Origin of the sequence: Agarivorans litoreus (assembly GCF_019649015.1) — a bacterium.
Lineage (GTDB): Bacteria > Pseudomonadota > Gammaproteobacteria > Enterobacterales > Celerinatantimonadaceae > Agarivorans > Agarivorans litoreus.
The window spans coordinates 1639888-1753925 of sequence record NZ_BLPI01000001.1 but is presented as its reverse complement, the minus strand read 5'-3'; the positions used below and the strand labels follow the sequence as shown (position 1 = coordinate 1753925).

General features: G+C 44.9%; 113 protein-coding genes, 3 tRNA genes, 3 rRNA genes and 1 riboswitch (2 of these 120 only partly in view). Of the genes, 65 read left to right on the top strand and 54 right to left on the bottom strand.

Annotated features, from left to right (window positions below; genetic code table 11):
* From K5L93_RS08090 to priA, 5 genes are all read right to left on the bottom strand, one after another.
* Nucleotides 1–548 carry the 5' portion of an AAA family ATPase gene (locus K5L93_RS08090; RefSeq protein ID WP_220719243.1) on the bottom strand. Its footprint begins 121 nt before the window's first position, so only the first 548 of its 669 coding nucleotides appear in the window; it begins with the start codon at nt 546–548; its stop codon lies beyond the left edge, outside the window.
* 108 nt (nt 549–656) lie between these two features.
* A complete protein-coding gene (locus K5L93_RS08085) occupies nt 657–959 on the bottom strand; it encodes a PilZ domain-containing protein (RefSeq protein ID WP_220719242.1) in 303 nt (100 codons plus the stop codon).
* Nucleotides 960–1277: 318 nt separating this feature from the next.
* Nucleotides 1278–1841, bottom strand: coding sequence for an SPOR domain-containing protein (locus K5L93_RS08080; RefSeq protein ID WP_220719241.1), 564 nt, complete (start codon nt 1839–1841; stop codon nt 1278–1280).
* A 2-nt stretch (nt 1842–1843) separates the two neighbouring features.
* Nucleotides 1844–3598, bottom strand: coding sequence for an arginine--tRNA ligase (gene argS / locus K5L93_RS08075; RefSeq protein WP_220719240.1), 1755 nt, complete (start codon nt 3596–3598; stop codon nt 1844–1846).
* A 187-nt stretch (nt 3599–3785) separates the two neighbouring features.
* Nucleotides 3786–5990 carry a primosomal protein N' gene (gene priA, locus K5L93_RS08070; RefSeq protein ID WP_220719239.1) on the bottom strand — a complete coding sequence of 735 codons (2205 nt, stop codon included), beginning with the start codon at nt 5988–5990 and terminating at the stop codon, nt 3786–3788.
* A gap of 240 nt (nt 5991–6230) precedes the next feature.
* Between priA and rpmE the strand changes: the two genes are divergently transcribed.
* Nucleotides 6231–6443, top strand: a complete 213-nt coding sequence (gene rpmE, locus K5L93_RS08065) for a 50S ribosomal protein L31 (protein WP_163134041.1) — start codon at nt 6231–6233, stop codon at nt 6441–6443.
* Between the two features lie 259 nt (nt 6444–6702).
* Here rpmE and metJ read toward each other — a convergent pair whose 3' ends face one another.
* Nucleotides 6703–7002, bottom strand: coding sequence for a met regulon transcriptional regulator MetJ (metJ, locus tag K5L93_RS08060; RefSeq protein WP_220719238.1), 300 nt, complete (start codon nt 7000–7002; stop codon nt 6703–6705).
* A gap of 152 nt (nt 7003–7154) precedes the next feature.
* On the opposite strand from metJ, the gene metB reads away from it, so the two are divergent.
* On the top strand, nt 7155–8312 hold the full coding sequence (gene metB / locus K5L93_RS08055) for a cystathionine gamma-synthase (RefSeq protein ID WP_220719237.1): 1158 nt from the start codon (nt 7155–7157) through the stop codon (nt 8310–8312).
* A gap of 28 nt (nt 8313–8340) precedes the next feature.
* Complete coding sequence (metL, locus tag K5L93_RS08050; protein ID WP_220719236.1) at nt 8341–10752, top strand: bifunctional aspartate kinase/homoserine dehydrogenase II; 2412 nt, start codon at nt 8341–8343, stop codon at nt 10750–10752.
* 82 nt (nt 10753–10834) lie between these two features.
* On the opposite strand, the gene K5L93_RS08045 is transcribed toward metL, so the two are convergent.
* On the bottom strand, nt 10835–12487 hold the full coding sequence (locus K5L93_RS08045) for an alpha-amylase family protein (RefSeq protein WP_220719235.1): 1653 nt from the start codon (nt 12485–12487) through the stop codon (nt 10835–10837).
* A gap of 291 nt (nt 12488–12778) precedes the next feature.
* Here K5L93_RS08045 and fabR point away from each other — a divergent pair, with 291 nt between their 5' ends.
* Together fabR and K5L93_RS08035 are read left to right on the top strand one after the other, a co-directional pair.
* Entirely contained in the window at nt 12779–13399 is a 621-nt protein-coding gene (fabR, locus tag K5L93_RS08040) for an HTH-type transcriptional repressor FabR (RefSeq protein WP_016399696.1), read from the top strand.
* Nucleotides 13400–13408: 9 nt separating this feature from the next.
* Nucleotides 13409–13747: a DUF1422 family protein gene (locus K5L93_RS08035; RefSeq protein WP_220719234.1), complete on the top strand. Its 339-nt coding sequence runs from the start codon at nt 13409–13411 to the stop codon at nt 13745–13747.
* A 16-nt stretch (nt 13748–13763) separates the two neighbouring features.
* Here K5L93_RS08035 and K5L93_RS08030 read toward each other — a convergent pair whose 3' ends face one another.
* The gene (locus K5L93_RS08030; protein WP_281422603.1) at nt 13764–14111 is read right to left on the bottom strand and encodes a YHS domain-containing (seleno)protein; all 348 of its coding nucleotides are present in this window, start codon (nt 14109–14111) and stop codon (nt 13764–13766) included.
* Between the two features lie 230 nt (nt 14112–14341).
* Nucleotides 14342–15445: a tRNA (uridine(54)-C5)-methyltransferase TrmA gene (gene trmA, locus K5L93_RS08025; RefSeq protein ID WP_220719232.1), complete on the bottom strand. Its 1104-nt coding sequence runs from the start codon at nt 15443–15445 to the stop codon at nt 14342–14344.
* Nucleotides 15446–15591: 146 nt separating this feature from the next.
* On the opposite strand from trmA, the gene K5L93_RS08020 reads away from it, so the two are divergent.
* From K5L93_RS08020 to murI, 3 genes are all read left to right on the top strand, one after another.
* Nucleotides 15592–16767, top strand: a complete 1176-nt coding sequence (locus K5L93_RS08020; protein WP_220719231.1) for a DUF5610 domain-containing protein — start codon at nt 15592–15594, stop codon at nt 16765–16767.
* A gap of 56 nt (nt 16768–16823) precedes the next feature.
* Nucleotides 16824–17049, top strand: a riboswitch (cobalamin riboswitch).
* Between the two features lie 37 nt (nt 17050–17086).
* Nucleotides 17087–18937 carry a TonB-dependent receptor domain-containing protein gene (locus K5L93_RS08015; RefSeq protein WP_220719230.1) on the top strand — a complete coding sequence of 617 codons (1851 nt, stop codon included), beginning with the start codon at nt 17087–17089 and terminating at the stop codon, nt 18935–18937.
* An 81-nt stretch (nt 18938–19018) separates the two neighbouring features.
* On the top strand, nt 19019–19804 hold the full coding sequence (murI, locus tag K5L93_RS08010) for a glutamate racemase (RefSeq protein ID WP_220719229.1): 786 nt from the start codon (nt 19019–19021) through the stop codon (nt 19802–19804).
* Here murI and K5L93_RS08005 read toward each other — a convergent pair.
* The gene (locus tag K5L93_RS08005; RefSeq protein WP_220719228.1) at nt 19801–20262 is read right to left on the bottom strand and encodes an RNA recognition motif domain-containing protein; all 462 of its coding nucleotides are present in this window, start codon (nt 20260–20262) and stop codon (nt 19801–19803) included. The two genes, murI and K5L93_RS08005, sit on opposite strands and share 4 nt — an antisense overlap.
* Nucleotides 20263–20871: 609 nt before the next feature.
* Between K5L93_RS08005 and K5L93_RS08000 the strand changes: the two genes are divergently transcribed.
* From K5L93_RS08000 to rplQ, 23 genes are all read left to right on the top strand, one after another.
* Nucleotides 20872–22416, top strand: a 16S ribosomal RNA gene (locus tag K5L93_RS08000).
* A 74-nt stretch (nt 22417–22490) separates the two neighbouring features.
* A tRNA-Ile gene (locus K5L93_RS07995) sits at nt 22491–22567 on the top strand.
* A 22-nt stretch (nt 22568–22589) separates the two neighbouring features.
* Nucleotides 22590–22665, top strand: a tRNA-Ala gene (locus K5L93_RS07990).
* A gap of 234 nt (nt 22666–22899) precedes the next feature.
* Nucleotides 22900–25787, top strand: a 23S ribosomal RNA gene (locus tag K5L93_RS07985).
* Nucleotides 25788–25898: 111 nt separating this feature from the next.
* Nucleotides 25899–26014 (top strand): 5S ribosomal RNA (gene rrf, locus K5L93_RS07980).
* The 16S, 23S and 5S rRNA genes sit together here with 3 tRNA genes alongside, the layout of an rRNA operon.
* A gap of 40 nt (nt 26015–26054) precedes the next feature.
* Nucleotides 26055–26130: transfer RNA gene (locus tag K5L93_RS07975), tRNA-Thr, on the top strand.
* Nucleotides 26131–26453: 323 nt separating this feature from the next.
* Nucleotides 26454–26822 carry a 50S ribosomal protein L14 gene (gene rplN, locus K5L93_RS07970; protein ID WP_016402143.1) on the top strand — a complete coding sequence of 123 codons (369 nt, stop codon included), beginning with the start codon at nt 26454–26456 and terminating at the stop codon, nt 26820–26822.
* A gap of 10 nt (nt 26823–26832) precedes the next feature.
* Nucleotides 26833–27147, top strand: coding sequence for a 50S ribosomal protein L24 (gene rplX, locus K5L93_RS07965; RefSeq protein ID WP_016402142.1), 315 nt, complete (start codon nt 26833–26835; stop codon nt 27145–27147).
* Nucleotides 27148–27159: 12 nt separating this feature from the next.
* Nucleotides 27160–27699 (top strand): 50S ribosomal protein L5, encoded by a 540-nt coding sequence (gene rplE / locus K5L93_RS07960; protein ID WP_040307252.1) that lies wholly within the window; start codon nt 27160–27162, stop codon nt 27697–27699.
* A gap of 13 nt (nt 27700–27712) precedes the next feature.
* On the top strand, nt 27713–28018 hold the full coding sequence (gene rpsN / locus K5L93_RS07955; protein ID WP_055733896.1) for a 30S ribosomal protein S14: 306 nt from the start codon (nt 27713–27715) through the stop codon (nt 28016–28018).
* A gap of 26 nt (nt 28019–28044) precedes the next feature.
* Complete coding sequence (rpsH, locus tag K5L93_RS07950) at nt 28045–28437, top strand: 30S ribosomal protein S8 (protein WP_016402139.1); 393 nt, start codon at nt 28045–28047, stop codon at nt 28435–28437.
* Nucleotides 28438–28452: 15 nt separating this feature from the next.
* Nucleotides 28453–28980: a 50S ribosomal protein L6 gene (gene rplF / locus K5L93_RS07945; RefSeq protein WP_220719227.1), complete on the top strand. Its 528-nt coding sequence runs from the start codon at nt 28453–28455 to the stop codon at nt 28978–28980.
* Between the two features lie 9 nt (nt 28981–28989).
* Nucleotides 28990–29340, top strand: a complete 351-nt coding sequence (gene rplR / locus K5L93_RS07940) for a 50S ribosomal protein L18 (RefSeq protein ID WP_220719226.1) — start codon at nt 28990–28992, stop codon at nt 29338–29340.
* A 10-nt stretch (nt 29341–29350) separates the two neighbouring features.
* Complete coding sequence (rpsE, locus tag K5L93_RS07935; RefSeq protein WP_016402136.1) at nt 29351–29854, top strand: 30S ribosomal protein S5; 504 nt, start codon at nt 29351–29353, stop codon at nt 29852–29854.
* Between the two features lie 6 nt (nt 29855–29860).
* Entirely contained in the window at nt 29861–30043 is a 183-nt protein-coding gene (gene rpmD / locus K5L93_RS07930) for a 50S ribosomal protein L30 (protein ID WP_055733901.1), read from the top strand.
* Between the two features lie 2 nt (nt 30044–30045).
* Nucleotides 30046–30480, top strand: a complete 435-nt coding sequence (gene rplO, locus K5L93_RS07925; RefSeq protein WP_137673765.1) for a 50S ribosomal protein L15 — start codon at nt 30046–30048, stop codon at nt 30478–30480.
* Nucleotides 30481–30488: 8 nt separating this feature from the next.
* A complete protein-coding gene (secY, locus tag K5L93_RS07920) occupies nt 30489–31814 on the top strand; it encodes a preprotein translocase subunit SecY (RefSeq protein ID WP_016402133.1) in 1326 nt (441 codons plus the stop codon).
* Nucleotides 31815–31855: 41 nt separating this feature from the next.
* Complete coding sequence (rpmJ, locus tag K5L93_RS07915; protein WP_000868186.1) at nt 31856–31969, top strand: 50S ribosomal protein L36; 114 nt, start codon at nt 31856–31858, stop codon at nt 31967–31969.
* Nucleotides 31970–32076: 107 nt separating this feature from the next.
* Nucleotides 32077–32433 carry a 30S ribosomal protein S13 gene (gene rpsM, locus K5L93_RS07910; RefSeq protein WP_016402132.1) on the top strand — a complete coding sequence of 119 codons (357 nt, stop codon included), beginning with the start codon at nt 32077–32079 and terminating at the stop codon, nt 32431–32433.
* Between the two features lie 13 nt (nt 32434–32446).
* Nucleotides 32447–32836, top strand: coding sequence for a 30S ribosomal protein S11 (gene rpsK / locus K5L93_RS07905; protein WP_016402131.1), 390 nt, complete (start codon nt 32447–32449; stop codon nt 32834–32836).
* Between the two features lie 26 nt (nt 32837–32862).
* On the top strand, nt 32863–33483 hold the full coding sequence (rpsD, locus tag K5L93_RS07900; RefSeq protein ID WP_220719225.1) for a 30S ribosomal protein S4: 621 nt from the start codon (nt 32863–32865) through the stop codon (nt 33481–33483).
* Nucleotides 33484–33506: 23 nt separating this feature from the next.
* Nucleotides 33507–34493 (top strand): DNA-directed RNA polymerase subunit alpha, encoded by a 987-nt coding sequence (locus K5L93_RS07895; protein ID WP_016402129.1) that lies wholly within the window; start codon nt 33507–33509, stop codon nt 34491–34493.
* Between the two features lie 38 nt (nt 34494–34531).
* The gene (rplQ, locus tag K5L93_RS07890; RefSeq protein WP_040307251.1) at nt 34532–34924 is read left to right on the top strand and encodes a 50S ribosomal protein L17; all 393 of its coding nucleotides are present in this window, start codon (nt 34532–34534) and stop codon (nt 34922–34924) included.
* Nucleotides 34925–35012: 88 nt separating this feature from the next.
* On the opposite strand, the gene K5L93_RS07885 is transcribed toward rplQ, so the two are convergent.
* A complete protein-coding gene (locus K5L93_RS07885) occupies nt 35013–36275 on the bottom strand; it encodes an HD-GYP domain-containing protein (RefSeq protein WP_220719224.1) in 1263 nt (420 codons plus the stop codon).
* A gap of 158 nt (nt 36276–36433) precedes the next feature.
* On the opposite strand from K5L93_RS07885, the gene metA reads away from it, so the two are divergent.
* From metA to mgtE, 3 genes are all read left to right on the top strand, one after another.
* Nucleotides 36434–37375, top strand: coding sequence for a homoserine O-acetyltransferase MetA (gene metA, locus K5L93_RS07880; RefSeq protein WP_220719223.1), 942 nt, complete (start codon nt 36434–36436; stop codon nt 37373–37375).
* Nucleotides 37376–37464: 89 nt separating this feature from the next.
* Entirely contained in the window at nt 37465–41145 is a 3681-nt protein-coding gene (metH, locus tag K5L93_RS07875; protein ID WP_220719222.1) for a methionine synthase, read from the top strand.
* 226 nt (nt 41146–41371) lie between these two features.
* Nucleotides 41372–42709 carry a magnesium transporter gene (gene mgtE, locus K5L93_RS07870; protein ID WP_220719221.1) on the top strand — a complete coding sequence of 446 codons (1338 nt, stop codon included), beginning with the start codon at nt 41372–41374 and terminating at the stop codon, nt 42707–42709.
* A gap of 68 nt (nt 42710–42777) precedes the next feature.
* Here the strand turns inward: mgtE and K5L93_RS07865 are convergent, their stop codons facing one another.
* Nucleotides 42778–43125, bottom strand: coding sequence for a hypothetical protein (locus K5L93_RS07865; protein WP_220719220.1), 348 nt, complete (start codon nt 43123–43125; stop codon nt 42778–42780).
* A gap of 73 nt (nt 43126–43198) precedes the next feature.
* Nucleotides 43199–45118, bottom strand: coding sequence for an ABC transporter ATP-binding protein (locus K5L93_RS07860; protein WP_220719219.1), 1920 nt, complete (start codon nt 45116–45118; stop codon nt 43199–43201).
* Nucleotides 45119–45219: 101 nt separating this feature from the next.
* On the opposite strand from K5L93_RS07860, the gene K5L93_RS07855 reads away from it, so the two are divergent.
* Entirely contained in the window at nt 45220–45417 is a 198-nt protein-coding gene (locus tag K5L93_RS07855) for a YheV family putative zinc ribbon protein (protein WP_220719218.1), read from the top strand.
* Between the two features lie 118 nt (nt 45418–45535).
* Here the strand turns inward: K5L93_RS07855 and K5L93_RS07850 are convergent, their stop codons facing one another.
* Genes K5L93_RS07850 through K5L93_RS07840 form a run of 3 tightly spaced genes read right to left on the bottom strand, consistent with a single transcriptional unit; the run spans nt 45536 to nt 47242 of the window.
* Complete coding sequence (locus K5L93_RS07850) at nt 45536–46033, bottom strand: GNAT family N-acetyltransferase (RefSeq protein ID WP_220719217.1); 498 nt, start codon at nt 46031–46033, stop codon at nt 45536–45538.
* A gap of 8 nt (nt 46034–46041) precedes the next feature.
* Complete coding sequence (locus K5L93_RS07845) at nt 46042–46263, bottom strand: SlyX family protein (protein WP_220719216.1); 222 nt, start codon at nt 46261–46263, stop codon at nt 46042–46044.
* A 1-nt stretch (nt 46264) separates the two neighbouring features.
* On the bottom strand, nt 46265–47242 hold the full coding sequence (locus K5L93_RS07840; RefSeq protein ID WP_220719215.1) for a WD40 repeat domain-containing protein: 978 nt from the start codon (nt 47240–47242) through the stop codon (nt 46265–46267).
* A 147-nt stretch (nt 47243–47389) separates the two neighbouring features.
* Here K5L93_RS07840 and fkpA point away from each other — a divergent pair, with 147 nt between their 5' ends.
* Entirely contained in the window at nt 47390–48157 is a 768-nt protein-coding gene (fkpA, locus tag K5L93_RS07835) for an FKBP-type peptidyl-prolyl cis-trans isomerase (protein WP_016402117.1), read from the top strand.
* A gap of 97 nt (nt 48158–48254) precedes the next feature.
* Here the strand turns inward: fkpA and rsd are convergent, their stop codons facing one another.
* Nucleotides 48255–48734, bottom strand: coding sequence for a sigma D regulator (rsd, locus tag K5L93_RS07830; RefSeq protein WP_220719214.1), 480 nt, complete (start codon nt 48732–48734; stop codon nt 48255–48257).
* A gap of 184 nt (nt 48735–48918) precedes the next feature.
* Here rsd and nudC point away from each other — a divergent pair, with 184 nt between their 5' ends.
* The 6 genes from nudC (at nt 48919) to K5L93_RS07800 (ending at nt 52567) form a co-directional block, all read left to right on the top strand.
* Nucleotides 48919–49713 carry an NAD(+) diphosphatase gene (gene nudC / locus K5L93_RS07825; protein ID WP_220719213.1) on the top strand — a complete coding sequence of 265 codons (795 nt, stop codon included), beginning with the start codon at nt 48919–48921 and terminating at the stop codon, nt 49711–49713.
* Nucleotides 49714–49817: 104 nt separating this feature from the next.
* A complete protein-coding gene (gene hemE, locus K5L93_RS07820; protein ID WP_220719212.1) occupies nt 49818–50882 on the top strand; it encodes a uroporphyrinogen decarboxylase in 1065 nt (354 codons plus the stop codon).
* Between the two features lie 172 nt (nt 50883–51054).
* On the top strand, nt 51055–51237 hold the full coding sequence (locus K5L93_RS07815) for a hypothetical protein (protein ID WP_016402113.1): 183 nt from the start codon (nt 51055–51057) through the stop codon (nt 51235–51237).
* A 24-nt stretch (nt 51238–51261) separates the two neighbouring features.
* The gene (locus tag K5L93_RS07810; RefSeq protein WP_220719211.1) at nt 51262–52044 is read left to right on the top strand and encodes a sulfite exporter TauE/SafE family protein; all 783 of its coding nucleotides are present in this window, start codon (nt 51262–51264) and stop codon (nt 52042–52044) included.
* A gap of 10 nt (nt 52045–52054) precedes the next feature.
* Complete coding sequence (locus K5L93_RS07805; protein WP_220719210.1) at nt 52055–52375, top strand: hypothetical protein; 321 nt, start codon at nt 52055–52057, stop codon at nt 52373–52375.
* 24 nt (nt 52376–52399) lie between these two features.
* Complete coding sequence (locus tag K5L93_RS07800; protein WP_220719209.1) at nt 52400–52567, top strand: PLDc N-terminal domain-containing protein; 168 nt, start codon at nt 52400–52402, stop codon at nt 52565–52567.
* Here the strand turns inward: K5L93_RS07800 and K5L93_RS07795 are convergent.
* On the bottom strand, nt 52564–52947 hold the full coding sequence (locus K5L93_RS07795; protein WP_220719208.1) for a TM2 domain-containing protein: 384 nt from the start codon (nt 52945–52947) through the stop codon (nt 52564–52566). The genes K5L93_RS07800 and K5L93_RS07795 overlap by 4 nt on opposite strands.
* Nucleotides 52948–52949: 2 nt before the next feature.
* A complete protein-coding gene (locus tag K5L93_RS07790) occupies nt 52950–53162 on the bottom strand; it encodes a DUF4177 domain-containing protein (RefSeq protein WP_373869970.1) in 213 nt (70 codons plus the stop codon).
* A 253-nt stretch (nt 53163–53415) separates the two neighbouring features.
* Here K5L93_RS07790 and K5L93_RS07785 point away from each other — a divergent pair, with 253 nt between their 5' ends.
* Nucleotides 53416–53649 (top strand): TIGR02922 family protein, encoded by a 234-nt coding sequence (locus K5L93_RS07785; RefSeq protein ID WP_220719207.1) that lies wholly within the window; start codon nt 53416–53418, stop codon nt 53647–53649.
* A gap of 46 nt (nt 53650–53695) precedes the next feature.
* Here K5L93_RS07785 and K5L93_RS07780 read toward each other — a convergent pair whose 3' ends face one another.
* Nucleotides 53696–54628 (bottom strand): D-2-hydroxyacid dehydrogenase, encoded by a 933-nt coding sequence (locus K5L93_RS07780; RefSeq protein ID WP_220719206.1) that lies wholly within the window; start codon nt 54626–54628, stop codon nt 53696–53698.
* 115 nt (nt 54629–54743) lie between these two features.
* On the opposite strand from K5L93_RS07780, the gene K5L93_RS07775 reads away from it, so the two are divergent.
* From K5L93_RS07775 to K5L93_RS07765, 3 genes are all read left to right on the top strand, one after another.
* Nucleotides 54744–55331: a YjaG family protein gene (locus K5L93_RS07775; protein ID WP_220719205.1), complete on the top strand. Its 588-nt coding sequence runs from the start codon at nt 54744–54746 to the stop codon at nt 55329–55331.
* A gap of 163 nt (nt 55332–55494) precedes the next feature.
* Nucleotides 55495–55767 (top strand): nucleoid-associated protein HU-alpha, encoded by a 273-nt coding sequence (gene hupA / locus K5L93_RS07770; protein WP_016402104.1) that lies wholly within the window; start codon nt 55495–55497, stop codon nt 55765–55767.
* A gap of 141 nt (nt 55768–55908) precedes the next feature.
* A complete protein-coding gene (locus tag K5L93_RS07765; protein ID WP_220719204.1) occupies nt 55909–56262 on the top strand; it encodes a sirohydrochlorin chelatase in 354 nt (117 codons plus the stop codon).
* A 55-nt stretch (nt 56263–56317) separates the two neighbouring features.
* Here the strand turns inward: K5L93_RS07765 and K5L93_RS07760 are convergent, their stop codons facing one another.
* Nucleotides 56318–56758 carry a hypothetical protein gene (locus K5L93_RS07760; RefSeq protein ID WP_220719203.1) on the bottom strand — a complete coding sequence of 147 codons (441 nt, stop codon included), beginning with the start codon at nt 56756–56758 and terminating at the stop codon, nt 56318–56320.
* Between the two features lie 557 nt (nt 56759–57315).
* Here K5L93_RS07760 and K5L93_RS07755 point away from each other — a divergent pair.
* Nucleotides 57316–57795 (top strand): FKBP-type peptidyl-prolyl cis-trans isomerase, encoded by a 480-nt coding sequence (locus tag K5L93_RS07755; protein ID WP_220719202.1) that lies wholly within the window; start codon nt 57316–57318, stop codon nt 57793–57795.
* A 38-nt stretch (nt 57796–57833) separates the two neighbouring features.
* Here K5L93_RS07755 and leuA read toward each other — a convergent pair whose 3' ends face one another.
* Nucleotides 57834–59513: a 2-isopropylmalate synthase gene (gene leuA, locus K5L93_RS07750; RefSeq protein WP_220719201.1), complete on the bottom strand. Its 1680-nt coding sequence runs from the start codon at nt 59511–59513 to the stop codon at nt 57834–57836.
* A gap of 270 nt (nt 59514–59783) precedes the next feature.
* The gene (locus K5L93_RS07745; RefSeq protein WP_220719200.1) at nt 59784–60887 is read right to left on the bottom strand and encodes an ABC transporter ATP-binding protein; all 1104 of its coding nucleotides are present in this window, start codon (nt 60885–60887) and stop codon (nt 59784–59786) included.
* A gap of 259 nt (nt 60888–61146) precedes the next feature.
* Between K5L93_RS07745 and K5L93_RS07740 the strand changes: the two genes are divergently transcribed.
* The 3 genes from K5L93_RS07740 to K5L93_RS07730 all read left to right on the top strand — a co-directional run bounded on the left by K5L93_RS07740 (nt 61147) and on the right by K5L93_RS07730 (nt 64231).
* Nucleotides 61147–62079, top strand: a complete 933-nt coding sequence (locus K5L93_RS07740) for a carbohydrate ABC transporter permease (protein WP_220719199.1) — start codon at nt 61147–61149, stop codon at nt 62077–62079.
* Nucleotides 62079–62930 carry a carbohydrate ABC transporter permease gene (locus K5L93_RS07735; protein ID WP_016402097.1) on the top strand — a complete coding sequence of 284 codons (852 nt, stop codon included), beginning with the start codon at nt 62079–62081 and terminating at the stop codon, nt 62928–62930. The genes K5L93_RS07740 and K5L93_RS07735 overlap by 1 nt, the downstream gene beginning before the upstream one ends.
* A 71-nt stretch (nt 62931–63001) precedes the next feature.
* Nucleotides 63002–64231 (top strand): ABC transporter substrate-binding protein, encoded by a 1230-nt coding sequence (locus tag K5L93_RS07730; protein WP_220719198.1) that lies wholly within the window; start codon nt 63002–63004, stop codon nt 64229–64231.
* A 67-nt stretch (nt 64232–64298) separates the two neighbouring features.
* On the opposite strand, the gene K5L93_RS07725 is transcribed toward K5L93_RS07730, so the two are convergent.
* A complete protein-coding gene (locus tag K5L93_RS07725; protein WP_220719197.1) occupies nt 64299–64838 on the bottom strand; it encodes a YfaZ family outer membrane protein in 540 nt (179 codons plus the stop codon).
* 279 nt (nt 64839–65117) lie between these two features.
* On the opposite strand from K5L93_RS07725, the gene aqpZ reads away from it, so the two are divergent.
* Both aqpZ and K5L93_RS07715 read left to right on the top strand, forming a co-directional pair.
* Nucleotides 65118–65816 (top strand): aquaporin Z, encoded by a 699-nt coding sequence (gene aqpZ, locus K5L93_RS07720; RefSeq protein WP_220719196.1) that lies wholly within the window; start codon nt 65118–65120, stop codon nt 65814–65816.
* 199 nt (nt 65817–66015) lie between these two features.
* The gene (locus K5L93_RS07715; protein ID WP_220719195.1) at nt 66016–67083 is read left to right on the top strand and encodes a TRAP transporter substrate-binding protein; all 1068 of its coding nucleotides are present in this window, start codon (nt 66016–66018) and stop codon (nt 67081–67083) included.
* A 53-nt stretch (nt 67084–67136) separates the two neighbouring features.
* Here the strand turns inward: K5L93_RS07715 and K5L93_RS07710 are convergent, their stop codons facing one another.
* The 10 genes from K5L93_RS07710 to soxR form a co-directional block, all read right to left on the bottom strand.
* Nucleotides 67137–68090 (bottom strand): NADPH:quinone reductase, encoded by a 954-nt coding sequence (locus K5L93_RS07710; RefSeq protein ID WP_220719194.1) that lies wholly within the window; start codon nt 68088–68090, stop codon nt 67137–67139.
* An 890-nt stretch (nt 68091–68980) separates the two neighbouring features.
* On the bottom strand, nt 68981–69577 hold the full coding sequence (locus K5L93_RS07705) for a DNA-3-methyladenine glycosylase I (protein WP_220719193.1): 597 nt from the start codon (nt 69575–69577) through the stop codon (nt 68981–68983).
* Between the two features lie 10 nt (nt 69578–69587).
* On the bottom strand, nt 69588–71138 hold the full coding sequence (locus K5L93_RS07700; RefSeq protein WP_220719192.1) for a succinylglutamate desuccinylase/aspartoacylase family protein: 1551 nt from the start codon (nt 71136–71138) through the stop codon (nt 69588–69590).
* 76 nt (nt 71139–71214) lie between these two features.
* Nucleotides 71215–72411 (bottom strand): methyltransferase, encoded by a 1197-nt coding sequence (locus K5L93_RS07695; protein ID WP_220719191.1) that lies wholly within the window; start codon nt 72409–72411, stop codon nt 71215–71217.
* Between the two features lie 9 nt (nt 72412–72420).
* A complete protein-coding gene (locus K5L93_RS07690) occupies nt 72421–73017 on the bottom strand; it encodes a YitT family protein (RefSeq protein ID WP_220719190.1) in 597 nt (198 codons plus the stop codon).
* 155 nt (nt 73018–73172) lie between these two features.
* Nucleotides 73173–74462 carry a phosphoribosylamine--glycine ligase gene (gene purD / locus K5L93_RS07685; RefSeq protein ID WP_220719189.1) on the bottom strand — a complete coding sequence of 430 codons (1290 nt, stop codon included), beginning with the start codon at nt 74460–74462 and terminating at the stop codon, nt 73173–73175.
* An 85-nt stretch (nt 74463–74547) separates the two neighbouring features.
* Nucleotides 74548–76140, bottom strand: coding sequence for a bifunctional phosphoribosylaminoimidazolecarboxamide formyltransferase/IMP cyclohydrolase (gene purH, locus K5L93_RS07680; RefSeq protein WP_220719188.1), 1593 nt, complete (start codon nt 76138–76140; stop codon nt 74548–74550).
* Between the two features lie 292 nt (nt 76141–76432).
* The gene (locus tag K5L93_RS07675) at nt 76433–78178 is read right to left on the bottom strand and encodes a sensor domain-containing diguanylate cyclase (protein ID WP_220719187.1); all 1746 of its coding nucleotides are present in this window, start codon (nt 78176–78178) and stop codon (nt 76433–76435) included.
* A 128-nt stretch (nt 78179–78306) separates the two neighbouring features.
* Nucleotides 78307–78483, bottom strand: coding sequence for a DUF6435 family protein (locus K5L93_RS07670; protein WP_220719186.1), 177 nt, complete (start codon nt 78481–78483; stop codon nt 78307–78309).
* Between the two features lie 79 nt (nt 78484–78562).
* Nucleotides 78563–79024: a redox-sensitive transcriptional activator SoxR gene (gene soxR, locus K5L93_RS07665; RefSeq protein WP_220719185.1), complete on the bottom strand. Its 462-nt coding sequence runs from the start codon at nt 79022–79024 to the stop codon at nt 78563–78565.
* A gap of 130 nt (nt 79025–79154) precedes the next feature.
* On the opposite strand from soxR, the gene K5L93_RS07660 reads away from it, so the two are divergent.
* The 3 genes from K5L93_RS07660 (at nt 79155) to K5L93_RS07650 (ending at nt 81134) form a co-directional block, all read left to right on the top strand.
* Nucleotides 79155–79571, top strand: coding sequence for a VOC family protein (locus tag K5L93_RS07660; RefSeq protein WP_220719184.1), 417 nt, complete (start codon nt 79155–79157; stop codon nt 79569–79571).
* 122 nt (nt 79572–79693) lie between these two features.
* Nucleotides 79694–80101 (top strand): Zn(2+)-responsive transcriptional regulator, encoded by a 408-nt coding sequence (gene zntR / locus K5L93_RS07655; RefSeq protein WP_220719183.1) that lies wholly within the window; start codon nt 79694–79696, stop codon nt 80099–80101.
* Nucleotides 80085–81134: an SO_0444 family Cu/Zn efflux transporter gene (locus K5L93_RS07650; RefSeq protein WP_246615017.1), complete on the top strand. Its 1050-nt coding sequence runs from the start codon at nt 80085–80087 to the stop codon at nt 81132–81134. Before zntR ends, K5L93_RS07650 begins: the two co-directional genes overlap by 17 nt.
* 10 nt (nt 81135–81144) lie before the next feature.
* On the opposite strand, the gene K5L93_RS07645 is transcribed toward K5L93_RS07650, so the two are convergent.
* Nucleotides 81145–81552 (bottom strand): META domain-containing protein, encoded by a 408-nt coding sequence (locus tag K5L93_RS07645; RefSeq protein WP_220719182.1) that lies wholly within the window; start codon nt 81550–81552, stop codon nt 81145–81147.
* A gap of 243 nt (nt 81553–81795) precedes the next feature.
* On the opposite strand from K5L93_RS07645, the gene udp reads away from it, so the two are divergent.
* Entirely contained in the window at nt 81796–82563 is a 768-nt protein-coding gene (gene udp / locus K5L93_RS07640; protein WP_220719181.1) for a uridine phosphorylase, read from the top strand.
* Nucleotides 82564–82890: 327 nt separating this feature from the next.
* Nucleotides 82891–83349, top strand: a complete 459-nt coding sequence (locus tag K5L93_RS07635; RefSeq protein WP_220719180.1) for a hypothetical protein — start codon at nt 82891–82893, stop codon at nt 83347–83349.
* Between the two features lie 80 nt (nt 83350–83429).
* On the opposite strand, the gene K5L93_RS07630 is transcribed toward K5L93_RS07635, so the two are convergent.
* On the bottom strand, nt 83430–83666 hold the full coding sequence (locus K5L93_RS07630; protein WP_220719179.1) for a hypothetical protein: 237 nt from the start codon (nt 83664–83666) through the stop codon (nt 83430–83432).
* A gap of 350 nt (nt 83667–84016) precedes the next feature.
* Between K5L93_RS07630 and K5L93_RS07625 the strand changes: the two genes are divergently transcribed.
* Entirely contained in the window at nt 84017–84364 is a 348-nt protein-coding gene (locus tag K5L93_RS07625; protein ID WP_220719178.1) for a hypothetical protein, read from the top strand.
* A 16-nt stretch (nt 84365–84380) separates the two neighbouring features.
* Nucleotides 84381–84857 carry a hypothetical protein gene (locus K5L93_RS07620; protein ID WP_220719177.1) on the top strand — a complete coding sequence of 159 codons (477 nt, stop codon included), beginning with the start codon at nt 84381–84383 and terminating at the stop codon, nt 84855–84857.
* Between the two features lie 245 nt (nt 84858–85102).
* On the opposite strand, the gene K5L93_RS07615 is transcribed toward K5L93_RS07620, so the two are convergent.
* The 6 genes from K5L93_RS07615 to K5L93_RS07590 all read right to left on the bottom strand — a co-directional run bounded on the left by K5L93_RS07615 (nt 85103) and on the right by K5L93_RS07590 (nt 90436).
* Nucleotides 85103–86863, bottom strand: coding sequence for a retron Ec67 family RNA-directed DNA polymerase/endonuclease (locus tag K5L93_RS07615; protein ID WP_220719176.1), 1761 nt, complete (start codon nt 86861–86863; stop codon nt 85103–85105).
* A gap of 160 nt (nt 86864–87023) precedes the next feature.
* The gene (gene fis, locus K5L93_RS07610; protein WP_016402072.1) at nt 87024–87323 is read right to left on the bottom strand and encodes a DNA-binding transcriptional regulator Fis; all 300 of its coding nucleotides are present in this window, start codon (nt 87321–87323) and stop codon (nt 87024–87026) included.
* Nucleotides 87324–87358: 35 nt separating this feature from the next.
* Nucleotides 87359–88315, bottom strand: coding sequence for a tRNA dihydrouridine synthase DusB (gene dusB / locus K5L93_RS07605; RefSeq protein ID WP_220719175.1), 957 nt, complete (start codon nt 88313–88315; stop codon nt 87359–87361).
* Between the two features lie 163 nt (nt 88316–88478).
* Nucleotides 88479–89357 (bottom strand): 50S ribosomal protein L11 methyltransferase, encoded by an 879-nt coding sequence (prmA, locus tag K5L93_RS07600; RefSeq protein ID WP_220719174.1) that lies wholly within the window; start codon nt 89355–89357, stop codon nt 88479–88481.
* Nucleotides 89358–89569: 212 nt separating this feature from the next.
* Nucleotides 89570–89950, bottom strand: coding sequence for a hypothetical protein (locus tag K5L93_RS07595; RefSeq protein WP_220719173.1), 381 nt, complete (start codon nt 89948–89950; stop codon nt 89570–89572).
* Between the two features lie 90 nt (nt 89951–90040).
* On the bottom strand, nt 90041–90436 hold the full coding sequence (locus tag K5L93_RS07590) for a hypothetical protein (RefSeq protein WP_220719172.1): 396 nt from the start codon (nt 90434–90436) through the stop codon (nt 90041–90043).
* A 291-nt stretch (nt 90437–90727) separates the two neighbouring features.
* Here K5L93_RS07590 and K5L93_RS07585 point away from each other — a divergent pair, with 291 nt between their 5' ends.
* On the top strand, nt 90728–91756 hold the full coding sequence (locus K5L93_RS07585) for an MBL fold metallo-hydrolase (protein ID WP_220719171.1): 1029 nt from the start codon (nt 90728–90730) through the stop codon (nt 91754–91756).
* Between the two features lie 208 nt (nt 91757–91964).
* On the opposite strand, the gene accC is transcribed toward K5L93_RS07585, so the two are convergent.
* The 4 genes from accC to K5L93_RS07565 form a co-directional block, all read right to left on the bottom strand.
* The gene (gene accC, locus K5L93_RS07580) at nt 91965–93305 is read right to left on the bottom strand and encodes an acetyl-CoA carboxylase biotin carboxylase subunit (protein WP_220719170.1); all 1341 of its coding nucleotides are present in this window, start codon (nt 93303–93305) and stop codon (nt 91965–91967) included.
* A 12-nt stretch (nt 93306–93317) separates the two neighbouring features.
* The gene (gene accB, locus K5L93_RS07575) at nt 93318–93767 is read right to left on the bottom strand and encodes an acetyl-CoA carboxylase biotin carboxyl carrier protein (RefSeq protein WP_220719169.1); all 450 of its coding nucleotides are present in this window, start codon (nt 93765–93767) and stop codon (nt 93318–93320) included.
* Between the two features lie 36 nt (nt 93768–93803).
* Nucleotides 93804–94250, bottom strand: a complete 447-nt coding sequence (gene aroQ, locus K5L93_RS07570; protein WP_152785699.1) for a type II 3-dehydroquinate dehydratase — start codon at nt 94248–94250, stop codon at nt 93804–93806.
* A 143-nt stretch (nt 94251–94393) separates the two neighbouring features.
* A complete protein-coding gene (locus tag K5L93_RS07565; protein WP_220719168.1) occupies nt 94394–95779 on the bottom strand; it encodes an MATE family efflux transporter in 1386 nt (461 codons plus the stop codon).
* Between the two features lie 143 nt (nt 95780–95922).
* Here K5L93_RS07565 and K5L93_RS07560 point away from each other — a divergent pair, with 143 nt between their 5' ends.
* A complete protein-coding gene (locus K5L93_RS07560; RefSeq protein ID WP_220719167.1) occupies nt 95923–96765 on the top strand; it encodes an AraC family transcriptional regulator in 843 nt (280 codons plus the stop codon).
* Between the two features lie 25 nt (nt 96766–96790).
* Here the strand turns inward: K5L93_RS07560 and K5L93_RS07555 are convergent, their stop codons facing one another.
* Entirely contained in the window at nt 96791–97441 is a 651-nt protein-coding gene (locus K5L93_RS07555; protein WP_220719166.1) for a TetR/AcrR family transcriptional regulator, read from the bottom strand.
* 182 nt (nt 97442–97623) lie between these two features.
* Between K5L93_RS07555 and K5L93_RS07550 the strand changes: the two genes are divergently transcribed.
* Nucleotides 97624–98847 carry an efflux RND transporter periplasmic adaptor subunit gene (locus K5L93_RS07550; RefSeq protein WP_220719165.1) on the top strand — a complete coding sequence of 408 codons (1224 nt, stop codon included), beginning with the start codon at nt 97624–97626 and terminating at the stop codon, nt 98845–98847.
* A gap of 23 nt (nt 98848–98870) precedes the next feature.
* Nucleotides 98871–102050 carry an efflux RND transporter permease subunit gene (locus K5L93_RS07545; RefSeq protein ID WP_220719164.1) on the top strand — a complete coding sequence of 1060 codons (3180 nt, stop codon included), beginning with the start codon at nt 98871–98873 and terminating at the stop codon, nt 102048–102050.
* Nucleotides 102051–102117: 67 nt separating this feature from the next.
* Here the strand turns inward: K5L93_RS07545 and K5L93_RS07540 are convergent, their stop codons facing one another.
* From K5L93_RS07540 to K5L93_RS07520, 5 genes are all read right to left on the bottom strand, one after another.
* Nucleotides 102118–102480 carry a rhodanese-like domain-containing protein gene (locus tag K5L93_RS07540; protein WP_220719163.1) on the bottom strand — a complete coding sequence of 121 codons (363 nt, stop codon included), beginning with the start codon at nt 102478–102480 and terminating at the stop codon, nt 102118–102120.
* A 201-nt stretch (nt 102481–102681) separates the two neighbouring features.
* Nucleotides 102682–104634 carry an acetate--CoA ligase gene (gene acs, locus K5L93_RS07535; RefSeq protein ID WP_220719162.1) on the bottom strand — a complete coding sequence of 651 codons (1953 nt, stop codon included), beginning with the start codon at nt 104632–104634 and terminating at the stop codon, nt 102682–102684.
* Between the two features lie 360 nt (nt 104635–104994).
* Nucleotides 104995–105807 carry a family 16 glycosylhydrolase gene (locus K5L93_RS07530; RefSeq protein ID WP_220719161.1) on the bottom strand — a complete coding sequence of 271 codons (813 nt, stop codon included), beginning with the start codon at nt 105805–105807 and terminating at the stop codon, nt 104995–104997.
* 159 nt (nt 105808–105966) lie between these two features.
* Entirely contained in the window at nt 105967–106599 is a 633-nt protein-coding gene (locus tag K5L93_RS07525) for a 3'-5' exonuclease (RefSeq protein ID WP_220719160.1), read from the bottom strand.
* 8 nt (nt 106600–106607) lie between these two features.
* Nucleotides 106608–108407, bottom strand: a complete 1800-nt coding sequence (locus K5L93_RS07520; RefSeq protein WP_220719159.1) for a DUF294 nucleotidyltransferase-like domain-containing protein — start codon at nt 108405–108407, stop codon at nt 106608–106610.
* Nucleotides 108408–108675: 268 nt separating this feature from the next.
* On the opposite strand from K5L93_RS07520, the gene K5L93_RS07515 reads away from it, so the two are divergent.
* Both K5L93_RS07515 and K5L93_RS07510 read left to right on the top strand, forming a co-directional pair.
* A complete protein-coding gene (locus K5L93_RS07515) occupies nt 108676–112197 on the top strand; it encodes a hybrid sensor histidine kinase/response regulator (protein ID WP_220719158.1) in 3522 nt (1173 codons plus the stop codon).
* Nucleotides 112198–112290: 93 nt separating this feature from the next.
* Nucleotides 112291–112914 (top strand): hypothetical protein, encoded by a 624-nt coding sequence (locus K5L93_RS07510; RefSeq protein ID WP_220719157.1) that lies wholly within the window; start codon nt 112291–112293, stop codon nt 112912–112914.
* A gap of 77 nt (nt 112915–112991) precedes the next feature.
* Here the strand turns inward: K5L93_RS07510 and K5L93_RS07505 are convergent, their stop codons facing one another.
* The gene (locus K5L93_RS07505) at nt 112992–113657 is read right to left on the bottom strand and encodes a response regulator (RefSeq protein ID WP_016402048.1); all 666 of its coding nucleotides are present in this window, start codon (nt 113655–113657) and stop codon (nt 112992–112994) included.
* Nucleotides 113658–113719: 62 nt separating this feature from the next.
* Nucleotides 113720–114038, bottom strand: partial view of a LysE family translocator gene (locus K5L93_RS07500; RefSeq protein WP_220719156.1) — the 3' portion only. Its footprint extends 290 nt past the window's final position; only the last 319 of its 609 coding nucleotides appear in the window; its start codon lies beyond the right edge, outside the window; the stop codon is at nt 113720–113722.

The following is a 114038-nucleotide window of genomic DNA, read 5'->3' as shown; positions in this document are numbered from 1 at the left end:
CTGTCGTCATAAATATTACGTGAGAAGGTGACTGAATCCAGCACATGTAGCCCAAACGAGCGGCAAACGTCTTTTGCATCGAGTATGCGTTGTACTTGGCTAGGTAAAGCGGGGCATTGAGTGATAACAAAGCTGGCGACCATTTTCGGATTAACCATTTTACAAGTACTAAGCATATCTTCCATGTGCGGTAAGGTTTTTAAATCGCGGCGTTTTGGACGCAATGGAATCAGTACATATTTGGCTACCGACATGGCCGCACGCATGGCAAGGTTATCCTGCCCGCCACAATCAACAATAACAAAGTCGTAGCCGCCTTCGAGGCTTAATAAATCTTTACGAATTTTTCCGTAAAGTTGAATGCAGTTGATGCTTGGCAGGGACTCATCTTCGTTGCGCGCTTGGATCCAATCGGAGGTGGTGCGCTGTGGGTCGCAGTCCACCATTAGGATATTGGCGTTTAAGCTGGTTTTAAGGTGTACAGCAATGTTTTGTGCGAGGCAGCTTTTTCCACTGCCGCCTTTTTCTCCACCTACTAGTATTAGCATGGCTGCTCCTTATTATTGCTACTTGTTGTTTTTATTAGCCGTTGAAATCGCTACAAGTAATAATAAGTATAAGACAGTTCGCCAATTTTGCTCGTGCAGGTGGTTTTTCTATAGTAATAACAAAAACATATGATAGCTGGAAAAGTTTTTACGGTGGCAACGTGCTACTTTAGCTTTCATTTCTGAGATGTCGCCACTCCCGGGAGAAAACTGGACTTTTAACTTGGTGCCTATTTGCAAATCCTTACTATGTTTCACCAACATGCCACGTCGAGAAATATCTATGCAGGTTGCTTCAATGCTTTGATCTTCGCCTTCGCCGTCTTGCCACGTTAGTTGCACTGGTTCATTCTCTAAATCCAGGCGCATTGAGCGTCGGCGGTCGAGTTGCTCTAGTTCCGTGTTTTCCATTTCATCGCGTTCCTATTACGAGTCGCGGATTGAAGCTTATAGAATTTCCGCATTTTAGTTATTTCTAACATACTAGCCTAGCTACATTTTTATAACATAGTTGAGAACTAGTTCAAATAACTAATATTTTTAATTGCTTAGCGTTGTTTTTTTCTATCTTTTTCACTAAAGAGTGAGGTTGTTTTGCTGAAATAATGCCCTAAAGTAGTTGTTTTAACGGTCGATTGTTAATACAAAACTTTAATACTACTTTGGTTATAACTAATTAAAAAATAAGCTGAATTAGGATTATTCAGCTTATTTAGTGTGGGAGGTGTTTTAGAAGTTCCAATGCCAAATTTGGCAGCCATTAATTTTGGCTCGCTGCAGAATGTGTCGAGCACGTTCTGCGTCGCGTTTAGTAGGATAAGGGCCTAAAACCACTCGATACCATGCGCCATTTTCCCCTTCGGTGCGTCTAATTTGGCTTTCTAAGCCGGCAAAGGCGATAAGCGCTTTGCTTTCTTCGGCTTTATCGCGGCTGCGAAAAGAGGCACACTGCATTTGATAAGGCTTGCTTGGTTTAGAGGGCTGCTCGGCAATCTCTACTTCAACCTTTTTCTCTTCCAGCTCTTTAACGTAAGTTCGTTCTTTTGGCGGCTCGGGCAGCGTTGTTTTGGGTTTAGTGGGCGTGGCTGGTTTAGGTTTAACGATCTCGCTTAGCTCAGGTGCGGGGGTTGGGGCTGTGCCCTTAATATTAAACAGCAAAGCTGCAAATCCCACGATAGCGGCAATTACCGCTAATGCTAGCGGTAAAGGGAAACGTTTATTGTTAGATACCGCGCGGCTAGGCTTAGCCGCGCGCTTCTTGGGCTTGCTACGCCCTACGTAATCCTTGGCCATGCTTACATACGTTCCAGGGTTTCAATTCCTAGTAGTGATAGGCCTTGGTCTAGTACTTTGGCGGTAAGTGAGGCTAGGCGTAAGCGGCTAGATTTAGTATCGGCTGCTACGTCGTCTTTAAGTATTGGGCAGGCCTCGTAGAAGGTCATGAAGGCGCCTGCTAGCTCGTAGAGGTAGTTACACATCATGTGTGGCATACCTTTGTTAGCCACGTTGTGTACCGCATCGCTAAATTGAATAAGCTTTTGTGCTAACGCAATTTCTGCATCTTGCTCTAAGCTAATTGCTTGCTGCAAATTAGCTACATCCACTTCCGAGCGGCGAATAATTGATTGGATACGGGTATAAGCGTACTGCAAGTAAGGAGCTGTATTGCCGTTAAAGGCCAGCATGTTTTCCCAATCAAAAATGTAGTCGGTAGTACGGTTCTTTGATAAGTCGGCGTATTTAACTGCACCCATAGCAATTGCTTTAGCGGCTACCACTTGTTGCTCTGCGTCTAAATCGCGAGATTTTTCTGCCACGATGGTTTGCGCGCGTTGCTCGGCTTCTTCTAATAAATCCACTAGCTTAACAGTGCCGCCACTACGGGTTTTAAATGGGCGACCATCTTTACCCAACATCATGCCAAAGGCGTGGTGCTCTAATGGAACTTCCTCTGGCACGTAACCGGCTTTGCGAACAATGTTCCAAGCTTGCATAAGGTGCTGGTGTTGGCGTGAGTCAATGAAGTACAACACGCGGTCTGCATTAAGGTTTTGGTAGCGGTATTTAGCACAGGCGATGTCGGTGGTGGTGTACAAGAAGCCGCCATCTTTTTTCTGGATGATTACACCCATTGGGTCGCCGTCTTTGTTTTTGTACTCATCAAGGAATACCACGGTAGCGCCATTATCTTCTACCGCTAAACCTTGTTGTTTTAAGTCGGCTACCACGTCGTTAAGCATGGGGTTGTACATGCTTTCGCCCATAACATCGTCTTTAGTTAACGATACATTTAAGCGGTCGTAAACGGCTTGGTTGTGGCTAAGGGTAATGTCTACTAACTTGCGCCACATTGTGTTGCAGTATTCGTCGCCACTTTGCAGCTTAACCACGTAGTTACGGGCACGTTCGGCAAATACTTCGTCGCTGTCGTAGCGTGCTTTAGATTCGCGGTAAAATACTTCTAAATCGGCTAATTCAATATCGCCAGCATCGGTGCCACGCGCCTCTACTTCCTCTAGGTTGGCGATTAGCATGCCAAATTGAGTACCCCAGTCGCCAATATGATTAGCGCGAACCACTTTGTGACCTAAAAACTCTAAGGTGCGAACAACTGCGTCGCCAATAATGGTTGAGCGCAAGTGGCCTACGTGCATTTCTTTGGCTACGTTTGGCGCCGAGTAATCCACCACAATGGTTTGAGTCTTTTCTGCGGGCTTAACGTTAGCGGTTGGTGAGCTAGCCATGGCTTCAACTTGCGATGCTAACCAATCGTTGTTTAGGTAGAAGTTAATGAAGCCTGGTCCCGCAATCGCCGTTTTCTCTACCAAGGCTGAAGCAGGTAGGTTATCCACGATCAGTTGAGCCAACTCACGTGGGTTTTTGCCCGCAGGCTTAGCAGCCATTAGCGCAAGGTTGGTGGCTAAATCGCCGTGAGCTTTATCTTTGGTTCGGTCTACTTGGATACGTGGTTCGAATCCTTCAGGCAGCACCTGCTGTTGTTTTAGGGCTGTGACCGTTTGTTCCAAAAGTTGTTGAATAAGCTCTTTCATGTAGGTTGGCACCAATCTTGGGTAAATAATTTATACAAAGCGGGCATTTTACCGACAATTTGTGATGAAAACTATCTCTTATCTGGGCTAATTAGCCTTAGTTTTGGGAGCTAGGGGGAATCACCGAAGATCCTAGGTGCTACTTGGCGAGAGATTGATCTTTTAAGCCTTACAAAAAGCCTTAGATTTATTGCATGTCGTAAGGGTCGATATCCAGTGACCAACGTACTTTTCGGCTTAGTTTTAAGCTTTCTAGTTGAGGCAACAGGCGATAAACCAATTGGTGCAGTTGCGGGCGTTGTTCGGCTTGAATCAACAGTTGCATACGAAACTTACCCGCACGGCGCGCTTGTGGTGCAGGGCAGGGCGGAAATACCCAAGTTTCGCCTTGCTGTAGCGGTTGAGCAAGTTGGTATAGCTGTTGGCTAAGCTCGTTAACGGCGTTGCCATCGGCGGCTTCAAAACGAAACAGCGCCTGAAAGCTAAAGGGCGGTAGTTCGGTATCTTTACGCTCGTTTAAGGCAAAGCGAGCAAAATGTTGGTAACCGTTGTTAATAAGATCTTGCAACAGCTCGTGTTCAGGGTGGTGAGATTGCAACAACACCTTGCCCAGTAAATTGGCTCGACCAGCTCGGCCAGCTACTTGAACGTAAAGTTGGGCTAAGCGTTCTGGCGCGCGAAAATCAGAGCAAAACAACGCGTGGTCTATGTCTAATAAGGCAACCAAGGTTACATTTGGAAAATGGTGGCCCTTGGCCAACATTTGGGTGCCAATTAATATTTGGTATTGGTTGTTGTGAATATCGTCCAGCAACTGTTCTAAGCTGCCTTTGCGGCGGGTGCTGTCGCGGTCGATGCGCGCCACTTTGTATTCGGGGAATATTTCCAGTAAGGCTTCTTGCAATTGCTCGGTGCCTAAACCTGTTGTTACCAAGTTGGTTGAGCCACATTTCTCACATTGGTGTGGCACGGCTTTTTGGCTGCCACAGTGGTGACAAGCCAAGTGGCGAGGTTGCTGATGATAGGTAAAGTAGGCCTCACAGCGCTCACATTCACATACGTGGCCACACTCATGGCACAGTAAGGCAGGGGCGTAACCTCGGCGATTTAAAAATAGCATTACTTGGCGGCCAGCTTTTAACTCGATGCGCATGGCTTTAATCAGTGCCGGTGATAAGCCCGAGGATAAAGGTTGCTGGCGAATATCCAGTAATTGTTGCTCGGCCAATACCGCATTCCCGGCGCGTTGTTTTAGCTCTAAGTGTGAGTAACGGCCGCTTAGCGCATTGTGCAAACTTTCTAGCGATGGGGTGGCAGAGCCAAGCACCACCGGCATTTTTTCTAAGCGGGCACGCACTATGGCTAAATCGCGCGCGTGGTAGCGAAAGCTGTCTTGCTGCTTAAAAGAGCTGTCGTGCTCCTCATCGATAATAATTACCCCAGGGTTTTTCATGGGGGTGAATACTGCCGAACGCGTGCCAATAATAATGCCTGCTTCACCTTGTTTGGCTTTAAGCCATGCGGTAAAACGCTCGGTGTCGTTTAAACCAGAGTTAATCGCATAAACCGGCACTTTAAAGCGCTCGGCAAAGCGCGCTAAGGTTTGTGGTGTTAAGCCAATTTCGGGCACCAATACTAAGGCTTGTTTACCTTGGGCGAGCACTTCGGCAATAATATTTAAATACACCTCGGTTTTGCCCGAGCCGGTAATACCCTCGATAAGAAAGGCCTGAAAACTGCCAATGCTTTGATTAACTGCCGCCACTGCAATGGCTTGTTCTGCATTAAGCTTTAGCGAGGCTTGGTTGTTGGTATCGCTTTTCGACCACAGCGCCGGCGCGGGTGTAATCTCATGTTTTTCGATAAAACCTTTATCTACTAGCGCTTTAATGGCAGTACGAGATAATTCTTGTTGCTTGCATTGTTCGTCACTCAGCTGGCCATCTTCTTGCTGTTGCAAGCTGCCTAATACAACCCCTTGCTTGGGGGCGCGGGTAAAGTTTGCTAGATCGGCCGCTTTGCCTTGCTCGCTTAAACGCCACACTACAATGCTTTTAGCTTTGGCTGGCTCACCTTTGCGTAAAAGTGCCGGCAAGGCTTGGCTTATAACATCTCCCAAGCTGTGGTGATAATAAGAGCTAGCCCAATTAAGTAGCTTAAATAGGCTTTCTGGTAATAATGCTTGTTGATCGAGTGATTCACTAAATGGTTTGAGTTTATCTTCGGCAATGTCGCTGTCGCTGGGGTGTTCTATTACCAAACCCACTTTTTCGCCTTTACCAAAAGGCACCTTTACGCGAGTACCAATGGCTGGCATTGGGGTGTTTGCTGGCACGCTGTAATCAAAAAGGCGACGCAGGGGAATAGCTAAGGCAACACGAACAATCGACACTAATCAATAAACTCAAGCAAAAAACCTGTCTCATTCTACTGGCAGAGCACCTTGCGGAGCAAATTAAGCGTTTGGCGGTTTTTTGCTCGCTTTTTGTTGTTGGGTACTTGCTATGCTAGGTGGCTTCTTATATGATCCGCCACCTAAAATTTATAGGCTCTGATAGAGTTGCTTTCGTATGGTGTTTGGTGTCAATTGTGGCGACCAGATGGCGATACGGCCCAAGTATTGAGGTAATCCATGAAAACTGATATCCACCCAACTTACGAAGTACTTACTGCTACTTGTTCTTGCGGTAACGTAATCGAAACTAAATCTACTCGCACTGGTTCTATGTTCCTAGACGTATGTGACAAATGTCACCCGTTCTACACTGGTAAGCAACGTAACGTTGATACCGGTGGTCGTGTTGATCGTTTCAACAAAAAATTCGCTGTATTGGGCAAAAAATAAGCCAGCCTTATTTACGCTACACAGCAAACAAAAAGCGCCTAAGGGCGCTTTTTTTGTCAGTTTGAACTGTTTAGCTTCTAAATGGAATGTTTCTTTTGCTTCGTTTTCTTTGGTTGTTCAAAGAAAATGACGTCGCCGAGAGGCGAAACCGGAGTGCTCTACTAAAGACTTGGTATATAAGTTAATCGGTACACGCTTTGCTCTTGCTTTATCAAGTTTGTGTAACAAAAAACCGCTCGGTGAGCGGCTTTGTATAATACTAATCTTCTTTATCCAATTCCGCCTGGGCGGCTTTTTCCAAAGCCGGGTCGGGCTTGTCTTTTTGCAAGTCGGCGTCGTCGGGGAGCGGTTGGCCTGTGTAGGCGTGCAAAAATGCTTCGCAAAGTAGCTCACTGTTGGTGGCGTGGCGTAGGTTATTTATTTGTCTACGGGTTCGCTCATCGGTCAATATCTTTAGCACTTTTAGTGGGATAGATACTGTGATTTTTTTTACTTGTTCGCTTTTTTTACCGTGCTCAGCGTAAGGGCTGATCCACTCACCATTCCAATCTGTAGACATTCTGCAATACACACCAAACTAAAGAGACCCTATTGTAACGGGGGAAATGCGACTTAGCAATCCAACAGCAAAGACATTTAGACGTCTAGAAGTGTTGACGTCTTTTTTGCTGGTGGTAAAGTGGCAGGATAAATTGAGGGAGTAAATCAGCAATGTCTTTAAAAGATCTACAAGCGGCTACTATAGCAGTGCGCAGCGGTATTGAAAGTGATACCCAACACGGTGCGGTAGTGCCGCCTATTTATTTGTCGAGTAACTACAGCTTTGCTGATTTTAACCAAAAACGCCAGTTTGATTATAGTCGTTCGGGTAACCCTACTCGCCACATTTTGGCCGAGGCGATTGCCGATTTAGAACATGGCGCTGGTGCGGTAATTACTAACACCGGTATGTCGGCGGTTAACCTTGTTACAGCCTTGCTTGAGCCGGGTGATTTGTTGGTTGCGCCGCATGATTGCTACGGTGGTAGCTACCGTTTATTCGACAGCCTAGCCAAGAAAAATGCCTTTGAAGTAGCTTTTGTTGATCAAAACGATGACGCTGCTCTAGCTCAGCTATTGGCAAAGAAGCCTAAATTGGTGTGGTTAGAGACCCCAAGTAACCCTTTGCTTCGAATTGTAGACATTAAAGCGATTACCGAGCAGGCTCATGCTGCAGGCGCATTGGTGGTAGTAGACAACACCTTTTTGTCGCCTGCTTTGCAAACGCCAATTTTGTTAGGGGCCGACATTGTGGTGCATTCGGCCACTAAATACATTAACGGCCATTCGGACGTGGTTGCCGGTATGGTGGTGGCGGCTAATGAAGAACTGGCCGAGCAATTGGCTTGGTGGGCAAACTGTTTAGGTTTAACCGGTTCGGCTTTTGATTCTTACCTTACTTTGCGTGGTTTGCGTACCCTTAAAGCACGTATGAATGTGCACCAGCAGAATGCTCAAGCCTTGGTGGCGTGTTTGCAACAACAAGAGGCGGTGGGCGCGATTTACTACCCTGGTTTGCCAGAGCACCCAGGACATGCTTTAGCGCAAAGCCAGCAAAAAGGCTTTGGTGCTATGTTCAGTTTTGAATTGAATTTAGAAGAAAGCCAAATGGTTAAGTTTTTAAAGAGCTTACAGTTGTTTTCTTTAGCAGAGTCATTAGGCGGCGTAGAGAGTTTAATTGCTCACCCGGCTACTATGACGCATGCTGCAATGTCGAGCGAGGCCTTAGCTGAGGCGGGAATTTCTAATCAGTTATTACGTGTATCGGTAGGTTTGGAAGATGCACAAGATTTAGTGAATGATTTACAGCAGGCCTTTGCCCAACTGTAGTTTTACCAGCGTTGTAGAGAGGTAAGTCATGTCGGTAAATAGACATGTGCATAAATTTGGTGGCAGCAGCTTAGCTGATGCAGGGTGCTTTAAGCGGGTGGTGGCCATTGTGGCCGAGCATACCCAAGCACAGGATTTAATTGTGGTATCGGCAGCGGGTAAAACCACTAACCGCTTAATCAATATTATTGAGTTGGCTAAACAGGCCGATAATGCCGCAGCCGATGCGTTAACCGGTTTAATTGAATTCCAAAGCAAGTTGGTGAATGAGCTTCTTGATGAAGCTGCTGCCAAACCTATCCTAACAGCGCTTGACGGCGAACATCACCAAATCGCTAGTATTCTTGAAGGAGAGCTTACTGCTTTTACCTGCAATGAAGTATTGTCTTTTGGCGAGCGTTGGTCTGCACGTTTATTAGCTGCTTTGTTAAGTGCTCAAGATTGCCAAGCCGAGTGGTTAGATTCTCGCCAGTTTTTTAAAGCGGAGTTATCTACCCAACCGCAAGTGGATGTTGCGCAAAGTGCACCGTTATTAGCTAAATGTTTAGCTGGAAAAGCCGCTTGTCGCATTGTAGTAACCGGGTTTATTTGTAGTGATAGTGAGCAGCGTACCGTGACTTTAGGCCGTAATGGCAGCGACTACTCGGCCACCGAGCTTGCGGCCTTGGCCGATGCTGTTTCAACCACTATTTGGAGTGATGTAGCTGGTATTTACAGTGCTGACCCTCGTTTAGTGAGAGATGCGGTATTGCTCGAAAATCTTGCCTTGAATGAAGCTGCAGAGTTATCGCGAATTGGTACCTCGGTATTGCATGCGCGAACTTTAGAGCCACTGGCGCGCTCTCGCCAAAAAGTGAACTTGCGTTGCAGCTACGCTCCCAACGATGGACAAACCTTAATTCACCGTAAGGGCGCAAACAGCCACAGCGCTAAAATAGTTACCTCGGTAGACAATGTGGTACTGCTGGAGCTTACTTTTACTGAAGATTTTTCTCACAATGCCACCGCGTTGTTAGAGGCTTTGGCCTGTAGCCATTTAGCGCCAGCAACTCGCCATAAACACAGCGAAACTGGCTCTTTGCGTATGGCTTACACCTGTGAGCTTGTGGATGAAGCCTTAGCAAAAATAGACCAACTGGCGAGCCAATTTCATATTCAAAAAATAGAACGTAGCGAAGGTTACAGTTTGGTGGCCTTAGTGGGCGCGGGCGTGTGTGACAACCCGCAGCAGTGCTACCAGTTTTTTCAGCATCTTGCCGAGCAGCCGCTGGAGTTTATCCACTCGAGTGCTGATAAACTTAGTTTGTGTGCTGTGGTGAGGAAAATCACCTTAGAGCCACTATTAAAAGATTTACATAGCCACTTATTTAAACAAAAAACCAAGTTGGGTTTGGTGGTATTTGGTAAGGGGAATATTGGTAGCCAATGGCTAGATCTGTTTAGCCAACAACAGGCTAAGTTGCAGCAACAACATCAAATTGATTTGTGTTTGGCGGGTGTTTTTTCTAGTAAAGCTGGGCACTTAGACTTTGCCGGCCTGAACCTAGAGCTGCTTGATAGTACTGAAGCCAATACGCCGCTTATTTGGCCAGAGCTATTCGATAAGCTAAAACGCCATCCTTATGACGAGCTTGCTGTGTTAGATATTACCGCCAGTGAGGCACTAAGCGCTTATTATGGTGAGTTTGCTCGACATGGCTTCCATCTTATTACCGCTAACAAACATGCTGGTGCAAGTGAGCAAGCTAATTATTCAGCCTTGCAGCAAGCCTTCAGTGACCATGGTGCGCAATGGCTAAGTAATGCCACAGTAGGGGCAGGTTTACCAGTGCAAAAAAGTATTCAAAGCTTGCGTGACTCAGGCGATGAGATCCATGCCATCTCAGGAATATTTTCTGGCACCTTGAGTTGGTTGTTCCAGCAGTACGACGGAACCGTGGCCTTTTCTGAATTGCTCGCTGATGCCTTAAATCAAGGTTTAACCGAGCCAGATCCTCGCGAAGATCTCTCTGGTAAAGATGTGCAGCGTAAGTTGCTTATTTTAGCTAGAGAGGCGGGTTTGGAGTTGGAGCTAGCCGATATTGCGCTTAGCTCATTAGTGCCAGAGCATTTAGCGGCCTTAACGGTAGAGCAGTTTTTAGACTCTATGAGCGAGCTAGACCAAAGCATGTTAGAAGCCTTTAATGACGCTAAGCGCCAAGGCAAAGTGATTCGCTTTTTAGCTAAAGTGAATCAAAAGGGAGAGGCTGAAGTTGGCCTATCGGCAATTGATGCGCTGCATCCTTTTGCTAATCTTAAACCTTGTGACAATGTGTTTGCCATTGAGAGTTTGTGGTACAAGCAAAACCCCTTAGTTATTCAAGGGCCTGGCGCGGGCAGAGAAGTGACTGCAGGGGCTATTCAAGCTGATTTAGTTAGCCTATGCAAAAGCCTTAAATAAGCTGATTTTTGGACAAAAAAGGCCTCTTAAATTAAGAGGCCAAATAGGATATTAAGGGTGTTTACAAACGAGAGAAGGTATTTTACTCAACTAACAATAAGCGCCCACTCAAACCACTTATTGCCACTTCTAACAAGTTTCCATCTGCTGTTATTACGTCTCCACTAATAAGATCTTTTAGTTGAGAGTTATCATTTATTAAGGTTGTGGACAGATTAGCTGTTCTATCTGAAGTCGACGTATTTAGAAAGTACACAACTTGCTGAGAATCTGTTTCTTTTGAAATGACTAGCAAACTACTATCCACGTAGAGATTTTGTACGCTGCCTTCATACAATGCTGGGTTGTTTTTACGAACTTCCATTAGACTTGATAGGTAGTCCATTAAATCTTGCTGTTCAGCGTTAGGAGTGAATCCATCTGTAACACCAGCAATTTTTGCGCTAGAGCGTGCTACATGGTCATCACATAAACCTCGTTCTGCACAGTTATTAGTTGTTTTGTGCGAATAATCAGGTATTTCATCACCAATTTCTTCACCGTAGTATAATGTAATTGGTCCACTGTAAGCGGCCATGTAGGAGAACGCTGCTTTATGGCGCTCCCAGTAGTTATCTAAACCGCCACGTTGAATTAAGTCGCCAAATCGGACTAAATCGTGGTTACCTAACATTAAGTTTGGTTGGGCGTGGTCGGGGAACGTATCGTGAGAGTGCCAACTCTCGAGAAGCTTTGTAGCTGGCTTATTAGAGTTTCCACTATTTGCTACTTCTTCTTCTGCTGCTAAGGTTTGTACCAGTGCATAACGGCGACCAAAATCAAAAGCAGAAGGTAATCCTGGAGAGGCATTACTACCATACGCCTCGTTAACAATATCGCTATTGCCCTTCCAAATTTCGGCAACCATATAACCTAAGGTTCCCCATTGTGTGCCATTTACATTACAAGCACTATTTGCGGCATTTGTTGTTCCTGCTTCATTAAGTGTTTGTTGAATTTCACTCCAAGCACTTAATGGTACTTGATATGCTTGATCTAAACGCCAACCATCAAGACACAGCTCTGTAGTCCAGTATTCTGTAACTTCTTGGAAGAAGGCCAAAGTATCTGGGTCTGTATAATCTACAGGGTTGTGGCCACCCGCTGGAGTTAAGCCATTTGGGGAAGGTTGAACACCTGATTCTTTATGGTGTCCAAATACGCCATCAAAAAATACGTATAAGCCTTTTTCATGTGCTTTGGTTACTAGTTCTTTGGCTTTGTCTAAATCGCCAAAATTAGGGTCGATCTTAAAGAAATCACTGGCGAAGTAGCCTGTTGCATCTAAGCGGTCATCCCAAATACTTTGGCCGCCTACCGGGGCCGACTCAAATACAGGGGTTAGCCAAAGTGCATTAACACCCAGTCCGGCGATGTAATCAAGAGAATCAATAATACCTTGAATATCACCCATATGGTGGCTAGTTCCGTAGCCTTCACCGTGACCGATGTTCCCATCTCCGTTAATAAATGATTCGGTCATTACTTGGTAGATTCTTAAATCACAGAACTCGCCAGCTGCTGTTTCGCAAGGAAGCCGACTTTGAGCTGCTTCTTTTGCAGTGGTGATTTGTGTGGCGTTAGTTGGAGGGGCTAAATCTGAACCTCCGTCACCTGATCCGCTATCTCCACTACTACCACAAGCGGCTAAAAGTAGCGCTAAAGAAGTTGCTAGAGAAGCTCTCATAAATGTCATATGTGTTCCTTGTTAAACATCAACTGCCTGTTTTGTAGCTTAGTTAATCACAGCCCCTGTAGACTAGATACTTGATAGCGTTTTCAGGTTGGTGGAAAATTGACCTAGCTCGCATCTTTTGTTTAATTGAGGATATTGTTTTTTTATGAAATGGTTTTCATTTTGATTGTTCTGTTCATGAATCAATTCATAGTTAAAAGCTTTGGGTTGTGAAGATTTGCATTGTTCAATTTGGGTTTTTTATTACTCACGGTATGATAGCCATATAAATTGAAAGGAAGTGGCAGGTTTATGAGCGGCGTTAGGGCCCAGCAAAAAGAAAAAACACGTAGAGCAATTATCGATGCTGCGTTTAGTCAGCTAAGTGCTGAGCGTGGCTTGTCGAGCTTAAGTTTGAGGGAAGTGGCTAGGGAAGCGGGGATCGCGCCCACTTCTTTTTACCGTCACTTTTCCGATATGGAAGAACTAGGTCTAACCTTAGTGGATGAAGGCGGCTTAACTTTGCGCCAACTTATGCGCCAGGCTCGGCAACGAATTATTGCCAGTGGTGGCAGTGTTATTGGCACTTCGGTGGAAACCTTTATGGAGTTTGTTTATAACAATCCAAATGTGTTTCGCTTGCTTTTGCGTGAGCGCTCTGGAACATCTCCAGCTTTTAGAGCTGCGGTGGCGAGGGAGATCGCCCATTTTATTGCTGAGCTTACCGACTATTTAGAGCTGCAATATCGCTGCCCACGCGAAGATGCTCAAATGCAAGCCGAGGCAATGGTGATCATTGTTTTTAATGCGGGTGCATCTGCTTTAGATTTAGCCGAGTTTGATCGCCAATTGTTGGCCGATAAAACCATTAAACAGTTACGCATTGTTGCCAAGGGAGCGGCACTTTACAATCGCTCGGAAGCCTTAAGTTAAGAGGTGAATATGAAGGTTAGAAAATCATTATTATTGTTGGCATTTATTGCTGGTTTATGTGGCAATGCGAGTTTGGCTCTGTTTACGGTGCCTGAGCTAAAGTTTTCGGTGTTTCCAATCATTGCCTTTGTACTGGCTATTATGCAGCTGTACCACTTATATACTGAGAAAGACTTAAGTGAAGACTCACCCCTAATGAGTGTCGCCGCCTTTCTGCTGGGCGCGCTGGGGTATTCGGCTATGTTACGCACTCAATTCCCCGACATCGGTAGCAACTTAGTACTGCTAATTATCTGTTTGTTTATTGGCTTATGGTTGATGTTTAAGTTGGGTGGATTTAAACGCTAAGGTTTGAATTATTAAGTTATTGCAAAGCCTGCTGCCATGCTAAATCTGCTTGTTGTTGGTAGGCTTTCCAATCACCCTGTAACCAACGTTGGCGGCCTTTCTCGGCAAAAAATAAATACAGTTTATCGTCAAAAAACTCCCACACTTGGCCGTCGGTTGCAATTAAGCTCTCGCCTAAAGACAGTGCGTTAGCACAAAATCCGTTGTATTTAGCTTGATAGGTCTCGGGACTAGCTGCAAATTTGTCGGCGCTTTGTTGACTCGCAAACTGCCAGTTTGCCTCTTTCCATCTCACTATATATTTTTTATTGCCCTGCTGAATGTTGCGATTGGCTTGATTTTTAGCAAGCTGGTAACTGGTGATGTCAATTCCGTCGATAGCTTTGTCGCTCCAAAAATCTGGTGCTTACCGGTTCATTGGCAAAGCTGCATAAACTAATTATCAAGCAAGAGGTGGCAAATATAGTCTGTTTCATAATCTTCCCTAGGTGCTGAGTAAGCCATAAATGGAGACCGTGCTTAGCAGAGCGCTATTTCAAATAGTAAAAAGCCGCGTCAATTAACGCGGCTTTAAGTGGCAGTTGAATACTTGTACTAGCGACGCTGCAAGTACATGCCTACTTCGATGTGGTCGGTATACGGGAACTGGTCGAACAGCGCCCAATGGCTAATTTTGTGAGTACGGCTTAACTTACTTAAATTGTCATAAAGTGTATTAGGGTTACACGAAATATAAACAATATTGTCGTAGCTCTGCACCATGCCTAAGGTGGCATCATCTAAACCCGCTCGTGGTGGATCAACCAAAATGGTATCGCATTGATAAGTGCTTAAATCAACATCGGCTTCTTTTAGGCGGCGGAACTCGCGCTCACCTAACATCGCTTGAGTAAACTCTTCTGCCGACAAACGAATAATTTTTACGTTGTCGATGTTGTTATGTTTAATATTGTATTGCGCTGCTTCAACCGAAGGTTTGGCGATTTCGGTGGCCAATACCCGATTGAAGTTTTTGGCTAAGGCTAACGAGAAGTTACCATTGCCACAATACAGTTCTAGCAAATCACCTTGGCTAGTGCTGGTGGCGTGTTGCGCCCATTCCAACATGTGTTGATTTACGATTGCGTTAGGCTGGGTGAAGCTGTTTTCGATTTGCTGGTAAATGAGCTTTTCGCCATTAACTGTCAGTACTTCATCTACTCTATCTTGGTCTAAACACATTTTTTGTTTACGTGAGCGACCAATGATTTGAATCGAGAACTGCTTACTTAGTTCCACCTTTAGCTTCGCTGCTTCTACTTGCCAAGCTTCATCAATGGCTTTGTGGTAGAGCATGCTTACTATCACTTCGCCACTTAAAGTAGATAAAAAGTCCACTTGAAACAGTTTGTGGCGCAGCAGCGGGTTTGGCTTTAGCTGCTCAACTAAAATGGGCATTAGCTGGTTTATTATTTCGCTAGCCGGAGGAAAGCTGTCTACTCTAAATTTTTGTTTGGTTTGCTGGTCAAACATAATGTAGAAGAGATCGTCACCTTCGTGCCACACCCTAAATTCGGCGCGCATTCGGTAATGCTTAGTGGGTGAAGCAAATACGCTAGGCTGAGGGGGCGTGAATTCGGCAAACTGCTCTAAGCGTTTTGCCACTTTGTCGGCCAATAGTTGTTGGTACTGTTCTGGGTAGTATGCAATAGCGCTCATGGCCGTTCCTCTGTTCTAGCAAGCAGCGCAATTTAAAGGTGCGTGGCTTGCTTGTCCAGTTTATCTACAATAATAGTGATAATATTTCTAAAGTTTTAATTTTGGTCGCCGATAAGCTGTGACTAGGGTAAATCCGTGGAGGCTTTATGAACGAACTGAATGGCGTGGGCAAAACCCCCGTACAACAGTATGCCGAGCGCTTGTTGCAGCAGTCGGCACCGGCGATTGAGAAGCGCAATAACTTGGCAGATGACAAGGCAAGCTTAAACCAGCAAGGCGCGGTAGCTAGCCATGTGTTATTAAGTTCTATTGAAAAACACACCTTGTCTATGGCAACCGGCGGAGTCAGCCTCCCTAAACCCCAGCAAGTGAGCGTTTTTGATGCTGAAGAAGTCGCTCGAAACGTGCTTAATTTTGTTGCTAGCTCTTTACATAGTGCTAAAAAGTCGGGGATGTCGGAAGACAAGCTAGCTGAAATGATGGCCCAAGCCCGTAAAGGGGTGGATATGGGCTTTGAAGGTGCTCGAGAGGAACTTAGCGATGCGGGTATTCTCAATGAAGAGTTAGAAAAAGGCATCGATAAGAGTTATGACCTGATTCAAGATGGTTTGGAAAAGATTGAAGAAGGTGATTACGAAATTCAATCGGCCCCCCTTTATAACCAATTGGCAATGTCTAGTTCGCAATCCGCCACTATGGAGTTAGAAACAGCAGAAGGCGATAAGGTAACTATTAGTTACGGCTCGCAGTTAGCCGCAAGTTACAGTGAAGGGCGTTCTTCTATCCAGGCCTCTTTTGCCTCGCAGCAACAATTTAGTTTTTCGGTTGAAGGCGACCTTAATGATGATGAATTGGCGGCGATTGCCGATTTAATTAAACAGGTTGACGAGGTTGGCCAACAGTTTTTCTCGGGTGATTTAGATAAAGCCTTTGAGCAAGCCTTAAGCATTGGTTTTGACGAGCAGCAGTTAGTTGGCTTTGCGGTTAACTTTCAGCAACAACAAAGTGTCGCGGTTACCCAAGCCTATCAACAAGCTAATGAGGAACCCTCCAGCGGGTCTGAGCTGGTGCCAGAATTAAGCGAATTTTTGAGTTCTTGGCAAGATATTCAAGCCAAGGTGAGTGCTTTGTTTGCCCAACCTGAATCTGCTACCGAAAAGCTATTGGCTGGAATACTGCCTATTTCCAGCCCTAGTGACGAAGACGAAAAACAAGCAGATGTAGAGCGCTTTAAAGGTTTTGCTGACCGCATGGCTGAAGCTTTAGCTATGTTTAACAACACACCAGCTAATGTGAATAACGCAGCCGACAATATTAGTTAATTTCAAGTTGGGAAAAAGTGGGGCTTTTTGTGCTATCAATCACATTAAGCCTCACTTATAATTTCGCCCGCTGTGGTGCTTGAGTATTTAACCCTCAAGCTTAATAGGGAATCTGGTGCAAATCCGGAACTGACGCGCAGCGGTAATGAGGAACGAAAGCTCAAGGATTGGCCTTTTCCAAGGATCTCCAGACACTGTTTGTATCGCTAAACGGGAAGTCGCAGCCGTAGTACAAGTAATACGCCTCTAAGTCCGAATACCTGCCACATCGCACATGCTTATAACAGCAAAATACTACGCGAAGATTAGGATTACATCGATGAAGAAGTTCATATTACTGGCCGCAGTAGCGCCAGCTTTTGGCTATGCCCAAGCCCCACAGCAAGCCCCCCAAAAAGAACAACCCGCTACCATGGTTGTTACCGCCAACCGCATGGAACAAACCGAAGCCAGTGTTATTGCGCCACTTACGGTGGTTAATCGCAGCGACATTGAAAGCAGTGGTGCTCAAGACATTATTGATGTGCTAAGTCAGCAAGTGGGTATTAGCGTTACCCGTAATGGCGGTAAAGGACATGTTGAGAGTGTATTTATTCGCGGTACCAGCTCTGCGCAATCTTTGTTTCTTATCGATGGTGTGAGAATAAATACTGCTACAAATGGTGGCGCGCAGTTGTCACTACTGCCCTTAGAATTTGTTGAGCGTATTGAGATTTTACGTGGTGCGAGAGCTTCGATTTACGGCGCGGATGCCGTAGGCGGGGTAATCAACATTATTACTCGTCCTAGTTTTGGCAGCGAATATCTCGGCTTGAAAGCAGCAGTTGGTACTCAAGAAACCGGCAAGCTTGCTGCTCGTGCAAGCGGACAGTTAGATAATGCGACGCAGTACAATGTTATTTTTAGCAAAGATAAGAGTAATGGCTACGATATTCGTCCACAAGATAACGTAGACGAAGACTATGGCTACGATACCTTTGGTGGATTGCTAAGCTTGGACCATAAGTTTAACCAATCTTGGCGTGGGCGAGTATTCTTGCTACTCAATGATAGCGAATCCGAGTTTATTCAAGGTGGTAAAGCTTTAACCAAGCAAAAGCAAACCGTTTACGGTGCTAGTGTTAATTATGCTCAAGACCGAATTAATAGTGAGTTTGCATTAAACTCCCAACAAAACCGATCGGATACAGCCCCAGCCGATAACTTTGTTGATCCTCAGCGCTATTCTACAGAACGAGTTGCAGCTAACTGGCTACTGGGCTACCAACTTAACCAGCAATGGTTATTGCAAGGCGGGCTTGATTATCAAAAAGATGATATTTCTGGCACAAGCTTGATTTATCAACAAGAAAGCCGAGATAACAAAGCTGCCCATATTGGTACGCGAGCAGACTTCGACCAGCATACTCTCGAGGGTAGTTTACGTTATGATGACAACAAACATTACGGTGACCACACTACCTATAACCTAGGTTGGGCTTGGCAGTTCCAACCGTCAATGCGTTTTAATGCATTGCATGGCACCGCCTTTAGAGCACCCACTTTTAACGATCTTTACTATCCAGGTAGCGAAAACCCTAGTTTAAAAGCAGAAACGTCAACGAATAGTGAGTTGGGCTTAGAGCTTAATTTACTGCAAAGCCAATGGCAGCTTAATGTATTTCGTAATGACGTGGATAATCTTATTGCTTGGGGGTGTGTGGCACGTTGTGATAACGACTACTCAGGAACGCCTGATACTTGGCCATTATGGACACCAGACAATGTAAGTGATGCCCGCATTCAGGGTATCGAGTTCCAAGGTGAGTTTTCTACAGCTTGGGTAAACCATAGACTCATTGTTGAATTTTTAGATCCAAAGGATCGTAGTACTGATAAAAACTTGATTCGTCGTCCAGAGGAGCAAGTTAAGTATAAAGCTGATATGTATTGGCAGAGCCTGCAAGTTGTCGTCGATTTCCTATGGCGCGGAGATTCGTATGAAGATGCTGCAAATACTACAACCATTGATAGCCATTCCGTTTGGGATCTAAGTGCAAACTATAAGTTTGCTAGCGGGTTACGTGTTGATGCGAAACTACGAAATGTATTTGATAAGCAATATTCAACTGTAAACGACTACCAAGCTCAAGGTCGTACCTTTGAGTTGGGCGCAAGTTACCAGTTTTAAGGTTTACGCTTTAACATAGCTCTCAGCCCTAGCTTTGGTTAAACTAGGGCTGAATTATTTTAAAGGCTTATTGGTAGAGTAATGCACGTTCTTGTTTTTGATTCTGGTGTGGGTGGTTTATCTGTTTTAGAGCAACTGCAGCAGCGAAACCCTAATATGCAATACAGCTACTTGTTCGATAACCTTTATTTTCCCTATGGGGAGTTAGATGACCAACAGCTGATTACCCGTGTGGTCGAACTGCTTACTAAGGCAGTAAATAAGTTCAACCCCGATCTGGTGGTTGTAGCGTGTAATTCTGCCAGTACCTTATCCCTTCCTTCTTTGCGCGAAACTCTCTCCATACCAATAGTTGGCGTTGTGCCGGCGATAAAATCTGCTGCGAATAAAAGCATCACTCGCCACTTTGGTGTATTGGCGACCCCCGGTACCGTAGAGCGCAGTTATACTGAACAACTTATTGCAGACTTTGCTAAAGATTGTCGCGTTGAGTTACTCGGCTCTACTTTATTAGTGCAATTAGCAGAGCAAAAACTAGCGGGCGAATCTATAGCGCTTGAAGATATAGAGCAGGCGTTAGCGTCGTGGTTATTGTTTGATGATCTAGATTGCGTGGTATTAGGCTGCACGCATTTCCCCTTATTAAAGGATGAAATCCAGCAAGTATTGGGTGAGCGAGTATGTTTGGTTGATTCCGGCGCGGCGATAGCCAATCGTGTAAATAGTTTACTATCAACTAAAGAGGCCTTAGATTTAACCCAAAAAAAAGCGGAAGCTCATGCTTACTGCACTATGCGTCCCGCTAATTCTTCGTTGTTAAAACAGCTACAAGCTTATCAACTAAGTAGCTTGCAACTATTTACTTAGGCTTCTTTACGCTCATTCGCTTCACGAACCTTTAAAGTGCGTTGTTGAAACTCTTGTTCGTTTAGGGCTTCCACTGCTTTTGATGCATCTTTAGCTGCCATTTCAACAAAACCAAAGCCGCGACGTTTACCGGTTTGCTTATCTTTCAATAAACGCACTGATACTACTTGGCCGTAATCTGAGAATAATTTGCGAATAGCTGACTCGTTTGCACGATAGGGTAGATTACCAACGTATAGGGTTTGTGTTTCCACAACGTCTGATGATTCAGTCGTTGATGAACTTGCTGGTTGTTCGTCGCTAGTAGCACCGTTAGAACTTAACAATACGATGGCGCCGCCAACAATTACTGCTATAGATAGGTATAAAGGCTGTAGAGGAGCGACTGCGGCAGCGACAAAATAGGCAGCAACTGCTACCGCTATAAGTATGACAACAGATAAACTGGAATTTTTCATAATAAATTCAATGCTCAATGTATTCAGAATAATGGAAAGCAATTTTTTAACAAAATTGCGACATCATGGTAGCCAGCTTTTTGCCGATAAGCTAGAAAATGTACAATTTCTCTATCAGAAACTTGCTAAATGACACAATTACTTTTAATTCATAGGCTTGTTTAGTCGCGAACTTGGTTTTCTGTGGATAAGTTTGTGGGTATTTTGTGGCTTAGTTGGGGGTTAATTATCAATTCAAAATTAATTGTGATTTTCTTCAAAAAACGCTTGCGCCGCGGGAATCGATCCCTATAATGCACCTCCACTGACACGGCACGCAGCGCGCTAAAGCGAAGCAAGGCTAAGTCAGGGGTAGCAAGGCCTAGGGCTAAGTTAGCCGGCTCTCAAACTTCTTTTTAAAATGTTTTAAAAAGCGGTTGACAGCTACAGAGGAAAGCGTAAAATGCGCACCTCGCCTCACAAGAGGTAACGCTCTTTAACAATTTATCAAGCAATCTGTGTGAGCACTCGCAGGACCTTAAGCGAAAAAATTAAGCTTAAGTGAACTGGAGTCTTGCACTGTAAAACACAGTAATAATTTCAGTTTTTAACTTTGAGCGAAAAAACTTTTGATTGAAGAGTTTGATCATGGCTCAGATTGAACGCTGGCGGCAGGCTTAACACATGCAAGTCGAGCGGTAACAGAGAGTAGCTTGCTACTTTGCTGACGAGCGGCGGACGGGTGAGTAATGCTTGGGAATATGCCTTTACGTGGGGGACAACAGTTGGAAACGACTGCTAATACCGCATAATGTCTTCGGACCAAAGGAGGGGACTCTTCGGAGCCTTTCGCGTAAAGATTAGCCCAAGTGGGATTAGCTAGTTGGTGGGGTAATGGCTCACCAAGGCGACGATCCCTAGCTGGTTTGAGAGGATGATCAGCCACACTGGGACTGAGACACGGCCCAGACTCCTACGGGAGGCAGCAGTGGGGAATATTGCACAATGGGCGAAAGCCTGATGCAGCCATGCCGCGTGTGTGAAGAAGGCCTTCGGGTTGTAAAGCACTTTCAGTCGTGAGGAAGGGGTAGTAATTAATACTTACTATCTTTGACGTTAGCGACAGAAGAAGGACCGGCTAACTCCGTGCCAGCAGCCGCGGTAATACGGAGGGTCCGAGCGTTAATCGGAATTACTGGGCGTAAAGCGTACGCAGGCGGCTTTCTAAGCCAGATGTGAAATCCCCGGGCTCAACCTGGGAATGGCATTTGGAACTGGCAAGCTAGAGTTTTGTAGAGGGTGGTAGAATTTCAGGTGTAGCGGTGAAATGCGTAGAGATCTGAAGGAATACCAGTGGCGAAGGCGGCCACCTGGACAAAAACTGACGCTCATGTACGAAAGCGTGGGGAGCAAACAGGATTAGATACCCTGGTAGTCCACGCCGTAAACGATGTCTACTAGTTGTCTGTGAGTTTAACTCGTGGGTAACGCAGCTAACGCATTAAGTAGACCGCCTGGGGAGTACGGCCGCAAGGTTAAAACTCAAATGAATTGACGGGGGCCCGCACAAGCGGTGGAGCATGTGGTTTAATTCGATGCAACGCGAAGAACCTTACCTGCCCTTGACATACTGAGAATTTACCAGAGATGGTTTAGTGCCTTCGGGAACTCAGATACAGGTGCTGCATGGCTGTCGTCAGCTCGTGTCGTGAGATGTTGGGTTAAGTCCCGCAACGAGCGCAACCCCTATCCTTATTTGCCAGCACGTAATGGTGGGAACTCTAGGGAGACTGCCGGTGATAAACCGGAGGAAGGTGGGGACGACGTCAAGTCATCATGGCCCTTACGGGCAGGGCTACACACGTGCTACAATGGCATGTACAGAGGGATGCGAACTCGCGAGAGCAAGCGGACCCCAAAAAGCATGTCGTAGTCCGGATCGGAGTCTGCAACTCGACTCCGTGAAGTCGGAATCGCTAGTAATCGTAGATCAGAATGCTACGGTGAATACGTTCCCGGGCCTTGTACACACCGCCCGTCACACCATGGGAGTGGGCTGCAAAAGAAGTGGGTAGTTTAACCTTCGGGAGGACGCTCACCACTTTGTGGTTCATGACTGGGGTGAAGTCGTAACAAGGTAGCCCTAGGGGAACCTGGGGCTGGATCACCTCCTTATTATGATGCTTAGGTTTTGTGACGTGTTCACACAGATTGCTTGATAGAAAGTAAGAGAAAGTTGGCACCTATTTAGGTCTGTAGCTCAGCTGGTTAGAGCGCACCCCTGATAAGGGTGAGGTCGGCAGTTCAAGTCTGCCCAGACCTACCAGGGTCCAACTAAAGTAAGAAATGGGGCTATAGCTCAGCTGGGAGAGCGCCTGCCTTGCACGCAGGAGGTCTGCGGTTCGATCCCGCATAGCTCCACCACTTCTTACCTAAAAACCAAAGATAAGTCGCCGACATCTGGCCATTTAGCTTTGGTTTTTTTATGAACCAATGCTCTTTAACAATTTGGAAAAGCTGATAAAAAAATATCTCAAGAATATGAGTTTAATAACAAGTGTTCTTGGTATTCAAAAATAAGGTGATCGTACTCGAATGGCAGGATTTATACAGCCTGACCATTCAAGTGATTTAAGCGACAACATTTAGGTGTTGTATGGTTAAGTGACTAAGCGTATACGGTGGATGCCTTGGCAGTCAGAGGCGATGAAGGACGTGTTAATCTGCGATAAGCCATGTTAAGTCGATAAAAGACGTAATAGACATGGATTTCCGAATGGGGAAACCCACTGCATTTTATGCAGTATCGTAACGTGAATACATAGCGTTGCGAGGCGAACCCGGGGAACTGAAACATCTAAGTACCCGGAGGAAAAGAAATCAACCGAGATTCTGGTAGTAGCGGCGAGCGAACCCGGATTAGCCCTTAAGCTTTTAGGTGATTAGTGGAACATTCTGGAAAGGATGGCGATACAGGGTGATAGCCCCGTACATGAAAATCTACTTTAAGTGAAAACGAGTAGGACGGCACACGTGATATGTTGTCTGAATATGGGGGGACCATCCTCCAAGGCTAAATACTCCTGACTGACCGATAGTGAACCAGTACCGTGAGGGAAAGGCGAAAAGAACCCCTGTGAGGGGAGTGAAATAGAACCTGAAACCGTATACGTACAAGCAGTGGGAGCCCCTTCGTGGGGTGACTGCGTACCTTTTGTATAATGGGTCAACGACTTAATTTCAGTAGCAAGGTTAAGCGAATAGCGGAGCCGTAGGGAAACCGAGTGTTAACTGCGCGCATAGTTGCTGGGATTAGACCCGAAACCCGGTGATCTAGCCATGGGCAGGTTGAAGATTGGGTAACACCAATTGGAGGACCGAACCGACTAATGTTGAAAAATTAGCGGATGACTTGTGGCTGGGGGTGAAAGGCCAATCAAACCGGGAGATAGCTGGTTCTCCTCGAAAGCTATTTAGGTAGCGCCTCGAGCGAATACTGATGGGGGTAGAGCACTGTTAAGGCTAGGGGGTCATCCCGACTTACCAACCCTTTGCAAACTCCGAATACCATCAAGTACTACTCGGGAGACACACGGCGGGTGCTAACGTCCGTCGTGGAAAGGGAAACAACCCAGACCGTCAGCTAAGGTCCCAAAGTGTATGTTAAGTGGGAAACGATGTGGGAAGGCTTAGACAGCCAGGATGTTGGCTTAGAAGCAGCCATCATTTAAAGAAAGCGTAATAGCTCACTGGTCGAGTCGGCCTGCGCGGAAGATGTAACGGGGCTAAACATACCACCGAAGCTACGGGAGCATGCTTGCATGCTCGGTAGAGGAGCGTTCTGTAAGCCGTTGAAGGTGTGTCGTAAGGCATGCTGGAGGTATCAGAAGTGCGAATGTTGACATGAGTAACGATAAAGGGGGTGAAAAGCCCCCTCGCCGAAAGACCAAGGTTTCCTGTCCAATGTTAATCAGGGCAGGGTGAGTCGGCCCCTAAGGCGAGACTGAAAAGTGTAGTCGATGGGAAACAGGTTAATATTCCTGTACTTCGTATAATTGCGATGGGAGGACGGAGAAGGCTAGGCCAGCGTGGCGATGGTTGTCCACGTGAAAGGCAGTAGGCGGTAAACTTAGGCAAATCCGGGTTTACAATACGCTGAGAGTTGATGACGAGTGTCTACGGACACGAAGTGGTTGATGCCCTGCTTCCAGGAAAAGTCTCTAAGCTTCAGATTATACGAAACCGTACCCCAAACCGACACAGGTGGTTGGGTAGAGAATACCAAGGCGCTTGAGAGAACTCGGGTGAAGGAACTAGGCAAAATGGTACCGTAACTTCGGGAGAAGGTACGCTGCCGGCGGTGATGGAACTTGCTTCCTAAGCTGCTGGCAGTCGCAGATACCAGTTGGCTGCAACTGTTTATTAAAAACACAGCACTGTGCTAAATCGAAAGATGACGTATACGGTGTGACGCCTGCCCGGTGCCGGAAGGTTAATTGATGTGGTTAGCGCAAGCGAAGCTATTGATCGAAGCCCCGGTAAACGGCGGCCGTAACTATAACGGTCCTAAGGTAGCGAAATTCCTTGTCGGGTAAGTTCCGACCTGCACGAATGGCGTAATGATGGCCAAGCTGTCTCCACCCGAGACTCAGTGAAATTGAAATTGCCGTGAAGATGCGGTGTACCCGCGGCTAGACGGAAAGACCCCGTGAACCTTTACTACAGCTTGACACTGAACATTGACCCTACATGTGTAGGATAGGTGGGAGGCTTTGAAGCGTTGTCGCTAGATGACGTGGAGCCGACCTTGAAATACCACCCTTGTAGTGTTGATGTTCTAACGTTGTCCCGTTATCCGGGATGCGGACAGTGTCTGGTGGGTAGTTTGACTGGGGCGGTCTCCTCCCAAAGAGTAACGGAGGAGCACGAAGGTTGGCTAAGTATGGTCGGACATCATACGGTTAGTGCAATGGCATAAGCCAGCTTAACTGCGAGACAGACACGTCGAGCAGGTACGAAAGTAGGTCATAGTGATCCGGTGGTTCTGTATGGAAGGGCCATCGCTCAACGGATAAAAGGTACTCCGGGGATAACAGGCTGATACCGCCCAAGAGTTCATATCGACGGCGGTGTTTGGCACCTCGATGTCGGCTCATCACATCCTGGGGCTGAAGTCGGTCCCAAGGGTATGGCTGTTCGCCATTTAAAGTGGTACGCGAGCTGGGTTTAGAACGTCGTGAGACAGTTCGGTCCCTATCTGCCGTGGGCGTTTGAGAATTGAGGGGAGCTGCTCCTAGTACGAGAGGACCGGAGTGGACGAACCGCTGGTGTTTGGGTTGTTATGCCAATAGCATTGCCCAGTAGCTACGTTCGGAACTGATAACCGCTGAAAGCATCTAAGCGGGAAGCAGGCCTCGAGATTAATTCTCACTAGGACTTTAAGTCCTCTGAAGGGCCGTTGGAGACTACAACGTTGATAGGCAAGGTGTGTAAGTGCTGTGAGGCATTGAGCTAACTTGTACTAATTACCCGTGAGGCTTAACCATACAACACCTAAAGGGTGTTGCTTATAGATACTTTATTTTAGAAACCATGAATGCTTGTTAGTGCTCATGAGGTGTTTCAGCTTTTTCGAATGTTAAAGACAACAGTTTTTGCCTGGTGGCAATAGCGTTGTGGACCCACCTGACTCCATGCCGAACTCAGAAGTGAAACGCAACTGCGCCGATGATAGTGTGGGGCTTCCCCATGTGAAAGTAGGTCACCGCCAGGCTCCAATTTAAAAACCCAGCTTATAGCTGGGTTTTTATTTCGCTGATATAGCTCAGTTGGTAGAGCGCACCCTTGGTAAGGGTGAGGTCGGCAGTTCGAATCTGCCTATCAGCACCATATTCAATTAAGCCCGGCACTATTGCTGGGTTTTTTTGTTTTTATCGACCAATTATTGGTCGGTTTATCTGATTAGGTTAGGGCTAATGGCTCCAACTCTAATGACCCAAGCGTGAAATTAGCCTCTTTTTAGCTGTTTTTTACTTACAGCTTGCGTGGTAACTCTTTGTTTATTATTGTTTTTTTAATTAAATTAAACAAAATTTAGACAATCCTACCAATTGAAAAATTAGGGTGTTATAATTTCGCGCCCTTTAATTAGGCAGCCAGAGATCTCAGCGCTAATTGCTGGGGTCAGTTGTAATATATAGCGGAGCACTGAAATGATCCAAATGCAATCTACTATGGACGTGGCGGACAATTCCGGCGCGCGCCTTGTACAGTGTATTAAGGTCCTAGGTGGTTCGCACCGCCGTTATGCACGAATTGGCGACATCATTAAAGTTACTGTTAAGGAAGCAATTCCTCGCGGTAAAGTTAAGAAAGGTGACGTTATGAATGCTGTGGTAGTGCGTACTAGAAAAGGCGTTCGTCGTCCTGATGGTTCTGTAATTCGTTTTGACCGCAATGCAGCGGTTATCTTGAATGCAAACAATCAGCCTATTGGTACTCGTATCTTTGGTCCTGTGACACGTGAACTGCGAAATGAACAGTTCATGAAAATTGTGTCTCTAGCGCCAGAAGTACTTTAAGGAGTCCAAAATGGCTAATAAAATCCAAAAAGGCGATGAAGTAATAGTTATTGCAGGTAAAGACAAAGGCAAACGCGGTAGCGTAACCAAAGTTTTACCTACTGGAAAACTATTCGTTGAAGGCGTGAATGTAATCAAGAAGCACCAAAAGCCAAACCCACAATTGGGTGTTGCTGGCGGTATTGTTGAGAAAGAAGCGGCCCTTGATGCATCAAACGTAGCGATTTTTAACCCTGCCACTGGCAAGGCTGATCGCGTTGGTTTCCGATTTGAAGACGACAAAAAAGTTCGTGTATTCAAATCGTCTAATGAAATTGTAAAGTAACTGGAGTTAACGATGGCGAAACTGCATGACCTATATAAGGAAACTGTAACGCCTGAACTCTTAAAGGAGTTCGGTTACAAATCCATCATGCAAGTCCCTCGGATTGAGAAAATCACCCTTAACATGGGTGTGGGTGAAGCGGTTAATGACAAGAAAGTACTAGAGCACGCAATTGCTGATCTAGCGGCTATCTCAGGTCAAAAACCACTTACTACCAAAGCTCGTAAATCTGTAGCAGGCTTCAAAATCCGTGATGGATACCCAATTGGTTGTAAAGTGACTCTACGCGGTGAGCGTATGTGGGAGTTTTTAGAGCGTTTGATTTCGATCGCTATTCCTCGTGTTCGAGATTTCCGTGGTTTGAATGCTAAGTCATTCGACGGCCGTGGTAATTACAGCATGGGTGTACGTGAGCAAATCATCTTCCCTGAAATCGATTATGACAAAGTTGATAAGGTTCGTGGTATGGATATTACTATCACTACTACTGCCGAAACCAACGAGGAAGGCCGCGCTCTGCTGGCTGCCTTTAACTTCCCATTCCGTAAGTAAGGTAGAGTTAGTTATGGCTAAACAATCAATGAAAGCTCGTGAAGCGAAACGTGAAAAAACCGTTGCTCGTTTCGCGGAAAAGCGCGCTGCGCTTAAAGCGATTATTAGCAGCGTGAACAGCTCTGATGAAGAGCGTTGGGACGCAGTGTTAAAATTGCAATCGTTACCTCGTGATTCAAGTCGGTCTCGTCAGCGTAACCGCTGTAACGTAACCGGCCGTCCTCATGGCTACCTACGCAAATTCGGCCTAAGCCGTATTAAATTGCGTGAAGCGATGATGCGCGGTGAGGTTCCTGGCCTTAAGAAAGCTAGTTGGTAATCCACTTAATTACGGAGTAAACGATTATGAGCATGCAAGATCCTATTGCAGATATGTTGACTCGCGTTCGCAACGGTCAATCAGCAAATAAAGTATCTGTTGTTATGCCTTCATCTAAAGTAAAAGTGGCAATTGCTAACTTGTTGCAAGAAGAAGGTTATATCACAGGATACGCTGTGACTGGTGACGTGAAAAAGTCATTAGAAGTTACCCTCAAGTACTTTGAAGGTAAAAAAGTTATTGAAAAGATTGAACGTGTAAGCCGTCCAGGTTTGCGCATTTATAAAGGTGCTAAAGACCTGCCTAAAGTTATGGGTGGCCTTGGCGTTGCAATCGTTTCTACATCTAAAGGCGTTATGACTGACCGTGCAGCACGTAAAGCTGGCATGGGCGGTGAAATCGTCTGTTACGTAGCTTAACCGGAGGTAGGTAATATGTCTCGCGTAGCCAAGGCTCCCGTTACAATTCCTGCTGGCGTTGAAGTAAATATCAACGGCCAAGAATTAACGGTTAAAGGTAGCAAAGGTACATTGACTCGCGTTTTTAATGACGCAGTTGTTGTAACGAAAGAAGAAAACGAATTGAAATTTGCTGTAGTTGAAGGTGCTTCTTCAGCTCAAGCAGGTACAGCTCGTGCTCTTAGCAACAACATGGTTGTTGGCGTTACAGACGGGTTTGAGAAAAAGCTAACACTATTGGGTGTTGGTTACCGTGCAGCAGTTAAAGGCTCGGTAGTTAACCTAACTTTAGGTTTTTCTCACCCTGTAGATTACACCTTACCAGAAGGTGTTACAGCAGAGTGTCCATCACAAACTGAAATCGTACTGAAAGGTGCTGATAAGCAAGTTGTTGGTCAGGTAGCAGCAGACATTCGCGCGTTCCGTCCGCCAGAGCCTTACAAAGGTAAAGGTGTTCGTTACTCTGACGAAAATGTTCGCCGTAAAGAGGCTAAGAAGAAGTAGGTTAACACTATGGAAAAGAAAATTGCTCGTCTGCGTCGTGCAACACGCACTCGCAAAGCTATGCAAGAGTTGGGTAAAACCCGCCTGGTGATTCACCGTACTCCGCGCCATATTTACGCGCAGGTGATTGCACCTGATGCACAGGTTATTGCCACAGCATCAACAGTAGATAAAGCCGTTGCTAACGGTCTTGAAAGTTTAGGTAATGTAGCTGCCGCTACTGCAGTAGGTAAAGCAATCGCTGAACGTGCTGCTGAAAAAGGCGTTACATCTGTAGCTTTTGACCGTTCAGGCTTTAAGTACCACGGCCGCGTAGCTGCGCTTGCAGAAGCAGCACGTGAAGCTGGTCTTCAGTTCTAAGGAGTGAGTCATGTCTAAATTTGAAGCACAAGCCGGTAGTGATCTGAATGAAAAGCTTATCGCTGTAAACCGTGTGTCAAAAGTAGTTAAAGGTGGTCGTATCTTCAGCTTCACTGCGTTAACAGTAGTGGGTGACGGTAACGGTCGCGTAGGGTTTGGTTATGGTAAAGCACGTGAAGTTCCAGCTGCTATTCAAAAAGCAATGGAAAAAGCGCGTCGTAACCTTACTAGTGTACAGCTGAGAGGCACTACACTGCAGCATCCTATTAAGGGTCGCCACTCTGGGTCGCGTGTTTACATGCAACCTGCATCAGAGGGTACTGGTATTATTGCCGGTGGTGCGATGCGTGCTGTTCTAGAAGTTGCTGGTGTGCAGAACGTATTGTCTAAGGCATACGGTTCTACTAACCCAATTAACATTGTTCGCGCTACTATCGACGCTCTTGAGAATATGCATTCTCCACAAGACGTTGCTGCTAAGCGTGGCCTAAGCGTCCAAGAAATTCTGGGGTAATAAGCCATGTCGAACAAAATTAAAGTAACACAGACCAAAAGTGCAATCGGCCGTTTGCCTAAGCACCGTGCGACCCTAACAGGTCTAGGTCTTCGTCGCATTAACCATACTGTAGAGCTAGAGGATACTCCTTGTGTTCGCGGTATGATTAATAAAGTTTCTTACATGGTTAAGGTTGAGGGAGAATAATCATGCGTTTGAATACTCTTTCTCCAGCTGCTGGCTCAAAGCCAAATGCTAAGCGTGTAGGTCGTGGTATCGGTTCTGGTTTAGGTAAAACCGGTGGTCGTGGTCACAAAGGTCAGAAATCTCGTTCTGGCGGTAGTGTGCGCCCAGGTTTCGAAGGCGGTCAAATGCCATTGAAACAACGTTTGCCTAAATTTGGTTTTACTTCACGTAAATCAATGGTAACTGCTGAAGTTCGCACTAGTGAGCTAGCTAAAGTTACTGCTGACGTGGTAGATTTGGACGCTTTGAAGGCGGCTGGTCTTATTACTCGCAACATTAAGTTTGCAAAAGTAGTACTATCTGGCGAAGTTAAAGCACCAGTTACCTTACGTGGCCTGCGTGTAACTAAAGGCGCACTAGCAGCTATTGAAGCTGCTGGCGGTAAAATCGAGGAATAGTACAAAACATGGCTAAGAATCCAGGAACAGCATCAGCAAGTGCACAAGGCGGCTTAAGCGAGCTTAAGAGTCGTTTATTATTTGTGCTTGGAGCAATTATCGTGTTCCGAGCCGGCTCCTTTGTGCCGTTACCTGGGATTGATGCCGCTGTACTGGCCGCGTTGTTTGACCAGCAGAAGGGTACCATTCTGGAAATGTTTAATATGTTTTCAGGTGGTGCACTTTCACGTGCGTCTATTTTCGCGTTAGGTATCATGCCGTATATTTCGGCATCGATTATCATCCAGTTATTGACTGTTGTTCACCCAACCCTTGCCGAACTTAAAAAGGAAGGCGAGTCGGGTCGACGTAAAATCAGTCAATACACGCGTTATAGCACACTGGTTCTAGCAACCTTCCAAGCTATTGGTATTGCTACTGGCTTACCAAATATGATGGCTGGTCTGGTTATTAACCCAGGCCTACCATTCTATTTCACTGCGGTGGTTAGCTTGGTAACGGGAACAATGTTCCTAATGTGGTTAGGTGAGCAAATTACTGAACGCGGTATTGGCAACGGGATCTCGATTCTGATTTTTGCTGGTATTGTGGCAGGATTGCCTTCTGCAATCGGTCAGACGGCTGAGCAGGCGCGTCAAGGAGAGTTACATTTGTTGTTACTCTTGTTCATCGTTGCTCTTGTATTTGCGGTGACCTTCTTTGTGGTATTTGTAGAACGTGGACAACGTCGTATCGTTGTTAACTATGCAAAACGCCAACAAGGTCGCAAAGTGTTTGCTGCGCAAAGCACACATTTACCACTTAAGGTAAACATGGCGGGTGTTATCCCAGCTATTTTTGCTTCAAGTATTATTCTGTTCCCTGGCACATTAGCTCAGTGGTTTGGTCAAAATGAAGGCTTGTCTTTCTTATCTGACTTATCGCTAACGCTACAACCTGGGCAACCGTTATATGTGTTCTTGTATGCAGCAGCCATTATCTTCTTTTGCTTCTTCTATACAGCGTTGGTATTTAACCCTCGCGAAACAGCAGACAACTTGAAGAAGAGTGGCGCGTTCATTCCGGGTATTCGCCCTGGTGAGCAAACCTCGCGATACATCGACAAGGTGATGACTCGTTTAACCCTAGCTGGTGCTTTGTACATCACGTTTGTATGTTTAATTCCTGAGTTTATGATGATCGGAATGAACGTTCAGTTCTACTTCGGTGGTACTTCGCTACTTATTGTAGTGGTGGTTATCATGGACTTTATGGCTCAGGTCCAAACCCATTTGATGTCTCATCAATATGGTTCGGTTCTGAAAAAAGCTAATCTTAAAGGTTACGGCCGATAGGCCGCCCTTGAGATTGGACTTTAACTTTTGCGGAGATAGCAATGAAAGTACGTGCATCCGTTAAGAAAATCTGCCGTAACTGTAAAGTTATTAAGCGCAACGGTGTTGTGCGTGTAATTTGCAGTGAGCCAAAGCATAAACAGCGCCAAGGCTAGTTAGTAGATTTCAAGACAATATTATTTGCAATGTGGTCATCTGTTGAGTATCCTTACGGGCTTTTCACAGATGGCCTTCGTTTAACACGAAAAATAGGAGTGTGCCAATGGCCCGTATAGCCGGCATTAACATTCCTGATCAGAAGCACGCAGTTATTGCTTTAACTGCAATCTTCGGCATTGGCTTAACCCGTTCACAGAAAATCTGTGCGGCAGCCGGTATCGCTGAAGATGTTAAGATCAGAGAACTTGACGAAACACAAATCGATAAACTTCGTGACGAAGTAGCTAAATTCACCGTTGAAGGTGATCTACGCCGTGAAGTATCTATGAACATTAAGCGCTTGATGGACCTCGGTTGTTACCGTGGACTTCGTCATCGTCGCAGTTTGCCCCTTCGCGGTCAGCGCACTAAAACTAATGCGCGCACCCGTAAAGGTCCTCGCAAACCTATTAAGAAATAAGGGGTGAGTGATAATGGCTAAAACTCCGACTCGCGCTCGTAAACGCGTAAAAAAACAAGTTGCTGATGGCATGGCTCATATCCATGCATCTTTCAACAATACTATCGTGACTATCACTGATCGTCAGGGCAACGCGCTTTCTTGGGCTACCGCAGGTGGTTCAGGTTTCCGTGGTTCTCGTAAGTCTACTCCGTTCGCTGCACAGGTTGCTGCTGAGCGTGCTGCTGAAGCAGCTAAAGACTACGGCCTTAAGAACGTAGAAGTGTTTGTAAACGGCCCAGGTCCTGGTCGTGAGTCTTCAATCCGTGCATTACATGCTGCGGGTTTCCGTGTGACTAACATCACCGACGTGACTCCGATTCCACACAATGGCTGTCGTCCACCTAAGAAACGCCGCGTGTAGTTTCTGGATAGATTGGAGAAAGAAAAATGGCAAGATATTTAGGTCCAAAGCTTAAACTTAGCCGTCGTGAAGGTACCGATCTTTTCTTGAAAAGTGGCGTACGTGCGATCGACACAAAGTGTAAGCTGGATACAGCACCTGGACAACACGGTGCACGTAAAGCGCGTCTTTCAGACTACGGTTTACAGCTTCGTGAGAAGCAAAAAGTTCGTCGTTTATACGGCATTCTTGAAAAGCAATTCCGCAACTACTACAAAGCCGCTGCACGCCTAAAAGGCAACACCGGTGAAAACTTGCTGCAATTGTTAGAAAGTCGTTTGGATAACGTTGTTTACCGTTTGGGTTTCGGTGCTACTCGCGCTGAAGCTCGTCAGCTAGTTAGCCACAAAGCTATTCTAGTAAACGGTAAAGTGGTAAACATTCCTTCTTACAAGGTTCTACCAGAAGACGTTATCAGTGTTCGCGAAAAATCTAAGAAGCAAGCGCGTATTGTTGCATCTTTAGAAATCGCTGGACAACGTGAAGCGGCATCGTGGGTAGAAGTAGACGCAACTAAGATGGAAGGCACTTTCAAACGCCTACCTGAGCGCGCTGACTTGTCTGCGGAAATTAACGAACAGCTGATCGTCGAACTTTACTCTAAGTAAAGTTGAATTATAGAGAGGACACAATGCAGGGTTCTGTAACAGAGTTTCTAAAACCAAGGCTAGTTGAGATCGAACAAGTTAGCCCAACTCGTGCAAAGGTTACGCTTGAGCCGTTAGAGCGTGGTTTTGGCCACACTTTAGGTAACGCTCTTCGTCGTATTCTTTTATCTTCTATGCCTGGTTGTGCGGTAACTGAAGTTGAAATCGACGGCGTGTTGCATGAGTACAGCAGTAAGGAAGGTGTTCAAGAGGATATCTTGGAAATCTTACTAAACCTAAAAGGTATTGCTGTGAAGTTAGAAGGTAAAGACGAAGTAACATTAAGTCTTACCAAGTCTGGAGCAGGTCCTGTGGTTGCAGGCGACATTCAGCACGACGCTGATGTCGAAATCACTAACCCTGAGCACGTTATTTGTCACCTTAGCAGCAACGCTGAAATCAGCATGCGCATTAAGGTAGAACGTGGTCGCGGTTACGTACCAGCTTCAGTTCGGGTTCACTCTGAAGATGAAGAGCGTCCAATTGGTCGTTTGCTAACTGATGCAGCTTATAGCCCAGTAGAGCGTATAGCTTATACTGTTGAGGCTGCTCGCGTTGAGCAACGTACTGATTTGGACAAATTGGTTATTGATATGGAAACCAATGGTACTCTTGATCCAGAGGAAGCCATCCGCCGCAGTGCAACAATTCTTGCAGAGCAGTTGGATGCCTTCGTTGACTTACGTGACGTAAGTGAGCCGGAAGAAAAAGAAGAGAAGCCAGAGTTTGATCCAATCCTGCTTCGTCCTGTCGATGATCTAGAGTTGACAGTACGCTCTGCTAACTGTTTGAAGGCAGAAGCGATTCATTACATTGGTGACTTGGTACAACGTACCGAAGTTGAGCTACTTAAAACCCCTAACTTGGGTAAGAAGTCGCTTACAGAAATCAAAGATGTATTGGCATCACGTGGTTTGTCTCTAGGTATGCGCCTAGAAAACTGGCCACCTGCTAGCATCGCTGATAAGTAGTCACTGGTTTTAACGTCTTAATATAGAAGGATAAGGTCATGCGCCATCGTCAGAGTGGTCGTCAATTGAACCGAAATAGCAGCCATCGTCAGGCTATGTTCCGGAATATGGCCAGTTCATTGGTTCGCCATGAAGTTATCAAGACAACATTGCCTAAAGCCAAAGAGCTTCGCCGTGTTGTTGAGCCATTAATTACATTGGCTAAAAATGACAGTGTAGCTAACCGTCGTTTAGCTTTTGCTCGTACTCGCGATGCAGAAGTTGTTGGTAAGCTATTTGCTGAAATCGGCCCACGATTCAAAGAACGTGCAGGCGGTTATACTCGCATTTTAAAATGCGGTTTCCGTGCTGGCGACAATGCTCCTATGGCATACATTGAATTATTGGACCGTCCTGAAGTTGAAGAAGTAGTTGAAGAAGCTGCTGAGTAAACTCAGACACCAAGCTTAAAAAGCCGGACTTAGGTCCGGCTTTTTTTTGTCAAAAATTTGCTATTGCTGAAAAGTAAGATTTAGGTCATTACAAACGTTTATTGTGGTCGAAGTAGTATGAAATGCGTGCCCGAGGGTTAAGGTATTCAAACACTGCATCGGGTAATGCGCTCGGTTTTAAGGCTTTTTCAATGGTTAAGCCTGCAGCTTCTAAATCGATAATTGGCGCTTCGGTGCGAGGAATATTGGCATCGTAAACTTGTACCGCAGGAAACAACAAGCGCTCAGAGTTAACCGACATCACCAAGCCAATTTGGCCTGAGCTAAGCTGTACTACGCTGCCTGGTGGGTAAATACCCAGCAAGCGGATCAGAATGCCTAAATCTGCCGTATTAAGCTGCTCTTTACGCTGTTTATAAAGAAAGGAAATTACTGTGAAAGGAATGCGAGTTTGTTTCACATCGCGCGGATGACACAAACTGTCGTACTCGTTAACTACTGATATAAGTTGCGACAAACGGTCGATTTGCTCACCCTTAAGTTTTTTGGGATAACCACTTCCATCTAAAAACTCGTGGTGTTGTTCAGCAATTAACTTAACTTTGGCCGGCAGCGTTTCAGAGAGCTTTAAAAAATCGGCACCGTACTTGGTGTGCATTTTTAGTAAGTTTGCTTCTTGTGCCGTTAGCTTGCCTGGCTTGCGTAAAATCTTATCCGGGATCTTCATTTTACCCACATCGTGGAATAAACCAGCAAGGCCTAAAATTTTAATGTCGCGCTCGGAGAAACCTGCTGCTTTAGCTAACATCATCGCCAGTATTGAAACATTGAGGCTGTGATAATAGAAACTGTCGGCATCTTTACTGTCGTTCATCAAATGAAGTACAACATTCTCTCCGGAAAGAAGATCGTCTGCCAAGTTGTTAATTAGGCTGGTTGCATCATCTACCGCATTTAGCGGGCGACTTTTGAGCTTAGACATTACCGCCCGCACTTGCGCCATGGAGCGATCGAACTCTTTTTCTACCTTTTGTAGATTACGTCTGTAGTTTTTAAGTTCTTCGATACGGGCGCGCTTTTCTTCCCAAAGTGCTTTTTCTGCTTTCTCTTGGGCTTTGCGGTCAGTTTTTTTACTATCGCCATTTTCTTGGTCAACGGGCAGCGGTGGTTTGTCGCTCTTTTCGGGAACAACGATGACATGTTTTAAGCCTAGGTTGTGTATCACTTCGATTTGGTCTTGGCTTTTAATCTTGAAGCTGGTGAACATAAAAGGGTGCTCGCCCCACTTAACAGGAAGCTTTACATAAACTCCTATCTGTAAGCGTTCAACATTTAGCTTTAACTCTGCCATTTTTTCTTTCTACTTCATCCGTCTAGCCTGCATTATGAAGAATTTGACGCATAAAATCAGCTGCTTTTAACAAGTTCTAGACATACTCTACAATCTAACTAAAATAGGTATCTAGATGTCTAGACATACATTGCCTGTTGTTAGCAAGGAACCTTTATATGCCAATTTGTATTCCCGATCAGTTACCCGCTGCTGAAGTCTTGCGCAATGAAAACATATTTGTCATGCCAGAGAGTCGTGCTGCTCATCAGGATATTCGTCCCTTAGAAGTGGTATTACTTAACTTGATGCCAAAGAAAATTGAGACTGAAAATCAAATTCTTCGGTTACTCTCTAACTCACCATTGCAAGTCAATGTAAAGTTGTTACGGATTAATCATCGAGTATCTAAAAACACCCCGCAAGAGCATATTGATAAGTTTTATCGAGATTTTGATAAATTGCGAGAACGTAATTTTGATGGCTTAATTATAACCGGCGCGCCGCTGGGTCAGGTGGCATTCGAAGACGTTTATTACTGGGATCAGGTAAAAGAGATTATAGATTGGTCAACTACCCATGTTACTTCTACGTTATATCTGTGCTGGGCCGCTCAGGCTGCTTTGTATCATTTATACGGTTTAGAAAAGCAAACGCGCAAGAATAAATTATCAGGCGTGTATTGGCATCAGACTAAACACAAGCATAATCCCTTAGTGCGTGGTTTTGACGATGCCTTTTTAGCACCTTTGTCGCGTTATGCTCATTTTGATTCTAATTTGATCACCGAAGAAACTGACTTAACAGTATTGGCCGACAACCCCGAAGCCGGTAGCTATCTGTTTGCCAGTGAAGATTTTCGCCAAGTATTTATAACAGGTCACCCCGAGTATGCAGCAGATACTCTGCATAACGAGTATTTACGTGACAGCCAAGAAGGTTTGAATCCTCAATTACCTGAAAACTACTACCCTCAGGATGATTGCGCTAAACCGCCGTGTGCTACTTGGCGTAGTCATGGTCATTTGCTTTACAACAATTGGCTAAATTACTGTGTGTACCAAATCACTCCGTACGACCTAACTGAGCTAAAACCAAAATCCGATAATATCTTGAAATAATTTCATATAACTTTATCGCAGCTAAGCCTTTAAAGGCAGTGTGCTACACTGCCGTCTCGAAATACCAGCGAAAGAAATAGGATGTTCCCGTGTCAGCAAGGCCTCAATTAGAAAAGCAACTTTCTCAACGCATCATGATTATTGATGGCGGCATGGGAACCATGATTCAATCTTACAAGTTGGAAGAGGCTGATTACCGCGGAGAACGCTTTGCGGATTGGCATACTGATGTTAAGGGTAACAACGATATGTTGGTCCTTTCTCAGCCTAAAATCATTGCCGATATCCACCGTGATTACTTACTTGCCGGCGCTGATATTCTCGAAACCAATACCTTTAACGCCACCACTATCGCCATGGCTGATTACGACATGGAAGCTTATTCTGCTGAAATTAACCGAGAAGCAGCCAGAATAGCACGTAAGGTGGCAGATGAAGTTACTGCGCTAAACCCAGAACGCCCACGTTTTGTAGCGGGGGTGCTAGGCCCAACTAACCGTACCTGTTCTATTTCTCCTGATGTAAACGATCCGGGTTACCGAAACGTTACTTTTAACGAGTTAGTAGAAGCTTACGAAGAGTCGACTAAGGCCTTAATTGAAGGTGGTAGCGACCTGATCCTTATTGAAACTATCTTCGATACCTTAAATGCTAAAGCCGCAGTGTTTGCGGTTAAATCAGTTTATGACGAATTAGGCATCGATTTACCTATAATGATTTCCGGTACCATTACCGACGCCTCAGGCCGTACCTTAAGCGGACAAACAACTGAGGCGTTTTATAACTCGTTGCGCCACGCTGAACCAATTAGCATGGGCCTAAACTGTGCGCTTGGCCCGGATGAGCTACGCCAATATGTAGAAGAGCTAAGCAGAGTAAGCGAGAGTTATGTATCGGCTCACCCTAATGCGGGGTTACCAAATGCCTTTGGTGAATATGATCTAGAAGCCAAGGAAATGGCTGAACATATTGGCGAATGGGCTCGCGCTGGTTTCTTAAACCTGGTGGGGGGCTGTTGTGGTACCACGCCAGAACACATTAAAGCGATGGCCGATGCGGTAGAAGGTGTTACGCCGCGCCAATTGCCAGAAATAGACGTTGCCTGTCGTTTATCTGGACTAGAACCCCTAACCATTACCCCAGAAACCTTATTTGTAAATGTGGGTGAGCGTAACAACGTTACTGGCTCGGCCATGTTTAAGCGCTTAATTAAGGAAGAAAACTACGATAAAGCCATCGAAGTTGCCTTGCAGCAGGTAGAAAATGGTGCGCAAATCATCGATGTGAACATGGATGAAGGCATGCTTGATTCTAAAGCTGCCATGGTGCGCTTTTTAAACATGGTTGCGTCAGAGCCAGATATTGCCAAAGTACCGGTAATGATCGACTCATCTAAGTGGGACATTCTTGAAGCGGGTTTGCAGTGTGTGCAAGGTAAACCTGTCGTTAACTCCATCTCTATGAAAGAAGGAGTGGAGCCTTTTATTGAGCAAGCCAAAATTCTGCGCCGCTATGGCGCAGCCGTGATTGTGATGGCTTTTGATGAAGTGGGGCAAGCCGATACGCGAGAGCGTAAGTTCGAGATTTGTAGTAAGTCTTACGACATTTTGGTGAATCAAGTGGGCTTCCCACCAGAAGATATCATCTTCGATCCCAATATTTTTGCTGTAGCTACCGGTATCGACGAGCATAACAACTATGCGGTTGATTTCATCGAAGCGGTTAAAGACATTAAAGATAACTTGCCTCACGCGATGATTTCGGGCGGTGTTTCGAATGTAAGTTTCTCATTCCGCGGAAACAACCCAGTACGTGAAGCTATTCACGCGGTATTCCTGTATTACGCGATTAAAAATGGCATGGACATGGGTATTGTAAATGCAGGTCAGCTCGCGATTTACGAAGACATTCCCAAAGAGCTTAAAGACAAAGTTGAAGCGGTTGTACTCAATACCCATGACAACGCTACAGAAGAGTTGTTAGAGATTGCCGAGAAGTACCGTGGTGACGGAACGCAGCAAGAAAGTGCTCAAGATCTAGAGTGGCGGACTTGGGATGTAAACAAGCGCCTAGAACATGCTTTAGTCAAAGGTATTACCGAATTCATCGAAGAGGATACGGAACTGGCTCGCCAAGCCGCAGAACGTCCACTGCATGTGATTGAAGGGCCATTAATGGATGGCATGAACGTGGTGGGCGACTTATTTGGCGCAGGTAAAATGTTCCTTCCGCAAGTGGTAAAATCGGCGCGAGTGATGAAGCGAGCAGTAGCCTATCTGCAACCTTATATCGAAGCCGAAAAAGGCGAAGGACAACGCTCTAACGGCAAAATTGTTATGGCCACAGTAAAAGGTGACGTACACGATATTGGCAAAAACATTGTTGGCGTGGTGCTGCAATGTAATAACTTTGAAGTGATCGACCTAGGTGTAATGGTGCCTTGCGATAAAATCCTAAAAGTAGCCAAAGAAGAGCAGGTAGACATGATTGGCCTATCTGGCTTGATTACACCTTCGCTTGATGAAATGGTGCATGTTGCTAAAGAGATGCAGCGCACAGGCATGGATATTCCATTATTGATTGGTGGTGCCACTACCTCTAAAGCACACACTGCGGTGAAAATTGAACAAAACTACCAGCATCCAGTGGTGTACGTTTCCAATGCTTCACGCGCGGTGGGGGTATGCCAGAGTTTATTATCGCAAGAGACCCGTACCGGTTTTGCCGAAAAACTGGCTAAAGAATACGACATTGTACGTGAGCAACACGCTCGTAAGCGCCCTCGAACTCCGCCAGTTACATTGGAAGCCGCTCGCGCCAATGCAGTGAATATAGACTGGAAAAATTATACGCCACCAGTGCCTAAGCAGTTGGGTGTTCAGCAATTTGATAATGTATCAATTGCTGAGATAGAGCCTTATATCGATTGGACGCCATTCTTTATGACTTGGTCTTTAGCGGGTAAATATCCACGTATACTAGAAGATGAAGTGGTGGGTGAAGAGGCTAAACGTATCTTTGCTGATGCAAAAGTAATGTTAGAGCGTTTTAAAGCTAAGGACGAAATAAAAGTGTCCGGCGTATTTGGGCTGTTCCCTGCCAACAGTGTGGGTGACGATATCGAAATCTATCGCGATGAGTCGCGCAGCGAACTGCTGGGGGTAAGCTCTCAGCTTCGCCAGCAAACAGAAAAGAGAAAAGGAGCCAACAATTGTTTGGCTGACTTTATCGCACCTAAGTCTTCTGGTAAGGCTGATTACTTTGGTGCCTTTGCAGTGACCGGTGGAATTGGTGAAGACGAATTAGCCGAAGCCTACAAACAAGATGGCGATGATTACAACGCTATTATGGTGAAGGCGGTGGCCGATCGTTTAGCCGAAGGCTTCGCTGAATACTTGCATGCGCAAGTACGTAAAAAATATTGGGGCTATGCTGCCGATGAAGCGTTAAGCAACGAGGAGTTGATTCGCGAGAATTACCAAGGTATTCGCCCTGCTCCGGGTTACCCGGCATGTCCTGAACACACTGAGAAGGGCCTTATTTGGAAACTGCTGGATGTTGAACAACGTATTGGTATGCAACTTACTGAAAGCTACGCAATGTGGCCTGGTGCCGCTGTGTCTGGCTGGTATTTTTCACATCCTGATAGCCGCTATTTTGCAGTGGCATCAATTCAAAAAGATCAGGTTGAAGATTATGCTCAACGCAAAAATATGAGCCTGGAAGACGCTGAGCGTTGGTTAGCACCGAATCTAGGCTACAATAGCTAACACTGCCCGTTATTATTGCTCCGAGGTACACATCTCGGAGCGGAAATAGCTTGAAAAAAAGCCTGTTGCCCCCTACAATTTGCGCCGATTTTATCACTGAGAATCTTTTATGAACCCGGACCCCGACAGTCGAAACTTTTATTGTTTTTTAAATCTTATACAAAAAATTTCCTTCGTGTAGTCCGTCTCGTTGATGTCTGGCTCTATGCGATAGCTGGAGCAGTACATGGCACAACTTCAACAAAAACTAGAGCTCGCCCTAGTTAATCTCGATAAACCTACTCTTCGCTCTACCCTCGATGAGTATCACTTTGCAGATATTGGCCAAGCCTTAGCAGAGTTCGAACCTAAAGAAGCCTTGCCGCTAATTTCTATGTTCTCCTTGGGTGATCGCGCCAAGGTTTTTTCTTATTTGCCGCCTTACTTGCAAGCTGATGTTGCCGGTTTAATGAAGCGTCATAAATTGGCTGCCTTATTTTCACGTATGGATGCCGATGAGCGGGCTGATTTATATAATGATTTAGACGAAGAGCAGCGCGCCATGGTGTTGCCGGGTTTAGCACAAGCTGAACGTGAAGACCTGCGCAAGCTGTCAAGTTATGCAGAAGGCACTGCAGGGGCAATAATGACCTCTGACTACGCCACCTTAAAAGAGCATTGGTTAGTTAGCCGTGCGCTTAAGCAGCTGCGCTTAGAAGCGCCAGATAAAGAAACCATTTACCAAACCTACGTGATTGACGGCCAACGCCGTTTGCGCGGCACAGTGTCTTTGCGTGAGTTGATTTTGGCCTCTCCAGATACTCAAGTGCGTGAGTTAATGCGTACCGAAGTGGTATCGGTAGGCGTTGAAGAGAGCCAAGAGCAGGCCGCTAAGCAAATTCGTCATTACGACTTACTGGCTTTACCGGTGGTTGATGAGGTGCAAAAGTTAGTGGGCATCGTGACTTACGATGACGCGATGGATGCCGCAGTTGAAGAAGCCACTGAAGATGCGCAAAAAAGTGCCTCGGTAGGTAAGTTAGATGAAACCGTTGATCGCGTGAGCATTTGGGAGCTGTATCGCAAGCGGGTAATGTGGCTAGTACTGCTTGTGTTTGGCGCAATGTTCTCGGGGGCTGGCATTGCTCACTTTGAGGATACCATTGCCAGCCATGTTGCCTTAGTGTTCTTTTTACCTTTGCTTATTGGCAGTGGCGGTAACGCAGGCTCGCAGGCGGCTGCGCTTATGGTACGTGCATTAGCAACCGGTGAAGTTGACAAAAATGACTGGTCTAAATTATTTGCGCGAGAGCTACTGGTAGGTTTGGCCTTGGGCTTAACCATGGCGGCGGCAGTGTATAGTGTTGGTGTATTTCGTGGTGGACCAGATGTCGCCATGATCGTATCTATGTCGATGGTTATTATTGTGCTAGTAGGCTCACTAGTCGGTTTAAGTCTTCCGTTCTTGCTCAATAAGATGAAGATGGACCCCGCCACAGCATCGGGGCCTTTAGTGGCAACCATTGCTGATGTATCTGGGGTATTGGTGTACTTTAGTTTAGCTAGCGTGGTGCTAGGTTTATAAGGCTAAGCACATTGTTGCCACAAAAAAGCGAGTGCTGAACACTCGCTTTTTTATTACCTTCATGGAGGCTATTTAGAGTTCTTTTCGCTGCTATTAGCCGGTTTTATTAAGCCAACACCTTCGCGAATAATCATTAGGCCTACGCTGACTAGCTTCACACAAACCCAAAGGAATACTACCAATACAATAACCTTAATAAAGGTTTGAAAAATTTCGAAAAACTCTTCGCTTACTTGCTCGGTAATCGCATTGGTATCAGCCATTAGCCATTCAAAGAAGCCCTGCATAAAAGGTGCATCATGGGGTAGTGATACTAAACTGATGGTTTGAGGCAATACATAGGCTATTACTGCAATACCCACCACAATAAGCACAATGGCAATAATCAATCGTGAGCGGTCTAACACCGTGTTCATAAACGTCCTTGAATCAATATTAATAGTTTTGTTGTTAGCTACCTTACTGTACTAACAAAATTGGTCAAGTGGCTTAATTAGCCTGCTCGATGCCAAAAGCGAGTTGTTGCTCTTCTAGCTGTTCTTGCAGGTCAAACCAGCTTAGCTCAGTTTCTTCGAGTTCGCTCTTAAGTTCTGCCTGTTGTTTTAATAATTTTTGTAGTTGATTTTTGTTATCGGCTTCGTACAGTTCTGGTTCAGCCATTTTTTGCTCGATGTCATCAAGCGTTTTTTGGGCTTTAGCACTGCGCTTTTCTAAATTTTCTAATTCTTTACGAATGCCTTTAGTTTGCTGACGAAACTCGGCTTCGCGACGCTTTTGTTCTTTGCGCTGGTTTACCGGGTTAGCGCTATTTGCTGCACTAGCACTGCTGTTTTCTAATCGATTGGCTTGGGTAAGCCACTGCTGGTAATCATCCAAGTCACCGTTAAATGGAGATACTTGTTGGCTATCTACCAAGTAAAACTCATCGGTGGTCGCACGCAGTAGCGCTCGGTCGTGCGACACAATAATCATTGCTCCAGTAAACTCTTGCAGTGCCAGTGTTAGCGCGTGGCGCATTTCTAAATCAAGGTGGTTGGTTGGCTCATCCAGCAATAGCAAGTTAGGTTTTTGCCAAACTACCAAGGCCAATACTAAGCGGGCCTTCTCGCCACCGCTAAAGGGTGCAACTTGCTCGAGCGCTTTATCTCCCTGAAAACCAAAGCTGCCCAAATACTTGCGTAGTTCAGCCTCGGTGGAATTTGGTGCTAAGCGTTGCAAATGCTGCATGGGTGTATCGTCGGGGCGCAGTGTTTCAAGCTGGTGCTGAGCAAAATAACCCACTTTTGCCATTTTGTTTATTTCAACCTTGCCGGCGAGGGCTTTAAGTTCGCCTGATAACAGCTTAATAAAGGTTGATTTACCAGCACCATTACGCCCCAACAAGCCAATTCGGCTGCCGGGAACTAAGTTAAATTTAACCTGTTCTAAAATGGTTTTGTCTTCATAACCGGCGCTCACCTTTTCCATAGTGAGCAAGGGTAGTGGCAAGTTGTCGGGCTCTCTAAAGTGGAAGCTAAACTGCGAGTCGACATGCGCTTGGCTAATCACTTCCATTTTCTCCAGCGCTTTTAAGCGGCTTTGCGCTTGCTTGGCTTTGCTGGCTTTATAACGGAAACGGTCCACAAAGCTTTGCATGTGGGCGCGCTCACGTTGCTGTTTCTCATACATGGCTTGTTGTTGAGCTAACTGCGTCGCACGCATTTGCTCAAAGTCGGAGTAACTACCGGTATATTCATTGAGCTTCTGATGCTCAATATGCACAATGCGATTAACGATGTTATCGAGAAAATCACGGTCGTGCGAAATAAGAATTAACGTTCCGGGATAGCGCTTTAGCCATTGCTCGAGCCATACAACGGTGTCTAGATCTAGGTGGTTGGTTGGCTCATCCAGTAACAATAAATCGGAGCGAACCAGCAACGCTTGAGCTAAGTTGAGGCGCATTCGCCACCCACCAGAAAAATCGCTTACGCTTTGTTGTTGGCCGTCTTCACTAAACCCTAAACCAGCCAGTAGCTCGGCAGCTTTAGTTTTAATTTGGTAACCGCCAATGGTGTCCATTTGGGTGTGTAAAGTAGCAATAAGCTCACCGTTGCCTGACTCCTCAGCGGCGGCGATATCGTGTTCCAGTTGGCGAAACTCTTGGTCGCCGTCAAGCACGTAATCAATAGCGGTGCGTTGTAGCTCTGGTGTTTCTTGGGCTACGCTAGCAATTTCCCATTTACTCGGTACTTTTAGGTCGCCTTCATCAACTTGCAGCTGATTTTTAAGCAAGGCGAATAGCGAAGACTTACCACAGCCATTTTGACCGACTAAACCCACTTTTTGACCCGCGTGAATAGTGAGATTGGTTTCTGCTAATAGAAATTTGCTGCCGCGCTGCAGGCTTATGTTGTTGGCTACGATCATGGTTGTTGCTATGTGCTGCTAAAAGTATGCAATAATGCCGCTATGATAACCGATGCGGTGAATGCCGCATAGCAACATGGTAGTGCAAACTAGAGTTAACTATGGCAAGACATCGTTTTATTGCTGGTGCAGTATGCCCAGAATGTAGTGAACAAGATTCTATTCGTTTAATCGTTGAGCAAATCGACGGTGAAGAGCGCGAGCACATTGAATGTGTAAGTTGTGACTACCACGCCGAACGCCCCAAGCAAGCTGCAGAAAAAGCAGAGCAAGATATCATTGGTTTGTTTAAGCCTTAATGAGGTTTTAACCTCAGCTACTTAAGCGGTTTGCGGCTCCATTAAGGCAGAGCTTACCCTTTGATTTCGGTAAGCTGTGAGCATAATGCTTACTTTAGTCTAGTTAGCTAACCTGACTTTAAGTGAGAGGTTTACCCAGTATCGTTAAGCTGAAGTCTTGACCATCCATTCGGGCTACATTAGGCAGTTGACCCCAACGTTGATATTCAAGCTTTTCGAATAGGGCTAGGCTAGGGGTATTGTGACTAAATATGAAGGCAAGTAGGATTTCTATTCCTAGCGCTTGGGCTAAGCTTTCGGCCTCAATTAACAACTTGCCACCTAAACCTTTACCACGCCGGCTTTCTGCTAGATATAAACTTATCTCAGCGCTATGTTGGTAGGCTGGCCGACCATAAAAATCACTAAAACTTAACCAAGCAATCACCTCTCCCGCTTGTTCTAGCACATATAAGGGGCGCTTGGGATTTTGGTGCTGTTCAAACCAAGCCTGGCGCGACGCGACAGTTTGTGGTTCGGTGTCTGCCGTAACTTTGCGTGAGGCAATTGTTGAGTTATAGATCTCAACGATGCTGGGCAGATCGGCCTGTTGGGCTAAACGAAATGAGTGAGACATAGCGGCGCTTAGTAGTGAGGAGGAGGCGTTTCTTGCTCTTGCGGAGCAACTGCTGCGCTGCCATCTCCTTCAAACAGTTTGGCGCGAATTAGCTTAAATTGGTGCTCTAAGATCTCTAATTGGCTTTGTTGGCTTTGCAAGGCAAGGTTTAGTTGCTCGATTGTGTCCTCTTGAAAGGCCAGTTTTGTTTCTAAGCGCTCGATAACACTTTCTAATTCTTGCTGATTCATACTACTTTTTAACCTGCCAAATTTCGACTAATCCACTGGAGCTTGCGCTCGCTAGCTGGCCATTATCAAGCATCGCCGCACTATAAACAACTGCGCTTTTGGGGCGGGTTTTTTTGGTGGGGGTGACTAACCAATCTTGCAAGGCTTGGCCACTGTCAACATGCCAAAGGCTAAGCTTTCTGGCAGCAGAGCCGGTGATTAGCCACTCGCCATTATTGGTAAAGCTAACGTAGGAGAATATGTTTTGTCTGGCGGTGAGCTTGAGCTTACTCACTTGCTCGCCGCTAGGTAAGGCCCATACTCGCGCAAGTTTGCCGTTGTCTGAAGTAAAGGCATACTTTCCGTCGGATTCTAAAGCCACCGAGGAAACGCGTCCTTGATGAGGGAAACGCAGAATAACTTGCGCGGTTTGGGTATCCCAAAAGAGTGCTTGGTAGTCGTTACCGCCGGTGAGCGCATAGCGCCCGTTGGCCGACAGCGCAACAGCGTTGATTTTTTCACTGTGGCCTAAAAACTCTAAGCGGCGGCCAGATACCAAGTTAAGGTGAATCACTTTGCCATCACCTAGGCCAATAAGTACCTGTTGGCCATTACTCGATAAGGCGATATCACGGATGCTTGATTCACTGAGCTTCCAATAGCCTAGGGCTTGACCGCTATTGATGTCCCACACTACAAAATCATCGCGGCTAGCGCTCACCGCAAACTGACTACCTTCGGCAATTTTAACCAGAAATACTTGGTTATTTTGCTGGTTTTGATGATCCCATTGAAACAGCTGACGTTGTTGCTTTACATCCCAAAGGCTTAAACCATGATGAATAGAAGAAACCAAACTCAAGCTACCATCACTCGAAAAATCGGCAGCATAAGCGCCGTCGGTAGCTTGTTGCCAGCTACTTAGTGGTGGAGCATCGTCACTACAACTGCTGAGCAGCAAAGCGATGCCATAAATCACAAACAACTTAATAAATGTCATTTTTTTACGTTTTTTTACGGAACTGTCACTAGGTTGTGTTGACTAATAGGGTTAGTATAAGGGCTTTGTCGGCTAAGTGTTTAATTATTCATAATGATCTTGCACGCAATGCCACAGATTTAATGCGACTCTATTGGAGATAAATGAATGAAAAAGTATTTTGCCGTGTCGGTTTTAGCCGCCTCGATTTTTGCCGTAACTGGCTGTCAGGAAGAAAAAGCTGAAGCTCCAGCGGCAGCGCAAGTTGCTTTAGAAAATGTAGACCAGCAGCAAGCTTATGCTATTGGTGCGTCGGTTTCTCGCTACATTGCGACAACTCTAGAACAACAAAAAGAACTTGGTCTTGAATTAGACAACGCATTGGTTCTTAAAGGTATGCAAGATGGACTTAGCGGCGAAGTTGCTATGTCTGAAGAAGATATTCAAGCTTCTCTTAAAGCACTAGACGAAAAACTAGCGGGTTTAGTTGAAGCAAAAGCTGCTGAAGATGCAGCAGCTGCTAAAGCAGAAAGCGATAAGTACCTAGCCGATAATGCGGCGCGTGAAGGCGTAACGGTTACTGATTCAGGTCTTCAATTTGAAGTGCTTACTGATGCAGAAGGTGATAAGCCAAGCGCTGCAGATACCGTAACTGTTCACTACAAAGGTACCCTAACTGACGGTTCTACTTTTGATAGCTCTTACGACCGCGGCGAGCCAGCAACATTTCCACTTAACCGTGTAATTCCTGGTTGGACAGAAGGCGTTCAGCTAATGTCTAAAGGTGCGAAGTACAAATTCTTCATCCCTTCTGAGTTAGGTTACGGCGAAAACGGTGCCGGTAGCATTCCACCAAACTCAATCTTGGTATTCGAAGTTGAGCTAATCGACATCGAGAAAGCTGATGCGCCAGCTGAAGAAACGCCAGCTAGCTAATTAAGCGTTAAGCTAAACAAAAAACGCAGCACTAGGTGCTGCGTTTTTTTATGGCTAAGCAAAAATAATAAAGGCCGTTATAGGCCTTTAGTTAAAGTTATTCTGCGGCGGCGCTTTGCTGGCTATGTTGGTAAAGATGATCGAGTAGCTCATCTTCGATAGCAAAGCGAACTTCCATCTCTTGACCCAGTAGTGATAAATCTTTATCAAAACTACCCAGTTCTAAATCTTCATTAACCTCTGCGTACTTGTCATTAAAAGCTAGCGCTGTGTCGGTTGTTTCGGTGATTTGAGGGAGCAATTTTTCTCCTGGAAGGGTATCTCCATCGTTGGCACATTCACTGACGATCTGCTCGTAGATTTCAAAATGTCCAGTGGAGGCGTAGTCAACCAGCTGCTGGCAAAACTGGGTAATTTGAGGCAGTGCGGGTAACGAGCGTTCATCACTGTCGTAAGGCGGCAGTCCGGCTAATTTACAATATGCGATGAGTAGCTGTTTTCTAGCGTCTAACCAAGCATCAATAACTTGACTGGCGCCTCCCCATTTGGCTTGAGCTTGTTCTAGTTTGCTTAGCATCGCTCGTGCTCCTAGTTCCCTAATTTATGTAACTATAACTAAATAAAATCGGGGCTTTCGTCAACCGATATTTAGTTTAAGTGCGGCTTGGCTAAACATTTGTCAGTCGGGAAAAGCTTGTTATGTAGTGTAAGCTTGGTCATTATTCGCTAATTGAGCAAGCGCGCGATAAAAAGGACCAACCGTGAATAAGCAATTTGGCTGGTGGTTTTTCACCTGTGGTAACCAAATATTAGTTATTCCTCAAGGGGAGCGGATCCCCTATGGCGATGTTGAAGATTTACCATTGCCAGACTTGGATTTTACCAAGGCTGAACGTTTTTCCCATTATCAGGGAGAAGCATGCCTACGGCTTGAACTTGCCGAGCCTATTGATTTAGGCATGGGGGAGTGGATAGAGCTGCGTGCCAGCATGGCGCTGCTAAATAGCCAGCTGTTTGACTTAGTGGGAAAGGCCCAACAATTTGCCTTGTTTCTTAAAACGCATCGTTTTTGTGGCAGTTGTGGAGAGACTTTAGAGCGAGTGGACTGGGAACTGGCAATGCAATGCCAACAATGTGGTTTTCGCGCTTACCCACGTATTTCGCCGAGTATTATTGTATTAATTAGCCATGGTAATAAAGTACTGCTGGCTAATCATCGGCGTCATCAAAAACAAGAACAAGCGATTTACACAGCCATTGCTGGCTTTGTGGAAGCGGGCGAAACCCTTGAACATACTGTTCACCGTGAGGTACGCGAAGAGACAGGCTTACGGATAAAAAACCTGCGCTATTGGAAAAGCCAACCTTGGGCATTCCCGCATTCTTTAATGGCCGCTTATTTTGCTGAATACGATGAGGGCGAAATACAGATAGACCGTCGAGAATTAGCCGACGCACAGTGGTTTGATGTAAGCCAACTGCCACATTTGCCACCACCTGGCACCATTGCTCGCGAAATGATTGACCATTGGAGTGAGCAAGTTACCCACAATTAGTGATAATCCAGTACAGAATTACCCATTGCTAGTGCTAAAGGCTTGAGTTGTTAAGGCAGCTAGTTACAATGCTCTAGCTAAAATTTTAGATAATTGGGAAAGGTATGTCGGAACTCAAAAATGATCGCTATTTGCGCGCACTGTTAAAGCAGCCAGTTGATGTGACACCAGTTTGGATGATGCGTCAAGCAGGGCGTTACTTGCCAGAGTATCGCGAGGTTCGTGCTGGCGCTGGTGATTTTATGTCGGTATGCCGTGACGCCGACTTAGCCTGTGAAGTTACCTTGCAGCCTTTACGTCGTTTTGATTTAGATGCCGCCATTTTGTTTTCAGACATACTTACTATTCCCGATGCTATGGGCTTAGGTTTGTACTTCTCGACTGGAGAAGGCCCTAAGTTTGAACGCCCTGTCACTAGCAAAGCGCAGGTAGAGGCCTTAGGTGTGCCAGATCCTGAGCAAGAGCTGGGTTACGTAATGAATGCAGTTCGCACCATTAAACGTGAGCTAAAAGGTGAAGTTCCTTTGATTGGCTTCTCTGGTAGTCCCTGGACTTTGGCAACGTATATGGTTGAAGGCGGTACAACCAAATCTTTTGCAGGTATTAAGAAAATGGCCTTTAGTGAGCCAAAGACCCTGCATATGTTGTTAGATAAACTGGCTGACTCAGTAATTCTTTATTTGAACGCCCAAATCGCTGCTGGTGCACAATCGGTGATGGTATTTGATACATGGGGCGGGGTGTTATCGCCACGTGATTACAACGAGTTCTCATTGCAATACATGCACAAAATCGTGAGTGGTTTAACCCGCAATGTAAACGGCCAAGCTGTGCCGGTGACTTTGTTTACTAAAAATGGTGGACAGTGGTTAGAGCAAATCGCCGCTACCGGTTGTGATGCAGTTGGCCTAGATTGGACCATTAATATTGCCGATGCTAAAAAGCGCGTCGGTGATAAGGTTGCGCTGCAAGGCAATATGGACCCATCCATGTTGTATGCACCGGTAGAGCGAATTCGTGAAGAAGTACAAACTATTCTGGCAGGCTTTGGTGAGGGGAGTGGCCATGTGTTTAACTTAGGCCACGGTATTCACCCAGACGTAAACCCAGAGCACGCTGGGGCATTTATTGATGCTGTGCATGAGTTTAGTGCTAAATACCACAAATAGGTTTTTGTGTGGCCCTGCCCACATATTACAAAGTTAAATAACACATATAAGCAGTATGCTTAGTTGTTACACTGAAAATCGCTCGCTATTGCAAGTTAATTTGCTATAGTGAGCGTCTTAGAACTCTTTACGGATGAAGTTCGTTTATACCCGTAACAGAGAGCTTAGTGTTATGAAATCCCCACTGCAAATAAGCATTGTTGTTGTATTAGTGCTGATCGTTGTTGTCACCTACAAACTAAAAAGTGTTGGTGAATCGAATCTACATCCTTATATTTCTTCGCATTTTTCTAAAAGCGAACCAGAAAATCTTGCGCAACCCTTGCGCTTAACGCAGACTGAGCGCATTAACTAAACAAATAGCGCTGTAATTGTTGTGATGTTTTTAAGCTTTCTGCTCATTGGTGCCATTGCTGGCTTAATGTCGGGACTGTTTGGTATTGGCGGTGGTCTGGTTATTGTACCGGTGTTAATTGGTAGCTTTGGCGCAATGGGCTTTGCCAGTGATTCAGCCATTCACCTCGCTATTGGTACCTCTTTAGCGTCGATTATTGTTACTGCAAGTAGTGCCAGCTACGCCCATTACTGTCGAGGCTCGATTGACTGGCAAGTAGTGAATCGCTTAGGCATTGGTTTAATTGTTGGCTCAATGTTTGGCGCTTGGCTTGCTACGCAATTACACGCCGATCACCTAAGTGCTTATTTTGCCGGCTTTTTGTTGTTTATGGCTGCGTACATGGCGTTTGGTCGCACTCCTAAGGCACAAAAAAGTTTACCCGGGCCACTTGGTACAGGACTGTTAGGCACACTGGTAGGAAGCATTTCAGCAATGTTTGGTATTGGTGGCGGTACAATAACCTTTCCTAGCCTTAGCTGGTTTGGTGTGCCAGCTCCAAAAGCAGTGGCAATTTCTGCGGTATGTGGTTTGCCCATTGCGCTGGTAGGCACGATATCTTATATCTACAATGGTTGGCATGTTGCCGAATTACCTAGCTGGAGCTTGGGTTATGTTTATCTGCCAGCATGGTGTGGCATAGTATTAACCAGTTCTATTTTTGCTCGTTTGGGTAGTCGTATGGCTTATCATTTGCCAGCGCGACGCTTGAAACAAGCATTTGCATTATTGTTATTAGTAATGGCAGTTAAGTTACTCTCCGAATAAGGTTTTAAGTATGAAGCAAGTAATATTAGGCATATTGTTATCTTTGACTAGTATTTATGCCGTTTATGCAAACGATGAGGTGTCACAAGAGTATTTGGGCGAAGTGCTGGTGGTGTCTCGAGAACAGCTTTATCAAAACCCTTCCGAGCAAGATTTTGCTCGATTAGTGGCTTTTGGCCTAGATACTCGATATGGCGTTTTTGTGAGAAGTTGGCTGTATTTTGAGTTAGAAATGGTGACCCAAAAAATAAGCCTACAACCAGACGATGAAGCGGCGAAAGCTCGCCAGCGAATTCTTTTCAACTTACGTCGTCAAATTGATTTAGAATAGGCGCAATTTCAACTAGGAGTCAGCATGTCGTTACTGTTAGCTATCAGCATTTTGGTGTGTGATGTATTTGCCATCGTAAAAATCATAAAAAGTAGCGCTGAAGTAGGGCGTAAGTATTTGTGGGTATTTTTGATTTGCTTGCTGCCGTTGGCAGGCTTTTTACTGTGGTTGATTAAAGGACCAAAAGACTAAGTCGACTTTACCTGCTCTAATAGTCGCTGCATTTGTTGGTTATTATAATCTAACACTATTAACTCAGAGCGAAACAGAGCAGGCAGTTCAACCATTGTAATTGCCACTAATAAGCATAAACCAAGCAGCCCAGCACCTAAAGCTACCAGTAGTATGGCAAGTATTGATATCACTAAGTTAACCGCACCACGTAGCCATTTCCCCAAGTAAAAATGATGCAAGCCAGCCAATAAAAGATAGTTGAGCACCGCGTAGCTGTCGGGATCTTTCACTTGTTTTTGCCAGAGCTGATAAAAGCGCTTGCGTTGATTTTGAGGCAATAGAGCAATTTGCTCACGCAATTGCTCTTGCTGTTGTTCGACTTGCTCGCGCTTCAACACGTTTAACGACCTAAAGTAACAATGACCGTTTCGCGGCTCCAAAAAAGCCAGAAACGGCGATTTTCGATTACCTGAAATACCAACTGCCAGCCATTAGCAGCCTCTTTGTTTAAGGTGGCTTCCACTTTTTGCAAGGGCATGCCCGACGCGCCTAAAAACAAGGTGCCAAGGGCGCCTTCGGTAATTGCTAGAACTTTGTATTCTTTAAAGGTCATGATTTTTCTCTTCATTTAACTTTAGCGTCGACTATAAGCTATGATTAAAAGCAAAACCATCATTAACCACTAAACAAAAGCTATGCTAATGTTAATTAACGGGTGTTGTTTTGAACAATATGTTTTAAAAGGAATTGTTAAGTGGCGTCCGGAAGTTTGTACATGGAATAAAGAGTTTAGCTAGGCTAAAGTTGTTATTTGTTGTTTGCTTGTTGCTATTGTTACCTAAATGGCTAAGCGTTAGGGAGCTACTATGAAAGTAACCATGCTTTATTACGATGAGGATAACCCGCTGTTGTTACAGCAACAGGTATTGTCGGGGCTAAATCAAAGCAGTAAAGGCCGGGTAATTATTCCTAATGAAGATAAAGTGGGTAAAATTATTATCGCTATTCTTGATGGTGAAGTGAAAGTGCTTAACTCTCTGGGAGATCGTGCGTTTGCGGCTTTCGATTTGGAAAAACACATCGCTTTTGAAGACGATTAGTCATCAGTGTTAAGGGCAGCAAGTGGCTGCTGCCTATAGCTTACCACTAATAACCCTTTGAAAAGTCTACTCTATCTGTTAGCTCTTTTCCTGCTAAATGGTCCTTCAATTTACTTGCAAATAACTCAATGATATCGCTCACTCGGCTGGGGGCAGCTACATGGGGCGTAATGATACAGTTGTCTTGAGACCATAAAGGATGGGTCTTAGGCAGTGGCTCTGGGCTGGTAACATCTAAAATAGCAGTGGCTTTGGGTTTGGCCTGCAAAAAAGCCAACAGTGCAGCTTGATCTACTGTGTCTCCGCGACCTACATTAAAAAACACCACCTCATCATCCAAGCTGGCAAAAAACTTTTCGTTCAATAAACCAAGGGTTTGCGGGGTATTGGGTAACACTGCAACCACTACTTTAGCTGTGGCACATATTTGCTTATGTTGTTCAAAATTGGCAACTTGGGTAAACGCTGCTTTGGCTGCGCCGCTATGACTTAGCGCAACTGTGCGCATGCCAAAATGATTAGCTGTAGTTGCCAAGTGTTGGCTAATGTTGCCACTTCCTACACAACAAAATGTAAGGCCCTGTAAGCTAATACTTGGTAGAGCTTGCCATAGTGCTTGCTGTTGCTGATGTTGATAAATGTTATGCTGCTGAGTGTGAGCCAATAGGAAAGAGAATACATATTCGCTCATTAACGGGCCAAATACGCCGCGGCTGTTGGTAAGCTTGTAGTGTTGAGGCAAGTGTCTTTTTAACAACGCGTCTACACCTGCAAAACTAGAATGTAACCATTGCAAGTTGGGCATTTGCTTAATGATTTTGGCCGCTTCGTTGGGAGTCGCCAATAGAATTTCACTCGTTAAAGCCGCTTGACTTAACAAGCTTGCATCTTCAGCAAAAAACCATTGGCATTGAGGAAAGCGTGGGCTTAAAGCGTTTACATACTGCTGCGCTTGAGCTGTAACAATCGTAATTTGCATACATCGCCTTTTTTTTGATAAAGAGTAAATTTCGCTAAGCAAGCACGCTGGTGTTAAGCTGCATAGCAAATTAGTCCTGATTATCTTAATCGTTTTATTGAGTGCGGAGCAAACTATGCTTACCCCTTGTGATATCGACCGTTTAGCCGAGTTAAGCAGTAAGCAACAATCGCTATATTGTTTAGCTTTATGCCAACGTATGGCGCCAAACTATTTATTGTTTTGCCAAGCTGTAGAGCTGGAACAGGGTGGCGACTTTAACAAGTTACTTAGCCTATTTTGGGAAAGTGCGCTACATCCAAAGACTAAAATCAATTTCTCTGCTCAGCGAGAGCGTTTTGATGTGTTGATTCCTGAACCACAACGTTACGACATGTATGGCGTTTATCCTGCTCTAGATTGTTGTGTGGTGGTGGAGTGTTTATTTAATGCCTTGCTTGAACCAACTGGTCGAGAAGCAGAACAAGCTAGTCAAACCTCATTAGCCAGTGTTTTAAGCTTACTTGAGCTGCAGTTTGGAGAACAAACAGAACAAGACATTTTAGCGCAAGAATTAGTGATACAAGAGTTGGCTTTTCAGGGTGAATTACTTGACCTTATTGAGCAAATTGAACTAGGTAAAGCGTCTATGCAAGCCTTGAAAACGCTGGCTGTAAACCAAGGTGTGAGTAATTTGGGGATCTGTTTAGAGGACAATGGCTAGCGAATAATCCTCTTTTTAGCGGTGTTTTTGTGACTGTTTACGCATAAATTGGTTAAAGCCCCGCCAAACAAGGCGCTAAAGGGGAAAAACTCTTTGCGCAGCGTTTTTATTTCTCTTAAAGTGAGGCTGGATTATTTAAACGAACATAAAGGATTTAGATATTATGAACAAAACTGAACTAATTGATGCTATTGCTGAAAAAGCTGATTTATCAAAAGCTCAAGCTAAACTAGCATTAGAAACAACTTTAGGTGCAGTAACTGATGCGCTTAAAGAAGGCGACCAAGTTCAGCTAATCGGCTTTGGTACATTCAAAGTTAATCATCGTGCAGCGCGCACCGGTCGCAATCCTCAGACTGGCGCTGAGATTCAAATTGCCGCAGCCAATGTCCCTGCATTTGTAGCGGGTAAAGCTTTAAAAGACGCTGTTAAATAGTTTCTTTAAACTGGCTCCCTAAGTCGGGGGCTGGTTTTTCTGTAACATCTTCTTTCCTATCTCTATACTCTTTCAGTAAGATAAGCGCACTGCCTTCAATTGCCTTGCCATTGAATTAACCACATAATTTTTAGGAAGTGTATGAAAGTCTTATTGGTCGTGGCACACGGAAGCCGCCGTCCTCAATCAAACCAAGAAGTGGTTGAGCTTGCTGAACAACTAGCTGCAAAACTAAGTCATTACTCACAAGTACATGCAGCATTTTTGGAATTAGTGGAGCCTACTATTCCGCAACAAATAGAACGGTGTTATCAAGCAGGTGCTAGGCAAATCACCTTGTACCCACATTTTTTAGCCGCGGGTACACATGTGGTAAACGATTTACCACGTATTATCGAACAAGCTACTAACCAACATCCAGATTTAACTATCGAGCTATTGCCGCATTTAGGCGGTTTTAATGGTTTAGCTGAGTTTATCAGTCAAGCGCTTTAGCTTATTTGAGTTTGCCGAGCAGTTAGTTCCGTTGACGTGAAAAGGTTAGCTAAACTTATTTGCTCATTGCTGCGCTTTTAGCCTCGGCAAAATCTCTTAAACGCTCTAATAGCTGCGATAAGTAATGAGGGTGTGCAATTTGTAATAGATCATTCCAATTGCGATAAGTGAGCGTTTCTTTTAATAACAATACCACTTTAGTTAGTGGTGCTGAACGTAAAAGCTCTGGACGGTAAAGGTAATCGCCTCCTTCTTGTACAAACCAAGAGCTGGCTTGAAAGCGCTCAAACAGCTGTTGGCGCTCAGCCGTTTCTCTAAGTATTGCAAGTTGATTTAAGTTATCAAGCGATTGGATATCTAAGCTTAGATCAGCGAGTTCATTTATGTGTTCTTGCAGAGGTAAGCTACGCAGAGAAAATAAATGTTCCATCAATGCCAGTGATGCATCAGACGGTGTTTGATTTGACGGATATTGAACTACATTATCGACATTCATCGGCTTTCTCCTAGTCTCAACCTCCTTGTTGATTAATTTTACAGCGTAATTGAAAGGATGATAGCGTTTTCATAAGCTCAATCAAGCAAATCATGGTTATTGCTGGTATGTAAAAAATGAATAAGTTAATTAAACCCAAGAAAACTTTTACAAGAAAAAGTATATAAGACTAAGGTCGAGGTGTAGATGTAATAAACTTCGTCTAGGCTGTTTGTTTATCATCTCTAAAATAACTAGAAACACCAGTTGCAGGGAGCACACAATGCAAGATTACCAAGCCAAAGACATGGAGTTGTCATTATTACCGACAAGAAGACGACGCAATAGAAGAAATTCTCTGGCTAAATCGGACTTCTATGTAAACGTTTCCACTAAGCTTGGAGACAATCAGCAAGTTAATAAGGGAGCATTTTCCACTGTCTCCGAGAGTTGTATTGTGCAGTGCTTAGACTGAAGTCTAGGTCTGTAAACTAAGTAGCGGCTACGTTTGCTGATAATACTTGGCAAAGCGGCTGCGTTTTGTTGTAGTGTGGCAACGTTTATTTTGAGAGATAGTTATGAAAGTTGCTAAAGACACAGTGGTTCGCTTTGAATATACCTTACATGAAACCGATGGTGCTCTATTAGAGAGCACTAACGGCGAAGCTGTAGCTTATTTACATGGGCACAAGTCAATGATTCCTGCCATTGAAGAGGGCTTAGAAGGTAAAGAAGCTGGTGCTGAAGTGGCCTTGAGCTTAGCCCCAGAAAATGGCTACGGAGTGCGCAACGAAGAAGCCGTGGAGCGAATTTCTGTTAAGCACTTACAGGGTGCTAAAAACTGGAAAGCGGGTATGCCAGCAGTGGTGCAAACAGAGCAAGGCCCACGTCAAGTTACGGTAGTTAAGGTTGGCAAGTTTATGGCAACTATTGACACCAACCATCCCTATGCAGGCAAGCATTTAGACTTTGCTATTAAGCTGGTTGAAGTGCGAGCCGCCAGTGAAGAAGAGATCTCTCATGGCCACGCCCATGGTGCTGGTGGTCATCAGCACTAAACTGTTTACTCGCGCAGCAAGGCTGCGCGAGCGTTAGTTTAAGCGGGTTGTGGCTGGCGTTGTTCCTCAGCGATTAGTTGCTGATTGAGTGCACACAACAGGGCTTTAAGGCTGGCGGTTAGTATGTCTTTATCAATTGCTACACCTAGGTAGCGTTTACCCGCAATGTTGGTTTCTATGTAACATACCGCTTCTGCTTCAGCGCCTTTACTCAAGGCATGTTCGTTGTAGTCTAGAACTTCTATCTGTTGCTTAAACTCGGCAGCTAATCCATTCACAAAGGCAGCTAAAGCGCCGTTACCAGTGGCTTGAATATCACAGCGCTGCTGCTTACGTTCTATAAGTACTTGGATCTGCTCTTGCTGTTGGTAGTTAACTTGATAATTAGTTAACTTGTAGCCTTGTGCTTGCTCCAAATAGTGATTGTTAAACAGTGTCCAAATTTTCTCTGGGCTGATCTCTTCACCACTTTTTTCTGCATCGGCTTGTACTATTGCGCTAAATTCAATTAAGGCCCAGCGAGGTAATTGAATGCCGTAATCTTTATTTAAAATGTAAGCAATGCCACCTTTACCGGATTGACTATTAATGCGGATCACTTCTTGGTAATCGCGGCCCAAATCAGCTGGGTCTATAGGTAAGTAGGCAACATCCCAGTGTTGATCGGCTTGTTGAATGTCTAAACATTTCTTAATTGCATCTTGATGGCTACCCGAGAAGGCAGTAAATACCAGCTCGCCAACATAAGGGTGGCGTGGGTGAACCGGCAATTGGGTGCAAAACTTCACTACTTGTACTATTTCGTCGATGTCGGCTAAATTTAATTTAGGATCGATACCTTGGCTATAAAGGTTCATTGCCATGGTTACGATGTCCATGTTACCGGTGCGCTCGCCGTTGCCTAACAAAGTCCCTTCAACGCGGTCCGCTCCGGCTAGTTGGCCCAACTCAGCTGCTGCAATGCCACAACCTCTGTCGTTGTGAGTATGCTGGCTAATAATAATGTCTTCGCGATGGGCAATGTGCTGAATAAACCATTCGATTTGGTCGGCATACACATTGGGAGTAGACATCTCAACGGTAGCGGGCAAGTTAAGAATGATCTTCTGCTGTGCTTTGGGGCGCCACTGGGCCACAACCGCGTTGCAAATATCTACGGCGAAGTCTAACTCAGTGCCGGTAAAGCTCTCGGGGGAGTACTGAAATTGCCAATTAGTGTGTGGATTTTGATCGGCATGTTTTTGTAGTTCTTTAGCGCCTTGCACTGCAATATTAATGATGCCAGCTTTGTCTAATTTAAATACCTTATCGCGCTGCACTTTGGAGGTGGAGTTGTACAAATGCACAATGGCATTTTTTGCTCCCTTCAAGGCTTCAAAAGTACGGCTAATTAAGGCTGGACGAGCTTGAGTTAATACTTGAATCGACACATCATCAGGTATTTGATTTGTTTCAATTAACCAGCGTACAAAATCATAGTCTGTTGTAGAGGCCGCTGGAAAGCCCACTTCTATTTGTTTAAAGCCTAGTTTTATTAGCAAGGCAAACAAACGCTGTTTTTGCTCTACCGACATCGGTTCAATTAGGGCTTGGTTGCCATCACGCAAATCCACACTACACCATTGTGGAGCTTGATTAATGCTGTTGTTTGGCCATTGGCGATTGGCCAAAGCAATGGGTTTAAATGAAGCGTATTTATTATGATTAAACTGAGACATTGCGACATCCTTGGTATTGGAAAGAAAATGAGAAAAGCCAGTTTGCAGCCAGCGCTTGGCTAGTTAATGCGCTGACTGTGGCTTAGTCGCAGAGTGAAGGTCATAGTGTTGAACCCAGAAAATTAATATGGGTAAAGTGTAAAGAATAACCAGGGGCGAGTGCTTGCTAAGGTTGTTTTGCTTTAAGCTTTTTAAGCAATTATTGCTTATATTTTTGCCAATATAAGCAATAATTGTCTCGTTAGGGGCTTTTTTGTAGTGTTAGAAAGACTACTGAACCGTTTTGTTGTAAACACGAACCGCTTCATCGGAGTGGTTAAACAAATAACACTCCGACAGTTCACAGCTAAGCGTAATGTCGGTAAAGCGAGCGACTTGGTGGTCGCCATTTACGTGCACTTTAATCCCATCAATATCACCCAGCTGACCAAACAAGTAGGTAGCATTACCCAGGCGTTCGCTTACTTCGTTTTTGAAGCTAAGTTTTAGTGCGCCGGTATCATCTAAACGCAAGTGCTCTGGGCGAATACCCAGCTTGAGTTCTTCGCCTACGGTTACGCTGTTATCACGTACTGTAATGCTAATGTGCTGCCCATCTGCCAACTGGATATCAGCTTGGTTGCCTTGCAAGGCATGAACTTTACAAGGCATAAAGTTCATCTTTGGTGAGCCAATGAAGCCTGCTACAAACAGATTCTCTGGGTAGTTGTAGAGCTCAAGTGGCGAACCTACTTGTTCAATGTTGCCGGCCCGTAGCACCACAATTTTGTCGGCTAAAGTCATTGCTTCAACCTGATCGTGGGTTACATAAATCATCGTGGTTTGAAGCTCTTTGTGTAACTTGGCTATTTGTAAACGCATTTCAACCCGCAATTCAGCATCTAGGTTAGAAAGAGGTTCATCAAAGAGGAAAACCCGAGGATCGCGAACGATCGCACGGCCAATTGCAACTCGCTGACGTTGTCCACCAGACAGTTCTTTGGGGGTTCTTTGTAACAAGTTTTCCATCTGCAAGGTTTTTGCCGCTAGGTTCACGCGTTTGTCGATTTCGGCTTTTTCTACGCCGTTCATTTTCATGCCAAAACCCATGTTCTCGGCAACTGTCATGTGTGGATACAGGGCATAAGATTGGAATACCATTGCCACCCCGCGCTCTGCTGGGTCAACATTGTTAACTACTTGATTATCAATGCTTAACTGGCCGCCTGAAATGTCTTCTAGACCAGCAATCATACGCAGTAGGGTAGACTTACCGCAGCCCGATGGGCCAACAAATACTACAAACTCTCCGTGTTTAATCTCTAGGTCAACGCCGTGAATCGTTTCAATTTTGGCGTAGCGTTTCACTAAGCCGGTAAGTGTTATATCTGCCATTTTCTATCCCTATCTTTGGTCGCTTTTAAATCTTAGCAACGGAACAAGCATGATGTTGATCATAAATCTTACTTTACCTTAACATTCTTCCCGTGAAAACGTTTACTTGTCACAATTTTTGATCTAAGTTTGATTATAACAATAGATAAATGATTGCTCGCAAGGGTGGTTAAAATTGCTGAAATGCGATGTGTATCAAGGGTAAAGCACCATTTATGGCTATATTGTTTGATACCTGTAGGCAAATAAGGAACATGGAATGGCGTCGAGTTCTTCAAATAAATCTCCAGAAAATGCTGTTAATTCAGCCTCTGAGTTGGTTGCGGGTAAACGATTACGCGCTAGTGATGTCGCACCTTGGATGTTTTTAGGTCCGGCATTAATCATTTTTTCCATTTATGTGTTGTTTCCAGTTCTAGAAAGTATCTGGCTCAGTTTTTTTGATTGGGATGGCCTGGGTGAAAAAACCTTTATCGGGTTTGGAAACTACATCGAATTGTTCGACAGCGATCAGTTTTGGACAGCTTTAACTAACAACATTTTGTGGATGGTGTTGTTTATGTTGGCGCCGCCCATGGGTTTAGCTATAGCACTATTCCTTAACCAGCAGGTTTATGGGATTCGCCTAGTAAAAGCCTTGTTCTTTTTCCCCTTTGTTATTTCGCAAGTTGTTGTAGGTTTGGTGTTCTCTTGGTTTTACGATCCCAGCTTTGGTGTTTTGAACAGTGTGATTACCTTCTTTGGTGGCGATCCGGTTTCTATTCTAGCTGACGAAGACTTAGTGACTTACGGCATTATCGCCGCCGGGCTTTGGCCTCAAATCGCTTATTGCATGATTTTATACCTCACGGGCCTCAATAACTTAAACCATGAGCAACTTGAAGCCGCGCGTTTAGACAACGCCAAGGGCTGGAAAATGCTGTGGTACATCGTGTTACCGCAATTAAGGCCAGCAACGTTTATTGCCATTGTGGTAACCGTGATTGGGGCGCTACGTTCTTTCGACTTAGTGGCCACAATGACCGCGGGTGGTCCGTGGGGTAGCTCAACAGTATTAGCATACATGATGTATGAAGAATCAATTTTCAACTATCGCATGGGTTACGGCGCAGCGGTGGCTGTAGTGCTATTTTTAATTATGGATATCTATATCGCTTACTTCTTGTGGCGGATGATAAGGAGTGAGAAATAATGTACCCACGTCCTATAGAAAAGGCGTCTGCCTTCACTAACATTAGCTACCGTGTGGCATTGCCGATTTCGATTGTATTGTGGCTGCTGCCATTGCTAGCAGTAATGGCAACCTCGGTGCGCTCGCTTAACGATATAAACCAAGGTAATTACTGGGGCTGGCCAAGTGAGTGGATGTTAATTGAAAACTACACTCAGGTATTTACTTCAACGCCGATGTTCCAGTACCTGATGAATAGCTTAATCATTACTCTACCAGCAGTAGCCGGTTGCGTAGCTTTGTCTACCATGGCGGGGTTTGCCCTGGCTAAGTACAACTTTAAAGCCAACATTTGGATCTTTGCTACTTTTATAGCTGGCAACTTTGTGCCGTTTCAGATTTTGATGATTCCGGTGCGCGATTTAACCATTCAGTTTGGTTTATACGATACTCACTGGGCGCTTATTTTATTCCATGTGGCCTTTCAAACAGGGTTTTGCACCTTGTTCATGCGCAACTTTATTGTTGGCTTACCTACCGAGCTGATTGAGTCTGCGCGGGTAGAAGGCGTAAGTGAATTTAAGATTTTTTGGCACATTGTGTTGCCATTGGTAAAACCGGCGACAGCGGCGTTAGCGGTACTGGTATTTACCTTTATTTGGAACGATTTTTTCTGGGCACTAGTACTGGTACAAAGCGATGAAGTGCGACCAGTTACTGCCGGTCTCAGTGCGTTGCAAGGTCAGTGGTTGGCATCATGGCAGTTGATCTCAGCTGGTGCGGTAGTAGCGGCCTTACCTCCGGTCATACTATTTTTTACCATGCAACGTCATTTTATTGCTGGGTTGACCCTCGGGGCAACTAAAGGCTAAACACACCCTCAAGCAATAATGAGGGAAGTAAATAAATCCTGCTCAAGGACAACAAAACTAAAGGAATGTAAATGATGAGTAAACTAAAACAATGTGGTCAAGCCATAGCGCTAGCTACTTTAATTGGTGGCTATGCTAACGCTGGCGAACTGATTATTAACTCTGACGCTTCTGACCCTGCACCTAAAGCCGCATTTGCAGAAATCATTGCTGAATTTGAAAAAGAGTATCCAGACATTAAAGTGAAGTACAACTTGTACGATCACGAAGCCTACAAAACTACCATTCGTAACTGGCTAGTAACCTCGCCGCCAGATGTAGTGCATTGGTATGCAGGTAACCGTATGAAAGCCTTTGTTGATAAGGGCTTGTTTGAAGATGTGAGTGACCTTTGGCAACAAAACGACATGGCTGCAGATTTTGCAACAGCTGCGCCTGCGATGACTATTGATGGTAAGCAATGGGGTGTTCCTTATACTTACTACCAATGGGGCATTTATTACCGTAAAGATATTTTCGAAAAGTATGGCATTGAAGAACCCTACCTATGGGAAGAGCTAGTTGAGGCGTCAAAAATTCTTAAAGAAAATGGCGTAGCGCCTATTGCTATTGGTACTAAGTACCTTTGGACTGCCGCTGGTTGGTTTGATTACATGAACCTGCGTGTAAATGGTTTAGACTTCCACATGGAATTGATGGATGGCAAAGTGCCTTACACCGATCCTCGTGTTGTTAAAACCATGGAAAAATGGAAAGAGATGATTGAGCCAGGTTACTTCTTAGAGAACCACGCATCATACTCGTGGCAGGAAGCACAGCCGTTCTTATACAACGGTGAAGCGGCCATGTACTTAATCGGTAACTTCATTACTCCTAACTTCCCAGATGAAGTAAAAGATAAAATGGGCTTCTTCCAGTTCCCAATTATCGACCCTACGGTAGGTGTAGCAGAAGATGCACCGATGGATACCTTACATATTCCAGCTAAAGCCAAAAACAAAGAAGATGCTAGAAAATACCTAGCGTTTATGGCTCGTCCTGAGAATCAAACTCGAATCAACAAAGCCTTGTTACAAATTCCACCTAACAAAAAAGCTAAAGCTGAAGACAATGAGTTCTTAAATAAAGGTGTGGCAATGTTAGGCTCGGCAGCTGGTACGGCGCAGTTCTATGACCGCGATACTGATCCTGCTATGGCTAAAGCCGGTATGAAAGGTTTCCAAGAGTTTATGGTACACCCAGATCGTTTAGATAAGATTTTAAAAGGTCTTGAGAAAACACGTCAGCGTACGTTTAAGTAATCCCAGATAAGTTTTCCTTAACTACATATCCATAATAAAAAGCCCTGTTTAACAGGGCTTTTCTTGTTTAGAAGTTAAAGGCTGCACCAATATACAGGCCCTTAGTGAAATCTAAATCGGGTTGGTTAGCGTAACGGAATTGAATGGCGCGATAGCCAAGGTATACATCTGCCTGCGGCATGATTGAGTATGCAATCTTGGCGTCTAAATCGTAGTAGCGGTTTAGCTCGCTGCTGGTTAATACCGAAGGAGCATAATAGGCGCTGCCCGATATTTTTAGGTTTTGGGCAACGGCAATGCTGTAATCGCCACCAATGGCAAAGGCATGTGGGTTTTCACGGTGGTTAGCCCACAGTTTGGTAAATTTTGCGCCAATGGCAAATTTATGAATGTCTTGTTGGTGAGTCGCTTTTATGCCGAAATCTGCTAAATCACCCTCTGGGCGAGAGTACATGTAGTTAGCTGACATCTCTGCGCCAGGTGCAATTTGCGTTGCAAAACCTGTTTCAAAAACGTCGTTATTAAGATCAAACTTAATTGAACTCGCCAAGGCTGCGGTACTACTTACAGCGAATAGACTCGCCGCTAACAAAGAACGCTTAAACATAATTCTCCTACAATAAGCTCTAATCAGACAAAAACGCGGCGATCATATCATTTATCTAAGTTATTATCTGATTACATTGTATTTATTGGACATAAAATCTAATAAACCTGAATTTTTAGGTGATTTGAACAAACTGCTTAAGCGCTGCGTTAAGCCTTTGTAACAAAGTAAATCACTTATCTGTAGCAATAATCAGTGACGATGCTAATTGTGGCCTATAGTTAGGCTGCAGCAAGATGACTTGCATTTGTCACTAAATGTTTGAAAAGGAGAGCAAACATGCCGTTGTTTAATCGATTAATTGCCGAAGGGATCGGCACGTTTTGGTTGGTATTAGGTGGATGTGGTAGCGCTGTTTTAGCCGCAGCCTTTCCCGAAGTAGGTATTGGCTTAGTAGGTGTCTCGATAGCCTTTGGCTTAACAGTGCTGACGATGGCTTATTCTATTGGCCATATATCTGGTTGTCACTTAAACCCTGCCGTTACCATCGGCTTAACCGTTGCTGGGCGATTTTCTAAAGTAGATGTGTTTCCTTACATTTGTGCCCAGTTACTGGGTGGCTTTGTGGGAGCGATTATTTTGTATTTAATAGCCAGTGGTAGCGGTGACTACGACCTAGCAAGTCATGGTTTAGCCAGCAATGGCTACGATATGCACTCACCGGGTGGTTATACATTAGTGGCCGCACTGGTCTGTGAGATAGTGATGACCTTTATGTTTCTATTCATTATTTTGGGTACCACCGATGAACGCGCGCCAGCAGGTTTCGCCCCTATCGCAATTGGCCTAGGTTTAACCCTTATTCACCTGATATCTATTCCGGTTACTAATACCTCGGTTAACCCAGCACGAAGCACCGCTCCTGCGCTAATTGAGGGTGGCATTGCCTTGGGGCAACTTTGGTTATTTTGGGTAGCTCCTATTATTGGTGCTGTGTGTGCTGCACTTATGTACAAGCAAGTGTCGGCTAAAAACTAGCTGTTTATTCGGTTCAACACCTTAAAGCCTTTCTTATTTGAAAGGCTTTTTTATTGTGCTCGGTTTAGGGCTTAAACGCTGTATGAGTCAAGCTAAGGCTCTGTTATCATTCTGTTAATGAAACTAAAGTATGACTTTAGTTTCTGCGACACAACATAATAATAATCACTAAAGTACTACCTACACATAAGGATTTACCATGAGAAAAGGATTGCTCTGTTTTACTGTGTTATTGGCGAGCTGTTTTTCAATTAATGCTATTGCAGAAGGCAAGGTTTATAAACTTAAGCTAGCTGAATCTTGGCCTACTAAATTCCCGCTGCTTGATACTGGGGTGCAACGTTTTGCCAAAATGGCCGAACAGATGTCGAATGGCCGGCTGGTGATTCGTGTTGATTCTGCCAACAAGCACAAAGCGCCTTTGGGTATTTTTGATCTTGTAAAAAGCGGCCAGTATGACATGGGCCACTCGGCGTCTTATTACTATAAAGGTAAAGTGCCTAACACCATGTTTTTTACCACCATGCCTTTTGGAATGACGGCGATGGAGCAACACGCTTGGTATAGCTATGGTGGTGGCAAAGAACTTATGGCGAAGGTGTATCAGCCGCATAACTTGCTAACCTTCCCAGGTGGCAATACTGGGGTGCAAATGGGCGGCTGGTTTCGCAATGAAATTAACAGTGTAGAAGATCTACAAAATCTGAAAATGCGTATCCCAGGTTTTGCTGGTGAAGTGCTGGCCAAACTAGGTGCTACGCCAGTAAACATTCCGCCAGCTGAGTTATATACCGCGCTTGAGCGTAATACTATTGACGCCTTAGAGTGGGTTGGGCCTTCGCTAGATTTACGCATGGGCTTTCACAAAATTGCTCCTTACTACTACACCGGCTGGCATGAGCCAGGTTCAGAGAACATGTTTCTTGTGAACAAGAAGAAGTTTGAATCTTTACCATCAGATTTGCAGGCCATTCTAGAAACGGCAATGCGCGCCACAGCCTTTGATATTTATGTAGAAGCCACGGCAATGAGCACCAATAACTGGGCAACTATGTTGCAAGAATACCCAGACATTAAAGTGCGCACCTTCCCTAAAGAAGTTCTCACTGCATTGAAAAAAGCCAATGATGAGTTGCTAGCGGAACACGCAGCCCGTGATCCACTAGCTAAAGAGATTATCGAGTCGCAGCAAAGCTTCACTGAAAAAGCGCGTGCTTACACACTTATTTCTGATCTTGGTTACCTAGAGAGCACTAAAGATTTGTAAACAGCAGGCAACAAAAAAGCGGCTTAAGCCGCTTTTTTTATACTTGATATTGGTTACTGGTTAATTTGGATAACAATATTACCAGTAGCACCTGCTTGCATAACTGCTTGATGGGCTAAAGTGGTGTCGGCCAACTTAAAGCTTTGGCTTATTACAGGGCGCACAAAACCTGCTGTGGCACCCGCATATATTGCCGCGTGTATTTGAGTGAGCTGTTTGCTATCGGCATTTGCCAGCGCCATACCCATTACGCAGGCGTCTCGCGCCATTAAATCACGCGGATTAATTTCTACGCTGCCGCGACTACCTATTATTACTACTCTTCCACCTTTATTAAGCAAGGGAAGGTCATCGCCTAGGTTTTGATTTGCCAGCATCTCCAAAATGACATCAACCGCTCCGGCTTGTTGTAGTACTTGGTAATGATCTGTTTGGTGGTGATTAGCCACAAGGTCTGCACCTTGTTGTTTCAATAAAGCTAAACCTGCATCACTACCTGCAGTAGCAAACACTCTGCATCCTGCCGCCTTGGCTAATTGAATTGCTGCCAAACCTACTCCGCCACTAGCGCCATGAATCAACACTGTTTCAGCAGCTTGAATCTTGGCGCGAATAAACAAAGCTCGCCAAGCTGTTGCGTAAGGTGTGCCCAAACAAGCGCCTTGTTCAAAGCTTAAGCCATCGGGAAGGGGATGAACTTGCTGTGGGCTAGCTAAACATAATTCAGCACTGGCGCCACTTATGGTGCCAGCACAATACACGCGTTGCCCTAACTCGAAGCCTGTTACCTTGGCCCCCAACTGGACAATAGTACCGGCGGCGTCTTTTCCTGGAGTATGGGGAAACGTCGCGGTGTAATTGTTAGTACCAGCAACGATGTAAGTATCTACAGGGTTCACCCCAGCGGCCTCAACCTTTATGAGGATCTGCTCGACATTTGCTTGTAAGTCGTCAATTTGGTTAAGGCTAAGTGTGTCGCCATGATGTTGAGCTTGGATAGCTTGCATTGTTACTCCTTTTACTTCGGGGCGTTGTTTTTTCCTAGCGTAGCTCAATTAATTGCAGGAAAAGCTGAGTGAAGTAACAGCTTAATGATCTTTTTGCTGTTCGTTAGCAAAGAATTTTTGAATGGCGTGCTAAGAAAAGTGTAATGAAAGTGTTTTCAACGAGGCGGTTTGGTAATTTAATTACCAAAAGCTAAATTTAATAATGTAAAAATTAAATTTCATAATACTAAATGTGCGTTGTGTCGCATAAAATTAAAACCGTAAGAGAAAGTTAGTAACAAAAAGCATCTGCTAGAGGTTATTTTCTTTCAGAATTAACTTAAACATAAAGGTGAACATATTATGGAATTATTCGGATTATATTACGCTCTTCGCGCTAAAAACGTTAACAACGAACAAACAGTAGCTCAACGTAGCCGCTAGTTAAACAACGAACAAACAGTAGCTCAACGTAGCCGCTAGTTAAACAACTAACAATAGGAAACAAATTATGTACGATTTATTTGGATTAGTAGCCCTTAACTACTTTGGATACAACAAAACTGAAGAACAAAAACTTCAAGAACGTAGCCGCTAAATTTAACACTAATATAGAGAGAATGATTATGATGGATTTTATGGGTTGGGTTGCACTAAGTTACCTACAAAACAAAAAAACTGAAGAACAACGCATTGCTGAATTAAGCCGTTAATCTCAGAACAACGCTAAACCGAAATAGTTAAATACAAATAGTTTTAAAATAAGAATGATGTAATCGCCGATCAGGCGAACCGGCTCTCCTCATCATCCCCCGAGGAAGCAATTACTTTAAGCGTATATACCAACTTTACTACACGGATAATCGCAACTCAGTTAAGAGTTACGCGTTTAGCTATGATTGGTGTTTCAATTATTCCACTTTTGCCAGCGCTACCGTCTCTTGATAAACGTGACAGCCAGCGACGTGATCATTCACCATGCCAACCGCTTGCATAAATGCATAACAAATAGTGGGGCCAACAAAGCTAAAACCGGCTTTTTTTAAGGCTTTTGACATGGCTTGTGACTGAGGGCTTTCGGTAGGGATCTCTTGTACGGTTGTGTAGCTATTTACTATGGTTTTTCCTTCCACAAATTGCCAAATATATTCGCTAAAACTTTGGCCTGCTGCTTCTATAGCCAAATAGGCTTTGGCATTTTTAACAATAGCATTGATCTTTAGTTTGTTGCGCACGATCCCAGTATTTTCCATTAAGCGTTGGCAATCTTGCTCTGTAAACAAGGCGATATTTTCGGGTTGGAACTGAGCAAAAGCTTGGTAGTAGCTTTGCTGCTTTCGCAATATAGTTATCCACGACAAACCTGCCTGCTGCCCATCAAGACATAATTTTGCAAATAGCTCGATGGGGTCATTTACAGGGCGCCCCCATACTTGGTCGTGGTAATCCTGGTAGCCTTTATCGGTTCCACACCACTCACAACGGGTAACATGCTTTGTTTGCTGCAAGCTTTATCTCCTAGCTAACATGGGAAGATGGTGTGGTGTTTAGCTCTTCATCCACTTGGCTATCTGGTACGGCGCTTTCCGCTGGTGGTTCTTCTTCGGCAGGGTTAGCTAACCCTTCAGTTGAATCACCGTTAGAAATAGAGTTGTCGGGGGGGATACTTTCGCCCTTAGTCTTGGTATCTTCAGTGGCTTCAGTTATGTTATTCAAGCCCATTTGCTCGGCATTTTTCTCAACCACTTTTTGCTTAATCTTCTCACCTTGTTGTTCAAGATCTTCAATGCTGCGGCGTTCACCTAAGTTGAAGACTGCGTACCCTGCACTAACAAATTGATCTTGAGCGCGACCCAATACTACTGCATTAAAAGGTGCATATAAGGTTTCTACTTCGTCATTAATGGGGTTGCTAATTACCCCAAGTGTTTGACCTTTATTTACTTTTTGCCCCAGTTTTACTTTGTTAATCAAAATGCCACCTTGGCGAGAACGAACCCATTCTGAGGCATAAAACACGGGTTGCGGCGATGACCAAAAAAACGAGCGCGGCAACATTTCGATTGCGCTTAAATAACTGCGCAAAGCCTTTACACCAGTTTCAACCAATTGAACGTCTACGGTAAACGGGCCTCCTACCTCCATAACAACCGCAGGTATTCCAGCAGCGGTGGCTGCACCGCGCAAACTCCCTGGTGGGGCAATACTTTGCAGCACAGGGATAGCGCCAAAATGTGCCGCCAACTCAGATACTGCGGGCAGTGTAATATCGGCGCGTAGTTGGCTAACATTTTCGCGGAACATTGAGCCAGAGTGTAAATCTATCACGCTGTCACAATGACGAATAATACTGTTGAATAAACTATGAGCTACCCGCGAAGCAGTAGAGCCATTTGGGTCACCAGGAAAGGCACGGTTTAGATCGCGGCGGTCCGACATGTATCGGTCTTTACGCCACAAGCCATCAATATTAACTACTGGCACCGAGATAATGGTGCCTTTTAGATCATCGGGTTTCAGGTTTTGCACTACTCGGCGAGCGATTTCTACGCCATTTACTTCATCACCATGAATGGCAGCTGTTAGGCATACTCGTGGGCCTGGCTCTTTGCCGTGAATAACCACTACTGGGGTGGCTAGCTCAAAACCACCGGGTAAATGCCCTGAATACCAATCTAGCGTGGCAGTACTATTGGGACTAAGTTCAGTATTGAGTAACGATAGTGGCCCCCATACATCTTGTTTTTGTTCTTCTGTAGTCTCACTCGCGCTGGCTTCGCTAGATTTACCGACAACAATCGGAATAATTGGCTTAGTTTGGTCTGGCAAGGCAAGTTCTTTTTCGGGTTTGCTTGTAGATGGTGCAACAGCTTTAGCGGCTTGCTCTTCAAGCTTTTTTGTATCTGTCGACGTTGCAGGCTCTAGCTGTTTTGACTCTGGTTCATTTGCAGCTTGTTTTTCCACTTCAGATAGTTTTGGATTATAGACTTCTTCATATTGATCCTCCTGTTCTGTCGCCAACAGATTAAAGCTGAAACATAACAAAACTAAGGCTAAACAACGTGACATAGCGTCTCCAAAAAAATTGAGCAATTAACAATGTAAACCAATAGGCAAGCATTGCACTTAAAAGTGTAAACCAGAGCTAGCTGAGTTGCGCCTGTATTAACACATTACGTGGACTAGTTTTAAAGGGAAAAAGTTCCACTAACCCAACTTGATAGCCTAGTTGCTGAAGAAATAAACAACGATCTAACAATAACCACCGTTCCATAATAGGACGAAATAGCAGTTGTACTAACTCGAGTTGCCTTACTAACAAGTGGCGTTGTTGGCCTTTTTCCAGGTAAAGCTGTTGGTCAAAAGTATCGGGAAAACCTATTTGATGTTGTTGGCAGGCCCACTGCGCAAAGTCTGCAAATCGGGCTTCTTGACTGAACCACTGCTTACCAACAGAAGGCAGCGCTTGGTAGTGATCGCTGTTAGTGAGCTCTTCGCGTAAGCTTTGATAACTGAGTCGCCAGTGTATTTCGCGCTGACGTAGAGTTTGTACTCGCTGCCCCGAGGTGACTGATTGAGCCACCGCCAGTCGCAAATCTGTTTTGCTTAAGGTAAGTACACTTTGCTTAGCCAGCTTTGATAAAGGCTGGTAGTGAGAGCTGTTGATTAAATGATAACAACAGGGGCAAATACTAAGCTTTTGTGGCTTATGATTTGCGGCTAAGCGCAGTAGCTGCAGGTGTAACTCCCCACAGGCATGCAAGGCTACCGCATGTTGCTTACTTTTGAGGTGCTGCTGGGCGCCTGGCTCAAGTACATCGCAGTGATGAAATTGTTGTGGCAGTGAAAGTTGATTAGCTTGTTGCTGGCCGCTGTCACATAAACTTGCTTGCCACTCTAAACTGGTTATTGGCAATTGATGGTGAAAGCTAATTAAACGCCCTAAATGCCCTTTGCCGGCGCACCACTCCAGTATTGGTAAGTATTCACCTTGTAGCTGTTCGCTAAAGGCTTGAATTTGCGCTGCCTTTCGCCCCTTTATTCCGTTGGTTAACCAAAAAGGGGTCTCCAAATCGGCGCTTATTGCCGCTTGGGGTTGCCATAGTGCTAAACATGGCTTTAGCTCGGGGAAGTATTTAGCAAACAACTCAACCGCTTGTTCTGGGGATTGTTCAAGTTGTTGAATTTGAGTTGTGTTTAAGTTTTTTACTTGGTCCACTAGCGCTTGGTTTTGCCAAGCTAGACTGTGTTGTTGAAAAGGGCTGAACTGCCAGTATTGCAGGTAGCTTTGGAGTAATTGGTCGTGCTGGAGAAAAACCGCTTCGAGTGATTGATTAAACATAGCGAAAGATTAAGACAACCCTTGGTAGCGACCACTTTTGTGATTAAGTGCAATTACTATGTTCAAGGCAAATGCACCAGCAATAGACCACAGTAACACGCTAAGTGGTACTAAGAAGTAAGAGGCGGTTACTATCACCACATCTAAGCCCATTTGTACATGTCCAGCACGAATTGCAAAACGCTTTTGTAGATACAGGGCCAAGATGTTCACACCGCCCAAACTGCCTTTATGGCGAATGAGAATAAGCATGCCAGTGCCGATTAAAAATCCGCCACTCAGCGCCGCATAAATTCTATTGAGGTGGGCAATCTCGATGACTAGGTGCATGTAATCGGTAAGCACCGACACTAAAAGTACACAAGCTACGGTTCTAAAAGTAAAGGCTGCCCCCATTTTGGCAAAACCTAGTACAAAAAAGGGCAGGTTAATGAGCAGGAACATTTGCCCAAAAGACAAATTCATAAATTGGCTGGCAAGTAAGGCTAATCCGGCGGTACCACCCGTAAGAAGTTGGGTTTCTTTAAAAAAGAACACGCCTAAGGCCACCATGGTCGTGCCAATAAGCAAGGCTAATATATCTTCTAGCCAATTATGTTGTTCCATAAATATCTCTAGTTAGTACCGACAAGTGAATAATAGCATTGCTCTTTGATAATTGAGATAAAGAACTGGCTGAGAGATATAAAACAAAAAAAGCCACTGCAAATTTTATTTGTAGTGGCTTGATATATCGCTTGTTGCCAAGCGGCTTGGTTTACTTAGCTTTTTTCGCGGGCGATGGCGCGGTAACCAATATCGTTACGATGGAACATGCCATCCCAAGCTACTTTTTTCACTAGCGCATACGCATTTGCTTGGGCTTCGGTAACGTTGTTACCTAGAGCGGTAGCACACAATACACGGCCGCCGTTAGTTACAATGTTGCCGTCTTTTTCGCTAGTACCGGCATGGAACACTTTAGCACTACTGGTTTCTTCGCTAAGGCTTGGCAGTGTGATTACGTCACCTTTAGGGTAAGAGCCTGGGTAGCCAGCAGCAGCTAGCACTACGCCCATTGCTGCGCGAGGATCAAACTCAGCAGTTTTAGTATCCAATTTACGATCAACAGCAGCTAAACATAGTTCAACAATGTCAGACTGCATACGCATCATAATTGGTTGAGTTTCTGGGTCGCCAAAGCGGCAGTTGTATTCAATGATTTTTGGCGAACCGTCGGCCATAATCATCAATCCAGCATATAGGAAGCCAGTGTACTCATTGTCTTCAGCGGCCATGCCTTTAACCGTCGGCATGATCACTTCATCCATTATGCGCTGGTGGATTTCTGGTGTAACCACCGGAGCTGGTGAATAAGCACCCATGCCGCCAGTGTTTAAGCCGCTATCACCATCGCCAACACGCTTGTGGTCTTGGCTGGTGGCCATTGCCAATACGTTGCTACCATCTACCATTACGATAAAGCTAGCTTCTTCGCCGTCTAAGAACTCTTCGATTACTACGCGAGAACCGGCTTCGCCAAAGACGTTATCGGCAAGCATGTCTTCAATAGCGGCAATTGCCTCGGCTTCGGTCATGGCGACAATTACGCCTTTACCTGCAGCTAAACCATCGGCTTTAACCACAATGGGTGCGCCTTGCTCTTTTACGTAGGCAATCGCTGGGGCAACCTCAGTAAAGGTTTGGTAGTAACCCGTTGGAATGTCGTGACGAGCTAAAAAGTCTTTAGTGAATGACTTAGAGCCTTCTAGTTGAGCAGCTTTTTCGGTAGGGCCAAAGATTTTAAGGCCTGCGGCTCTAAAGGCATCAACCACACCAATAACCAATGGCGCTTCTGGGCCAACAATGGTGAGTTCAACTTGGTTTTGCTGAGCAAAGCTAAGTAAAGCAGTAATGTCTTCTACGCCAATGGCTACGTTTTCTAGCTTAGGCTCTAGCGCAGAACCGGCGTTACCTGGGGCAACAAATACTTTTTCAACTAAAGGAGATTGCGCAGCCTTCCATGCTAGAGCATGTTCGCGGCCACCGCCGCCAATCACAAGTACGTTCATGTTTGTCTATCCAATACTGAGTAAACGGGGCTTGGCTTACCAAGCCGAAATACAAAACAGCCAGCGCGAGGCTGGCTGTGGTTTTTTAGTGGTAGAAGTGGCGCATGCCAGTGAACACCATGGCCATGCCATGTTCATCGGCTGCTGCAATCACTTCGTCATCACGCATTGAGCCACCAGGCTGAATTACACAAGTGATGCCAGCTTCGGCTGCTGCGTCGATACCATCGCGGAATGGGAAGAAAGCATCCGATGCCATTACACTGCCTGCTACTTCTAGCTTCTCGTCGGCGGCTTTAATGCCAGCAATTTTAGCGCTGTATACGCGGCTCATTTGGCCAGCGCCTACGCCAATAGTCATGTTGCCTTTTGCGTAAACAATGGCGTTAGACTTAACATATTTGGCCACTTTCCAGCAGAATAGCGCATCACGCAGCTCTTCTTCGCTAGGCTGGCGCTTGCTCACAACGCTTAGTTCGTCTTGAGTTACCATGCCTTGGTCGCGATCTTGAACCAATAAGCCGCCGTTAACACGCTTAAGCTGCAAACCGGTGGTTTTAGTTGACCATTCGCCACACTCTAATAAACGTACGTTTTTCTTCGCAGCAACAATTTGTGCGGCGGCTTCAGAAATTTTAGGGGCAATGATTACTTCTACAAACTGGCGAGACACAATGGCTTCAGCAGTATCGGCATCTAACTCGCGGTTAAAGGCAATAATGCCGCCAAAGGCAGAAGTTGGGTCGGTTTTGTATGCGCGCTCGTAAGCCTCTTGAATATTGCCGCCTAGCGCTACGCCACATGGGTTAGCGTGTTTTACGATTACACAGCAAGGCTCGTCGAATTCTTTCACACATTCTAGTGCTGCATCAGTATCGGCAATGTTGTTAAACGACAAGGCTTTACCTTGAAGTTGAGTGGCAGTAGATACTGAAGCTTCCTCAATGTTGTTTTCAACATAAAAAGCTGCCGCTTGGTGGCTGTTTTCGCCATAGCGCATGTCTTGCTTTTTAATAAATTGGCTGTTGAAGGTACGTGGGAACTTGCTGTCTTCGTCGCCTTCTTTGTTGTCGCCGTAGCTAGGAACCATAGTGCCAAAGTAGTTGGCGATCATGCCGTCGTAAGCTGCAGTATGTTCAAAGGCTGCAATAGCTAAATCAAAGCGAGTAGCGTGAGTTAGCGACTTATCGTTGGCTGCCATTTCGGCGAGTACGCGATCGTAGTCTGATGCATTAACCACAATGGTTACGTCTTTGTGGTTTTTAGCCGCACTACGCACCATAGTTGGGCCACCGATGTCGATGTTTTCTACCGCATCTTCAAGGCTACAATCTGGGTTAGCTACTGTTGCTGCAAAAGGATAAAGGTTAACAACAACCATATCGATAGCATTAATGCCGTGGTTGTTCATCACTTCATCATCGGTACCGCGTCGACCTAAAATGCCACCGTGTACTTTTGGATGTAAAGTTTTAACACGTCCATCCATCATTTCTGGGAAGCCAGTGTAGTTAGATACTTCAATAACTTCGATGCCGTTTTCGGCCAGTAATTTTGCGGTGCCACCAGTAGATAAGATCTCTACACCTTGTTGGGCTAAAGATCGTGAGAATTCGATAATGCCTGTTTTATCTGAAACACTAATCAGTGCACGTCGAATCGGTCGAGCGTTTTCCATTGGGGTTTTATCCTCATTAGCAGTTACATGCGCTAGCGGTACAAGTTGCCCGAAAAATAAACAACTTAGGTTTGAGGCGCGCATTTTACAGCAAAAGTGTGAAGAATGCGCCGTTTTTAACTGAGAAATGTTGGTAAATGGGGCAAATTGAGTGAAACAAAAGCTTAAATTAGCCGTTACGCCAAGCGCTTAAATGGCCTTAGTTGACCACTTGGTAAGCATTAATTGCGGGTTGGTGTAAATAATAGAGCTTAGCATCCGTTTCCTAGCTTTCATAAACCTGTTTAGCCGCTTAACTATTTACCTTGGTACTTGAGTTTGCCTCCGGCAATTTAAAGCGAAAAGTATTGCGGCCGTTTTGCTTGCTTAGGTAAAGTGCTTTGTCAGCCAAATCTATAATCTCTGTTAAACCTATATCTGCGCTTTCGGCAATTGAGACGCCCACACTAATGGTGATGTGGCTTTGCTTCTCTACCAAACTAAACTGGTGTGGAATTTCGGCCTTGTTAATGGCTTTTACGAGTCGCTTAGCCGAGAATTCAGCATAGTCGAAATCACTATTGCTCAAAATCGCAATAAACTCCTCACCGCCGTAGCGAGCGATAAGATCTCCCGGGCGTTTACAAATACCCGTAGCAATTAAGGTTTGAGCCACTTTCTCTAAACATACATCGCCAGCTGGGTGGCCATAGTGGTCGTTGTATTGTTTAAAGTGATCAATGTCGATAAGCATAATAGTAATAGGGTAGCCACCACGTTGAGCACGTCGCCACTCTTGTTCAAGAAACTCATCGGCACAGCGGCGGTTAGGTATACCGGTTAGGCTGTCGGTAACCGCCAGTTTTTCTAGCTCGCGATAGGCGGTGCGTAGTTCCTGTTGCGAGGCTTCTAAATCTGCAGTGCGTTCTTTTACTCTATCTTCCAATACCATTCTGGCTTGGCGCAGATTTTGTTTAGCATTACGTTGGCTAACGTAGAGTAATAGAAATAAACTCACCGCAACCAGCAAGGAACTAATAATTCCCAGTAGCACAATATTTCGGGTGCGATAGTAGATCTGAAAGGCTTCTGCTTGGTCGATTTCGGTGGTTAAACCAAAATCATAAGTGGGTTGCCATGTCCAAGCTCCCACTACTTGTATGCCTCGGTAGTCGGGATATCCCTTAAGATCGTAACCGGTAATTCCTTGGGTGGCGCTTTGGGCCATTAAGGTGAGTGCGTTAGGCTTTTGGTTAGCGGCTGCATTAGGAACACGGATATGCAAATTGTTGATGGCATCTTGCCCTGGCTCCAGTAACCCTAAACGATGCAGTTGTTCGTCAAAGCGACTAGCCGATAGCATTAAGCCGTTGCGATCAAAAGCGTAAGTTTCACCTGAATCCCAAATTCGACCCAATTGAGTAATTCGACTGAAATGGTCACTTTGGTTAACACTTACAATAAGTACTGCTTGTAACTGTTTATCTGAATTAAATACCGGGGCACTAAAGTACATATTGTTACTGTGTTTAGTTTGTTGAGGCAAGCCGGTAATAAACAAGGTTTCGCCTGCTAGTACTTGTTCCATTTTATCGGCTTTAAATTCAAACAAGGGGTGAGTTTTGTTTATCTCATTAGACTTATTGGAGTAGCGCACTTGTCCGTTTAGGTCACTTAGCCAATAGGCTTTATCTTGATAGGTTTCCATCATTAAGCTGAATCTTCGTTTGATGGTGGCTTCTGCACTGGCTCGCATGATTGAGGGAGCGTCTTGGTTGAGAATAATACTGGAAGACAGCGTCACCGATTCTGATTGAGCAGTATTACTTAACTCCAAAATTCGATGTTGAATCCATATATGGTGGGCTTCTTGGGTAGCTCTTAGTACCGTTTGAAGAGACTCTTTAACCTTTTGCTCTACTTCTTGTTGAATGTTTTCTAGGGCTGTGAAGACAATCGCCAAAATGGCTAAACTGAACAAGGAGACCATCACCACAACGGTTCCGAGCTTTACGTAGTTTGTTTTGAACTGTGGTGGAACGGTCGCTTTGTCGGCCATTTTACAAACAATACATATTTGGTTGATATTTAACCAGTATGAACGGCTTGGTAAAATGACTCAACTACTTGAGTAAAAATAACTTTTATATCAGTAGCTTGCGAGGAGCTTGCTGTGATTTTTGTTAATTATCTTTGCTGAGACTCTAGTTGCTCTATTTCTTTCCATAGTTCGTCAGCATCGGCACTTAACATCGAGTAAGTCATAATGTCGCCACGCCGCTGAGCCAACATTGCAGACTCCAGCAATGCATCATACTTTTGACGCTTACGCTTAAGTGGGTTAGGTTTTAGAAAACTAAACATAGACACTCCTTTGTTATCAACAATAGAACGCTTTAAGGCTGTAAATAGTTCTTAAGTATGCGGGAAAAATATGACTTTTTTATGAGAGCTGATTGTTGCGGTTTAAAATAACTGGTCCTTGTCCTTCGCTGGCGAGTTTGTCATTAGGGTTATACAGCGGGCAGCTTTTCATGGATAAACAACCACATCCGATGCAGCCTGTGAGGGCATCACGTAAATTCTCCAGCTGTTTGATACGTTGATTTAGTATATCCCGCCATTGCTGCGAGAGAGCTTCCCAGTCGGATTTATTGGGGGTACGTTGATTGGGTAGCTTGGCAAAAGCGGCTTTTATCTCTGCCAAACTTATTCCCATTTTTTGGGCAGCCTTAATGACCGATACTCGCCGTAATACATCGGGATGATAACGCCGCTGATTTCCGTGATTACGCCAACTGTTAATTAAACCTTTAGTTTCGTAATAGTGCAGCGTAGACACCTTAATACCACAGCGCTTAGCTACAAAACCAACAGACAAAGCCTGTTTAGGTTGATCTTGCATAGCTACCTCCTACAAATTTTAAAATTAGGCAAAAAATCTCTTTACCTCAACTTAGGTTGAGGTTTTAGGCTGATAAGCACAGTAACAATAAATAGCTTTAATTAGCACTAAAAGCGCAAAGGAGAACACGATGCAATTAGAACATCTGAACTTAGTGGTAAATGACATGCAGCAAACCTTGGCTTTTTATCAGGCAGCTTTTCCTCATTGGCAAGTGAGAGGAGAAGGTAAGCAAACTTGGTATGGGGTAGAGCGGCATTGGTTACATTTTGGCGATGATGATCAATACCTTACGTTTAACGATCAAGGTTATGGAGAGAATCGGCCGCTCGAAGGGAATCAAGTAGGTATGGCGCATTTTGCTTACATTACGGCTGATTTGGACGGTTTAATCACTCGTATGTTAAATGCAGGCTTTCGGATTCACCATGAAGGAGCCCAAAGTAGCCATCGTCGTAATGTGTATTTTCGCGACCCGAATAGCTTTGAAGTGGAGTTTGTTGAGTATTCTTCAGACTTGCCCGAAGAGCGTAATCGTTACGAGTAGCGCAAGGTCAAAATCACTATCCCCAAAAGCCTGATTTTTATCAGGCTTTTTTGTTTCTTTCATAAAACTCTTGACCCTATACCTAGCTACAGGGTTTATCATAAAAGAAATGGAGGATGGTTATGTACAAGATTGGTGAGCTAGCAAAGCTAAGTGGTTTAACGGTGGAAACCTTGCGCTTTTACGAGCGTAAAGGCTTAGTGCTGCCAGCGGCGCGTGGCGAGAACCTATACCGTATGTACAGCACGCAAGATTTAGCGCGTTTGAGGTTTATCCAACGCGCTAAACAAGCTGGTTTATCAATTAAAGACATATTGGAGCTACTCACTCTGCGAGAGCACGCAGAAACCGCCAGCTGCAACGATGTAAGCAATGTTGTAGGGCAAAAACTGGCTAAGGTTCAGCAGCAACTAGCAGAGCTAAAAGCCTTTGAAACAACCCTTAAAACTCTTCACGATGCCTGCTGCGGCGGAGAAGAAAGTGCACGTTCCTGTTCAATACTAAAGGCCTTAGATGATGCTATTGAATAACTTTATAAATCTTTTCTTAAGTGCAGCCCCATGGTTGTTTTTGGGCTTTGTGATTGCTGCTAGCCTTAAGTTAGGCTTACCTAGCCGTTGGTTAGCCAAGCACTTGGGTAACAGCAAAGCGAGTACCACTGTTAAAGCCGCATTTATTGGTGCGCCGTTGCCTTTGTGTTCTTGTGGGGTGATTCCTGCGGCCATGGGATTGCGCCGCGCTGGCGCCTCTAAAAGTGCCACTACCTCATTTTTAATTGCCACCCCAGAAACTGGGGTAGATTCAGTAGCCGTTTCTTACGCCCTGCTAGGGCCGGTAATGGCGATCGTAAGGCCAATAGCGGCAATAGTAAGTGCTATTGTAGCCGGCTTATTGGTTGGCAAAGGCGAGGACGAGCCAGCCAGCTCTACCAAGGTTAAAAGCTGTTGTAGTGGCAAAAATAGTTGTGCCAGTGAGGCCAAGCCTTCGCCAGCGCAGAGTCGGGCAAAAGTGAATACCAAGCAATGGCTGCATAGTTTTGTAGAGTTAGTGGAAGATAGCTACCTGTGGCTAGTGTTAGGCTTAGTCTTTGCGGCGCTCATTCAAACTTACGTGCCCGAAAGCTTTATGACTCGATGGGGGCAAGGATGGATCACCATGGTGGTAATGGTGTTGGTGGGGATCCCCATGTACATTTGTGCCACTGCTTCAACGCCCATTGCAGCAGGCTTAATTATTGCTGGCATATCTCCAGGAGCTGCTTTGGTATTTATGTTGGCTGGTCCAGCCACTAACATTGCAACGCTAATGTTGGTTCGCCAAGAACTGGGTATGCGGGCATTGGTCGCTTATTTAGTTGGGGTGGTTGCTAGCGCTATGGCATTTGGTTGGGGATTAGATTGGGCAATTGCTCAATGGCAGTGGCAAGTAAACCCGGTAGAGTGGCAAGAGCATCAATTAGTTACTAACTGGTGGGTCTTGAGTAGTAGTGCCGTAATTGCAGTTTTGATGGCTGTTGCGGGGGTTAAAGATGCACGGCAGCGCTGGTTTAGCGCTACCGTATAAACCTAAAAATTTAGCTTTTAGGTACGCGCTTAAACATTGCACCGTTGTTTAAGCGTAAGTTCTCGCCATCACTCACTAAAGATTGCTCTAGCGCTTGAACAAATTCCATTTCAATTTTGTTAGCCATGTCACCACATATTTTGCGGGTCATTCCTATTGGTTGGTTAACCTTGAGTTGCTTTCCATCCCACTCAGCTTGGCCAAAAAAGTTATTGCAGCCTGTAGTGCCAGAAATTTTAAAGCCGTTTTCATTTTCTTCTAAGGTAAATGCCGGCAGCTTAATATCTGCAATGTTGTAGAAATCACTGGTCATATACCAACGGCTATCTGCTAAATCCATGCTTGGCTCCGATTGTTTACTGGCACAGCCGACTAAACCTAGGGTTAAAGTTAAGCCAATAAGTAGCTGTTTATTCATGGTTGTTACCTCAAGTAAGCACAAAAACTATTTCAGGCTATTGTAGAACACAGCAGCCAATAAAAGTTCGATTATTGATTAATTTAATGTTTTTTTTGAGTAGGCGTTTTGATCAACACAAGCAGTAACTATTGGGCTATTTGCTGCTAAGTTCGCTTCAAATGCGAGATGTTTCACACTTATTGCTCAGTTCTCGTCCTATGCTCTGCTCATCAATCATTGGACGACATTAAGTAGGTAAACATGAACCAGCAAGCGAGTGTATTTCATCTTGGCTTAAACCCAGAGATGCTAAAAGGCGCAACTTTAGCCATTATTCCTGGCGACCCGCAGCGCGTAGAACGGATTGCCTCGTTACTAGAAGAGCCGGAGTTTTTAGCCTCGCAGCGCGAATTTACCTCTTACCTAGGTAAATTGGACGGTACACCCGTTGTAGTATGTTCAACCGGCATTGGTGGGCCGTCCACTTCAATTGCCGTTGAAGAGTTGGCGCAACTAGGTATTCGCACCTTCTTGCGGGTAGGTACTACCGGCGCTATTCAGCCACATATTAATGTGGGTGATGTAATTGTAACAACCGCTTCGGTTCGCTTAGATGGCGCCAGCAGCCATTTTGCTCCGATGCAGTTTCCTGCGGTAGCCGATTTTTCTTGTATGCAAGCCTTAAACAGTGCGGCATTAGAAGCCAAGGCAACCTGTCATGTGGGTGTAACTGCTTCTAGCGATACCTTTTACCCAGGCCAAGAGCGTTACGACACGGTGTCTGGCCGCGTAGTTAAAGCCTTCCAAGGTTCAATGGAGGAATGGCAAGCCATGGGCGTACTTAACTTTGAAATGGAAAGCGCCACTTTATTTACCATGTGTGCCTCGCAAGGCTTAAAAGCAGGCTGTGTAGCAGGCGTGATTGTGAATAGAACCCAGCAAGAGATCCCAGACGAAAGCTTGATGAAAAACACCGAACACCAAGCAGTAAACATTGTTGTTGAAGCCGCACGTAAGATGCTCGGCTAACCACAAAGTGCCAATACGTTTTGTCTGATGTATTGGCAGTCCTTTCCGAACGTTTAGCTCAATCTCTCTTCATAAGTGATTGGTTTTTTTTGTGCCAGAATCAGCGAGATGGCTGATTGGGCAAACTCACCAATGTAGCCGCTCTCGCTAATACAAACATTCGACGTCACTGAGCTAATCCCTGTATTGCCTTAGCCTGTCGCAGCCTGAAATACGATCTCCTTCAAGTATTAGGGGCTGGTTATCGTGAATATGGCGATATTAAATATCGCAAATGGTACTTTGTCTGCTGTTAAATTTGGTACGTCTGATTTGGTGGTGTTAATTATGAAAAAACTACTTATAGCTACTTCCTTGGTCATGGCTTCTGCGATGGCAAGTGCAGGTGTATTGGTGCATAAGGATGCATTTGGTGAAGAGATTACTCATATCGCTACCATCGTATCTCATGAGCGCAATATGTTGATTTTTGTTTGTTATCCCGAGGGGCACTATCAAGCAAATATGTACGGAAATCGTGCCTACCACGAACCTCGTATAGAGCTTAGCACTAAGGTTAAGCTAGCGGGAGGCGAAGCTCTTGAAGGAATTGGTAGCGCAATACGCAATAATCAGGGCGTTGCTTTAGATGTACCTTCTAGCGATAAGCTGTTGCAGAGTGGCAATGCAACCTTATTTGCCCAAGGTATGATTCACGATGTCGAGTTTGCTATAGACATCCCTCAGTCTCAGGTTGAAGAATTTAAAGCGACCTGCAGCCGTAAATTTGGTACCGAGTTTAGCTAGTTCGGTGTGTGAGAAACACAAAAAAGCCAAAGTGAAATTACCCACTTTGGCTTTTTAATCAATATGTTATGGGTGTTACATTAGTTTATGTAGTACTGTTTTTTCTTTTGGGCTACCCAATAGAAAATAATGGCGGTCACAATCGCAGAAGCAATATAAGCGGGAAGGGTTGTTTGTAATGACAACATAGCGCTATCAACTCTCTGCTCTTCGAGTAAGAAAGGTGTAGCTTGAGAGTTAAACGAATAGTTGAAAATAGCGAAGTTGGCGACAAAGTTAAGTACCGCCAGTGCTACGTAGATAAGTACAGTCTTCATATTGGTTTACTTAACCTCCCAGAACCAAATTTCACGAGATTTATTAAAGTCACTTACTCGGCTTAAGAACTCAAGTATGCTTCTTGTAATCATCTAGGAGTTGGCTACTTTGTTCTAGTTCCATAGGTTTATATTCTCATCAATACGTCTTTCGAAAGACTCATTGCCACGCTGCCAGTAATCTTTATAGAAAATGATACTGTCACACTGCAAGTATATGTAATTGGAAAACTAAACACGAAGATTGCTTTTTTGAAGCAACACCAAGTAAAGCAATGATTTCAAATGCATATAAATTGATTCATTAGTTTTCTACTGATAGTCTTGATAATTAATTTTATGGAGGCCTTATGAGTAAGGGAAGTTTTTGTCATTTGCAGGGCTTTGAGCCTAGCGATAGAACGTTACGATATATAGAGCAGATGAACGATACAGTTGAAATGGCGAGTTTGCTGGATAAGCTCATTGGCATCGTACCGTTTTTCCAGATATTTGCAGGTAGGGGGACATACAAATCGGCAGAGTTGATCTCTACGGGATATCAAATTACAACTTACAATTGGGAATTATACGCTAACGCTTTAAAAAGTATTCCTGAAATCAAACGGAGAAAGTTAGAAGATATAGCAGGCACCGCATCTATTTACACTCACGGTAAAGAAAGACGTTTTTGGGAGTGCGTATACAATGCTCTATAGGCTTAAATTATTAACAATGTGCTTAACTTTTACGTTTTCAGCGGCTGCTACCTCTGCGTCTTTGCTTACAAGCAATGAAGATCTAGCAAAAGATTTGGAGCTTAAGTACCAAGCCTTAAATGCTAAAACACAGAGTTGCAGAGAAGGCCGTAGAAGCCAAATAGAAGTAGATAAGCTAAACAATATATGGTTTGCAGACTTACCATCAGATAGTAAAAAGGTAGTACTACTCATTGCCAGCCACGAAGCGATGGAGCGTTGTACTCAAGTTCAGGTCGATGAATACTCCCTTTCACTAGTTGAATACGCAGCTCAAACTGAAGATAAGAAGAAACTCGAAGAGTGGCTGAAAATAAAACAGAACTTTAAGCCCGAAGAGCTAGTGAGTGATATTGATGCGCTTAATTCCGAACAGCTGATAGCCTTTTTACAAGAGTCTCAGCTTAACAAGCCTTTTGACTTAATTGCGATTATTAAACAACTGAATCTATAACGGTTGTGATAGTTTTCTTATCTAGAAGATCTGCGTTAGAGGTGGTTTTCTAACGCATTTCTGCACCAAAACGAGTTTGAATAAAAGATTCCACTCGTGCAAGTAATTCAATTTTCCCTTATATGCAGAACGTATGTTGGACTCTGTTGTTAACTTTAGCAAAGTGGTAAGACAACACAGTGCAGAGGTGCCACTAGTTATCAGCTAGGTTCTATAAGTCATTCTGCTTATAATACTATGAGGCATTATAATGTTGAAAAGTGCTGCTTAACTTTCTCAATCTCATCAAAGATGTACTTAAATTTATCAAAGTTGATTTTTGCTTTATTTGAGCGAACAACCTTAGTCGAAAAAATATGTTTTCCATATTGCTTGCTTATATCTATATGCTTAGCTGGAGAAAATGTTTTTCCATCAATCACAGTACCGAGAGTTGCGGTATCAAATAAGTCTTCCATAGCGGAATCTTTTCCTCCAGCATTGAGTGGAGTCAAAATAAGATACAGGTTATGGAATAAGTGAATAAAGCCGCTACTTTTTAGTGTGGCTATATCACTAGGGCATGATCTTACCTTTTTTACTAAATGATTTAATAAATCTTTGGGGCCAGTGTCGTTATCCAGTACTAGAATTACTGGATTCTTAGCTTTCTTGTCTTCAAAGCACTTTAAATCATCAGCATACCTTTGAACAAACCTAACAAAAGGTGTTGCACCATCACCCATATCGAGCAAGTACATTGTTTTACGGTTTAAATCAGGGAATTTTAGCTTGGGGGAATACTTTGCGTTAGCTGATTTAGGGTTTACTAAATTAGGGTAAGAGGCTTGAAGATGATTTAAAGCACTTTTTAAGTAAACGTTATCTGTTTTCCCTTCAGTCAATATTGTTGGGTGTTCATTCGCAAAAAAATGCTTGTATTGCAAAAATCTCCCATAAACCTTTTCTCTTGAATTTAATTTATCACGAAATTTATTAATTCCAGTGTGTATCTTTGGTTCATATTTTGGCTCTGGCTTTTTCTTTTTCTCTAGGTTGTTATAAAAATCGATAGAGTCAATAAAAGTCAATCGACCTTCTAGCTCTGATAAATGACCATTTCTATAAGAGCCATCTTGCTCAGAAATCTGAAATTTTCCTGTTTTGAATAGAGAGTGAGCCATAGCTCTGGTTATGCGCCAATATTCAGATTTAATGTTTACTTTTTTATTAACAACTAATCCAGTTGCTTCTTGTCTTGAATCTTTAAATTGTAATCTGGTTTTTTTTGGGTTTACTGAAAAACCAGAGCGTCTTATTTCGCCAAGTAATTTTGAACCTAGTGTTGTATCTTCAATTTTTTTGATAATAGCTGTGGGGAAACTTTTTTTTCTAGTCGAAAACGTTATATCGTCAGCATATCTTGTATATGAGCAGCCATTTCTCTTAGCTAACTTGGAAAGCTTAATATCAAGATTGTTAGTTATAAGGTTGGCAATCACAGGGGAGCATGGGCTCCCTTGAGGAAGAGCATTTTTATAGCATGCTATTTGGGCAATGATGGTTGCTATATGGGGATCTAATTTAAAGCTTTTGTTTGCAATAAAATACCCTCGAACCCTGCCAAAGTTAAAGCTCCCAAAGAAATCTTCCAAATCTAAATTTAGTACATTCTTTTTACCGTGGTGAATACGCGCATTCGTTATGATTGACCTTTTTCGCTCGAAGCCATGTGAAAGAGTGCATTCAATTTTGTTGTCAAGATGAATCACCTCTTTACAATCTAATAGTAAATCTGACAATTTACGTTGAAGGTCTTTTAATTCGTCTGATGGAGCACTAATTGTTCTGACACCACCCGATTTCTTGGTAATGTCAAATTGATGGTAGTGCGAATTTACGTATGATTTTACGCCCGGCCTGTACAAGGTCCTAGTAAGGAAAGCTGCTGAAACGCCTAGGATTGATGCTAATTCAGGTTTTGTTTTAGCTTGTTTAAGTAGTAAATAGTTTCTTCTATGAATCAAATTACGCTCTATTTCGTAAAACCCTTTTTAAGTCTAAATTTAGTCAATGTTACCTGTTTTACACACTTTATGGTGTGTAGCATGGTGTGTGACAAAAACAAAAAAGCCAAAGTAAAATCATTCACTTTGGCTTTTTAATCAATACCTTATGAACAGGTGTTTAGTTCATGCCGTATTTTTTCAATTTCTTGCGTAAAGTACCGCGGTTGATACCTAACATGATTGAAGCGCGGGTTTGGTTGCCGCGAGTGTATTGCATAACTACGTCAAGCAACGGAGCTTCAACTTCAGATAGTACTAATTCGTACAATTCAGACACATCTTCGCCATTTAATTGTGCGAAGTAGTTGCGCAATGCTTGCTCAACTGAATCGCGTAATGGACGTTCTTTCACTTCAGTGCTAGTTGCACTGCTAGTCATAGTAGAAAGTGTGTTTGTGGTGGTATTTGAATCAAACATACTTGACGCTCTTTTTAATTAATTAATGATCACAACTATTCGAAAAACTGTTCAATCGCGGACGTTTGTACCAGGGCTGATTCAAGCTGGTTAAACTGGCTACGAAACTCATCCGTGTCCGCTAATTGCTTCAAGTACCACCCCACATGTTTGCGAGCGATACGAACCCCTTGGTACTCCCCATAATGTGAATATAGGTTGTCTAAGTGGTGAAGCATTACTTCCTTCACTTCTTCGGCTTTGGGTGCATCTAAATGCTGCCCGGTGCTTAAAAAGTGATTAATTTCTCTGAAAAGCCAAGGGTTACCTTGCGCTCCTCGACCTATCATGATGGCGTCCGCGCCGGTGTAATCCAAAACGTGCTTGGCTTGCTCCGGTGTGGTGATATCACCATTTGCCACAATAGGTATCGAAACCTCTTGTTTTACTGCTTTGATGGTGTCGTACTCGGCTAAACCTTTATACATACACGCTCGCGTCCGACCGTGTATGGCTAAAGATTGAATACCGGCTGCTTCTGCAAGCTTGGCAATTTGCAAAGCATTGCGATGTTCTGGTGACCACCCAGTGCGAATCTTTAGGGTCACCGGCACATCCACTGCGTGTACAACAGCATCAAGAATTTGTTTCACTAACTCGGGTTGCTGCAATAGCGCCGAACCAGCTAGCTTTTTGTTTACCTTTTTAGCTGGGCAGCCCATATTGATATCGATGATTTGCGCGCCATTTGCCACATTATGTTGGGCGGCGAGAGCCATCAATTCTGGATCTGAACCTGCTATTTGAACACTGCGTATGCCACATTCATCTAGGTGAACCATGCGGTTTAGTGATTTTTGGCTACTCCAAACCCGTGGGTTACTGGACACCATCTCTGAAACCGTAAGCCCCGCACCTAAACGCCAACATAAGCGACGAAAGGGTTGATCGGTAATTCCAGCCATAGGCGCTAGTATCACCGGATTGTCCAGCTTGTAACTGCCTATTTGCATGACTGTCGTTCTTCTCAATCTCAGGGCGGCGTAGTTTACGACTTTTTAGGCACGCTGAAAAGGCTATATTTTGAACATTTTTCAAAAAAAAAGCTGGATTTTTAGCTACGGAATATGGCAGCAAACCCTTTAGTAGAGGGTTTGTGCCACATTATTGGTGAACTTAGCGCTTTGTTCCGCTTAATCGACACCATTCTTGATCAAGAACAACCGGATCCATATTGCACTGTGTTTGATAGGCGGTAACTACTTCGTCGCTTTGTTCTTCTAAAATGCCTGATAGGGCAATAGAACCTTGCGGCTTTAAATAGGCTAGGATGATTTCGCTGAGCTCTTTAAGTGGGCCTGCCAATATATTGGCCACTACAATATCTGCTTGGAAATCTTTAGGTTGGTCTTTAGGTAGGTAGAGTTCTAGCTTGTCGGCCACGCCATTACGCTCGGCATTGTCGCGGCTAGCTAAAATTGCTTGTGGGTCGATGTCTATCCCAACTACCCGTTTAGCGCCTAGCTTAATTGCGGCAATGGCTAAAATGCCGCTGCCACAGCCAAAGTCCACGACGGTTTTATTGCTAAGGTCAAGTTGGTCTAACCATTTTAAGCAAAGTGCTGTGGTTGGGTGAGTACCTGTGCCAAAGGCTAGGCCTGGGTCTAGCATTACGTTTACCGCGCTAGGATCTGGTACGTCTGTCCAGCTAGGGCAAATCCACAAGCGTTCGCCAAACTGCATTGGATGGAAGTCTTTCATCCATTCGCGTTCCCAGTCTTTGTCTTCTAGTTGGTCTAGTTTGTAGTTGCCGTCTTCTAGAATAAGCGCTTCGGTTAAGAAGTTAAGAATAGGCGACATATCGGTAGCGGCATCGTATAGGCCTTGTACATCGGTATCGCCCCATAGTGGCGTTTCACCTAACAAGGGCTCAAATACTGGCGTGTCGTGGCGGTCTAAGAATGTCACGGCTTGGCAGCCGGTTTCCATTAAAATATCTCCAATGGCATCGGCAGTATCTTTAGTGGCGTTTATTTTTAGCTGGATCCAAGGCATTTTCCGCTCCTCTACTAGATTAGGCGGCAAGTGTACTGCGTTAGATAAGGCTTATCATCTAAAAATTGAAATCCCTTAAAGCGAAGGGAGCGAAACTAGCATTTGTTGTCTCTACTGGGAGAACTTGTTTATAAGCCAAGACTGCTATTTATTGTCTTGAGTAAATAAAAAGGCTAGGGATAAGCTAACCTGGTTAATTAGATTTCTGCTGGTTAATTGGCTGGGCTTAAGCCGCGGTTGCGATACTGCGCACGTTTGTACAATAAAACTAAACCACGACATCCCGCTAAAGCTGCGACAATTAGCGCAGGGGTATTAAACGTAAGGTTTAATACCAACACGCTACTGGCAAGATATAAAAAGGGAATAAATTCGTAAACTGGCTCGGGAATGGCTTTGCTTTTGCGGGCAAAAGATTTCTTATATTTGTCGAAGCGGCGATAGTTTGAACGCATTACCCAAACAAGCGCACCCATGCAAAATAATAATGCACCACCAACATGGGCTAACCAAGGTTCAAGTAATAACATTGACCCTGTCCCTGCAGATAAATAACCGCTTGGCAGTACTTCATAGATGGCTCTTGGTAGCATTAGCTCTCCCTGTAGCAACCTTTTATTAACATTAATAAGCATAGACTTAATCAGGAAAATGGCCAAATTGTGCTTTGGTATGTTTAAAGGTTAATGGCTAGTTTCAACATTGCTCGATGCCTTTTGCCATGCGTGGCGGCGGAAGCGATGACGCATATAGAGTAGAGAGCAGCCTCGATATAAACATAAGGCGGCAATAGCGTAAGCGGCGATAGATTGCTGCGTAGAAGCTAAAGAGAGAGCTAAACCGATAAACAAAAAGGGCATAAACTCGTATAAAGACTCGGGAATGGAAAAACGTTTGGTATTATTAGTGGCTTGGTCTAAACGCCGAAAATTAGAGCGCATTACCCAAATCAATGAGCCAAGAAAAAACAACAACACACCACCTGCTACTCCTAGGGTAGAGTCTATCCATATTACCGAGCTTGAGCCGGCAGCCAAGTAAAGGCTCGGCAATATTTCATAGATTGGTTTAATAATCATAGTATTGCACTCAATTCCGTTTCAGGTGTTGGCTAAATTATCACTTCCCAAAGCATAACTTTGCTCTAACTAAGATGGTTTAAGTGTAAGACAAATTTTGGAAACTGCAGGCTCAAGCCATCGCCCAACCAGATATTGCTGTAACAACTTGCTTACATTTGACGTCTCAAAACAAAGTAAACCAATGGGTTTACTTTGGTGTTTGTTGGAAGTAAACTCCTTGGTGTAATTTAAGAGGGCGCCACGTTGAGCACACGAAACAAGGTTATTAGTTTTTGTTTGGGAGGATTAATGAGTACACCATTCGCTTCAGCCATAGCGGCTGACAACACGGTTTTTACTACCCAAGTTAATAATGGTAAGTACCAAAACGCACAAGCAATGCCAGCTAATGCCTCGGCTTGGGGTATTTTGTGGCGTTATGTGAGTGAGCAGCGGGTAGATGCTACGCCAAGTAATGGCATTCCGGTGATGCCTTTGAGCGCTTCTCAACTTGACGCATTACCTGCCGATCAAAGCAGTGTTATTCGCTTTGGTCATTCGAGTGTTTACATGCAAGTGGCTGGGCAACGCTGGTTGATTGATCCGGTATTTTCGCAGCGAACATCTCCTTTTAGCTTTATTGGCCCCAAGCGTTTTCATCAACCTCCGCTTAAGCTGAGTGAGTTAGACAATATTGATGGTGTGCTTATTTCCCATGATCACTACGACCATTTAGACAAGCACAGCATCAAGCTGTTAAAAGATAAGGTTCAGCATTTTGTGGTACCTGAAGGGGTTGATCAACACCTGCTAGATTGGGGAGTGGATAGGCAAAAGATTCAACGCTTACGCTGGTGGCAGTCGGCCAATTTTGGTGAGTTAACAGTGACAGCCACGCCAACACAGCACTTCTCTGGTCGTGGCTTATTTGACGCCAACCAAACGCTTTGGGCATCTTATGTGATTGATGCGCCGGAGCAGCGAGTATTTTTTAGCGGTGACTCTGGTTACTTCGATGGTTTTAAGCAAATTGGTGAGCGTTATGGCCCCTTTGATTTAACCATGATGGAAACCGGCGCTTATGACAAAGATTGGTCAGCGGTACATATGACGCCAGAGCAAACTTTGCAAGCTCATTTGGATTTAAAAGGGAAGGCCTTGATGCCGGTGCATAACTCTACCTTTGATTTGGCTTTCCACTCTTGGTATGAACCGTTTGAGCAAATTAGCCAGCTAACTGAGCAAGCCAATGTAAAATTGATAACGCCTAAAATCGGTGAGGTATTCACCGTTGGGCAAAGTCCAATTACAGAAGCGTGGTGGCGGGTTTTCAAATAACCTGAACTCGGGATAAGGAAATGACGATAGCTTTGCAAGTCAGTACCTAACCTAGCTTCATGTTTCTGGCGAGATAGTTTTGCTTAGTTCAAGGCGAAGCTGCGCGCCAATAGTTAGCCTATTGCAGGTAGCGTTAAATAGTTTAACCAAGCAAATAAAAAGGCCTTAAGCATTGCTTAAGGCCTTTTTTAAATCTAGCGTTGGCTACTTACAAACCAAGTTTCTTTTCTAGGTAGTGAATATTCGCGCCACCAAACTGGAAGTTCTCGTCTCGCATAATTTTTTCTTGCAGCGGAACGTTGGTTTTGATGCCGTCGATCACTAGCTCAGAAAGGGCATTTTTCATGCGTGCAATGGCAATGTCGCGGTTTTCACCATAGGTAATTAGTTTACCAATCATAGAGTCATAGTATGGCGGAACGGAGTAACCCGCATATACATGCGAATCCCAACGAATGCCCATGCCACCTGGCGGGTGGAAACGGTTAATGCGACCAGGAGATGGGATAAAAGTTTCCGGATCTTCAGCATTAATACGACACTCAATCGCGTGGCCAGTTAATTTCACTTGCTCTTGGCTAAATGATAAGGGCTGACCAGCAGCAATGCGCAGTTGCTCTTTAATTAAGTCGATGCCAGTCACCATTTCAGTTACTGGGTGTTCAACCTGAATACGGGTGTTCATCTCAATGAAGTAGAACTCGCCATTTTCATACAAGAACTCGAATGTGCCTGCTCCGCGGTAGTTAATTTCAATACATGCGCGGGTACAGCGCTCACCAATGTTGCGGCGCATATCTTCGGTAATGCCTGGAGCTGGAGCTTCTTCAACCACCTTTTGGTGGCGACGCTGCATAGAGCAGTCACGCTCACCTAAGTGAATAGCGCCGCCTTGGCCGTCTGATAATACCTGAACCTCTACGTGACGAGGATTCTCTAGGTACTTCTCCATGTATACGATGTCGTTACCAAAAAAAGCACCGGCCTCGCTACGGGTTAAGTCGATAGAGCTTTGCAGCTCTTCTTCCTTGTATACAACACGCATACCACGACCACCACCGCCGCCAGCAGCTTTGATGATAATCGGGTAGCCAATGCGTTTGGCAATGGCCGCATTTTGTTTTCTATCGTTGCCTAGTGGGCCATCTGAGCCAGGTACACATGGTACACCGGCTTTTTTCATGGCTTTAATCGCTTCAACTTTATCACCCATCATGCGGATGGTTTCAGCTTTAGGGCCGATAAAGATAAACCCGCTCTTCTCTACTATTTCAGAGAATTCGGCGTTTTCAGACAAGAAACCATAACCCGGGTGAATGGCCACTGCATCGGTAACTTCGGCAGCAGCAATAATGCGCGGAATGTCTAGGTAACTTTCGGTTGCCGCAGGCTTACCAATACAAATTGATTCGTCGGCTAACAATACGTGTTTAAGGTCACGATCGGCTGTTGAGTGCACAGCTACCGTTTTAATGCCTAGCTCTTTACATGCACGTAAAATACGCAGGGCAATTTCACCACGGTTAGCAATAACTACTTTATCTAGCATACAAATGCCTCTTTATTCGATGATGAATAGCGGTTCATCAAATTCAACGGCGTCACCGTCTTCAACCAAAATGGCTTTAATCACGCCAGATTTGTCGGCGTCGATTTGATTCATCATCTTCATGGCTTCAATGATACATAGGGTGTCACCTACGTTAACTTGTTGGCCTTCTTGCACAAATGGTTGCGCTTCTGGAGATGAAGAACGGTAGAAAGTACCTACCATTGGCGATAATAATTGGTGGCCAGAAGCTACTTCGCTAGCAGCTGGAGCAGCGGGGGCGGCTGGAGCTGCTGCAACTGGAGCCGGTGCTGCAACAGGAGCTGGAGCATATACGGCTTGTGCCGCACCGCTGAAGTTACGGCTGATTCGTACTGCCTCTTCACCTTCGGTGATTTCTAGTTCAGCAACACCAGATTCTTCAACTAATTCGATTAATTTTTTAATCTTGCGAATATCCATAAGGGCTCTCTTTATCGTATTAGGTTAATTAAATAGCTATTTCTGCAGCTTGTTGAGCGCTGCAGTTAAAGCAAATTGATATCCTTGACTACCTAAACCACATATCACTCCTTCTGCTTTGTCGGCAAGGTAAGAGTGATGACGGAAGGGTTCACGTGCATGCACGTTAGATAGGTGAATTTCTATAAATGGAATGTTCACACCCAGTAGCGCATCGCGCAGCGCTACGCTGGTATGAGTAAAAGCCGCAGGGTTGATGATGATGAAATCGATCTCGCCCATGGCTTGATGAATGCGGTTAATAAGTTCGCCTTCGACATTAGATTGGAAATCTTGCAGATTTACGCCCAGGTCATTGGCTTGCTGGCGTAGCTGTTCAACAATGTCGTCTAAACTCTGGTGACCGTAAACTTCAGGTTCACGTTTGCCCAGTAAGTTTAGATTTGGACCATTGAGTAACAAAATAGAGAATTTATCAGTCATTTTCGTTGAAAAACCAGCTTAAATTATAGAACTTGTCAATTTCTTAAGGTTAGCACATTTATCAAAGATAAATGTGCTATGTCATCGACATTTTCGACAATTATAGGGTTTTCGCAGAAAATGGCAGCATTTTTCTGGTCTAATCAGTTGGTTTCGGCGAGAGGCTCGGTAGTTAGGTTACGTAGCCATTTTTTCTGGTTCATTCGCCAAAAACACAACATAGCTTTAAATACTTCTTCACTTAACGCGATACAGAAGGCGGTGATTAAGCTTACATCGAACACAAAAATCGCAATAGAAGTAAGCATTAAACCCACACCCCATTGGCAGAATGTATCCGACATTAAGCAAAAGCTATTGTCGCCGCCGCTGCGCAAAATGCCGTTAATTAGCACCATGTTAAAAATGCGTAGCCAAGTAGAGGCTGCTAGCACTAACACCAATTGTTGGGCTAGTTGCAAAGTTTCTGATTCTAAAGCGCCAAACAAGTTCAATAAAGGATAGCTCAATAACCAAATAGCGACACCGATACCAATGGCGGCAATAGGGCTAACTAACAAGGCTAAACGTGCATCTATCCAAGCCTGCTTGAATTGGTTGGCCCCTAATTTGTTGCCCACTATGATGGAGCAAGCGCTCGAAAAGCCCATAAAACACGAAATAGCGATGCCTTCTATAGGGCTAATTAGGCTCATGGCCGCCAACGCGTTAGTGCCCAATTGACCATACAAGGTGGCAAATACAAATACACCGCTCGACCAAATACTAAAGTTAATAACTAGTGGCACAGCAAGCTTGGCGTATTTGATTAGCTCAGCTTGTTTAAACTGCCAAAAACCAATTAAACATACTTTTAGTAAAGGGTGTTTTTGCCACCAAAGGCTGGCCCACAATACAACGAGTTGCAGTAAACGTGCGATAACTGTCGCAACACCTGCGCCTACAATACCCATTGCTGGGATCGAGCCAAAACCAAAAATTAATACTTGGTTAAGCGCGATATTGGCGACCACAGCAAAAACACTAATGTACAGCGGTAGCTTGGTATTGCCACTTGCTCGTAGTGCAGACTCAAACACAATCACCGGCAAGGTGAATAGAATCATCAAGGCGGTTGCGCGAATATAATCGCTGCCAATAGCTACTAAATGAGCATCACTGCTGCCCCATTGCATAATGGTGCTAGGGCTGAAAAGCATGAAGGCTAAGGTTGCCAGGGTAAAAATAAGTCCAGCATAGAAAGATAAAGCCACCGTGCGGCCAATGGCTGTCCAGTTTTTAGTGCCCCAGTGCTGCGCACTTAAAATGGCACAAGCGGTCGAGAAGCCATTTAAGATCACAATCGCCACAAAGAATGCGCGACCGGCATAACCTACTGCGGCGACTTCGGCATCACCTAAAGTGGCAACCATTAGTACGTCTACCAAGCCTAATAAGCTTAGTAATACTGCTTGTAAAGATATTGGCCAAGCTAGGCGCCAGAACTGCTCTAGCCAAGAGCGATTCAAAGTAATAGGAGATGCGTACATAACAACCTCAAAAATGTGACTTGCATCAGATAAAAGCTATCTAGTTATAAGTGGTGGTAAATATTTATGGGCGCGATACTATCTTACATATTGGGTTTTCCACATAATTGAAGCTATCTAAAATATGTTCAAAACTATCATTTATGGCTGAGCAACATTGGCAAGACAAGTTCGAGATAGGCCCCGCCTGTGTTGAACGCTTTTTAACCACAGAGCGATTTTCTGAATTAACGAAATTGCAGATTAATCTATCTGGGGTATCGTATTTGCGGGGTGAATATTTTGTTAGCCGCAAAGCGCCACAGGAACACACCTTACTGTTTTCAATGGCGGGAGCGGGCAGTTTGCATACTTCAGAGTTTAGCCAGCGTTTAGGACCAAATGACTTAGTTATTTTGCCTGCTGGAGTTAATTACTCACTCAGCTTAGCTAGCCACTTTTGGCGGCATAATTGGTTTCAGTTTTCGCCAGATATAAGTTGGTATCGCTTTCCTAAAAAAGCCAAAGTGAAGAAAATCAACTCTAGTCAAAATATTGATAAGTGCATGAAGTTGTTATTAGATGAGGAAACAAAAGCCAAGGCAGATCCTTTAGTTGAATCGGCCTTAACCCAACTGATCAAACGCTATTTGTTGCAGTTGCTTAAGCCGCTAAAAGATGCCGAACCAAGCCCATTGCATAAACTAGAGCAGCAATTGCGCTCCTCTTTGCACTATCCATGGACAGTGGCCGACATGGCGCAACGTTTGTCGGTATCAGAAGCGCACTGCTATCGCCTATTTCAGCAAGAGTTTAAATGCAGCCCTAAGCAGTATCTAAGCCGGTTACGGTTGGAGCATGGTAGTTATTTGCTGCGCGAAAGCCGTTGGTCGATAGACGTGATCGCTAGCCAACTAGGTTACCAAGACGGTTTTGCTTTTGCACATCGCTTTAAGAAAAGTTTTGGGGTTTCTCCTGGTCGTTATCGGCGCAGCTACAACCAATAACAATCAACAGGATTGGTGCTAAGCCTTATTTATTCATGCTTTGCAAGCTGGCGGCTATTTTTGCACTGCTTACTCGCTTAAAGGTGTCTAAAGTGAGTGAAGCAACTTGCTGCAATTGTTTTTCTGTTGCGCCATTGGTAGCGTGAACATTTAAACCTTGTAACACCGTGGCCAAGTAGTGGGCTAGCGCTTCTGGATCGGCATCGGCGGTGAGATCTTTTTCTTCTTTGGCACGCTCGAAACGCTGTTGCAAGGCAATGCTGCCTTGGGCACGACGTTCCTGCAAAGCTTGCTTAATGGTGCTTGCTGACTCGCTACACGACAGAGCCCCTTGCACAATCACACAGCCTTGCGGTTGCGAGGGATCGCTTAAATTAGCCACTGCACCTTTCAACATGTAATCCACTACGTCGTAAATGGTATCTTGCTCAAGGGCGGGATAAAAATAGGCTTGAGGACGAGATTCGTAAAGCTCTATGGCCTGCAAAAATAACTGTTCTTTATTGCCAAAAGCCGCATACATACTGGGTTTATTTATGCCCATGGCTTGGGTTAAATCATTTAATGATGCCCCTTCGTAGCCTTTTTGCCAAAACACTTCTAAGGCTTTTTCCAGCGCTTGGTTTGCGTCAAAGCTGCGTGGACGACCAATCTGAGAACAGCACTTGGGGGACATTTTTCTACCTCAATTTATCATTGATCTGATCATAGCTAAGCCACGTAAACCTGTCTAGATATTTAAATACCACTTGGTACAAAAAGATCTTGATCTCGATCATGCTTAGTGATTAATATACCAACCAGTACAAAACAAAATATCACCCATATATCAATTTATCATCACTTGAGGGAACGAAGATGGCATCAGTTTTTGACCTAACAAAACTCATCGCAGTAGGTGCTTTAAGCATTTTCCTTGTGGCTTGCGGAAAACCGGAAGCGGCGACTAATCAAGCACCTCCACCCCCAAGTGTAGATGTAGCCGAAGTATTGCTTGAACGCATTACCGAAACCGATGTGTATACCGGTCGCCTGCAAGCGCCACAAACCGTGATGGTAGTGCCGCGAGTATCGGGCTACATCGAACAAGTGCTATTTGACGAAGGTAGCTTGGTAGAAAAAGGTGAAGTGCTGTTTAAAATCGACAGCCGCATTTTTGCCGCCGAAGTCGCTCGCCTAGAAGCGGAACTACAAAGTGCTAAAAGCAGTTTAGAATTAGCTAAAAAAGGGTACCAACGAGCGCAGGCCTTAAATAAACAAAATGCTATTTCTGACGAAATTTTAGATAGCCGTTTTTCGGCGCGAGAGCAGGGCGCAGCGGCAGTGGCATCGATTACTGCTGCCTTGTCGCGAGCTCGCTTGGATTTAGACTTTACCGAGGTGCGCGCCCCGATTAGTGGTCGTGTTTCTAACGCGCTTATTACCGAAGGTAACTATGTAAACCTTGGTGCTAGTCAGCTTACTCGTATCGTGTCAACCCAACACATGCACGCCTACTTTGATGTAGATGAGCAAAGCTTTTTGAAATACCAAGAGTTAAGCAACGTATTGCCGCTGCAAGGCGCGCAAGAAACTGTAGCGGTAGTGCAAATGGCTTTGGCTGATGAGCAAGCATTCAAACACTTAGGCCAAATAGACTTTATCGATAATGCTGTGGCGAGTGGCACCGGCACTATTCGCTTGCGCGCTAGCTTTGACAATCTGAGTGGTGAACTACTGCCAGGTATGTTTGCCCGCTTGCAAATTGCTGGAAGTAGCTCTTATCAAGCGGTATTAATTGATGACAAAGCAGTCGGTACCGACCTAAATAACAAGTTTGTATTGGTGCTAGATGAAAATAACCAAGTGCAGTATCGCCCGGTTGTGTTGGGTGAGCGGATCAATGGCTTGCGGATTGTTTCCCAAGGTTTATCGGGTTCAGAGCGTATTGTGGTTAACGGTATTCAACGGGTACGGCCGCAAATGCAGGTAACGCCAATTGCTACCGCGATGGCTAGCGAAGAGCTTGTTTCTGCCTTGCGTGAGTCTCAACAGTTACTCGACCAACAACATCAGCAATTAAACCTTAACGCTAAGTTGTAAGCTCAACAAGGATAGATTCGCCCATGTTTTCTCAGTTTTTTATTAAACGGCCGATTTTTGCGGCCGTTATATCGCTGCTGATGTTTATTGGCGGTGCTATTGCCGTATGGCAATTACCCATAACCGAATACCCAGAAGTGGTACCACCAACAGTAGTGGTTACCGCCAACTACCCTGGGGCAAATCCTAAAGTGATTGCCGAAACTGTGGCTTCACCGCTTGAGCAAGAAATTAACGGTGTGGAAGACATGTTGTATATGTCTTCTCAGGCCACCTCTGATGGCCGCATGACGCTGACCGTTACTTTTGCCATTGGTACCGACATCGACCAAGCTCAAACGCAGGTGCAAAGCCGAGTTGATCGCGCCACACCGCGTTTGCCGCTCGAAGTGCAGCGCTTAGGTATTGTGACTGAAAAGTCATCACCGGATCTTACTATGGTGGTTCACCTTAGTTCACCAGAAGATCGCTACGACTTATTGTACCTGTCCAACTATGCGGCGCTTAATGTTAAAGACGAGTTAGCCCGTATTGAAGGTGTGGGTGCTGTGCGTTTGTTTGGTGCGGGTGATTACAGCTTAAGAATTTGGTTAGACCCTAACAAAGTGGCAGCTCTAGGTTTAAACCCCAATCAAATTATCGCTTCGATTAGAGAGCAAAACCAGCAAGCCGCTGCCGGTAGTTTGGGCGCACAGCCTAGCGGTGAGTCTGATTTTCAGATTTTGATTAACGTGAAGGGGCGTTTAAGTACCACAGAAGAGTTTGAGAACATCATCATTAAAGTGGGCGAGCAAGGCGAAGTTAGCCGCTTGCGAGATGTTGCTCGGGTTGAGTTGGGTGCCAGCAGTTATGCCTTGCGCTCGTTACTCGATAACAAGGATGCAATTGCTATTGGTGTGTTTCAAGCATCTGGCTCGAACGCTATCCAGATCTCTGAAGATGTACGTGCGCGTATGGCCGAGTTAGCGCAAAGCTTTCCAGAAGGTCTAAACTACGACACGGTTTACGACCCAACCGTGTTTGTGCGTGGCTCTATTGAAGCGGTAGTTAAAACCTTGTTTGAAGCGGTACTGCTAGTGGTATTAGTGGTGGTGCTGTTCCTACAAACTTGGCGCGCTTCTATTATTCCATTAGTGGCAGTACCGGTTTCTTTAGTAGGTACCTTTGCCTTTATGCACCTTATGGGCTTCTCGCTCAATGCCTTGTCGTTATTTGGTTTGGTATTAGCGATTGGTATTGTGGTGGATGATGCCATTGTGGTGGTGGAGAACGTAGAGCGAAATATTGCCGAAGGCTTAAGCCCGGTAGCGGCTACCCAGCGTGCCATGAAAGAGGTGACGGGGCCAATTGTGGCAACTACCTTAGTATTGGCGGCAGTGTTTATTCCTACTGCTTTTATGTCTGGCTTAACCGGACAGTTTTACAAGCAGTTCGCTTTAACCATTACCATTTCTACCTTTATTTCAGCGATTAACTCATTAACCTTGAGTCCTGCTTTGTCTGCCTTGCTGCTAAAAGGTCACGACGAACCTAAAGACCGTTTAACTCGCATGATGGACAGCTTGTTTGGCAGGTTTATATTTGCGCCGTTTAATCGCTTATTTAATAAAGGTGCCAATGTATATGGCGGCATCATTAAAAAGACAATTCGCTTGTCGGCTTTGGTAGGCATTATTTATGTAGGTTTATTAGGGCTTACCGCTTATCAATTTGACACCACTCCTACTGGCTATGTGCCAGGGCAAGACAAACAATACTTAGTGGCGTTTGCTCAGTTGCCCGACGCTGCCTCTTTAGAGCGCACCGAAGCGGTAGTGAAAAAAATGTCTGAGATTGCCCTCGCGCAACCTGGGGTTGAACACGCGGTGGCGTTTCCTGGCTTAAGCATTAACGGCTTCACCAACAGCCCAAACAGCGCGATTTTGTTTACACCTCTGGCCGATTTTGACCAACGCCAAGACCCAAGTCTTTCGGCTAATGCCATCGCTGGGGCGCTTAACCAACAGTTTGCTGGTATTCAAGAAGCCTTTATTGCGATTTTCCCGCCACCGCCGGTGCAGGGGTTAGGCACTATTGGTGGCTTTAGATTGCAGATCCAAGACCGCGTAAACCTTGGTTATGAAGAGTTGGCCAATGTCACCATGCAAGTGATGCAAAAAGCTTGGGCAACACCGGCCCTTACTGGCATTTTCTCTAGTTACCAAGTAAATGTGCCGCAGCTTGATTTGGATTTGGATAGAACCAAAGCGATGCAACAAGGGGTGGCGATAGATGAAGTCTTTTCTACCCTGCAAGCTTACATGGGCTCAACCTATGTCAATGACTTTAATAAGTTTGGCAGAACTTATCAGGTGAATATTCAAGCCGATGAGTCCTTTAGGCAATCGCCAGAACAAATTAGCCAGCTTAAGGTGAGAAATGCCGATGGTGCGATGATTCCGCTAGGCTCCTTTGTTGATGTCTCTTATGTGGCGGGCCCAGATCGAGTGATGCACTACAACGGTTATACCACTGCTGAGATCAATGGTGGGCCAGCGCCGGGTTATAGCTCGGGTGAAGCGCAGGCAGCCATCGAGCAAATTTTGGCGGAAACTTTGCCCATCGGCATGACCTTTGAGTGGACCGAGCTTACCTATCAACAAAAGCTGTCGGGTAATACTGCAATGCTAATTTATCCCTTGGTGATTATTTTAGTATTCATGGTGTTAGCTGCTCAGTACGAGAGCTTGCGTTTGCCAATGGCGATTATTTTAATCATTCCTATGACCTTGTTATCGGCCATTAGTGGGGTATTGCTTTGGGGTGGAGACAACAACATCTTCACTCAAATTGGTTTGATTGTATTGGTAGGCTTGGCTACCAAGAACGCCATTTTAATTGTCGAGTTTGCTAAGGAGTTACAAGACCAAGGTCGCACGGTGATGGAAGCGGTATTAGAGGCATCACGCTTACGTTTACGGCCAATTCTAATGACCTCTATCGCCTTTATTATGGGGGTTGTGCCAATGGTGTTTTCTACTGGTGAGGGGGCAGAGATGCGTCAAGCTATGGGAGTGGCGGTGTTCTCTGGCATGATTGGGGTTACTATTTTTGGTTTGCTACTTACCCCACTATTTTACTATTTGCTGGCAAAACGTAATCCTAAGACCAGTGAGCAAGCCGAGCCGCTGGCGCTAGACGCAGATATATTGGCTGCTAAGTAACACAGACAGTGGCAATTACTCTAAAGCGCCGTTACAAATTATGTAGCGGCGTTTTTGTATGGGGTGTTCAATGACTCTTTGAGGCGAGCATTTCCTTTAAGCCGCCACCGTTTACCACTTGTTGATAACCCATAGCTTGTAATACTTGTAAGGCGTAACCAGAACGATTACCCGAACGGCAATAAACCACGATAGGCTGGCTTTTATCTTTGGTGATGGCGGTGATCTGCTGGGCAATCACGGTGTGCGGAATGTTATGTGCGTTATTCAAGTGCCCTTGGCTAAACTCTCCTTCGCTGCGAACATCAATGAGTATCGCGTGTTGCTGCTCTACGCTTTGCCACGCAAGGTCGGAGCGCTCTGAAGCGTGAGCTTGTGACAATAGACCTATAAAACCGCAAAGCACTAGGCTTTTAAATACATTAATCATCTTCTTCTCATCCTTGTTCAGAAGCTAGCGTGGTGATGTGAAATGGCTTAATAGTGTATCGGTAACCGATGAGAAAATGCTTGATCTGGCTAAACGATTTTTTGAGCTTGCTGTTCACTTTTGGATACAGATTGGTACTAAGTTGCATTATTTTTAGACAGAAAAAAGCCGCTAATAAAAGCGGCTTTTTGGTATTAGCAATTAAGCTGCATTCGATTTTTCTTCTATCAGTTTTTCAACCACAGATGGATCCGCTAGGGTCGAGGTATCACCTAGAGAGTCGGTCTCGTTGGTGGCAATTTTACGCAAAATTCGGCGCATAATTTTGCCTGAACGGGTTTTAGGTAAAGCCTCTGCCCAGTGTAAAATGTCCGGCGTGGCAATTGGGCCAATTTCTTTACGTACCCAGGCTTTCACTTCTTTATGTAGCTCAGCGCTGGCCTCTTCACCGGCATTAAGGGTGATGTAAGCATATATGCCTTGGCCTTTAATTTCATGAGGAACACCTACCACGGCAGCCTCTGAAATTTTAGGGTGGGCAACCAGTGCACTTTCAATTTCGGCTGTACCCATGCGGTGGCCACTTACATTTAGTACGTCATCTACGCGACCAGTAATCCAGAAGTAGCCATCTTCATCGCGGCGTGCACCGTCTCCGGTGGTGTAGGTTCCAGGAAAGGTTGAAAAGTAGGTTTGCTCAAAACGCTCATGATCACCATAAACAGTGCGCATTTGTCCTGGCCAGCTGTCTTTAATAATAAGATTACCTTCGGCAGCGCCTTCTAGCTCATTACCTTCGTTATCTACTAAGGCTGGCTGCACGCCAAAGAAGGGACGAGTTGCCGAGCCAGGTTTAAGTGCGGTTGCTCCTGGTAGTGGAGTAATTAGAATACCGCCGGTTTCGGTTTGCCACCAAGTGTCGACAATTGGGCAACGCTCGTCACCTATGGTGCGGTAATACCATTCCCACGCTTCCGGGTTAATCGGTTCACCTACCGAGCCCATAATCCGCAGACTGCTGCGATTGGTGCCTTGCACGGCGGCATCACCTTGCGCCATTAAGGCGCGAATAGCAGTTGGAGCAGTGTATAAAATGGTCACTTGGTGTTTGTCACATACTTCGCTCATGCGCGCAGAAGTGGGGTAGTTGGGCACACCTTCAAACAAAATGGTGGTTGCGCCATTGGCTAATGGGCCGTATACCAAGTAACTGTGGCCAGTAATCCAACCCACATCGGCGGTACACCAGTAAATATCGCCTGGGTGATAGTCAAATACGTATTTAAAAGTCATGGTGGCGTATAAGAGATAGCCGCCAGTGGTATGCAATACACCTTTAGGTTTGCCAGTTGAGCCAGAGGTATACAGGATGAACAGCGGGTCTTCGGCATTCATTGGTTCTGGTGGACAATCGGCAGCTTGGTTTTCGGTAATGTCGTGCCACCATACATCGCGGTTGGCATTCCAGTTTACTTCACCGCCGGTACGTTTTAGTACCACAACACTTTTAACAAACTCACAGTCTGGGTTTTCTAAGGCTTGGTCTACGTTGGCTTTAAGTGGTACGCCACGCCCGCCGCGAACACCTTCGTCGGCAGTAATCACGTATTTAGAATTTGAATCAATAATGCGACCGGCTAGTGCTTCTGGAGAGAAGCCGCCAAATACAATCGAGTGCACCGCGCCAATACGGGTACAAGCCAACATGGCCACAGCCGCTTCTGGCACCATAGGCATATACAAACACACTACTTCACCTTTTTTAACGCCTTGCTGTTTAAGCGCGTTAGAGAACTTACAAACTTGTTGGTACAGTTCGTTGTAAGTGAGTTTGCTGTCTTCTTCTGGGTTGTCGCCTTCCCAAATAATCGCTACCTCTTCACCACGCTCTTGTAGATGGCGGTCAATACAGTTGGCGCTTACGTTTAGCAGGCCATCTTCAAACCATTTGATGCTTACATGACCAGGGTCGTATGAGGTGTTTTTTACTTTTGTAAAAGGCTGGATCCAATCGAGTAACTCGCTACCGTGCTTCCCCCAAAACTGATCAGGCTGGGTGATAGATTCTTGATACATATCTAGATATTGCTGATCGTTTAGTAAGCAGTTGTCTGCAATGTTTGCTTTAACGGGGTACAGCTTTTGTTCACTCATCTTCCTCTCCTTGCTTCCTCGATGTGAGGCGGGATATCGTCATTGACGTCTCGGATATGAATCTAGACTCGCACCGACACCGGTTGTCGACAATTAGACTTTTGGTTAATTATTTGTGAAGAATAGTAAAATGCTTTATTAATCAAAGTGATTTTTTATGTTGCGAGTTGAAACTGAGAGGCGGCTCACGGCCTGTGTTGGATTAATTTGTGAACTGTAGCAAGGCTGGGTAGTCAGTGATTTGTTGATACTACATTTTGTCAGCTGGCTTAGCGCTTATTAGGTTGGTGAATCTGAACGAAAAACGCGCCAATGAAGATAGCTGCAACCCCAACAACGCTGCTGGGATTGCACATGAACTTATTCGCTGTAGTTAAGCTTCATGCCTTCTTCGCTTAGGCTAAGTACTAGCTTACCGTTAACAATGTTGGCATTGTTCGGTGAGAAGGTGACTAAGTTTGATTCAAAGCCCCAATCGCCCTTGCCCCAGCGCTTTTGGTCAAAGTTGTCAAAATCGTCACGCCAAGTTAAGGCAAACTCTCCGTTATCTTGGTATTCGTGATACTCAATCCAATCTATAACTTGGTGAAGTGGCAAGCTACTGGCTTTAAAGCGACCTACCCAGCCAATGGCTTCCGAAATCCAAATGTTCATGCGGTAGCTTTGTGGAATGTCGCGCATGGCGATAACTTGCTTTGAATTTTCGGCGGTGTCGTGACGGATTGTTTCGCCATCTACATCCCAAATAATCTCGTTTGGTGTCCAGGTAATGGCGTATTCAACAAACTCTTCTAGCTGTGGAACTTTGTGTTTCTTTTCGCTGTGTTTGCGCTTATTGGCTTGGCCAGTGATGAGGTTGGTTTGTAGCTGATGAGGCGTTTTACCAATGGCTTCAAAGTCTATTTCGCTCCACGGAATGCCATTGCCTTGCCAAGATTCATTATCGTAAGTGAAAAACGACGAAACTACACCGGGCTCGGATACTAACTTCATGCGAACCACAAATTTGCCGTATAGCACTTTGTCGTTGCTGTAAACTTCGGCGCCAAATAGCGGCGTTTTACTGCTGTTTAGCGCACCGGTTTGGGCCAAGGTATCTTGGTTTACGGGCTCAGCAATGGCCGAGTAAGACAGAGCGCTAGAGAGCAGCATTAACAAGCTAAGCTTTTTCATTAGACCTTCCAATTGGGAGAAAACTGCGCCTAATGTAGCCTTAAACATTTGCTGGTTCTAGAAGATTTGGGAGGTAAACTCTGGGGCTGTGATTAAGCGCCAATTGGCCAGATTAATGATGAAACTCGATTCACATTAGCGTTATCTTCATCAATAATATTAAGCACTTATAGCTTGAGGAATTGCGCTGGTTGGCCTTGGGCCCAGTTGTAAACGCAGGTAAATCATGGCGGCGGTGATGGCATCATCAATGGCTTGGTGACGACCCGATAGGGGAATGCCTAAGCTTTGGCAAATATGTACAAGATCTTGATTGGGACTAATGCCTACGTGGTCTACATGAACTTTGTCAGCAAACATACGGCCTACATCAACTAGCGGGTTTACCAGCTTAAAGCCATAACGTTGTTTGCAGTGCCGATTTAAAATTCGTTGGTCGTAGCCAATGTTGTAACCCACGATTGGCCGAGCACCAATAAACTGCAGCAGTTTCGGCAACGCCTCTTCAATGCTGCAGGCTTGGGCTAAATCACTGTGGCGAAGGCGATGTACTTTGATTGAGTCGCCAGCAAGTTTATCGGTAGCGCGAATTTTTATATCAAAACACTGGCTGGCCAAAATACGATTTTCACTGATGATGACCGCACCCATTGAGACAATGTCGGCCAGTTTGGTGTCTAAGCTGGTGGTTTCTAGATCTAATGCTACGTATTCATTACCGCGATAAGGCGCAAACAACGTGGCGAACTCGCTGTCTTTATATTTTCGTTGATAAAGCAAACGCTGCAACATCTAGCCGCCTAGTAATCGCGAATATTGAAGTGTAGCGCTAATAGCTGCTTAAACTTTTTCACTACGTGTAAGCCATGGCGTAATAAATCTCGCTGACTGTGATTAAGCTTGTCTAGCTTAAGCACGTGATAGTCTTGGCCCTCTTCAGCCGGGAATAGCTGTTGAATGCGCAGTTTAAAAAACAGCAATAGAGCTTCTTTAAGGTTAGCAGCACTGTCTTCGTCTATCACTTTTAATGAGGCGAGTTGTTCTATGCGCTCTAGGGTATTGGTCGCGCTAATTGCATGTTCTAGGGCTAGGGCGCGCACCCCATGCACAATAGGAAAAATCCCCCCTTTCTTAATGTCTAAGCCTGCTTGTTTGGATTTAATATTGCCAAACAGGGTGAGTGGGGTATGAAACTTTAAGGCTGGCTGGGCAAAAAATGCCAAGGTAACGCTGCGGTTGGCCATTTGTGCCATCAGATCTTTGCGTAATCTGCGCAGTAGGCTTTTATTGCCCGCAATGGCGTGGGCATCTAATACTATGGCGAGGTTCATCATGGCATCGCCGTGGCCGGTTTCTATCCAATTGGCAATGGTTTTACTCCATTGGCTTTGTTGCTGCACCCATTCTGGGTTGTTAACCATAATGTTGCCGGGGCAAGGCGGATAACCTAACTCGAGCAGGTATTCGCTAAACTGATTTAGCTGCTGTTGTCGCTCTGGCCAATCGTAACCATCTTCGATGACTAAGCCGTTATCTTGGTCGGTTTTAACGATTTGCTCGCCGCGGCCTTCACTGCCCATCACCATTAAACATATATGATTGTGATGTTGGTGAGGGATGCTCAGTTCAAACACCCGGCTAATGATTTGCTCATTCATGGTGGCTAGCAACTTCATAATAAATAAGGTGCGAATGCCGTTATTACAGAGGTTTTCTACCAGTTTATTGAGGGTGTGAGCAGCTTCGCTGAGTTCTTCAATACTAGAGGCCCGAGCAATGCGTAAAGCCAATACATGGGAGTGGGTCGAGAACAAGCTAAGCAGATGCGCCATCTCCAGTATGCCAATGATCTTTTGCTGGTCTTTTACCACCACCCGCTCGATGCTGTTGCGCGTCATTAACAGCATGGCGTTAAACAAAAAATCGCCTTTATTCACACTGATTAAGTTGAAGTTGGCTAGCTGGCAAACCGGAGTATCGAGGGATTGCTGAACCAGTACCGCAGCATGGAGTAAATCGGTACCTGTTAGCATGCCAAAGCAGCCATCGTGATTAACCAGTAATGACTCCAGCTTTTGCTCGCGCATAATTAGGGTGGCTTGCTGCAGCGAGGTCTCTCCTTCAATGACCACTGCGGGTTGTACGTTGCGTTCATCAATGGTGGTGAGGATGAATTCTGCCAAGTTCTTATTGCCTTCGCGAGACTCTACCAGTTGGTGACGGGTGGCTAAGTCGCGCTGAAAATAGTCGCCAAAATCGCTGTTTTCACTCACTAAACGGCGGAAGATTTGGCTAGGCAGGGCGTAACATAAGGTTTCTTCTAAGGCGATGTAGTCATGCTTGGCATAGCCGCCAAATTGCGAGCGTACATCAAACCAGTCTTCTAGCGTGTAGTGGGCAAATACCTCATCATTATTGTCGGCGCGCTCTTCAACTTGGCCTTTAATAATAATGAACAAACTGGAGGCTTGTGCGCCCGCTGTAACTATTTTTTGCTGACTTTGAAAGTAGTGAATGTCTAGATTGCTAGACACCAGTTCACGCTGCTTGGGCTCAAGCTGATCAAAGGGCGGGTGCTGAAAATTAAAGTCGGTACTCATTGCCTCACCTAGTCGTGTTTAACACAGGTATTTTTCGGTATTTAGCATGGTCTTTTTTACCTTGCCAACCTAGACGACTTTAGTCTAAACGCGCTTTGAGGCGGGTTTTAGCAGCAACAAATAATGGTTTTTGTTAAGTCCATGACTACAGTTTTTCTGCAATAGTTTGGTAAGCCTTTGTATTAATCACAGTTATCACCGATCTTTTTTGCTAGCGTAAATACTTCATCGCGCTGGGTATGAACTGTTTCAAGGGAATTGATTGTAAATGCAAATAGTAAGTGAAGGTTGGTTAGTTATTCCGCTGTCGTTGGCCTACCTAGGGCTGCTATTTGTGATCGCCTATTTTACCGATCAAAATGCCAGTGCCCGTTTGCGCTGGCAACCGGCTTTTTATAGTTTCTCTATCGCTGTTTATTGTACCTCTTGGACCTTCTACGGCACGGTGGGTCAAGCCAGCGAGAACTTCTTATCTTTTATTCCCATTTACCTTGGTCCGGTATTGCTATTTCTGTTTGGTTGGAAACTACTCGCTAGAGTGGTGTTAATCGCTAAACGCGAACACATCACAACCATTGCCGACTTTATCGCAGCACGTTATGGCAAGTCACAAACCTTAGCGGTAGTTATTTCGCTTATTTGTATCATTGGTGTATTGCCGTATATCGCACTGCAATTACGCGCCATTGTGATGGGTTTAGACTTGTTTGGCGGCGATGCAATGCGTGAAGCCGTGGGCAAGGGCAGTAGCTCGCAAATCGCTTTGTTTGTGAGTATCGCCTTGGCGATATTCACCATGTTATTTGGCACTCGCCATATTGATGCCACCGAGCATCACCGTGGGGTGATTGTAGCGATTGCTTTTGAGTCGCTGGTTAAGCTGGTGGCTTTTGTTTGTGTGGGTTTGCTAGCGGTATCGATACTGTGGGATTTACCGCTTAGCGCTCAGCAAGCGGTAAGTGAGTCGTTTAGCTTTAAATGGCAAGAAATTAGTGTTGCCGATGTGACCGATTTGGTAATTGCCACACTGTTAGCAATGTCGGCAGTTATTTGTTTACCCCGCCAATTTCATGTAACCGTGGTAGAAAACAACCAAGTTAATGATTTAAAAACCGCGCGTTGGCTATTTCCTGCCTATTTGCTGTTGCTGGCTATTTTTGTATTACCCATCGCCTTTGCGGGTGATGTTTTATTGCCAGCAAATACGCCTGCCGATAACTATGTGATTAGTTTACCGCTTGCGGCAGGGCATGATTGGTTAGGCATGGTAGCATTTTTAGGCGGAACCTCTGCTGCCAGTGGCATGGTGGTGGTGTCGACCATTGCTTTAGCCATTATGGTGAGCAACGATCTAGTGTTACCGCTGCTGCTAAAACAAGGTGGCTTGAGCCGTCGTAATTTTGCTCAATTTAGCGAACTACTGCTTAATGTTCGTCGCACCACTATTTTGGTGATTTTGTTGCTAGCTTGGGGCACCTTCTTGATGTTGGGTGAGCTAACAAACCTTGCCGATATTGGTTTCCTATCTTTTGCAGCAATTGCCCAATTAGCGATTCCGCTTATCTTTGGTTTGTATTGGCGAGAAGGCAATCGAACTGGTGTTTATGCTGGTTTGTTAGTGGGTATGAGCTTATGGCTACTCAATCTATTCAATATGACCGATAGCCTTAACTTGTTAATTTTCAATCAATGGATTGCCGACAGGCTTACTGCGCCGCAATTTGCTGGTCGTCCGCTGATCTCCAATGAAAATTGGGGCATTGTGCTTAGTTTATTGGGTAACTTGTTGGCGTATTTATTGGTTTCTAAGTTATCTAGCCCAGCCGTTTCTGAATGGTTGCAAGCCAGTAACTTTGTTGGTCAAACCGGTAAAAGTGATGATGCCGGCGCTCTATACCAATCAAAGGTGAGTGTAGAAGAGCTTCACATGTTGGCATCGCGCTTTTTGGGGACTCAACGCATAAGCGAGGCATTTGGTAAATATGCGAGCTCTCGAGATCTGGACCTTAGCCCTAATCAACAAGCACCAGTGGAGCTGATTGCCGAAACGGAACGCATGTTAGGTGGAGTATTTGGGTCATCGTCGGCGCGTTTAGTACTGGGGTCTGCCCTGCAAGGTAAGCAAGTTCAACTTGAAGAGTTTGCTTCGATTGCCGAAGAAGCCTCGGAGCTTCTGCAATTCAATAAACACCTGTTACAAGGCGCTATTGAGCATATTGATCAGGGCATCGCTATTGTCGATAAAGAGTTAAAATTGGTGTCGTGGAACCGCCGTTATACCGAGCTTTTTGATTTTCCCAATGGCATGATTGCGGTAGGTCGACCGATTGAAGATCTTATTCGCCACAATGCGATTAATGGTTTGTGTGGTCCGGGTGATATTGAAGAACACGTAGAGCGTAGAGTGGAGCATTTACGTCGTGGCAATAGCCACACATCTTCGCGGATCAGACGTGATGGTCGGGTTATTCAAGTGCAAGGCAACCCGATGCCCAATGGTGGCTATGTAATGACCTTTAGTGACATTACTACCTTTCGCCAAGCAGAAGACATGCTTAAACAAGCTAACGAAATTCTTGAGGCGCGCGTTGCTCAGCGTACTCAACAGCTATCATCAATTAACCAACAGTTAGTGCATGCTACCCATGCTGCTGAGCAAGCAAATCAATCTAAAACCCGCTTTTTAGCGGCGGTAAGCCACGATCTAATGCAGCCGTTAAATGCCGCTAAGCTATTCACCGGCTCTTTGCTAGAAGCCGATTTAGAAAAAGACACCAAGTTTTTGGCTGCAAGCATCGATAAGTCACTATATTCTGCCGAGGAAATTATTAGTGATTTGCTGGATATTTCACGCCTTGAGTCTGGCCGCGTGGTGGTGAGTAAAGAGCAATTTGAAATAGGCCACTTGCTTGACCATATTCATGCCGAATTTATCCCCTTAGCCCAGCAACAAGGTGTAGAGCTTAAGTTACATACCAGCAAGCTTACCGTAAGCAGCGATAGCAAATTATTACGCCGTATTTTGCAGAACTTTCTTACCAATGCATTGCGTTACAACCCTAAAGGTAAGGTTCTACTGGGGGCGCGTCGCAAAGGTAATAGCTTACGTATAGAGGTATGGGATAATGGTCCTGGTATTGAGCAAAGTAAGCAGCAGCAAATTTTTGAAGAGTTTCAACAGCTACAAATGTCTGGTCGGGCTAGAGAAGAAGGCTTAGGTTTAGGTTTAGCGATTGCCCAAGGTTTTGCCGAACTACTGGAAATTCCCATTGGTGTTGAGTCGGTACTTGGCAAAGGTTCGGTATTTTACGTTACTGTTCCTGTGGTTGAAGCAACAAACATATATAAAACTAAGCAACTGGAAGGTGCGCCCATTAGCACCACCCAAGGTGCTAAAGTGCTTTGTATTGATAATGAGCCCGACATTCTTTCAGGCATGGAAAGCCTGTTAAGCCGTTGGGGCTACGAAGTGATTTGCTGTGAAGATGCCGATACCGCTGCAGAAGTTATAGAGGGTGGTTGGGTGCCAGAACTGATTTTGAGTGACTACCATCTCGACTATGACAAAACCGGATTAGAAGCGTTGCAGCGCTTAATTCATCAAGGGCAACTCTCTTGTCATGGCATTGTTATTAGCGCTGATAGGCAAACTGATCTAATCGACCGCGTACGCGCTCAAGGCTTTGCCTACTTAAGTAAACCACTGCGTCCATTACGTTTGAAAAAACTCTGCCAGCAGCTGCTCAACAGCCAAAAAGGCGCTAATGATTGGCTAAAGCCTAGCTCTTAAGTAAATAAAATGGTTGATGTTTTTATGCATACTAGAATAACAACAGCCTTACGATGTCGCTAATTTTTCATTTCTATAAACGGGAGGGGTAGCTTGATTAGGTGGGGAGTAGATAGTTTTCTTAGCACCAATATGCGGCTGATGGCCAATTGGAATGGCAGTGCCTGGCAGGTATTCGATTGTTTTATTGTGGCTAAACCTAAAACCTTACCCGCTCCAACTTGTAAGCTATCTCCAACTGGCAGTTGGCACATTTTTGAAACAGCTGAAAGAACCTTGTATTTGTCTTTGGTTACTCGAGAGTTGCTAGTTAGTTGGGCAGAGCTCATCCCATTGATGGCTGAATATAGTAAAGGTTTTGTGCAAACGATGCTCCGCCAAGAAGTCCAGAAGCTAGTATTAGAGGCAGAGAGTAATCCCCAAGAAGTAAAACGAGCGCGCCAATTAGGAATTAATGTTCATCAACTCTGGTGGTTGCAAGCGCTGGATCAGTATCCAGAAGAGCTGGCTTATCACAGTAAAACCAGCTCACATATAGCTGAATGGCGATGTGAGCAGCTCGAACTAGCATTTGCTAAGCCACTAGTGAGCCGTGATCTACGTGCTCTTACTAAGCTCGGGTGGTTGTCGTTTGATGGAGAGCGTTATTATCGTACCAGCAAATTTATTCCTCCGGCCGCAGAGCATGTGACTAAGGGGGGGGATAATTTTGATTGAATTCTTCAAAGCCCCACTAAACTAACGCTATTGGCGTTAGTTTAGTGGGGCTTAACTCAATCTTTAATTAGACTATGTTAAATCTCGTTATCTTCTGGGCTTGGCTCTAGCTCTAATTGCTGCAAGGCTATTACTGCTTGGGTGCGATTTTTCACGTTGAGTTTGCGGAAAATGGCGGTAACGTGGGCCTTAATGGTAGCCTCCGATACGTTTAGCTCGTAGGCAATTTGTTTATTAAGCAGGCCTTCGTTAAGCATTACCAATACTTTGTATTGCTGTGGGGTAAGGCTGGCTAAGCGTTCGGCTAGAGGGTCTTCCTCAGCTTGAGCGCTAAAGCTTATGCCTTCTGGGAACCAGTCGTCGCCTTCAATAATGTGTTGAATGGCGGCAACCAATTGTTGTAGTGGGGTAGATTTGGGAATAAAGCCGGTTGCGCCAAGCTGCTTGGCTTTTTGCACTACGCTTACTTCTTCGCTGGCCGAAATCACCACAATTGGCAATTCAGGGTATTGACCATGTAAGTGGGTAAACGCCGAGAAGCCATTAGCGCCGGGCATTTTCAAATCTAATAATAGTAGGTCGGGTTCGCGCTCTAGTTCGAGCAGTTTAAGTAGGTCGTTAACATTCTCAGCTTCTAATAACTGAGCATCGGGAACGGCAGTTTGTACTGCCTGCTGAAGAGCACTACGAAACAAGGGGTGGTCATCAGCGATAATGATCTTGTAGGTATCTTCCATAACCATGATTCATCTGCCTTTTTTTTGACCATAGCACCAAGCCTTGCGGGTTTCAATTTGCAGAGGGCTTAACTGTGAAGGCCGAGCAAAGTTCCCATTCCAAGTAGGGTTGTGCCGCTAAATCTATTCACCCATTGTTGGTAGCGCTGTAGCTGAATTTGCACTTTATGATGCGACAAAATGCGCACTAATAAGTACCACAGTAATGCGGTTTCTAGTAACAAGGCTGCCCCGAGTATCAGCTTTTCGCTAAGTAGTGTTTCGCTACCAATAAACTGACTAAATACACTTACTACAAAAACTAAAATTTTTGGGTTGAGTAAGTTACATGCAATGCCGCTTAGCACCACTTTTTTTGCGCGCTTAGGTTTGCCTTGGCTGGCGAGT

Coding starts and splice junctions, on each gene's coding strand:
- K5L93_RS08085 (WP_220719242.1), bottom strand. CDS start 959: ATGGAAAACACGGAACTAGAGCAACTCGACCGCCGACGCTCAATGCGC.
- K5L93_RS08080 (WP_220719241.1), bottom strand. CDS start 1,841: ATGGCCAAGGATTACGTAGGGCGTAGCAAGCCCAAGAAGCGCGCGGCT.
- argS (WP_220719240.1), bottom strand. CDS start 3,598: ATGAAAGAGCTTATTCAACAACTTTTGGAACAAACGGTCACAGCCCTA.
- rpmE (WP_163134041.1), top strand. CDS start 6,231: ATGAAAACTGATATCCACCCAACTTACGAAGTACTTACTGCTACTTGT.
- metJ (WP_220719238.1), bottom strand. CDS start 7,002: ATGTCTACAGATTGGAATGGTGAGTGGATCAGCCCTTACGCTGAGCAC.
- metB (WP_220719237.1), top strand. CDS start 7,155: ATGTCTTTAAAAGATCTACAAGCGGCTACTATAGCAGTGCGCAGCGGT.
- metL (WP_220719236.1), top strand. CDS start 8,341: ATGTCGGTAAATAGACATGTGCATAAATTTGGTGGCAGCAGCTTAGCT.
- K5L93_RS08045 (WP_220719235.1), bottom strand. CDS start 12,487: ATGACATTTATGAGAGCTTCTCTAGCAACTTCTTTAGCGCTACTTTTA.
- fabR (WP_016399696.1), top strand. CDS start 12,779: ATGAGCGGCGTTAGGGCCCAGCAAAAAGAAAAAACACGTAGAGCAATT.
- K5L93_RS08035 (WP_220719234.1), top strand. CDS start 13,409: ATGAAGGTTAGAAAATCATTATTATTGTTGGCATTTATTGCTGGTTTA.
- trmA (WP_220719232.1), bottom strand. CDS start 15,445: ATGAGCGCTATTGCATACTACCCAGAACAGTACCAACAACTATTGGCC.
- K5L93_RS08020 (WP_220719231.1), top strand. CDS start 15,592: ATGAACGAACTGAATGGCGTGGGCAAAACCCCCGTACAACAGTATGCC.
- K5L93_RS08015 (WP_220719230.1), top strand. CDS start 17,087: ATGAAGAAGTTCATATTACTGGCCGCAGTAGCGCCAGCTTTTGGCTAT.
- murI (WP_220719229.1), top strand. CDS start 19,019: ATGCACGTTCTTGTTTTTGATTCTGGTGTGGGTGGTTTATCTGTTTTA.
- K5L93_RS08005 (WP_220719228.1), bottom strand. CDS start 20,262: ATGAAAAATTCCAGTTTATCTGTTGTCATACTTATAGCGGTAGCAGTT.
- rplN (WP_016402143.1), top strand. CDS start 26,454: ATGATCCAAATGCAATCTACTATGGACGTGGCGGACAATTCCGGCGCG.
- rplX (WP_016402142.1), top strand. CDS start 26,833: ATGGCTAATAAAATCCAAAAAGGCGATGAAGTAATAGTTATTGCAGGT.
- rplE (WP_040307252.1), top strand. CDS start 27,160: ATGGCGAAACTGCATGACCTATATAAGGAAACTGTAACGCCTGAACTC.
- rpsN (WP_055733896.1), top strand. CDS start 27,713: ATGGCTAAACAATCAATGAAAGCTCGTGAAGCGAAACGTGAAAAAACC.
- rpsH (WP_016402139.1), top strand. CDS start 28,045: ATGAGCATGCAAGATCCTATTGCAGATATGTTGACTCGCGTTCGCAAC.
- rplF (WP_220719227.1), top strand. CDS start 28,453: ATGTCTCGCGTAGCCAAGGCTCCCGTTACAATTCCTGCTGGCGTTGAA.
- rplR (WP_220719226.1), top strand. CDS start 28,990: ATGGAAAAGAAAATTGCTCGTCTGCGTCGTGCAACACGCACTCGCAAA.
- rpsE (WP_016402136.1), top strand. CDS start 29,351: ATGTCTAAATTTGAAGCACAAGCCGGTAGTGATCTGAATGAAAAGCTT.
- rpmD (WP_055733901.1), top strand. CDS start 29,861: ATGTCGAACAAAATTAAAGTAACACAGACCAAAAGTGCAATCGGCCGT.
- rplO (WP_137673765.1), top strand. CDS start 30,046: ATGCGTTTGAATACTCTTTCTCCAGCTGCTGGCTCAAAGCCAAATGCT.
- secY (WP_016402133.1), top strand. CDS start 30,489: ATGGCTAAGAATCCAGGAACAGCATCAGCAAGTGCACAAGGCGGCTTA.
- rpmJ (WP_000868186.1), top strand. CDS start 31,856: ATGAAAGTACGTGCATCCGTTAAGAAAATCTGCCGTAACTGTAAAGTT.
- rpsM (WP_016402132.1), top strand. CDS start 32,077: ATGGCCCGTATAGCCGGCATTAACATTCCTGATCAGAAGCACGCAGTT.
- rpsK (WP_016402131.1), top strand. CDS start 32,447: ATGGCTAAAACTCCGACTCGCGCTCGTAAACGCGTAAAAAAACAAGTT.
- rpsD (WP_220719225.1), top strand. CDS start 32,863: ATGGCAAGATATTTAGGTCCAAAGCTTAAACTTAGCCGTCGTGAAGGT.
- K5L93_RS07895 (WP_016402129.1), top strand. CDS start 33,507: ATGCAGGGTTCTGTAACAGAGTTTCTAAAACCAAGGCTAGTTGAGATC.
- rplQ (WP_040307251.1), top strand. CDS start 34,532: ATGCGCCATCGTCAGAGTGGTCGTCAATTGAACCGAAATAGCAGCCAT.
- K5L93_RS07885 (WP_220719224.1), bottom strand. CDS start 36,275: ATGGCAGAGTTAAAGCTAAATGTTGAACGCTTACAGATAGGAGTTTAT.
- metA (WP_220719223.1), top strand. CDS start 36,434: ATGCCAATTTGTATTCCCGATCAGTTACCCGCTGCTGAAGTCTTGCGC.
- mgtE (WP_220719221.1), top strand. CDS start 41,372: ATGGCACAACTTCAACAAAAACTAGAGCTCGCCCTAGTTAATCTCGAT.
- K5L93_RS07865 (WP_220719220.1), bottom strand. CDS start 43,125: ATGAACACGGTGTTAGACCGCTCACGATTGATTATTGCCATTGTGCTT.
- K5L93_RS07860 (WP_220719219.1), bottom strand. CDS start 45,118: ATGATCGTAGCCAACAACATAAGCCTGCAGCGCGGCAGCAAATTTCTA.
- K5L93_RS07855 (WP_220719218.1), top strand. CDS start 45,220: ATGGCAAGACATCGTTTTATTGCTGGTGCAGTATGCCCAGAATGTAGT.
- K5L93_RS07850 (WP_220719217.1), bottom strand. CDS start 46,033: ATGTCTCACTCATTTCGTTTAGCCCAACAGGCCGATCTGCCCAGCATC.
- K5L93_RS07845 (WP_220719216.1), bottom strand. CDS start 46,263: ATGAATCAGCAAGAATTAGAAAGTGTTATCGAGCGCTTAGAAACAAAA.
- K5L93_RS07840 (WP_220719215.1), bottom strand. CDS start 47,242: ATGACATTTATTAAGTTGTTTGTGATTTATGGCATCGCTTTGCTGCTC.
- fkpA (WP_016402117.1), top strand. CDS start 47,390: ATGAAAAAGTATTTTGCCGTGTCGGTTTTAGCCGCCTCGATTTTTGCC.
- rsd (WP_220719214.1), bottom strand. CDS start 48,734: ATGCTAAGCAAACTAGAACAAGCTCAAGCCAAATGGGGAGGCGCCAGT.
- hemE (WP_220719212.1), top strand. CDS start 49,818: ATGTCGGAACTCAAAAATGATCGCTATTTGCGCGCACTGTTAAAGCAG.
- K5L93_RS07815 (WP_016402113.1), top strand. CDS start 51,055: ATGAAATCCCCACTGCAAATAAGCATTGTTGTTGTATTAGTGCTGATC.
- K5L93_RS07810 (WP_220719211.1), top strand. CDS start 51,262: ATGTTTTTAAGCTTTCTGCTCATTGGTGCCATTGCTGGCTTAATGTCG.
- K5L93_RS07805 (WP_220719210.1), top strand. CDS start 52,055: ATGAAGCAAGTAATATTAGGCATATTGTTATCTTTGACTAGTATTTAT.
- K5L93_RS07800 (WP_220719209.1), top strand. CDS start 52,400: ATGTCGTTACTGTTAGCTATCAGCATTTTGGTGTGTGATGTATTTGCC.
- K5L93_RS07790 (WP_373869970.1), bottom strand. CDS start 53,162: ATGACCTTTAAAGAATACAAAGTTCTAGCAATTACCGAAGGCGCCCTT.
- K5L93_RS07785 (WP_220719207.1), top strand. CDS start 53,416: ATGAAAGTAACCATGCTTTATTACGATGAGGATAACCCGCTGTTGTTA.
- K5L93_RS07780 (WP_220719206.1), bottom strand. CDS start 54,628: ATGCAAATTACGATTGTTACAGCTCAAGCGCAGCAGTATGTAAACGCT.
- K5L93_RS07775 (WP_220719205.1), top strand. CDS start 54,744: ATGCTTACCCCTTGTGATATCGACCGTTTAGCCGAGTTAAGCAGTAAG.
- hupA (WP_016402104.1), top strand. CDS start 55,495: ATGAACAAAACTGAACTAATTGATGCTATTGCTGAAAAAGCTGATTTA.
- K5L93_RS07765 (WP_220719204.1), top strand. CDS start 55,909: ATGAAAGTCTTATTGGTCGTGGCACACGGAAGCCGCCGTCCTCAATCA.
- K5L93_RS07760 (WP_220719203.1), bottom strand. CDS start 56,758: ATGAATGTCGATAATGTAGTTCAATATCCGTCAAATCAAACACCGTCT.
- K5L93_RS07755 (WP_220719202.1), top strand. CDS start 57,316: ATGAAAGTTGCTAAAGACACAGTGGTTCGCTTTGAATATACCTTACAT.
- leuA (WP_220719201.1), bottom strand. CDS start 59,513: ATGTCTCAGTTTAATCATAATAAATACGCTTCATTTAAACCCATTGCT.
- K5L93_RS07745 (WP_220719200.1), bottom strand. CDS start 60,887: ATGGCAGATATAACACTTACCGGCTTAGTGAAACGCTACGCCAAAATT.
- K5L93_RS07740 (WP_220719199.1), top strand. CDS start 61,147: ATGGCGTCGAGTTCTTCAAATAAATCTCCAGAAAATGCTGTTAATTCA.
- K5L93_RS07735 (WP_016402097.1), top strand. CDS start 62,079: ATGTACCCACGTCCTATAGAAAAGGCGTCTGCCTTCACTAACATTAGC.
- K5L93_RS07730 (WP_220719198.1), top strand. CDS start 63,002: ATGATGAGTAAACTAAAACAATGTGGTCAAGCCATAGCGCTAGCTACT.
- K5L93_RS07725 (WP_220719197.1), bottom strand. CDS start 64,838: ATGTTTAAGCGTTCTTTGTTAGCGGCGAGTCTATTCGCTGTAAGTAGT.
- aqpZ (WP_220719196.1), top strand. CDS start 65,118: ATGCCGTTGTTTAATCGATTAATTGCCGAAGGGATCGGCACGTTTTGG.
- K5L93_RS07715 (WP_220719195.1), top strand. CDS start 66,016: ATGAGAAAAGGATTGCTCTGTTTTACTGTGTTATTGGCGAGCTGTTTT.
- K5L93_RS07710 (WP_220719194.1), bottom strand. CDS start 68,090: ATGCAAGCTATCCAAGCTCAACATCATGGCGACACACTTAGCCTTAAC.
- K5L93_RS07700 (WP_220719192.1), bottom strand. CDS start 71,138: ATGTCACGTTGTTTAGCCTTAGTTTTGTTATGTTTCAGCTTTAATCTG.
- K5L93_RS07695 (WP_220719191.1), bottom strand. CDS start 72,411: ATGTTTAATCAATCACTCGAAGCGGTTTTTCTCCAGCACGACCAATTA.
- K5L93_RS07690 (WP_220719190.1), bottom strand. CDS start 73,017: ATGGAACAACATAATTGGCTAGAAGATATATTAGCCTTGCTTATTGGC.
- purD (WP_220719189.1), bottom strand. CDS start 74,462: ATGAACGTACTTGTGATTGGCGGCGGTGGCCGCGAACATGCTCTAGCA.
- purH (WP_220719188.1), bottom strand. CDS start 76,140: ATGGAAAACGCTCGACCGATTCGACGTGCACTGATTAGTGTTTCAGAT.
- K5L93_RS07675 (WP_220719187.1), bottom strand. CDS start 78,178: ATGGCCGACAAAGCGACCGTTCCACCACAGTTCAAAACAAACTACGTA.
- K5L93_RS07670 (WP_220719186.1), bottom strand. CDS start 78,483: ATGTTTAGTTTTCTAAAACCTAACCCACTTAAGCGTAAGCGTCAAAAG.
- soxR (WP_220719185.1), bottom strand. CDS start 79,024: ATGCAAGATCAACCTAAACAGGCTTTGTCTGTTGGTTTTGTAGCTAAG.
- K5L93_RS07660 (WP_220719184.1), top strand. CDS start 79,155: ATGCAATTAGAACATCTGAACTTAGTGGTAAATGACATGCAGCAAACC.
- zntR (WP_220719183.1), top strand. CDS start 79,694: ATGTACAAGATTGGTGAGCTAGCAAAGCTAAGTGGTTTAACGGTGGAA.
- K5L93_RS07650 (WP_246615017.1), top strand. CDS start 80,085: ATGATGCTATTGAATAACTTTATAAATCTTTTCTTAAGTGCAGCCCCA.
- K5L93_RS07645 (WP_220719182.1), bottom strand. CDS start 81,552: ATGAATAAACAGCTACTTATTGGCTTAACTTTAACCCTAGGTTTAGTC.
- udp (WP_220719181.1), top strand. CDS start 81,796: ATGAACCAGCAAGCGAGTGTATTTCATCTTGGCTTAAACCCAGAGATG.
- K5L93_RS07635 (WP_220719180.1), top strand. CDS start 82,891: ATGAAAAAACTACTTATAGCTACTTCCTTGGTCATGGCTTCTGCGATG.
- K5L93_RS07630 (WP_220719179.1), bottom strand. CDS start 83,666: ATGAAGACTGTACTTATCTACGTAGCACTGGCGGTACTTAACTTTGTC.
- K5L93_RS07625 (WP_220719178.1), top strand. CDS start 84,017: ATGAGTAAGGGAAGTTTTTGTCATTTGCAGGGCTTTGAGCCTAGCGAT.
- K5L93_RS07620 (WP_220719177.1), top strand. CDS start 84,381: ATGTGCTTAACTTTTACGTTTTCAGCGGCTGCTACCTCTGCGTCTTTG.
- fis (WP_016402072.1), bottom strand. CDS start 87,323: ATGTTTGATTCAAATACCACCACAAACACACTTTCTACTATGACTAGC.
- dusB (WP_220719175.1), bottom strand. CDS start 88,315: ATGCAAATAGGCAGTTACAAGCTGGACAATCCGGTGATACTAGCGCCT.
- prmA (WP_220719174.1), bottom strand. CDS start 89,357: ATGCCTTGGATCCAGCTAAAAATAAACGCCACTAAAGATACTGCCGAT.
- K5L93_RS07595 (WP_220719173.1), bottom strand. CDS start 89,950: ATGCTACCAAGAGCCATCTATGAAGTACTGCCAAGCGGTTATTTATCT.
- K5L93_RS07590 (WP_220719172.1), bottom strand. CDS start 90,436: ATGATTATTAAACCAATCTATGAAATATTGCCGAGCCTTTACTTGGCT.
- K5L93_RS07585 (WP_220719171.1), top strand. CDS start 90,728: ATGAGTACACCATTCGCTTCAGCCATAGCGGCTGACAACACGGTTTTT.
- accC (WP_220719170.1), bottom strand. CDS start 93,305: ATGCTAGATAAAGTAGTTATTGCTAACCGTGGTGAAATTGCCCTGCGT.
- accB (WP_220719169.1), bottom strand. CDS start 93,767: ATGGATATTCGCAAGATTAAAAAATTAATCGAATTAGTTGAAGAATCT.
- aroQ (WP_152785699.1), bottom strand. CDS start 94,250: ATGACTGATAAATTCTCTATTTTGTTACTCAATGGTCCAAATCTAAAC.
- K5L93_RS07565 (WP_220719168.1), bottom strand. CDS start 95,779: ATGTACGCATCTCCTATTACTTTGAATCGCTCTTGGCTAGAGCAGTTC.
- K5L93_RS07560 (WP_220719167.1), top strand. CDS start 95,923: ATGGCTGAGCAACATTGGCAAGACAAGTTCGAGATAGGCCCCGCCTGT.
- K5L93_RS07555 (WP_220719166.1), bottom strand. CDS start 97,441: ATGTCCCCCAAGTGCTGTTCTCAGATTGGTCGTCCACGCAGCTTTGAC.
- K5L93_RS07550 (WP_220719165.1), top strand. CDS start 97,624: ATGGCATCAGTTTTTGACCTAACAAAACTCATCGCAGTAGGTGCTTTA.
- K5L93_RS07545 (WP_220719164.1), top strand. CDS start 98,871: ATGTTTTCTCAGTTTTTTATTAAACGGCCGATTTTTGCGGCCGTTATA.
- K5L93_RS07540 (WP_220719163.1), bottom strand. CDS start 102,480: ATGATTAATGTATTTAAAAGCCTAGTGCTTTGCGGTTTTATAGGTCTA.
- acs (WP_220719162.1), bottom strand. CDS start 104,634: ATGAGTGAACAAAAGCTGTACCCCGTTAAAGCAAACATTGCAGACAAC.
- K5L93_RS07530 (WP_220719161.1), bottom strand. CDS start 105,807: ATGAAAAAGCTTAGCTTGTTAATGCTGCTCTCTAGCGCTCTGTCTTAC.
- K5L93_RS07525 (WP_220719160.1), bottom strand. CDS start 106,599: ATGTTGCAGCGTTTGCTTTATCAACGAAAATATAAAGACAGCGAGTTC.
- K5L93_RS07520 (WP_220719159.1), bottom strand. CDS start 108,407: ATGAGTACCGACTTTAATTTTCAGCACCCGCCCTTTGATCAGCTTGAG.
- K5L93_RS07515 (WP_220719158.1), top strand. CDS start 108,676: ATGCAAATAGTAAGTGAAGGTTGGTTAGTTATTCCGCTGTCGTTGGCC.
- K5L93_RS07505 (WP_016402048.1), bottom strand. CDS start 113,657: ATGGTTATGGAAGATACCTACAAGATCATTATCGCTGATGACCACCCC.